This window comes from Streptococcus porcinus, assembly GCF_901542335.1.
In the GTDB taxonomy this organism is placed as follows: Bacteria; Bacillota; Bacilli; order Lactobacillales; family Streptococcaceae; genus Streptococcus; species Streptococcus porcinus_A.
Map to the genome: position 1 here is coordinate 2076176 of NZ_LR594036.1, position 84592 is coordinate 2160767.

Sequence of the window (84592 nt, forward strand, 5' to 3'; positions counted from 1 at the left end):
TTTTGGAGGATTCTACTAATGGCAGAAATTACAGCTAAACTTGTAAAAGAATTGCGTGAAAAATCTGGTGCTGGCGTTATGGACGCTAAAAAAGCACTTGTTGAAACTGATGGTGACATGGATAAAGCCGTTGAACTTTTACGTGAAAAAGGTATGGCAAAAGCAGCTAAAAAAGCTGACCGTGTTGCTGCAGAAGGACTTACAGGCGTTTATGTAAGTGGTAATCATGCTGCTGTTGTTGAAGTTAACGCTGAAACTGACTTCGTAGCGAAAAATGCTCAATTCGTTGAATTGGTTAACGAAACTGCAAAAGTTATTGCTGAAGGTAAACCTGCAAACAACGAAGAAGCATTAGCTTTAGTAATGCCTTCAGGTGAAACACTTGCTTCAGCATACGTTAACGCAACTGCTACAATCGGTGAAAAAATTTCATTCCGTCGTTTTGCGCTTCTAGAAAAAACAGATGCACAACATTTCGGAGCATACCAACATAACGGTGGACGTATCGGTGTTATTTCAGTTGTTGAAGGTGGCGATGATGCTCTTGCTAAACAAATCTCAATGCATATCGCAGCAATGAAACCAACTGTTCTTTCTTACACTGAACTTGACCCACAATTTGTTAAAGATGAACTTGCTAAACTTAACCATGACATCGAATTAGACAACGAATCTCGTGCAATGGTTGACAAAGCTCCACTTCCATTCTTACAATATGGTTCAAAAGCTCAATTGTCAGATCAAGTTATCACTAAAGCTGAAGAAGATATTAAAGCTGAATTAGCTGCTGAAGGCAAACCAGAAAAAATCTGGGACAAAATCATCCCAGGTAAAATGGACCGCTTTATGCTTGACAACACTAAAGTTGACCAAGCCTACACTCTTCTTGCTCAAGTTTACATCATGGATGATAGTAAAACAGTCGAAGCTTACCTTAACTCAGTAAACGCAAAAGCAATTGCCTTTGCTCGTTTCGAAGTTGGTGAGGGTATCGAGAAAAAAGCTAACGATTTCGAATCAGAAGTTGCTGCTACAATGGCTGCCGCTCTTAACAACTAATTATTAAAAACCTTGATTATGTACTGCACCCCAAAAGTTAGATTTTTTGTCTAACTTTTGGGGTGCAGTGCAATTAAAGTCAAGGTTTTTTTGTTCACTTTTTTTGAATAAAGCCACACTTAACGCCAAATGACTGAGCTAAAAGCCCAGTCATTCTTTGTTTATTACCAAATAATAACACGCTCTTCTGGCTTACGCCACATAAAGTCACCCTCTTGAATTTGGAACACTTCATGGAAGTCATCAAAATTAGTTAAGGTTACATTTGTGCGCCACTCACCTGGAGCATGAACATCTACGCTGGCCATCATTTGCATAAATTCCGGACGAGCCTTCATTCGCCAAATTCGAGCAAAATTGATGAAGAAATCACGCGCTGAGAAGTCAATTTCTTTCTTAGCTGCCTCTAAGGCACAAGCTACACCACCTAAGTCAGCTACATTCTCTGATACTGTCAATTTCCCATTCACCTTAGCACCATAAGAGTCTAAGCCATCAAATTGGTCAACAATCTTATCTGTTCTCTCTTTAAAAGCACTATAGTCTGCCTCGGTCCACCAGTTTTTCAAAGAGCCATGCTCATCGAAGGATGCACCATTAGTATCAAAAGCATGTGAAATCTCATGGGCAATAACAGCTCCAATACCACCATAGTTAGCAGAAGAACTTTGTTCTAATGAATAGAAAGGTGCTTGTAAAATAGCTGCCGGAAAAACAATTTGATTCTGTTGTGGATCATAGTAAGCATTGACCATGTGTGCTGGCATATGCCATTCGCTACGATCAACCGGCTTATTCCATTTACTCCAATTATGAGCGATTGAAATTTGAGCCAGTTTTTGGGCATTTTCTACTAAAGATACATTTTCATCAATAATTTTCTTTTCATAAGTTTCTGGCAACTTCTCAGGATAACCAATATGAGGTGTAATCACATTTAATTTCACAATAGCTTTCTGACGTGTTGATTCTGCCAGCCAATTGGCCTTTTCCAAACGAGCTTTATAGACATCAATCATGGTTGCAACTTTTGCTTCCACATCAGCTTTAGCTTCTGCCGAGAAATAACGATTTGCATACCATAAACCTAAGGCTTGACTATATGGACCTTGTGCCAAATAGTAGGCTGCTTTCTTTTTGTCCATCGCCTGTGGTGTTCCTGAAAGAGCTCGACCATAACTACCAGACTCCACTCGGATAGCATCTGTCAGATAAGCATTATAGGCATTGGCCGCATTCACAATCAGATCTGCTTTTAAAAGTTCCCAGTTTTCTTCTGAATAATATTGAGCAGCAAAATCTGTCCAAAAACGTTTTTCGGGTACAATCACTTTATCAGGGCTTTGACCTAAGATTTGATTAAAAATCTTATCAAGTGGTAATTCCGGCGCTAACTTAACGAAATCTTCCCAAAGGTATGGATGATAGAGTTTAACATACTCAGAGGATTCTTCGCTTGAAAGAACGTATTGAGCTAATTTTTTATCCAACTCTAATGTTTTATCTAATAGGTCAGCAATTTCTTCTTCAGTAAATTCAAAGTTACCGAGTAATTTCTGCTGAGACGCACGCCATACTGACCGCAGTTCGTCGGCCTTTTCGTGTCCTTCTTCATAATAGGTTGTATCCGGTAGTAAGATTGATGGCGCTTCTGCCCAGAGGACATTAAGTTGAGCATTCATAAAATCAGGAGCAACACTAAAAGGAAAAAGGTTTGGCTTGCCAGTCATTTCAAAATCCGCCACTTTCTCAGCAAAATCTTTAAAACTTTCTAGCTCTTGATACTCTTTGATAAGAGGAAGAACTGGTGCTACACCTACTTCTTCACGATTAGCATAGTCAGATGTCATCTTATGCCATTTCACAAAGTTAGCTAAAATAGGTCCCTCTGGTAAATTTTTACCTTCTAACCATTGATCTGTTGTTTCCAACATCAGTTTTTCAATCTCGTCAGCTAAATCTGAAAAACCACCTGTTCTTGGTTTATCATCGGGAATAACAGCAGTCTTTGCCCATTCTCCATTAACAGCCTCATAAAAGTTTTCTTTATAATCAACCATTCTGTCTCCTTTTCTATTTTTCCTAAAATCTTAAGATTATAATCTCCTTCATTGTACCAAAAAAGCTTAGAGAATGCACTGTCTCTAAGCTTTTATAAAGAGATTATTTACTTCTAATAACGACCTAAAATAGCAATGGTTTGATATGCTTTAAGACGAATACTCTTATCGAGTAACTCATCATCATAATTACTAATCAGAATCTGACCATTTTGATAAGATTCAGGTAACTCTACAGATACTTCTTTTGCAAAAAAATTATTCAACACTAGAAGGCTTTGACTGCCCAGCTCACGTTCAAAGGCATAGATCTGCTCACTATCCCGCAGTACAGTTTTATAGGTACCCTCAGCGATTATTGGTAGCTCTTTACGTAGCTTAATCAATTTTTGATAGAAAGGAAAAATTTTACCCTTTTTCTCCTTTTCGACATTGATTTCCTGATAAGAATGACCAACTTTTAACCATGGTGTTCCAGTCGTGAAACCTGCATGTTCACTGGCATCCCATTGCATAGGTGTTCGTGAATTATCGCGGGATTTAGCTCGGATAATAGCAAAAGCTTGCTCAGGTGTTTTACCCTCATCAAGCATTGTCCGATAGGCATTTTTACTTTCAATGTCGACATAATCTGACATGGAACGATAATCCGGATCAACCATTCCAATCTCCTCACCCATATAAATGTAAGGTGTACCACGAGAAAGGTGGATCGATGCTGCTAGCATAGTAGCCCCTTCATCTCGAAAATTGTCAATATCAACAAAGCGATTTAGAGCTCTTGGTTGGTCATGATTATTGTAGAACAAGGCATTCCATCCGTCTCCTTCACTCATCCCTTCACCCCATGAATGAAAGAGATTGCGTAACGCGACAAAATCAAAGTCCATGATTGTCCACTTTTGACCATCAGCATAATCTACTTTTAAATGATGGAAGTTAAAAGCCATTGACAACTCCTCGCGTCCTGGAGCTGTGTAAAGAATACAGTTTTCAATAGTTGTCGCTGACATCTCACCAACGGTCATAAAGGAATCATCTTCACCAAAGCTAGCATTATTCAGCATTTTCAGATAATCATGCGTAATAGGTCGATCTGTATAAGCTGGCTTCCCATCATTAATAGGACAATCGACAATTTCGTCATCTTTACCGATTAAATTAATGACATCAAAACGGAAACCTTTAACCCCTTTATCGCGCCAAAAGTTAACAACTTTAAATAATTCTTCCCGAACATTTGGGTTACGCCAATTTAAATCAGCCTGCGTGATATCAAACAAGTGAAGGTAGTATTTACCAGTATCACCAAATGGCGCCCATGCATTTCCACCAAATTTAGAAACCCAATCTGTAGGTTTATCACGAAGAATAAAGAAATTCTGATAATACTTATCACCAGCTAAAGCTTTTTGAAACCAGTCATGCTCTGTAGAACAATGATTTAAGACCATATCAAGCATAAACTCGATACCAAGTGATTGCCCCACAGCAATCATCTCTTCAAAATCAGCCATAGTTCCAAAATCTGGATTAACAGCAGTATAGTCAGCTACATCATAACCATTATCACGTTGTGGACTTGGATAGAAGGGGTTTAACCATACCATATCAATGCCCAACTCTTTTAAATAAGGTAGTTTTTCTATAATTCCTCTGAGGTCCCCAACTCCATTTCCAGTTGTGTCTTTATATGATTTAGGGTAAATTTGATAGACAACTTTACGTTTATCAATAGTCATAGTTTTCCTTTCATAGAAATAGCGTCAGGAACTGTTACCAGTTCCTGATGTCGCTTATCAGTAGCTAATTTTTTCGAGCAATCATTAAATCTTCACTACGCCTAATATGACGCGGTAAACTACCTTCAATAGCCACATCATAAGCATCTTGATTGGTTACGATAACAGGTGTTTCAGTTGGATATCCCGCTTCCTTGATAAGATCCATATCAAAGGAGATCAATTTATCCCCAACTTTAACATGATCACCTTGACTAACATGAGTTGTAAAACCTTTTCCTTCAAGGTTTACAGTATCCATACCAATATGCATCAAGATTTCAACACCTTCAACCGAGAGCAAACCGATGGCATGTTTGGTTGGGAATAATACTGAAACTTGAGCATCAACCGGAGATACCAGTTCACCTTCGGTGGGTTGAATAAGCACCCCTTGACCCATAACTCCTTGCGCAAACACTGGATCAACAGCTTCACTTAAGGGTTTTACTTCACCAGTAAGCGGGCTGGTAAGTGTGACAGTAGCACTTAATTCAGCTACTGCTGAATGTCCAACTGTTTGTACTGTTGTAGCTGAACCGGCAAGTGATTCATCTGCCAAACGATCGGCAATAACTTCATCCTCGGTTTTGGTCATAATATTTGATTTACGGAAGAAGACAGTCAATGCCATTGGTAGTGCAATGGCTACAGCCATACAGATAAAGAATTGGCCCATATATTTCACATTGATTGCCATAAATCCTGGTAATCCGCCGACTCCAATTGAGTTAGCCTGAACATTCATTGTTGTACACAGCAGACCCGCGGCACTGGAACCAATCATACCAGCTACAAATGGATAGATATATTTAAGGTTAACCCCAAATAAAGCTGGCTCAGTAACACCAAGATAAGCTGAAATGGCAGCTGGAAGGGATATTTCTGCTTCACGTTCATTTTTACGGTTCATCAAGTAATAGGCAAAGACAGCTGAACCTTGAGCGATGTTTGAAAGAGCAATCATCGGCCATAATCCAGTCGTACGAGTTGCAGTATCTGCAATCAACTGAGTATCAATGGCATTTGACATATGGTGTAAACCAGTGATAACAAGTGGCGCGTACAAAGCTCCAAAGATAGCACCAAACAACCATTTCACAGGACCAGTTAAACCAGCTAGGACAACGAAGGAGATGCCTTTACCAATCGTCCATCCTAAAGGGCCTAAAACTGTGTGAGCTAAAATAATAGCTGGCACTAATGAAAGGAAGGGTACGAAAATCATCGAAACAACTTCCGGAATACGCTTACGCCAGAAGATTTCCAAATAGGCAAGTGATAAGCCAGCTAGGAGGGCTGGGATAACCTGTGCCTGGTAACCAATTTTGTTAATCGTAAAGAAACCAAAGTCCCAAACCCAATTTTTAGCAATTTCTGAAGCTGGCGTGGTCGCTACCGCATAAGCATTAAGCAATTGTGGTGACACTAAACAGATACCCAAGACAATACCAAGGATTTGTGTAGTTCCCATCTTACGGCTAACAGACCAAGTAATACCTACTGGCAAGAAGTGGAAAATCGCTTCTCCTGGTAACCATAGGAAACCATCAACCCCAGCCCAGAATTTAGAAACTTCTACAACCGTTTTCCCATCAAGGAATCCCCACGGAACACTATCAATTAAGTTGCGGAAACCTAAAATAAGACCACCAACGATGATAGCTGGAATGATTGGTGTAAAGATTTCAGCTAACATTGTCATCACACGTTGGAAAACATTTTGGTTACTTTTGGCAGCTGATTTTGCCGCTTCTTTTGAAACACCTTCTACACCTGAAACAGCAGTAAATTCATTGTAAAAAATTGGAACATCATTACCAATAATAACTTGGAATTGCCCAGCATTAGTAAATGTTCCTTTAACTGCTGGAATTTTTTCGATTTCTTTAATATTGGCCTTACTGTTATCATTCAAAACAAAACGCATACGTGTTGCACAGTGCGTAACTGCCTTGATGTTTTCCTTACCACCAATAGCAGAAAGGAGCGTCTTAGCTTCATTTTCAAATTTTCCCATTTGATTTCCCCTAGGTCTATTTCCCTTGATTTTCTCTATTTCAAAAAAACCAAAAATTAATTTTTGTAAATTCTTATAAAGAATTTAATCTACGCTTTAATTGTAATCGATTCCATATTTGTATGCAACTTGTTTGATGAAAAAGTTAGCTAAAATAGTAAAATTATGGTATCTTGTATGTTGAAAAATAGACAAGTTAGAAAGTTACCCTCTTATTATGAAGAAGTATGAATATATATTTAAAGATTTAGAATCAAAAATATCCAAAGGAATTTATGCTATTGATGATTTTTTACCACCTGAAAACGAATTAAGTAAAAAATATAAGGCTAGCCGAGACACTATTCGCAAGGCCCTCGCTCTCTTAGTTAAAGATGGCTTGGTTAAGAAGCAACAAGGTCGAGGAACTCAAGTTATCAAACACCATCAAATCCTTTTTCCTATTTCAGAGTTAACAAGCTACCAAGAATTGGTTACCTATTTTAATATGGACTCTAAAACCAATGTTATTGCTATTGACAAGCTAATTGTGGATAATGATATGTCAAAATTGACAGGTTTCCCTCCTCGTTCCATTATTTGGCGAATTACCCGTCAAAGAGTAGTTGATGGTATTGCCTCTGTCCTAGATGTTGATTACCTCAGCAAGGATATTGTACCAACTATCAGTCGTGAAGTTGCTGAAAAGTCTCTTTACCAATACTTAGAGAATGATTTAAACTTAGCTATTGATTTTGCCTTAAAAGAAGTTACCATCGATCAAGTCAATGACAAAGATAAAATTTTACTAGATCTAGGATCAGACCGCCACCTTGTTTCTGTTAAATCAAAAGTTTACCTCTCATCTAATGAACAATTTCAATTTACTGAGAGCCGCCATAAGTTAGAAAAATTTAAATTTGTTGATTTTGCGAGACGCAAACCAAAATAATAAACACTGTATGAGGCTAAGCTAGCTGACAAATCAGTTTTCTTGGCCTCATACTCCCTATATATTAATGCCTTAGTCAGAAAAGCCACCTTTTATGTTGATATAATTGGTTTTTCCCTTTTAAAATAGGAGACAGATGAGTCCCAATTAAAAGTTTTTGGTATGACTGATAAAATGACTATCCCAACAGCATCATGGATTACACTAGGAGATTATCATCATCACTTGGCTTTCAACCACTGGAGAGAGTCTAAGCCTAGAGTCCAAGAATCTACCAGTCCTGGGTTGAACTTCTTAACAATTACGTTTGAAGCCCAACTCACCTTCGAAGACAGCTATCAAAAAGCGCAACTCCAAGGTATGTGAAAGCAGCCTCAAAAACCAAGAACTCCTTTACTTCCATGGGGATTCCTACGGTAACATTAGCAACGGAATACTTAAGCTATAAAAGTTTTGACCTTTTCTTGACAGAAAGGCTTTTTCTTTACTACAATAACTATATGTTAACTTTTCTAATCCCAACAGCTAAAGAAATGAAAATTCCCAAGCAGAGTTTTCCTCCTAATATTCCAGAAAATAGCCAAGCTATCATAGATCAATTAGCCTCCTTATCATTCAAAGAACTGGCTTTGGCTTATAAATTAAAGGAAACTGCATGCCAAAAAGAGTTTGATAGAATTCAGTCCATCAAAAAAGGACAAGCTCCAACTTATCCTGCATATCAGCTCTTTAATGGCCTCATGTATCGTCACCTGGACCGGGAACATTTATCTCAACAAGAGACAAACTATCTCCTCACGCATACTTTTATAACATCATCTCTATATGGTGTTATTCCAATGGATTTTCCCATCGCCGAACATCGCCTAGATTTTCAAACAAAACTTAAAATCAATGGAAAATCCTTAAAGCATTACTGGCGTGATGATTATGACTATTTCGTGAATGACAGGGAAATCATTATTTCACTTTTATCTAGTGAATTTGAAGAAGTTTTCAGCAAAGATAATAACAACTTGTGGATAAGTCTCTTGTTTTTAGAAGAAAAAGCCGGGAGCCTAAGAAGTCATTCAACCATCTCTAAAAAGGGTCGCGGAGACTTTCTTAAAGCTTGTGCTCAGTACAATTGTCAAGACATTCAAGATCTTAGAAACCTTGATTTTAAAGGATTCACCTTCAGTGAAGAGCAATCAAATTGCCATAAACTTGTCTATATCAAAAAAGAGGCCTAGGCCTCTTTTTGATGTTTATCCCCATGCCTGGATTTTATTCACAGGTTGTGGATAAGTGTGAGGATAAATCCTACTTATTTAGACTTAGAGCTATTTTTAATTATCTTAAAAATAGCTCTTCTTAGATAAGTTTATCTCGACTGACCTGCTCGAAGGTTTGGGCACCATCATTTAGTTTTGACCAAATCACCACACAATTACGTTTCAAAGATTCTTGGACATCTATGATTCTTTGATTTGAGGATCCTCGAAACTGCAACATGAGATTTTTTTTAGTGATGTCGAAGCGACCATCCACCAAAATATCAATTAAGGACAGTAGCTCTAACTTATCGGGTGTTTCTTCCATCATTTCCTCCCAAGTATAACCAGTCCATGACCAAATATCTTTTTTGGGCAGTTCTTTTCGAATCCGTTTAATGAGTGGCAACAGTATGCCAGTGTTTAAAAAGGGTTCCCCACCTAAAAGTGTCAAACCTTGTACATAGGGTTGAGCTAAATCAGTCATAATTTGCTCTTCTAGCTCCTTGGTATATGGCATTCCAGCATTAAACGACCAAGTTGCAGCATTATAACAGCCTTTACAGTGAAACATACAACCTGATACATAGAGAGAATTACGCACGCCCTCTCCATCAACAAAATTGAATGCTTTATAATCGATAATGCGCCCCTTACTGAGTTCGTGTGATTGCCACTCCTTTGGTTTTGGATTATTCCAGCATTTCTCTGACATCTGCTTTTACCTCTGTTTTATCCAATAACGTTCTGTCTCCCCCTGAACATCTTCTAAAAGACCACCATTTGCCAAAATTACCGACCTACTAGCGCTATTATTAACCTTGCAAGTAACAAGGATAGCGTCTATATTCTTCCCATGTGCAATGGTAATGGCTTTACGCAACATCTCCTTAGCAAAACCTTTGTTTCTCTGACTAGGTCGAACAGAATAGCCAATATGTCCTCCTGAGGCTCGCAAAGCATCTGTCAATCTTAGTCGTAAACTCAAGAAGCCAATAGCTTTCTTTGTTACTTGGTCAAAGGCTACAAATTGGATGGATGGGGCAAAGTGACTTGGAATCCCAATTCCTTGCTCAATTCTTTCATTATTTTCAAGCCAATTGTCATAGTTAAACTCTTGAGGGTTCCAAAAACCTCCATCATGCGGTGAGTCGAAATCATCGAATTCTCGCATCATCTCTACTATCGTTTCCTTATCTTCATAAGTTGGACGTCGTAATTCCATCAAACTCCTCCTAATGTGGCAGGTTTAGGTCTAAAATACCACTTGTCTCCTCTGAACTTACAATTTGCTGGCAAATCCAATGGCTCATCAAAGTCAGTTCATTGTTGACAGGGTTGACACCATTTTTAATTGCATCTATGAAAGCATTAATAATCGACTCGAAGCCGCGTTTGTATAAGGTAGTATCCCAAGCTGAAAAACTAATTTGTTCCTGATGATTTCCCTTGAAAACTGTTAATTGATCTAGGTTTTCAAGATGCATTGTCTTCTCAGGTCCCTGAACTTCCATCACTTCTCGACGACACCCCGACTGAAGGTTCATCGTAGCTATAATCACTGTGTTCTTAGTCTCTATATTTACAACTACTTGACAAACTTTTTCTCCCTCTAACTGATAAGAAAAAGAGCCAGTTTCAGGCTTTTCCTCTGTTAAAAACAAGGCTGTATCAAGAGGGTGGATAAAAAAATCAAACACTTTAAAAATTAATTCTCCAGGTTTGTTGCTATCATCTTTCTCGACTAAAACTTTACGCTTAGTTGACATAGTTGACAACTCCTTTACACCAGGAGCGAAACGCCGGTTAAATCCTGCCATTAGAAAGGTTCGGTTAGCCTCTGCCAGAGCATAAAGCTCCGCTACTTCCTGATATGATTCAGATAAGGGTTTGTCCATATAGACAGCGATTCCTTTTTCTAAGAATAATGCGGCTATTTGGAAATGTACTTTTGTCGCAACGTGAATAAAAACACCGTCTAGAGCTACATTAACCAAGTCTTTATAGTCATTGTAAACTACTGAATGTGGAAAAAGAGCATCCACATCTCTTAGAGTAGCCTGCTGGCGTGTTGATATATGCCACTCAATACCACCTAGCTGGCGCATATAAGGGAGATAAGCCTTTTGGGCAATCTTCCCTAAACCAATAATGCCAAGTTTTAACATTAACTCCTACTTTCTAGCCGCTTATTTTTGAGATTGCTTTTTAGCTTTCTCTAGAAATTGAGCTTTTAAATCTTTGACCTTATCTTTTTTGCGTCCATTCTGTTGTAACTGTTTTTCGTGGAATCTTTCTACTTGCTGCATTCCTTTATAATCTAATTGATACTTTCCCATTGTCTACTCACTTTCTTTGCTGATACTATTAGTTAAATAAAAGATTGCCTACCCTAAGCAACCTTTTAAGCATAACATCATTTTTTTAAATTGCTAGTCTCATTATTTTTATACACCTGGATACTTAATAGTTGATCCATTCATATGCTTCACCCGTGCTGATATTTCTTTATGACGACCCTTAACCATTGGGCGAGCTTGAGGGTTGCCTAAATAACCACAAGTACGTTTGACAACATCGACTGTCTTAGGATCATTATTGCCACAATTAGGACAAGCAAAGCCACGTTCAGTTGGTGTAAAGTCTCCTTCAAACTGACATTGATAACATTTATCAATAGGGGTATTGGTCCCTAGATAACCAACACGATCATACGCATAATCCCAAACAGCTTCTAAAGCTTTAGGATTTTGTTGCAATACTGGGTACTCACAGTAATGAATGAACCCCCCAGATGCTCCGGCTTCTGGATAGACCTTCTCAAAGTCTAACTTTTCAAAAGGTGTTGGATTTTTACGCACATCATAGTGGAATGAATTCGTATAATATTCTTTATCTGTAATATTTTCAAGTATTCCAAATTTTTCAATATCTAAGCGGCAAAAGCGATCTGTCAGGCTTTCTGATGGTGTAGAATAAACAGAGAAATGGTAGCCATAGCTATTTGACCACTCTTCACAAGCTGATTTCATAACTTTAATGATAGCTACAGTAAAATCTTTTGCTTCTGAATTATCTTCCCAGTCCCCACCATAGAAAACAGATGCTACTTCATAAAGACCAATATAGCCTAAGGATACCGTTGCGCGACGGTTTTTGAAAAGTTCATCAACACTATCAGTCTTATTTAGACGTTTGCCAAAAGCACCATATTGATAAAGGATTGGTGCATTTGCAGGGGTTGCTTCCTTAACTCGCTCAACACGATAGACCAAGGCATCTTTACCAATAGTGAGCCTTTCTTTAAAAAGTTCCCAGAATTTTTCCATATCACCATTTGATTCTAGGGCAATCCGTGGTAAATTCAAAGTCACAACACCCAAATTCATACGTCCAGATGTAACATCTTGTCCCTGCTCATCTTTCCATCCTTGAAGGAAGGAACGACAACCCATAGGTGCTTTAAATGATCCTGTCAAGTCAATAATTTTGTCATAAGATAGCATATCAGGATACATGCGTTTTGTAGCACATTCTAAGGCTAGTTGCTTGATATCGTAATTAGGAGAATCTTCTTCTAGATTTAAGCCACGTTTTAAGGTGAAAATTAGTTTTGGGAAAATCGCTGTTCGATGCTCACTCCCTAAACCTTTAATACGTATCTCTAGAATGGCTTTCTGAATCTCTCGCTCAAACCAAGATTCTCCTAAACCAAAACCTAACGATGTAAATGGTGTTTGACCATTAGAAGTAAAGAGAGTGTTAATCTCATATTCCAAAGACTGCATTGCATCATAGATATCTTTTTTAGTTTTTTCAAACGCATATTCTTCACGCTTTTCCGCAACTACCCATTTTTCAGCATCAGCCATGTGTTTCTTGTAATTCAACTCAGCATATGGAGCTAAAAACTCATCAATACGATCTGCTGTACATCCCCCGTACTGACTTGAAGCAACGTTAGCAATGATTTGAGAGATTTGAGCCGTTGCAGTTTGGATAGATTTTGGACTCTCCACTTCGGCATTACCGATTTTGAATCCTTTAGCTAACATCCCTTGAAAATCAATTAAACAGCAATTTGTCATCGGAGTGTAAGGACTATAGTCCAAATCATGATAATGAATGTCTCCTTTTTGATGAGCGTTTGCAACATGGGGAGGTAACATTTTAAGACCAATAGACTTACCCACTATACCAGCTGTTAAATCTCTTTGCGTATTAAAAACATCACTATCTTTGTTAGCATTTTCGTTAACCACCGATTGGTCTTTTTGTAACAGTTTATCAATGGTAAAATTAATATCAGTTGCTTGAGAACGAGCAAAATCACGCTGTGTTCTATAATTAATGTATTCTTTTGCTATAGCATATTCATTTGCTGATAATAATTCATGCTCCACAATATTTTGAATTTCATAAATTTTAACATTCTTAGGGAAACGATCTCTAATTTCAGCTACAACACGTTCTGAAATAGCCTCTAACTTTGCTTCAACCAAGGGGGACATTGGGGTTACTTCCATACTAGCCTTTAACAAAGCACTATAGATTTTAGTTGTGTCAAAAGACACTAAACGACCATCACGTTTTATCACTTTTATATCCGGTTGAACAACTAATGTTTCTTTTTCATGTGTCATCTTGTCATTTCTCCTTACTTGGACTATTATATCACTCCATTCAAAAAAATCAATATGTTGTGTTAATAAATTTTTAATAACACAACATATTGATTTTCAACTTATTTTTGCTGATAAATGTGAAAGCTTGTTATATCAGTTTTAGTGATTAATCGATAGTCTCGCTTAAGCTGTTTCTTTAGCGTTTTTGGTAATGGACAATTCTTATTCACAATAATATATTGAGCTCTATTTTGAAGTAGTTCATCAATCAAGATACGTTTATGCGCCGCCTTCTTAACATTAACAGAGGGAGAGGCAAATTGTGAAGCGGCTTTCCGCTGACTTTCTAAATAGATTTGCGAACTGCTATCCCATACGTAAATTTTATCTGACTTTGCTATGTGTCCCTTGATATAGCTAACAACCTCTTGTCTTCCTTGATTGAGATGATTTTGATAACGATATTGTTGTATCGCCAAAGCAAGAGACAAAGTAATGACAATAAGAGGTAGATAATAGGTTTTTTTGAAATAAAGATTGATAATAGCCAGCAGACCATTTGGCTGTCTTCTTACTCGGCGATGACTACGTATTTTCTGAGACGCATGATAAAGTTGACCAAATGGTGCGGTAATCAAAAATAAGCTAAAAGGTAATAATGGTAAAAGATGATATGGGTAATAATCACCACTTAAACCAGCAATAATAAGATAAATCATAATTGTAGCGAGAAGAGGATACTTAATATAAGCATCTATTTGTTCTTCTTTTCCTTTTATAGAGGAAGCCAAACTATAAAAGAAGCCGATACCCCCTAAAAAACCAAAATAAACCAAAAAAGAAAGAAAAATCGGCAAAGTCCCAACTCTAAAATAAGAAAATTGATACAAAACGGCTTGAGACAAGTACGGGCTTAAAATTTGTAAATTTAAAATAAAATAGCCAACAACATAGAAGACCAAGAGGAGTCCTAATATAATGGCTAATAATTGGTAGAAACCTCTTGCGAAATGTCTTAATCTAGAATTATAGCTTATGATAGCTAAGGTAACTATAAACCAAAAAACTAGTGTCCTAGGTTCTAAGAGCATAGATAGTGCAGCTGCAATTCCAAATAAAATAAAGGCCTCATCCTTGGTTAATCCAGCAAAATATTTTGTCAAAAACCAAAGCGTTACCAAGACAAATGGCATTGCGAATTGAATAGGATAGATACCCCCAAAACCTAGGCTAGCAAGCAAAATAAAATAGAGTATCGTAAAAGCCAATGAAATTTTACGATTTGCTGTTACAAACTGAACCAATTTATAAAAATAAATTCCGGCCATATAGAATGCCACTACTTCCATGAAAACCAACCACCAAGTTGAGCATAAATAATAGCTTAAAGCTATTAAGACAAAGTAAAGCATTCCTCCGGTTGTAAAAATATCACTGTAGGGAATTTGTCCTTTGGTTAACATCATCCCAATGTAAAGGTTTTGGTTTTGTAATGGGTTTGCCCAATGCGTCAATAAAGGATTGGCCACACTAAAAAAAGCTACTAAAAAACTGATTATTAGAATATAAATTTTATGTAAACCTGGAACCTTTGTTTCGTACTTTGTTGTATGAATAGTTGGACCATCATCAACCTGAAAATCCTTTGTAGTTGCAGTAGTATTATCAGTCATTTGACTCACTTATTTTCTCCTTGAAATGTCATACAACAAGTATATCAGATTATAACATTTAGTCAATTTGAAGTTCTAAAGCCATAGCTACCAAGCTATTTTTAGGAAAAATAAAAGACCCAAAGGGCCTATTATCATTCTTCGTCTAAAAAGCTGTTAAAGACTTCTTCAATCATGTCCCATTCAGCGTCAGAATCTTCAGGGATTGGTTGTAAGTCACCTTCAGTTCCATCTTCGTTTTCAGTGAATGAGTAGGCTTGAATTTCAATCTCTCCAGATTCATCCTCTTCAGAACCAGCAGGTACGAGTAGAACATAATTCTTTCCAAATTCTTCTTTTCCATCAATGGTTAATAAAATTTCGAACAATGATTCATTTCCTTGTTCATCAACAAGTGTAATAACTTCATGTTCATGGTCATGATCGTGATTGTGTCCCATTTTTTTCTCCTTAATTAATAGGTTCTATCTAAATAATTTTGCAAAATAAGTTGTGCAGCAAGTTTGTCAATAACTTTTTTGCGCTTGCCCCGACTAATATCTGCTTGTTCAATTAGCATTCGTTCAGCTTCAACAGTTGTCAATCGCTCATCTTGGTAGACAACTGGAATCTTGAATAGTTCTTGTATTTTTTGACCATAGGCTTGGCTTGCTTCCACCCGAGGACCACTGGTATTATTCATATTCTTTGGTAAGCCAACAACAAATTGTGAGACATCATACTGCGCTACCAACTCACTGAGCCGATCAAAGCCAAAAGCTTGGTTGTCTTCATCAATCTTTATAATTTCGAGACCTTGAGCAGTAAACCCAAGTGGGTCACTGATGGCAACACCTACGGTTTTTGAACCAACATCCAAACCCATTATTCTCATTTAACGTCAATCCCATTTCCTTGTAAATAATAGCGGACAAGTTCTTCTACAATTTCATCACGTTCATATTTACGGATTTGATTTCTGGCATCATTATATCTCGGAACATAAGCAGGGTCTCCACTTAACACGTAACCAACGATTTGATTAATTGGATTATAACCTTTTTCCTCTAAAGAATGGTAAACAGCAGTAAGTGTTTCACTAATTTCCTTTTTATCCCCATCGTCTAATTTAAAGCGGACTGTTTCATCTGTAAATCCCATACTTACACCTTCTTTCTAAACTAAGTGCTATGATATATTATAGCTTATTTTTTGATAATTAACAAGAAATCTAGTTATTAGAGCATAAAAAAAGCTCCTAAACAGAGCTTTTTACAGGGCAGCACGCAAACGTGCTTCTGTATTTTCAATATTACGAATAGAGCGTGGCAAGAAAGCCCTAATATCATCTTCTTTATAGCCAACTTGAAGGCGTTTATCATCAATCAAAATAGGACTTTTGAGAATACGAGGATTGTCCTGAATCAAATCAATAACTTCACTAACACTTAATTCTTCAATATCACAGTTTAGTGCCTTTGCATAACGGTTTTTAGATGAGACAATGCTCTCAACACCATTTTCTGTTTTTGAAAGAATTTCCAAAATTTCTTCTTTTGTTAAAGGTTCTTTTCCTAAATTCTGTTCTTTATATGGGAGCTTGTGACCATTTAACCAAGTTTTGGCCTTTTTACAGCTCGTACAACTTGAAATCGTATAAATTTTTATCATGTTGTTCTCACTTTCTATCTCGTGATACGATAATTGTAACATAGATCAAAAACTTGAACATAGGTCTCCGGACCTATTTTTTGTCATTTTTGGCCTTTTCTCCCCTATTTTTTTGTGAATCTTTTCCCATTACTAAGATGTTGTAAGCGCTTTTTTGTTTTTAAACTCTCCTATCTACTAACAGGTTTACCCTTAACTACTCTAAATGTTTTGTTAATTCTATATTCCCTTTACTCTTATCGTGTCTAGAACTTCTCCCCTTCATTCCAGCTTATTGAGAGGACCTTAATCAAGAAGAAGATTCTATTTTCAACAAGTCCATAGCTTCCATATTTTAGAGTTTGTTTTTTAATTACCCCCCTGAGTTGGTCTTGGTAACCTATTTTTATCTAATATTAAGCAAAAAAGACCCTAGGGCCTTTTCCTTAATCTTCAATTTCAATAGCATCATCTAACTCAAGAACGAGCTCATCAGTACTTTGATTCGATGTCGTCTCCATAATGTCTTCTTGCTCTAAGTCATCTTCTAAGAGACCTACTTTCACACGTACCTTATGATCAATTTCTTCAAAGATATCAGGGTGATCGGCCAAGAATTTTTTAGCATTCTCAGAACCTTGTCCGATTTTTTCGCCATTATAAGAGAACCAAGCACCCGCTTTTTGAATAACATCTAAATCTGAAGCAATTTTAATCAACTCACCTGTGCGTGAAATACCTTCTCCATACATAATTTCCACTTCGGCTACCTTAAATGGCGGAGCAACTTTATTTTTAACAACTTTGATTTTAGTTTCTTTCCCTATGTTACTATCTTTTTGTTCACCAGTACCTTTAATTTGTGTATTTCCACGAACATCCAATCGAACAGAAGAGTAGAATTTCAGCGCTCGACCACCAGGCGTTGTTTCTGGATTACCAAACATAACTCCAACTTTTTCACGTAACTGGTTAATAAAAATGGCAATCGTTTTAGTTTTATTGATAGAGGCCGAAAGTTTACGCATGGCTTGACTCATCATCCGAGCCTGCAAACCAACGTGGCTATCCCCAATATCACCATCAATTTCTGCACGTGGCACTAAGGCTGCAACCGAATCCACTACTACCAAATCAACAGCACCAGAGTCAATTAATTTACCTGCAATTTCAAGCCCTTGCTCTCCAGAGTCTGGCTGCGACAGCAGCAACTCATCAATGTTAACACCTAAAGAAGCGGCATACGCAGGATCCAAGGCATGTTCAGCATCAATAAAAGCAGCAATTCCACCTTCTTTTTGAGCCTGAGCAACTGCATGGAGAGCAACAGTTGTTTTACCTGATGATTCTGGCCCATAAATTTCGATAATACGGCCCTTAGGATAGCCACCCGCTCCTAAAGCAATGTCCAAAGCAAGGCTTCCAGAGCTCATAACTTGTACCTTTTGCTCTGCCCTTTCTCCGAGACGCATAACTGCACCTTTTCCGAAGTCTTTCTCAATATTTTTTAAAGCATCATCTAAAGCTTTACGACGATCATCGCCAAATTTTTTGGTAATTTCTTCTGTTTTCTTCACTTTTTTTGCCAATTCATTCTCCTCTTCACGGGAAAACCTTAAAAACGACTCCACAAACGGTCATTTTTATTATTTCCACACTTAATATATTGTATCAAATTTCAACTTTTTAATAAAGTTTTTCGGACCAAATTAAAAGCATGTAGCGTTGCTATATAACGAATATCAGAACGGCTTCGTTCACCAACTATTATTTGAATAGAATCTGTTTTCTCCTCTGTCGAAATACCAATAAAAACAGTCCCCGCCGGATGGCCCTCTAAGGAATCTGGTCCTGCAACACCGGTCAAACTAATTCCTATATCCGACTCAGTTAACAAGCGTGCTTTCTCGGCCATTGCTTGGGCTGTATAGTGGCTAACCACTCCATTAGCTTGTAAGTCAGATAGGGGAATATTCAACATCCTCGACTTTTCTAACATACTGTATGTCACAAAACCACCTGAGAAAAATTCAGATATCCCAGCAAAATTAGCCAAGGTCGCCTGAAAAAGTCCAGCTGTTAAACTCTCAGCTGCAGTAAGTTTTTTCTTTTTTTTCTTGAGTAACTCGACAACTTCCTTTGATAAACTATTGTCTTCACCATAGCCATAAAAAAACTGACTTAAAGGAATACCTTCCATCGATAGTGTGGCTAAGATAGCTTTCTCAAGTGCGTCAAGCTTTTGATCAGCCTCTATCGTTCCGGAAGCCTTAGTTGATAGACGGAGAGTTACTTCACCTATCTTGGCATATGGCGCAATTGTGGGATCCGTCTGCTCAGAGATGATATTCCCTAGAACAGTGACTAGTTGACTTTCGCCAATACCAAAAAAACGTAATACGCGCGAATAAAGTTTTGTCTGAGTCACAGTCAGTATAGGCAACAACTGTTGATTTACCATTGGTATTAATTCAGAAGGTGGTCCGGGTAGAACAACATAAGAAACACCGTTACTTTCCACTAATCCTCCGACTGCTAGCCCCGTAATATTTTGAATAGGAATTGAACCCTCAATCAACTGTGCCTGCCTCTCATTATTAGCAGTTCGTGAACTTTGTGATCGGGAAGCAAAAAAGCTATCCAATTTATCTCTAGCTTCTTCGTCAAAAATCAAATCACGGTCCAAGAAACTTGCTAAGGTTTGCTTCGTTAAATCATCGTCAGTTGGTCCAAGTCCACCACACAAAATAACAAGATCGCTACGTTTACTAGCAAGGGAAAGAACTTCTAGCAATCGTGCTTTGTTATCACCAACAGCTGTTTGAAAAAAAACATCAACTCCTATCTCTGCCATTTTTTCTGATAAAAACTGAGCATTGGTATTGAGAATTTGACCAGTTAAGATTTCTGTACCTACTGTAACAATCTCCGCCTTCATTTAGTCACCTACTTATCTATTCGATATTTTCCTTCATTTTATCAAAAAAACTCCTAGCATTCTATGTACTGACCCCCAAAAGTTAGACATTATATTTTAAGTAAAGGATTTAGTGCTGTATTGTAAAAGAAAAACCGTTAATCATAACGGTTCTACTTATAAGCGCAATTCTCCTCATGATCATTAACCATTCCTGAAGCCTGCATAAAAGAATAGACGGTTGTCGGCCCAAGAAATTTAAAACCATGTTTTTTCAAAGTCTTAGCTAAGCTGATTGATAAACTTGTCTGAGCAGGAGCAGGATGGTCTTTATTGACAAGGTTGTCAACGGGTTTATGATTAACAAATTCCCACAGAAAATTAGAAAACGAACCATAGTCTTCTTGAATTTTCTGAACTGCTTTTGCGTTGTTGACAGTAGCTTCCAGCTTTAACCTATGGCGGATAATGGACGGATTCTGCAAAGCGTCAGCCATCTCTTTTGAGCTGAAGAGAGCCACTTTTTTAATATCATAGTTGTAAAAAACCTTGTTAAAAGCAGAGCGTTTCCTTAAAACCGTCAACCAAGATAGACCTGACTGATAACTTTCCAAACACAGCAACTCGAATAATTTTTGATCATCATAAATCGGCCTCCCCCATTCTTTATCATGATAATCGCAATATAGTGTGTTAGCTACAGGAACCCAGTGGCATCGTTGAACCATAAACTACCCCTTCATTAACATCTTCAAAGCTGACTTGATATATTGCTCAGCCGTTTCATCTGTACCTTCAAAGAAAGCCTTAATCTTCTTCAATTCTGTTGCTTTATAGCCTAGCGCCAAGAGGGCCTCGATAGCCTCATCAAGCTGTTGATTACTATTTCGTTTAGCTTGGCTCTGCTGCTGACTAGGCTCTGAACTATCCACAAATTTACCAGCAAGATCAAGAATCATTTGCTGTGCCGTCTTTTTACCAATTTTAGGAAACTTCATTAAATACTTAATATCGCTATTATCAATGGCTGTAACCAAGCCTTGGTTATCATCTACAGCAACAATGGCTAAAGCAGTCATCGGACCAATACCTGAAACAGAAATAAGTTTTAAAAAAATATCCTTTTCATCATCCGTATGAAAGCCAAACAAAACATGAGCGTCTTCTCTAATCACTTGGTGTAGATAAATAGTTACATTTTGGTTGACACTATCTGTAAAGCTATAAGGATTAGCCACATAAATAATATAACCTAAACCATTTGCCTCTACAACAATATATTTAGCAGTAATTTTTTTCAATTTTCCTTTAATATAGTCAAACATATTAAACCTTTTCCTTCTGTTTCGCAGCTAAAATGATGAGGTACAGACCCACTATCGCAATAAGTAAAAAAGAGACTTGAACACCAATGAGCCCAGTGAAATGGCTGAGTGATACTATTAGACCTGCTAATACTGCTCCCAAAGGTTGCGTCATAGAAATAAATCCTGTGTAGGATCCAATTTTTGATTGATCCATCATTTCTGCTCTTAGCACCTGATTCGCCGGAACATTTATCATTTCACCTATAGTAAAGATAATAACTGCAATGATAATACCTGTAAAGTGATTAAATGAAAAAGCCAAAAACATTCCAACCGTAAAAATACCTGAACCTAAAATCAACTGCTGCAATAACGGCCACCTTTCAGTCAATTTATTCGATAATGTCATCAGAGTTACAATCAAAATCGTGTTAGTGAAAACCATGATAGACAACATCTTAGCGCCCGTAATCTGAAACCCAAAAACTCTTGTTTCCTGAAAGGCAAGCTTTAAATGAACAGGTACAAAATTATCCATTTGTAACCAAATACTTGAAAAGAGAATCGATCCTAAAGTGAAAATAAGAAAGGGCTTGTCTTTGAAGACTTCTTTGTAGTTTCGGAAGGTCCCACCAAGGCCTCGATTATGGACAAAGGAATGATCCTCTGGCTTGGTTTCATCGAAATAGAAATAAGCAATTAGGAAACAAAGAATGTTAACGAGAAAAAGGGCGATCAATAAGTCAAGAAAATAATGATCGTAGAATAAGCCTGACAAACCTGCACCAAGCATAACAGCAATATTAATAAACCAATAATTAATAGTATAAACAAATTTCCGATTATTCAAATCAGTTAAATCAATCAGCATAGCTTCATACGCTGGAGCATAAAAACTAGACGCAAGTTCTACTAGTAGGATGCCGAGGAACATCAAATCTGGCATAACATGGTTGGGCACGTTCGCTACAATCGTTAAAAGCCAACCAATGGTCGTTCCAATAGAACCATAAATAACTACCTTTTTGCGTCCAATTGCATCAGACAAATGGCCTCCATATAAACTTCCTAGAAGACCAGCAAAACTAGTCACGATCATCAAAAATCCCGTCCACAGTGTGCCAAAATAAGTAGTGTAGTACATGGCCATAAATGGAAAGATACTACTTCCAAGAGTAATCGTTACAAACCGAACCAGTTGCCTAATTTGGATTTGTCTAGATAAATTAAAAAATTCCTTCATAAATTTCTTCCTAATATTTTCCTAAATCTCTCAAACTAGTATGATTTTCTTGAATACGACGGAACATTTTTTCCATATCTGATTTACTAAAGTGAATCAAAACTGGACGCCCATGTGGACAGTTATAAGGATTCTTACACTGTGCCAATTGTAATAACAACTGTCTCGCAGAATAATCATCCAAAGTATGATTAGCTTTGATCGATTTTTTACAGCTCATCATAATAGCCAGTTCAGCACGATAGTTCTTAATGGAGACCTCCTGAGTCAAAAGTAACATATCACACATCTCATAAATCCCAGCTTCGATCTCACTTTCTTTCATCCAAATAGGGTGCTCCCGCAAAATAAAGGTATTCTGACCGTATGGCTCTAGGTAGATCCCCACATCATTTAAAAGAGACATCTTTTCTTGCAAAGTCAAAAAATCAGAGCCAGAAAATTCAAACAAATAGGGTACAAGCAGTTGCTGTAAACTACTGTCAACTTGTCCAATTTTCTCACGATAATATTCATACTTAACCCGTTCTTGAGCTGCATGTTGATCAATAATGAAAAGCCCATCTACTCCTTGAGCAAAGAGATAAGTACCGTGCATTTGTCCAAAATAGTCTAATTCTGGAAATACTGACGCTTCCTCATTTTCCAAACGTTCCACAACTTGTTCCAACTTGTGCTTATTTTTAAAAGTCAAATCAGAATGGTCTCCGGTTAGCTCTTCTATCTCTGGGCGACTAGCATGCTTAACAGCAGGCGATGATGCTTCAACTGGCGCCTCTTTCGCTAAGTTGACAGATTTGTCAAGCTCAGATCGGTCAGAATAAAGCGGAGTCTTAGCTTCGCTAACGTCATTCTTTTCGACAAAAAAATCATTTTCATACGGATCATAGTAAAGTTTACGACTCTGTAAAGGCAGGCGTGTCTGCTCTATTTTTGGCAAAGATCGGGTGCTTGATTTTGCCAGGTTTTCCAAGGCATCAGGAATTAAATCTTGGGATTTTAAACTTTCTGCAATAGCAGTACTAATCAAAGCCATTAATTCTCTTTCCTTAGAGATACGGACTTCTTGTTTTGTCGGGTGGACATTGACATCGGCAAGATAAGGGTCAATTTGAATATCAATAACCACAATCGGAAAACGCCCCACCATTAATTTGGAACCATAGCCATCTAAAATCGCGCGGTTAAGCAAAAAATTTTTGATATAGCGACCATTAATTAAAATGGTAATATAATTTCGATTTGCCCGAGTCAGCTCTGGTAAACTAACATACCCGCTGACGTCAAAGTCTAAATCCGCATTTGCTATTTCTATCATTTTTTTAGCGGTTTTTAGGCCGTAAATACCTGCAATAGCTTGTTTCAATTGACCACTTCCAGAGGTTCTAGTCATTTCTCGCCCGTCAGATATGAGAGTAAAGGCTATTTCAGGATGTCCTAAACTTAAACGATTAATAACATCAACAATATGAGCCAATTCTGATTGGAGGCTCTTCATGTATTTTAGACGCGCTGGTGTATTATAAAAAAGGTTTTCAACTCTTATTCGAGTTCCTACAGGCATCGAAATAGTTTCTTGCCCTTCAATCTTACCACCACGCATGAAAAGTTGGCTGCCATACTCAGATTCTTCTGTGGCTGAGGCAATGGTCAGTTCACTAATAGAAGCAATTGAGGGTAATGCCTCTCCTCTAAAACCAAGTGTTCTAATGCGAAAAAGATCACCTTGATTTTTTATTTTACTGGTGGCATGACGAAGGATACTCATCGGTAAGTCTTGCTCTGACATGCCTTCACCATTATCAGTGATTGTTATCGATTTTAAGCCTGATTCTTCAATATCAATGGTAATCTGACTACTTTTCGCATCAATGGCATTCTCTACCAATTCTTTAACGACACTTGCTGGACGCTCAATAACTTCCCCAGCTGCAATCTGATTGGCGAGAATTTCTGGTAATTCAATAATTTTAGTCATTCATTTGTCCTCGCATTCTTATGGACTATTATAACATAAAAGAAAAAGCACATTTGTGCTTTCTTTACTTATGGTAAATGATGAGTCCAGCCTCCGTATCCTCTGCCATAATAGGTAGTTTAAGATATTTGATTCCCAATAGATAACAATAATAAAAATCCCCAACACAACCTCCAGCATGTAGTGCAGCAAGCATAATGTATAAAAATGGCGATAATATTTCTAAGTAATATAGAAGAGTTAATCCAGAAGTAATAAAAATAAACGGAGCCATACTAATCCAAATCATCTGCATTCGCGAATAACAACTATTTGGAGAGATGCAATAAACCACCATATTTTTAGGGTTAACACCGAATTTTATTTTTCCTTCTGGCTGAAAAAACTTAAAGAAAATTCCATGTATTCCTTCATGTACTACTAGGAGGAAAATGATTAAACCAGTCGTTAAGAGAAGAGACGCAAAATTAAAGTCAATACTACCACTTCGAAAAGATTTGATTACATCTGCTATACGGGTAAAAAAGTATAGAAAGCACAAGAATAGCAAAATGGAAAAGAGATTTAAAACTATAAGCAGTCTCTTATTACTAGTCACGTTTACTTCTTCTAAGATTTTCATTTATCCTCTCCGTTTAGGGAAACTATCCTTCTTTTCTCTATCTTAGCATATCTTTCTTAGATTGGAAAATAGTCTTTGAACAAAATGTTGTTGATGCGTTTACTAATACTGTTAACAGCTTTATCTTACCTTGCTTTACCTTAGTAGCTGACAAAATTGACAGTCTATATTTCCAAAATTTTATCACAGAACAATAACTAGAAATACCTTTTTAAAGAGTATGGAACGCTCCTTATTCACACTATACATTTTGTTTAAAATATGTATCACAACCATATCAACTACAAGAATGCAACAACATGGTTCCAGTGTATTAGTGATAGTATCCAAGTCCAGCTATGTAACGTTATAGAATGGTTATATAGCTTGCCTCCTCTATTTTTTATAAAGGAGGTTCTCATACTAAGTTAACCTGCTTTTCTTAATCAAATCATTTAAACCATTCGTTTCCTTTATTTTTACCTTTAAATTAACCCATTATCAGTTTTCAGACGTCATAGAGAGTTAAGAGAGTATCTTATAACTTACCAATATCCTAATCCAGCTGAACTATTTAGAAATTAAAAAAGTAGTGTTTGTTAAGGTCAAATGGTTAAATCAATGAGTTTCAAAATAAGATTACGACATGCCATTTTTCTAAAAGGCTATGTCACAGCAAGTTAATTTTACCTAAAAATTAATATTAATATTATCAAAAAGTCATTTTTAACACATATAATAATTTTTTAATTAATAAAAAATCAAGGATTTTACTTAATTTAAAATTTTTGAACTTTTTTTGTAGGTGTTTATATGCTGTTTTTTATTAAAATAATTATTTTAAAATTAGATTATAATTATTTTTTATCATGGTAGATCCTTTTGTTAAGGAGTTTACGAAATTAATTATATTATAATATTTCTATCTATTTATTTGATTGGTTACCAAAAAATAAATTTACTAAATTCTTCATTTTCAAAAATAATGGTTTTCAAAAAATATTAGAATTAGAGTATACTACTTAAGTTGGAAAAAAATGGAAAATGGGAGAATAAATGAAAATGATAAATCGTAAGTATAAACTAAGGAAACTGTCGATTGGACTCGTTTCAGTAGGAACTGTATTTATGACAACAGCAGTAGCAGCGCAAGAGAGTGTTAATAGTAACAGTACTGACTCAGCTCAAATAACTGCGAGCAACACTATTGATACGCCTAACAACTCTTTAAATAACGATTCTGCAGAAGTAAGTAAGACAGAAAATAACGTGACCTCATCTTCTTTAGAAACTACGGAAAAAGCAAAAGAAAATTTAGACGAGCCTCAACCCCTCACCTCTACTCAATCCAACTCGAACAACACTGTAACTTCAAATACAGAATCATCAGAAACAACGTCACCCCAAGGCGCTACGAACGATGTGGAAAAGGTAGACGTGACATCTGAAACCATTGAGGTTGCTACCTATAAGGTAGATAATGAGCAATCAGATCTTACAGTTACCGATGGTGAGGGCACTGATAAACTTATCAAAAACCGCGACGGTAAAAATCGTGACATTTTTAATATTCATCGCGAAGTAATCGACAATCAAGATGGTACTCTTAACGTTACATTAAGCCTTAATCCCAAAGAAATCGATAAAGGGGCAGAAGTGATTGTTCTTTTAGATACTTCACAAAAGATGACCCAGGAAGATTTTAAAACTGCTAAAGAAAATATCACAAAATTGGTTAATACTTTGACCGATAAATCCCACCCCCACAATGCTCGCAACTCAATACGTCTAATTAATTTTTACCGTAAAGTTAATGATCCGATTGAACTAACAACAGAAAATGTCAATAATACCCTTGACCAAGTTTGGAAAAACGCCAAAGAGGATTATGACTGGGGAGTTGATCTACAAGGAGCTATTCATAAAGCCAGAGAAATATTTAACAAAGAAAAACAATCTGGTAAACGTCAACATATTGTCCTATTTTCTCAAGGAGAAGCGACTTTTAGCTATGATATCAAGAATAAAAGCGATGATAAGCATGTGAAGCAAAACAGAGTAAATGAAAAAATTACAACTTCTAACCCTCTTTTTCCTTGGCTTCCTGTCTTTAACCATACTAATCAAAATGCAGATATGATTAAGGACCTTAAACAATTTGCAACATTGGCTAAGGAATTAGGTGTAAACGGACTATCTGACATTGATACCTTACTTAATACTGCTGGCATTGGAAGCGTTCTGTTAGGAAACGTACTGGGAGGAGGCAGTTTAACAGAATACCTTACACTTAAAGAATATGATTCTAAAGCATTAAATGAGAATCAATTTGATTATAAAACACGCATCGGTGAAGGCTACTATCATCATAGCTTTTCTGAGAGAAAAACTAAAGATATGCCCTACAAAAACAGCCTTCCAGGCCATCTCGATAAATTTTTCAAAAAAGATAATGAAAGTGCAAAAACTTGGTTTGAAAGCATTTTGGATGCAGTTTCATTAACCGATTATTATAATCAAGCCAAAAAAGATGCCCTCTTGAAGGTTTTAGAATATCTCTTCTACAAGCGTGAGTATATCTATTATAATCATAACCTTTCTGCTCAAGCTGAAGCTAAACTGGCAAGAGATGAAGGTATCACTTTCTATTCCTTTGATGTCACCGATCCTAACCGTGTTACCAACCAACATGAAACCGATAACCATAGTGAAGCATATGCTAAATATTTAAATACAAAAGCAAAAGAAGCAAAGGAGACTTCGGAAAAACGTAACAAGAAATTTGATAGTTACTTGAAGTCAATGTCTGAAAACAAAGATTTTTTGAAAGATGTTAATAATCCAGATAAATTCAAAGATATACTGAAAAACATTACAATCAAAGACGAATTTACAGATAAGGTTAATGTTGAAAAAGAGTCTTGGCAATTCCATTCGCTCACTGGCAATAGTAAACCCAAAAACACTGTTGAACACAAGTCTGCTAATCCTGGTGGTTGGTTCTCTAGCTCAACAAAAGAAAGCCTCACTTGGACCATTTCTAGAGATGAGCTGAAGAAAGCTTTTGAGGAAAATCAACCATTAATGCTGACTTATAAGTTGAAAATTGATAAAGAAAAATTTAAAGGCAATATTCGGAAAAAACGTGACCTCTCTTTACTGAATAGTAAAGAAGCTCGTAGTGAAAAAATTATATCCAACACTATTTCTTATACCATCAATGATCAAAAAGCTAACAAGCAAAAACTTGATGATGTTACTCTGACCTATTCTAAAGAAAAGCTTGTTAAGAAAATTGTTAATGAAACCAAACATGAAATCTTGACATTTAAGACTCAAGAGTTCCTTGACAATACGCTTCCACAGGGGCAAAAGGTCCTTGTTACAAAAGGTGAAAATGGTTCAATCACATCAGAATTTCAAAATACGTACCTTGGTGACAAATTGATAGATAGCAAGCTTCTGCTAAAAATCACTAAGAACCCTCGTCACGAAGTCATTAAAATTGGAACTAAGGTTGAAACACCAGCAAGTGAAGACCTAAATAATCAAAGTGTTCCTATTGTCATTACAGATCATACGCAACCAGATACAATTGAACAGCCTAGTTATACAACAACTACTGAAGATTTGGCCACTGAACGTGATCATTTAATTGTCGGTAGCCAAAGTGACCTTTTAGATAGTATAGAAGATACTCAAGTGGGTATGTCTGGATCAAATGAAGAGACAGTTATCGAAGAAGATACACATCCTAACCTTATCCTTCACTTCGATAATGAAGATCCTAATAGTGAGGCCGAGCTTCCACAGGATTCTACCGGTGAAAAAGATAATAATGAAGATTCCCAAATATCTATGTTAGAAGAAAATGAAAAAGTTAACCATCTTCTTCAGATCACAGATAAAACAACTGACCAGGTTCCTCCAATACTTACTGCTACAAGTGACAACCAACTTCCTCAAACTGGAGATAAGGAAAATAGCTGTGAAGCCTTCTTTACTATGACAGCATTAGCAATCATTGGAGCAGCAGGTCTTCTAAACAAAAAACGTCACGACAAATACCTTGACTAAAAGATAATAATGTAAGGAAAATTGCAGATATCTAACCGTCAAGTCATCCTGAATAGTCACTATCGTATACAGTAGATAATAAAAGATTCATGAGGAAATATGGTATTTACACTCTCTGAAGTCCTACCTGGCAGGGCTAAGTCCTTATAATCTTTACCCTCCCGTCAATACAGGAGGGTTTTCTTATCGTCGAAAAAGTAACCGTCAATCACTATTAGTCTCATCTTTTCAGCTTAACTTATGCATTATCAAAAAATTATATAAGCCTTTGATTAAAATCCTCACTTTACAGGGTTGTCAAGCTCCCAAAAAACCAATCCTCTGGATTGGTTTCAGATTGAAGAAAAAGTTCATTTTGGACAATTTCTTCAATCATTTTTCTTTATTATGAAAATCAAAAACTCTCAGAAACATTGGGAAATCAACATTTCTAAGAGTTTAATATTTTGTCATTTTACGCAAGTCTATTCAATTTTTTATTTTTAGGAATTTGTCTACGTTCTAAAACCAATCCTCTGAATTGGTTTTTTATAATTCTTTCTTTAACTCATAAAGAACAGTCATTGCTTCCATAGGAGTAAGATTCATGATATCAGTGGCTCTAAGTCTGTCAATAATAGCATCTTTAGAATCATTTGCAAAGAGGTCAAGTTGTTGACTATCACTGAACTCCTGAGCCACTTTTGTTGAAGTAGGGGCTAAGCTCCCTCCTTTTGAATTACCTTCTAGTTTTTCTAAAATGTGACTTGCTCTTGAAAGTAATCCCGCTGGGAGACCTGCAATTTTAGCAACATGAATTCCGTAAGACTTGTCCGCAGGACCTTCAGAAATTTTATGTAAGAAGGTTACTTCTCCTCCTTTTTCCAAAGTAGACACGTGGACATTTTGTAAACCTTGTAACTGACTTGACAGGGTTGTCAACTCATGGTAATGAGTAGCAAAGAGTGTTTTAGCCCCCACATGATTATGGATATGCTCAATGATTGATTGGGCTAAAGCCATCCCATCATAGGTGGCTGTTCCTCGTCCCAGCTCATCAAATAGAATAAGTGAGTCTTGACTAGCACGCTGAATAGCTTGATTAGCTTCCATCATTTCCACCATAAAAGTAGACTGACCTGAAATCAAGTCATCCGCAGCCCCTATCCGAGTAAAGATAGCATCAAATAATGGAAGATTAGCCTGCTCCGCAGATACATAGGATCCCATTTGAGCCATAATAATGGTCAAAGCTAGCTGACGCATATAGGTCGACTTCCCACTCATATTTGGCCCGGTGATTAATTGAATAGAAACTTGTTCTGTTAAACGAATACTGTTTGGAATATACTCCCGCACGCCCATTACCTTTTCAACGACCGCGTGACGCCCATCTATGATACTAACCTCTTTATCTTGATTAAAGCGAGGGCAAACGTAGTGATTCTGCTCTGCAACTTGAGCTAAACTTTGCAAGACATCTACGGTTGCAATGGCCTTGGCTAAGGCTTGTAATCGTGCAATATAAGTTTCCACCTGTGCTCGGACCCTCATGAAAATGTCATACTCCAACTGGGCTGATTCTTCACGCGCCTCTAGCATCTGCCCTTCAATTTTAGCCAGTTCTGCTGTGCCATATCGTTCTGAATTTTTCAGCGTCGCTTTTCTAAAGAAATGATCAGGAACTAGTGATAGATTAGAATTCGTCACATGGAAATAGTAGCCATCTTTTTTGTTGTAATCAATTTTTAGATTATTAATCCCACTGGCTTGGCGTTCCTTACCTTCAATATCAGCAATCCAACCGGTTCCTTCTTTCATCACCTTCCGATAGTGATCCAAACGCTCATCAAAGCCGGTCCTTATAATATTACCTTCACTAATGGTGGCTTGAGCATCTGGGTCAATAGCTGAGCGGATAAGGTTTTCTAGTTCTGGAATGGCATCAATTTGACCAACCAACTCTTCTAAGTCTGCGCTGGTCATAGACTCTAAAACAGCCTTAATATAAGGAACTTGAGCTAATGTCTGCCCTAATTGAAGGAGGTCCTTGGGGTTGACCTTCCCAAAAGAAACTCGACTGGACAAACGTTCAATATCATAGACCCCTTTTAAACTATCACTTAAATCTGCCCGCTCGATAAAATTATCAAGAAAGGTTTGAATAATCCTTTGTCTTTTTTCAATGGCCGCCTGATGAATGAGTGGACGATCTATCCAAGTTCGTAACAGACGCATCCCCATAGCAGTCTTCGTCTCATCCAATAGCCAGTAAAGACTCCCATGTTTCTTACCTGTACGAGCATTTTCTAGCAAATCTAAGCTCGCTTTTGTGGCATAAGTCATCTGCAGATAATCTTTAATCTCGTAATGGCTAACTTTTTGCAGGTGCGAGAGTTCGCGCATTTGAGTTTGATTAACATAAGCTAATAATTTTCCCGCCACTCTCAGTTCAATCGGAGCTAGTTGCGAATTTAGCAGAGCCGAATCTTCATAGCTCTCATCACTATAGGACAAGAGCAAATTACTGTCTTGTTTTAACTGTTTTTCTTGATCGTCATTCAATTCAAAACCAAGGATAACCTCTTTAGTTTTTAAATTTAATATTTCACTGTTAAGGCTTGTAAAATCAGCCAAACTTGTTACAAAAAATTCTCCTGTTGCCAAATCCATATAGGACAAACCATAAGTCTGGCCATCATAGTCAATAGCAACTAAAAAGTTGTTAGCTGTGCTTGGTTTAGCAGAATCAACTACTGTTCCTGGTGTAATCACTTGAACAACTTCACGTTTGACCACCCCAACTGCTTTTTTGGGGTCTTCCATCTGTTCAGCGATGGCAACCTTATATCCCATTTCAATAAGAACATCAATATACTGTTGAGCTGAGTGATGGGGCACTCCTGCCATGGGAATAGGGTTTTCAGCATTTTTATTGCGACTAGTTAAACCAATTTCTAGTATCTGAGCTGCTTTTACTGCATCTTCATAAAATAATTCGTAAAAATCTCCCATCCTAAAAAGCAAAAAAGCATCTGGATAATTGGATTTGATGTCCAGATACTGTTGCATTCCAGGAGAAATCTTAGGATTGGTCATTCCTAACCTCCTTATTTATTTTCTCTTCGATTGTTTTTGTAATGTATTGTAATAAGTCACTAGCATCTTGCATTTTCTCTCGGTATTCTGTTACCAAGGGCTGATCTATAATATTTTCTTCTAAGTTTTCAGCTAAGGTCAGCGACTGTTCGGCTGCCTGCTTCTTCTCTATTTTATCAAAAAGAATAGCTTTTTGCTGATTCTTTTTCATTTCAAAGGCCAAGGCAGTCAATTCAGGATTTTCCTTCATCTGATTATCAATCTGCTTGTATGCTTGTACGCTAGGATGTTTTTCAATGGTATCTAATAACTGCTTTAGGGAAGTATCATATGGGGTCATATACTTAGAGCCAAATCTTTTTCAAAACGCTCAGCAATATCTTCATTGCGACAAATAACTAGCAGCGTGTCCGCTCCTGCAACCGTACCTATGATTTCATCAATATCACCATTGTCAATCAGATTTGCTAAGACATCTGCTTCGCCTAGGTTGGTGTGGAGAACTAGCATAAAACCAGCACGATCAACTTTTAAAACGTAGTAACGAACATCTGGACTAAAGGGAGAAACAACTGGTTCTGACAAACTATAATAGAGTTTTCCTTTTTCATTACGTAGTTTTAAGAGACCTATTTCTCTCAAGTCACGAGATAGGGTTGCCTGAGTAACACTAATTCCTTCTTTACTGAGAAAATTTTTGATTTCTTCTTGCGTACCAATATGTTCTGATTGAATAATTCGCTTGATCTGATTTTGACGCTCAATTTTATTCATATGATTCCACCCTAATTGTATAATTATCCTTTCAAATTATAACAAAAAAAACTTAATAATTCATTATCTTACCCTATATTTTTATTGACTATCATATTTTTCTTGTTCCAAAAACCTTTTAAAATCTACTTAACCCTTTTATTTTAAACTTTCACAATAAAAGCAAGTGTTAGATTCATCACATTTTTATATAAAATATAATGACAGTATAATTTATCAAATCATTTCTCGTTTATTTTAAGAAATTGTGTTAAAATGGATTGACAAACTATTTTAGGAGAAACAAGATGGATACTAAATCATTGATTGCAAGTGAGATTGCAAAAGTGGTTCCTGAATTGAACCAAGAGACTATCTATAATTTGCTTGAAACGCCAAAAAATTCTGACATGGGGGATATTGCTTTTCCTACCTTTAGTCTTGCTAAAGTGCTACGCAAAGCCCCTCAAATGATTGCTGCAGAGCTTGCCGAAAAAATCGACTCAAGTCAATTTGAAAAAGTTATGGCAGTTGGACCTTACATCAACTTTTTCCTTGATAAAACCGCGATTTCAAAAAATGTGCTCCACGCCGTTATTGAAGAAAAAGCTGATTATGGTCAACAACATATTGGTGATGGCCAAAATATCACATTAGACATGTCTAGCCCTAACATTGCTAAGCCATTCTCAGTTGGGCATTTACGTTCTACTGTCATTGCTGACGCTATTGGTCACATTTACTCTAAACTTGGTTACAACTCAATCCGTATTAACCATCTTGGTGACTGGGGTAAACAGTTTGGAATGCTGATTGTTGCCTACAAACTTTGGGGGGATCAAGCAGCTATTGAAGCTAACCCAATCGATGAACTTCTTAAACTTTATGTAAGAATCAATGCAGAAGCTGAAGAAAATCCTGAATTAGATGAACAAGCTCGTCAATGGTTCAAAAAACTTGAGGACGGGGATAAAGAAGCTTGGGATTTATGGCAATGGTTCCGCGATGAAAGTCTTGTTGAGTTCAATCGTATCTATGATAAACTAGATGTTACTTTTGACTACTTCCATGGTGAAGCTTTCTACAATGATAAAATGGATGAAGGTATTCAAATCCTTGAAGATAAACATCTTCTTAAAGAGTCTAAAGGTGCCCAAATTGTAGACCTTGAAAAATATGATTTACCACCAGCTCTTATCAAAAAATCTGATGGAGCAACTCTCTATATTACGCGTGATATGGCGACAGCAATGTATCGCCAACGCACCTTCAATTTTGTTAAAAACATCTACGTTGTAGGACAAGAACAATCTCACCACTTTAAGCAACTTAAAGCCGTTCTAAAAGAGATGGGATTTGACTGGGCAGATAACATGATTCATGTTTCCTTTGGCTTAGTTACAAAAAACAAGAAAAAACTATCTACTCGTAAAGGAAATATTATTCGTCTTGAGCCAACTCTTGATGAAGCTGTTGCTCGTGCCCTAACCCAAATTGAATCTAAAAATCCAGATCTTGAAAATAAGGAGGCTGTCGCGCATGCCGTTGGTGTTGGTGCAGTGAAGTTTTACGATCTTAAAACTGATCGTGATAATGGCTATGATTTCGACCTTGAAGCAATGGTTTCTTTTGAAGGTGAAACTGGTCCCTATGTTCAATACACATACGCTCGTATTCAATCTATCCTACGCAAGGCAAACTTCACACCAGGCTTAAACAAAGATTATTCCTTAAATGATGATGAATCTTGGGAGATTATTAAATTACTTCAAAGCTTTGCTACTAACATTCAGCGTGCGGCTGATAAATACGATCCATCAATTATCGCAAAATTTGCTATCCAGTTGGCGCAGGCTTTCAACAAATACTATGCCCATACGCGTATTCTTGATGAGTCTGATGAACGTGACAGTCGTCTAGCACTTTGCTATTCTACAGCGGTCGTCCTCAAAGAATCGCTTCGCCTTCTAGGTGTTCAAGCTCCAGAAAAAATGTAAGAAAAAAGTTCTGTACTCTCTTAAGTACAGAACTTTTTTTGTGGCTAAACTGGCTTATCATAGTTTTTACGCCTAATTTTAAAATCAGAGCTAATGACTTCATCAACATCAACAATTGAAATGAAGGCATCTGGATCCAAGTCTGCTAGAATGCGCTTAACATCTCTAACTTCATTCGGACTTAGAGTAATATACATAACATTATACTCATTACCAGAGTAGGCGCCTTCTCCTTTAAGATAGGTAACCCCTCGGTTAATTTCTGTTAAAATAGCATGTGCTGCAGCTTTAGAATGTTTTGTAATAATGATCATTCCCCGTATAGTATAACCACCGTTTTGAACGATAGTTAAGACCTGACTAAAAACAAAGCTAGCAACCAAGGTATAAAGCATCTGTTTCAAATCAATATAAGTCAAAGAAGCTATCAAAATAACAGCATCTATAGCAAGTAAGGTCTGACCCAGCTTAATACCCATCTTTTCTTCAGCTATACGCCCAATAATATCAGTTCCACCTGTTGTGGCACCATATCTGAAAACCAATCCGCACCCAACACCTGAAAATAAACCAGCAACGACTGCTACTAACATCATATCATGCTCAAGTCCCAAGGCAATCGGTACCTTCTGCCAAAACCATATGAAAATAGACATACTTATCGTTCCATAGATAGTTAAAGCCAAGGAACGTCGTCCAAATATCATGGCACCTACTATAAATAACGGAATGTTAAATAGCAAAGAAGAAAAGGCTGGGTTCACTCCCATTAATGCGTGCAACATTAATGTCAGTCCAGATACTCCACCTTCTGCAAGTCTATTTGCCATATTAAAATTAACAAAGCCAAAAGAATAAATGGCAACGCCTAACGTAATCGCAAACAAAGCTTTCAGGCGTCCAAACCAAATATGAAATTGTGTCATATCATTCCCTCCTCTATCGATAAAAAACTAGTTGCTTCTTTGAGAAGCAAACTAGTTACCTATCTTCTTTTTTCTTTTTTTCTTCTTAGGTATAAAGAAATCCGGACTGTTTATCTCATCCATATCAAAAATCGAAACAAATGCTCTCGGATCAATTTCACTTATCATGTCTTTAAGCTCACGTACATCTGTTCTACTCAGAGCAGCATAGATAACTTTTTTCTCTCGAGCAGAATAAGCACCTTCACCATTCAAGTAGGTAACTCCTCTACCTAATTCTTCCATGATAAATTGTGATATTTCAGCGGAAAAGTCTGAAACAATAATTGCTCCCCTAACGGAATAACCACCATTTTGAACAATATGAGCAATCCTTCCGTACATAAAACTAGCTATTAGAGCATACATCATATCTGGGATAGAAATGTAAGTCAAAGATAGAATCATAACAAAAATATCAATTCCAAGTAGTGCTTGATTGAGTTGTAAACCGAACTTAGTCTCAATAACTTTACCAATGATATCAGATCCGCCAATCGTTCCTCCACTACGAAAAACTAGGCCTCCACCAAGTCCTCCGATAATCCCCGCCATCAAAGAGATAACTAACTTATCATGATTAAGGTCAATCAAGAGTGGTATTTTTTGAAACATCCAAACGAAAAAATAGAGGGATAAAACACCCGTCACAGTATAAACTGTAGATCTTCTACCAAAATACTTAGCTCCGATAAAAACTAGTGGCAAGTTGATGAGGTAGCCTGAAATAATGGGATCAATATTAAACAGTGCCTTTCCGACAAGTGTTAACCCCGACATCCCATTAGCTGCGATACGATTTGCCATATAAAAATAAACAAAGGCAAAAGCATATACTGCTGATCCACCAATGATGTATGATAGTTTTTTAAATTCAAGTTTACTGTCAAATGGCATCCCAACCTCCTTTGTGAGTCTAAACACTAATCATCTTCAACAAAACGGCCTATTATCCGAACATTTTCGGCCACAGAGATAAATGCATCTGGATCTGTCTTTAACATTAATCCCTTAAAGCCGATATACTCCTCCTGAGTCAATATGGTAATAAGGACAGTCTTATGAACATGTTTATAGGTCCCTTCAGCATCATTTATACATGTTACTCCACGATGTAATTTTTTATGAATAGCTTTTATAACCTTATCAGGTTGTTCAGTTACTATCATCGCTTGCATTTTCTTTTGCTTAGTATATATAGCATCCGTTATCCGTGTACTAACAAATATAGCTACCATGGAATAAAGTGCATATTGCCAACCAAATAAAATCCCAGCAAAAACCATAATAACAGCATTAAGAACTAGAGCGATCTGCCCCACATCTTTGCCAGTTTTCTTACGGATAGTTAAGCTAACAATATCAGTTCCTCCACTTGAGATTCGTGATTTTAACCCAAAACCGACACCAATCCCCATAAAAAGTCCTCCAAAAATGGCATTTATTAATGGATCTTCTGTCAGTGTCAACTGTGGGATAATCTGAATAAAGAAGGAGGACATGGTAACAGTTATAAAAGTGAAAATTGTAAATTTATGTCCAATTTTATACCAAGCTAAAACTAGTAAAGGAAGGTTTATCACATAAAAAACAAGTGAAATTGGCAGTGACATTCCTAAAGTACGATGACTCACCGCCGAAATAACTTGTGCTAAACCTGTTGCTCCACTGGAATAGACATGACCCGGTTGAAAAAATAAATTAACAGCAATACTGGAAAGAATCCCATATAAGATAGAAGCAGAAATTTTTTCTGCATATTTCTCCCTAGAAATGCTTCGCAGGGCATGTAATAGCCCTACTTTTTTAGCACCGCGACTAATAACATATTTTACTTTTTTCTTGTAAGTTGTTTTTCTAATCATGACTTTCTACTTGAAGACTTAATTCATCTAGTTGTTTGTCTGACACTATGCTCGGTGCCTGCGTCATTGGATCACTTGCTTTGTTATTTTTAGGGAAAGCGATAACCTCACGAATATTATCTTTACCAGCAAGTAACATTACAAAACGATCAAGACCGATAGCTAAGCCACCATGTGGAGGGAATCCGTAATCCATAGCCTCTAGTAGGAAGCCAAATTGTTCATTAGCAGCTTCTCTTGTAAAACCTAGAGCTTTAAACATGCGTTCTTGCATGTCCCTATGATTAATCCTTAGGCTACCACCCCCAAGTTCATAACCATTTAAAACAATATCATAAGCTACAGCTCGAACCTTGGCTAAATCACCTTCCAGTTCTTTAGTAGATATTTCTGTTGGTAGTGTAAATGGATGATGCGCCGACATATAACGATCTTCTTCTTCTGACCATTCAAACATCGGCCAATCAACAACCCAAAGGAAATTAAATTTTTTGTTATCAATTAAACCAAGTTCTTTGGCTAAGCGATTACGCAGAGCACCGAGTGTATTATTGGCAATGGCTAGTTCATCAGCAACAAATAAAATCAGGTCATTGTCAGTTATCTGTAAATATTCTGTCAATCTGCTGTCAAGTTCCGTTAAGAACTTAGCAACCGGGCCTGCTAGCAAGCCATCTACCTTCTTCACCCAGGCTAGGCCTTTTGCGCCAAACTGCTTAGCAAACTCAGTTAGTTTATCAATATCTTTACGTGAGAATTGATCTGCTCTATCTTTTACAACAATGGCTTTAACTGCGGGAGCTTCTGAAAAAACTTTAAAATCAACATCTTTTACAAGTTGCGTCACATCTTGCAAGAGCATGTCAAAGCGAGTATCTGGTTTGTCAGAACCGTAGAAATTCATGGCATCGTCATAAGACATTCTAGGGAAAGGGAGCTTGATGTCAACACCTTTAGTGTCTTTCATAACCTTAGCAATCATACCTTCAACTAGGTCTTGGATTTCCTGTTCAGATAAGAAAGATGTTTCCAAGTCAACTTGTGTAAACTCTGGTTGACGATCACCACGTAAATCCTCATCACGGAAACATTTAACGATTTGGTAATAACGATCGAAACCAGCATTCATTAGTAGCTGCTTCGTGATTTGCGGACTTTGTGGCAAAGCGTAGAAATGCCCTTGGCTAACCCTACTTGGTACCAAGTAGTCACGCGCACCTTCTGGTGTGGACTTGGTTAGCATTGGCGTTTCAACATCAATGAAATCGAGATCATCTAAATAATTACGAATTGAATGTGTTACCTTAGCACGTAGCTTGAAGTTTTCCAACATTTCCGGGCGACGTAAATCTAAATAGCGATAACGAAGTCTAGTCTCATCGCCGACCTCAACAGCATCTTTAATTTCAAAAGGTGTTGTTTTAGAGGTGTTTAAAATAGTTAACTCAGTAACTTTTAGCTCGACAGAACCTGTCGCCAATTGATTATTTGCCTGTTGACGCTCCTGAACCACACCCTGAACTTCAATGACATACTCACTACGAATAGCCTCTGCATTCTTTACCACATCAGCATTAGTTTCCTCTGGATTAATAACAAGTTGCATAATACCTTCACGGTCGCGTAAATCAATAAAAATAAGGCCGCCCAAGTCTCTACGACGTCCAACCCAACCTTTTAAAGTAAGTTCTTGTCCAATATGTTCTGATCGAACATGTCCAGCATACATGCTACGTTTCATCTAGTTATCTCCGATATATTTTTTTGTCTCTACTATTATAACAAAATCCATCTAAAAACCCCACCCATTTAAAGAGAATTAAAGCCAGTCAGTAATTAACACAAAAAAGCTCAATCAAAAAGAGGGCTAAAAACCCTCAATACTTATCAAACTAATTTAGACAACAACCTAGGGAAATCGTTACTTATTTCTTCAAAGCTAGCTTCAATTTCCTGACGACTTTGGTTATTTTTAAGGCTGACTTTACCAGCTTCTACTTCACTTTCCCCTAAAGTCATAATAACTTTAGCTTTAAAGCTATCTGCTGATTTAAATTGGGCCTTGATTTTACGGCCTAGATAATCCCGTTCCGCTTTAAACCCTTGTTTACGAAGAGCTTGCACTAATGCTAAAGCTTTGCTGTTGGCAGCATCTCCCAAGACAGCGATGTAAACATCCATCTCAGATGCAACTGGCAGTGTGATGCCCTGCTTTTCTAAAATAAGCAAAAGACGTTCAAGACCAAGACCGAAACCAAAACCTGGCGTTTCCGGTCCGTCAAAGTAGCTAACCAGACCGTCATAACGGCCACCTGCACAAATAGTTAATTCCGACTTATCTACAGTTGCCATGAACTCAAAAATAGTGTGGTTATAGTAGTCCAAGCCACGTACCATATTGGTATCAATAACATAAGGGATTTCAAGGTCAGTTAACATAGCTTTAACAGCTTCAAAGTGAGCCTGACTTTCTTCATCTAAATAATCCAAAATTGATGGTGCATTCTCAACGGCTGTTTTGTCTTCTTTTTCTTTAGAATCCAAAACCCGCAATGGATTTTCATCTAAACGTCGTTGACTGTCCTTAGATAATTGCTCACGCATAGGTGTCAAGTAATCAATCAAAGCCTGACGGTAAGCCGCACGACTTGTAGGATTCCCTAAACTATTGATGTGTAAAGTAATGTCTTTAATTCCTAACGTTTCAAAAAGATGGTTAGCCATAGCAATTGTTTCCACATCACTGGCTGGATTGGCAGAACCAAAACACTCTACTCCAATCTGGTGGAACTCACGTAAACGCCCTGCTTGTGGACGCTCGTAACGGAACATTGAGCCAATATAATATAACTTAACTGGTTTTTGAACCTCTGGTGCAAAAAGCTTATTCTCAACAAAAGAACGCACTACCGGGGCTGTCCCTTCTGGACGAAGCGTAATATGACGATCCCCCTTGTCATGGAAATCATACATTTCTTTAGTCACGATATCAGTCGTATCACCGACTGAGCGACTAATGACTTCATAGTGTTCAAACATTGGAGTCCTGATTTCCCCGTAATTATATTTTTCAAATGTTTCACGCGCAACAGCTTCAACATATTGCCACTTAGCAGCTTCTTCAGGTAAAATGTCCTGAGTTCCTTTAGGTTTTTGAAGTTTCATAATAATTGGTGCCTGAGTGTCTACAAAAACACTCTCTTCCTTTCTGCATTCTAATCACTCCTATTTTAGCATTTTTCTAAGCCTTTTGGATAGAGCAGAGCTCTAAAAAAACTTTTTTGTCAAGTAACTTTACTTTACAAAAAAGTTATGTTACTATATTAAAGTTGGCGAAAGCCATAGACACAAAAAGTATTCTGGGCTATAAGCTTTAAAGTTTATTTCCAATGCCCAACATTTTAATCGGAGGATAGAAACAATGGCAGTACCTGCACGTCACACGTCAAAAGCTAAAAAGAATAAACGTCGTACACATTACAAATTAACAGCTCCGTCTGTACAATTCGACGAAACTACTGGAGATTTCTCACGTTCTCACCGCGTATCACTTAAAGGATACTACAAAGGACGTAAAATCGCTAAAGCTAACGAAGCTAAATAATAGAAGGGAGATACCATGCGCGTAAATATTACACTTGAACACAAAGAATCTGGTGAACGCTTGTACCTTACTTCAAAAAACAAACGTAACACTCCAGACCGACTTCAATTGAAAAAATATTCACCAAAATTACGTAAACACGTAACATTTACAGAAGTGAAATAATTGAAACAACTAAAGTCCTTGAAAGATAACTTTCAAGGACTTTTTTTTTATGCTCATTATGCTATAATTAATGCAATAAAATCAAGGAAGTTATGCATATATTGCAATTTATATTAAACAAAATGGACTCAGGAACTATTAGTTTTATTAAGAAAGAGGATTATTTTTGGAAAAATTTAAAATTGAAACAGACCGCTTAGTTATTCGTACTCTTGTTGCAGAGGATTATGAGGCCTGGTATCAAGGTTTTGAAGGACGTAAAGTTTCACAACATGCTTTTGACGACGGTCAGCTGGATATGTCTGTTTGTGACCTCAAGTGGTTTCAGCAGTTAGTGACTCGGCATCAAGAGCTTTGGGAAAAGGATGACACCTATATCTTTGCTATTTTTGATAAGAAGGGTCAGCACCTCGGCATGCTTAATATCACCACCTTAGCTCGCACCAACATGCAGTGGGGCGAACTGGGCTATTTTATTCATAACCAGCACTGGCGTAAAGGCTTTGCCTACGAGGCTTTGTCCGCTTTAGTAGAGGCCAGCTGGAAGGAGCTGGGCTTTCACCGCTTAGAAGCTCAGATTTCCCCGGGGAATAGAGCTTCACAGCAATTGGCTGAAAAATTAGGTTTTGTCTATGAATGTCGCCGTCCTAAGTTTGCCTTTGAAGATGGTCAGTGGGTTGACCAGGACATTTACAGTAGGAATTTACATGAACAGCCCTTAGACTAACTATTCATGAAGTCCTTGGGGCTTATTTTTTACAGTCATGCCTTCATGCTATAATAATCAAAGACATTTAAAATATATAAGGAAGTTACTCATGCAAAAACATTGCCAAGAATGCGGAACAAAACTCATTGCTAAAGAATTGGAAAACGAGGGACAAATTCCCTTTTGTGAAACTTGTGACCAATTTCGTTTCCCAAGTTTCAACACTGCAATTAGCTTAATTGTGGTCAATCAAAGCAATAATAAAATTCTCCTTATCCAACAATATGGCCGCCCGCGAAAAATACTCGTGGCGGGTTACGTTGGTAAAGGTGAAAACCTTGAAGAGACTGCCCTACGGGAATTGAAAGAAGAAACTGGCTTGACAGGCTTGTCAATCTCCTTTAACAAAAGCCAATTCTTTGAGCCTTCAAACACTCTCATGTGCAACTTTACAGTAATTGTCAAAGACGACAGTGATTTTCAAGCTAATCACGAGATAGATGCTTACGACTGGTATTATCCTGAGGAAGCACGACAACACATCTTCCAAAATAGCTTGGCAGCTAAGTTTTTAGACCATTATTTAGAGATGAAAAAATAAGGTGCTCCAAGGGGCACCTTATTCCTTTTTAGAAAAGACTATTTATTAATAAGATTGTCAAACCCATTATTAGACAAAAAACAATGGTAAATCCTATGACAATCATAGGTTTTTGGTAAGGATACTTAGCTCTTTCCTCAATGCTTTCATTTTTATCTAAAGCTTGTCCTCTATAAATAGCTAAAATTTCTTTATAAGTTTGAATGCTATTTTCTTTTTTTAATTTTTCAATCCGTAAGGCAAAGACCATAACTGTAAACCATTCAAAAATAAAAATAACAAAACCTACTTTACCTAAAAAATGGATAAGTGGGTAAGCTGTTAGGGCCATGATTAGTGAGCCGAGAGTCATTGCCCAACCATCTCGGTTAAACTGTTTTAAGTCATCACTTTGAACAAGTTTTTTCATTTCATCAATATCTCCTTCTACTAACTGATCAAGACTTAGATTGAAAAGATTGGCCAAAGCAATTAAACTGTGAATATCAGGATAAGATTTGTCATTCTCCCAGTTTGAAATTGTTTGACGTGAAACATAGATTTTTTCCGCTAAGTCTTCTTGTGAGAATCCTGCCTTTTTTCTGCACGAACTCAATTTTTTTCCTAACTCCATCTTTTCTCCTTTCAGCTTAAGTTTATCTTAGTAGAGCTTTCTTGACTATCAAATATCTTTGACATAACCATAATTTGTTTTTTTTTATTTGTCTAACAACTCTTACTTTACACCCTTGTAAGGTCCTTGATAATGACTCCAATTTATTTAGCAATAACTTTATGGTACAATTAATGGACCATTACCAAGGAGGAAATAATGTTTTCTATTTTAAATCGCCTTATAAAAGGTATGATTATTGCTCTTGGCTTCATTTTACCAGGTGTATCTGGTGGCGTCTTAGCAGCTATTTTAGGCATATATGAACGCTTAATCCGTTTTCTAGCCCACATCCGTGAGAATTTTTGGGAAAATGTACTTTTCTTTCTTCCCGTCGGGATTGGTGGTATCTTAGGTATTGCACTCTTTTCCTTCCCTGTAGAATACCTCTTAAAACATTTCCAAGTTCCAATATTGTGGGGCTTTGCTGGAGCAATTATCGGGACTCTTCCTAGTCTAATTAAGGAATCTACCAAACAATCTAAACGTGATTTAATTGATTGTATTTGGCTTATAATGACTTTTGTAATTTCTGGAATACTGCTTTACTTCCTAAACGATTTAGTTGGTAATATTCCTGTTAACTTCTTAAGTTTTATTTTAGCTGGAGCTCTCATCGCCCTTGGTGTATTAGTACCTGGTCTTAGTCCATCAAACCTACTGCTGATACTTGGTCTATACTCCCCGATGCTTAATGGTTTTAAATCTCTTGATTTATTGGGTACCTTTCTTCCGATTGCAATTGGTGGCATCTTAGCTATTGCTGGATTTTCAAAAGCAATGGACTTTGCTCTAGAATACCACCATTCACGCGTTTATCATTTTATTATTGGTATTATTTTGTCTAGCACCCTTCTGATACTTATCCCTGTTCCACATAGTCCCGAAGCTATTGATTATAGCGGAGCAGGATTATTTACTTGGGGTATGGCTTTGCTTCTATTCGGACTTGGTATTTGGTTAGGTCTATGGATGAGCAAATTAGAGGACAAATACAAATAGTATCACAAAAAAGTGTTGGAAATCCAACACTTTTTTTGTATTCTAGCTCATTAATTTTCCATGTCTAAAATAATAACTAACCCTTACTATCATACTATTATTTTTCATTATCTTTTATCAATTGAATGAAACAATCTGTAAACTGAGCAGTCATCCCCCAGATTATCTCCTCTAAACCTTCATAGAAAGGAATGCGTGCAACCTGATTTGAAAAAGCATATTTTTGTCCGTTACGAATCCGATCAAAAGGAAAATTATTGTCTGCTTTAACTCCTTGAGGCAACTCATAATAAACTGGCTTTATTTCCTGTAAACAATCTAACGGAACTACAAACAGGTGGTCAACCTCTTCATTATAAGCTAATTCTTTCCAGTCTTGACAATGTAATTGGCCGACAAAACAGTGGATTGTCCGCCTTGGCTGTACAATGTAGTCAATTTCACCCCAGATATCAATTTTATCTGCACAAACGTTTAATTCTTCCACAGTTTCTCTAATAGCAGCAGTTTGATAAGATTCATTCCTTTCGACTCGACCACCAGGAAATGATACTTCACCCGGCTGTGAAATATGTTGACTCCTTACCTCATACAAAATATGCCACTTTTCATTTTGCCAAAGTAGAGGTAAAAAAACAGCATACTGTTTTTGTTCGCCTAAGGGCTGTGGCTTATATTCTTCAATCAAATCCTTAATTGTTTTCTTCATATTATTCCTTTTTGTCATTCTTATGTTCCAAGGGTACAAAAAATAATAGCCGAGGTCAAGAAATTGCTTTTTATGTTTTTTAAATATATAAAATTTTTACATATAATCTATTGACTTCTTTTAAATTCTATCTTATACTTTATATATAAAATATTTATATATAAAATTTTTACTCATTAAGGAGGTAATGGTATGTATTTTCCCGTATCAGCTACCTTGATTGAATTTTTAATCTTGTCTATTGTCAAAGAGCAGGATTCCTATGGCTACGATATCAGTCAAAATATCAAACTGGTCGCCAATATCAAGGAATCAACCCTTTATCCCATCCTCAAAAAGCTGGAGAAGGCCGAGTATCTTAGAACCTATAGCCAAGAACATCAAGGACGTCGACGCAAGTACTATCAATTAACTACAGAAGGACAAACACAACTTGCTTTTCTTGAAGAAGAGTGGGAAAACTACAAAGCAAATTTAGATGCAATTATAGAAGGGAGTCTCCGCCATGACAAGAACTGAGTATTTAACAGAGTTACAAAATCAGCTCCGAAAATTGCCAGAAGACGATTATCTAGAAGCAATGGATTACTTTACCGAATACTTTGACGAAGCTGGTCCTGAAAATGAAGATAAAGTAATCGCTGATCTTGGCAGTCCTAAAGAAGCTGCCAGTGAAATTATAGGACGCTTACTTGAAAACAAAATTGAAAGCGAAGATAAGAGACCAAAACACTACGCTAAAATTATTTGGTTAACAATTTTGTCAATCCTAGCAGCACCGACTGCTATACCAATCTTTCTAGCTATCTTATCCCTAATGTTCGCTATAATAGTAGCCATCGCAGTAATTATCTTTTCATTAATTATTCTAGGCATCTCATTTTTCGCAAATGGTTGTTATGTCCTATTTGACAGTTTCAGTTACCTATCAAATTCTATCAATACAACAATTCTTAGTTTCGGTATGGGGCTGATGATGATTGGAGGTTCTCTATTAGCTATAATGCTTGGATTTGAAGCTTGTGCTGCCCTTATACGTGGTGGGGCACTCCTCATTCAGAAAATGATTAAGAGAGGTCAAACAGTATGAAAACTTTTAAAAAAATAAGCTTTATTACAGCACTTTGTTTATTGCTTTCCGGACTTACCTTGGCAGGTTTAGGCTATGTTAGAGGTGGTTGGTCAGATTTATCAAGCTACACAAATCCCTCAAAGAATAATCATTATCAAACTAAAAAAGTAGCAGATTTTGATCACCTTTTACTTAACTGCAATGTTTCAGATATTATCATAAAGACTGGAAATCAAGAGAAACCTAGTATTACCTATTATGTCGATAAAAAATACCCCATCAAGATTGAGCAGACTGGAAAGAGCTTATCCATAAGCGAAAAATCTAAAGTTTTTCAAAATAAACCAATCATCAACTTTTTAACTTTGCGAAATCTCACTAATATCGGAAAAAATAGTTATTTTGGCATAAAAACTGACTATTCCATCCAAATTACCCTTCCTAAAGGTCATAAACTCAGCAGTCTCAAAGGAAATTTAAAAATTGGAGAATTAAAGATAGAAAATAGTCAGATTCAAATGATTGACTTCCTACTATCATCCGGAAATTTTTCAGTTGGTTCTTCTAAGATAATGAATGGACAAGTAACCCTTCATACAGGTGATATGACATTTACAGATAGCCACGTTAGTAATAGTAAAATAAATGTTGATGCCGGAAATATAGATTTTGAAACTTCAAGTATTGCAAATTCACAGTTAACATTGAAGGCTGGTGACTTTACCGCTACTGATGTTGGCTTTAGCAATAAAAACAGTTTAAGATTAGATATGGGTAACGCTGACATCCACTTAAAAAATCATGATTTAGCACTTAAAACCAATAAAAATTCAGGTAATTCCGATATAACCGCTAACTTAAAAGAAAATTCTCAAAATCAACTAGAGGTTACTAATAAACTCGGCGATATTACAGTAGAATAGCAAAATGAAGAGACCTGAAAAGGTCTCTTCATTTTGCTATAAAATTGCTGATTAAGGGCTCAATAGCTAACTACTTTTTATCCTCCCACACAAAAGTTTCTAAATACATAATTTAAAGCTCCTTAAATACTGTCAAAATTGAAAGTTGCAAGCTTAAAGGAGATATTTTTACTCCTTACTGTGAGCCTTTTGGTCGATAAATAATTAGTGCAAGTGCTAAAAAGCCTACTAAAAATCCTGTCAAAATACTTACTTCAAGTCCAATATGACCATTCAAAGAAATTGTTTCGCGTAAACCTGAAACAATATAAGACATTGGAAGATATGGGTGTAAGGTTTGGAAGAACCGACCACTTAATTCTATTGGGTAGGAGCCTCCCGATGACCCGACTTGTAGTAATAGCATTGCTAGAGAGGCAAACGAACCATAACGATCATCCCAACCAACAAGGGCAGTCACTAGTGCCATAAGAGTCCAGCCGCTTAAGATAATAAAGGTTAACGTTTTTAATTCATAATTTGCTTCAAAGCCAAGGAACTGAATTGCTCCATATAGAATCAAGGAACTTAAAGTTGATATAAAACCATTGATAATGAATTTTTGTTTAGCCCAATCCCAACGATCCTTAACAGGTCTTCCTGACAATGAGGTGGCAAAGATAACATTCGTTGATAAGGCTACTACCATTAATGAAACAGCTATCATGTAGGGGGCCATACCAATACCATTTGTTTTAACATTATCTTTATCTTTTTCAGATAAAGCGACTGGAGAAGCTACCGCCTTCGCGTTCTTTTCTTTGACACTTACTAAATTGAGTTTATGAGAAGCCTCTGCCAATGACAGTTGTAAAGTTGACAACCCATTTGACATACTTGTCAATCCATCTGTCAATTTAGCACTGCCATTTGTCAACTGTAAAGCTCCTTGGGACAAGGTATTCGTCCCTACAGCTAACTTTTGAGTGCCATCCAATAAAGCATTTGAATTAGCATTCAGTTGTGTAGATCCGCTTGAAATTGCTGTCAATCCAGTCAATATTTCTTGATTTTTGCTATTAAGACTTGCAAGAGCGGAACTTAGTTTGTTACTTCCAGGTAAAAGCTGATTTGTGACACCATTATTGACAGCTTTTACACCAGTTGAAAGTTTTGTTAGTGCGGTACTTGCTTGTGGTAAAGCTTGGTTCGACACATTAGCAATTTTATTAACACTTGCCTGTAACTGACTCAACTGTCCAGTATTTGAATTACTTGGTAGATTTGATAATTTGGTTTTCAAGACAGTTATAGTATTAACAATAGCTTGGGCTCCAGCAGTCGCTTGTGATGGTGTCCCTGAAATAGCATTGTTTAATTCAGCTTGCTGTTCAGGACTCAAACTTTTATAAGTTGATGTTGCTTGCAGTGAGGCCAACTTACTATTTGCTGTAGTAGCTTCAGTAGCAATAATCTCTTGCGCTAAATCTGAAATACCCGTTAAGGCTCCCATTAAGTCAGCTGTATTTGGGAGAGACAAGCCACTTACAGCAGTATTAAGCTCTTGTATGGCATTATTTAACTGTGGTAAGCCTACTTGCAATGCTTGAATCCCTTGCGTCTCTTCTTGACTCATTGTAGTTTCTGATGATAACTTACTTAAACCGTCTGTTAGCTGAGATGCTCCATTAGAAAGCTGACTAATCGCATCTAGATAAAGTGGCAACTGCGACGAGAATTTACTGATACCATTATTTAGTTGGTTTACACCACCAGTATAAGTCACTAACCCTGAATTAAGCTGACTAACTCCCTGTTTTAAAGATTGACTACCACTGGCAAGGCTTCCAAGATTTGTTGTAATCTCTTGACTACCCACTTTAGCATCGTTCGCACCTTGAACCAATTGACCGCTGCCTGTTGAAGCATCCTTTAAGCCAGTCTGAAGGTTACTCATGCTCTGAAAAACTGATGTTGTATAGGTTCGACTGATATTATCAGAGACTGATGATTTCAATTTAGCCATAGCTGCCTCACTCATCTTGGAAGCAACCATACCATGTCCTCTACTTGTTTGATATTGGATAACTAACTTCTCAGGATTTTTCTCTAATAAAGTAGTTGCCTTTTTCGAAAGATCTTTAGGCAGAGTAACAATCATATAATATTTACCATCACGCAAGCCATTTTCAGCTTTTTTTTCTGAGACAAAATGATAGTCTAAATCTTTATTTTTAGACATCTTGTCTACCATATCCTTACCGATATGTAAATCTTTTTGATCCAACTTAGCTTCCCTATCATGGTTAACTACTGCTATTGGTAAATCTTCCACTCGACCATAAGGATCCCACATTGAACCAAGAAAAGATAAATTATATAAGGCTGGAACTAGTGCCACACCTATCATTGTGATAATTAATTTTGGATTTTTTAAAAGTGCTTTTAACTCTTCTAACATTTTTACTCCTCAAACGATTGTACTTCATTCATTTTATGATAAAATATATTATACATTGAAGCAAAAAAAACTCAAGAAATAACTACCATTTTTAGACACATTGTCCAAATTGTTCAAAAAGGAGGCCTTAATGCAGAATAGTCGCAAAGAAAGCACAAAACGTGCTCTATTAGATGCAATGGTCAGGCTCTTAAATAAAGAGAGTTTTGACGATATTTCAACAACCGAGCTAGCAGAAACAGCAGGAATAAGCCGTTCTAGCTTTTATACCCATTATCGAGATAAATATGAAATGATTGATAGCTACCAACAAACCTTATTCCATCAACTTGAGTATATTTTTGATAAAGATTATGAAGATAATCAACAAACTTTTTTAGAGGTTTTTACCTTCTTATCACGTGAAAAACTATTATCTGCTCTCATCTCATCAAATGGAACTAAAGAACTTCAAAATTTTATAATTAACAAGGTTCGAATTTTAATTTCATCTGAATTACATGAACGACTTGCAAAAGAAGGAATGTCAAAAATTGAATTAGATTATCAAAGTATTTATTTGGCTTATGCTTTCTTTGGTACTTGTCAGACTTGGATTGCTAGAGGAAAAAAAGAAACTCCTCAACAAATGACTGATTTTGTTTTAAAAATGCTTAATAGATCAAAATAAAGGACACTTACAAAGTGCCTTTTATTTTGATCTAACTTATATACCTTTATTAAGTTGACTATATTTAGTTGAAAGTTGTACCAAAGCTTTAACTTCCTCTGATAGCTATTGTAATCATCAGTGAAAAATAATTTTTAAAAATTACAAACTAGGTCGACCATTCTCACTCTAGCAATGACTATGGATACTTATTCCCACCTCTCAAAAGAGAGTACAAAAAAAGCCTATCAAATAGGCTTTTAAAGTGTTTAATGTAAGAATTAAAGCATTTTGTTGTAGAATTCAACGACAAGTGCTTCGTTAATTTCTGGGTTGATTTCATCGCGTTCTGGTAAACGAGTTAATGATCCTTCAAGTTTTTCAGCATCAAATGATACGAATGCTGGACGTCCAAGTGTAGCTTCGACAGCTTCAAGGATTGCAGGAACTTTCATTGATTTTTCGCGAACTGAGATCACTTGTCCAGGTTCAACACGGTATGAAGGGATGTCAACACGTTTGCCATCAACAAGGATGTGACCGTGGTTAACAAATTGACGAGCTTGACGACGAGTAGTTGCAAGACCTAAACGGTAAACAACGTTGTCAAGACGACGTTCTAAAAGAACCATGAAGTTGAAACCAAGAGTTCCTTCTTTGATTTTTGTAGCTTGTACGAACAAGTTACGGAATTGTTTTTCACCTAAACCGTAAGAAAAACGTAATTTTTGTTTTTCAGCAAGTTGTAAACCGTATTCAGAAAGTTTACCACGGTTGTTAGGACCGTGTTGACCTGGTACGTAGTTACGACGTGCTAATTCTTTACCTGTGCCTGTAAGTGATAAACCAAGGCGACGTGATTGTTTCCATGATGGACCAGTATAACGTGACATATTTAATGTCCTCCTCTAAATATTTTGAGGAAATAACTATTTGAAAAATCCTGATTCGTGCAGAGGGTTTTCACCTAAACAGCAAAGGTTACTTGAATAGATAACCACCTGTTGACGAGCTTCATATTTTTCTGCTATTATTTCACACAAAAAGTATTATAACATGATTATCAAAATCTGTAAAACATATTTTAAAATTCAGATGGTTCTTGTTCCCTTTTTTAATCTAGATATCTAATTAAGGTTTTCTCTGTCAGAATATCTGAATAAGTATAGGATTCAACGTAGCTATTGTTATAATCCCCAGATTGATCAACATTGTCATTATATTCAATAATGAATAAGGAACTATAAACTTCAATCAGACGACCAATTTTATTTTTTTCCCTTTTTCTACCGTTTTCTAAGGTCAATTCCACCAGTTGACCTTCATGAGCTTTAATATCCTCTTTAATTTTTTTCATTTTTGCAACATCTGCAAATGCATCACTCATATTCTATTCCTCTTATCTCTCTTCAAATTGTGCTATAGTTGAAAACTTATTATATTCTTTTTGGAACATTAATTTAATAGTGCCACGCGCTCCAGAACGGTTTTTTTCTAAAATCACTTCGATTGTGTTATCTTCTATAGCATCCTCAGTTTCTTCGCCTTCTTTACGATAATAATCATCTCGGTATAAAAAAGCAACAATATCAGCATCTTGCTCAATGGACCCTGATTCTCGAATATCTGATAATACTGGTCTCTTATCCTGTCTTTGTTCAACACCACGTGATAGTTGGCTAAGTGCTATAACAGGAACTTTTAACTCTTTAGCCAGTATTTTTAGCTGACGTGATATATCTGAAACTTCTTGCTGACGATTTTCTGGCTTGGTTCCTGTTATTAACTGAAGATAGTCAATAACAATAAGTCCTAAGCCACCTTCTACTTCTTGAGAGAGTTTACGAGCTCTAGCACGAATTTCAGTAATCTTGATCCCTGGTGTATCGTCAATATAAATAGGAGCCTCTGCAAGTGCCCCTTGAGCAATTGTTACATTATTCCAATCCTGTTCTGTTAATTGCCCTGTCCTTAGATTATGAGAATCTACCATTCCTTCCGCAGCCAACATCCGATCAACCAAACTTTCAGCACCCATTTCTAAAGAAAAAATAGCAACAGCTTGTTTCTGTTTAGTTCCAACATTTTGAGCAATATTGAGCACAAAGGCTGTCTTACCAACCGCTGGACGTGCAGCAAGAATAATAAGTTGATCAGGATGTAAACCTGTTGTAATCTTATCAAGATCCCTAAAACCAGTCGGAAGTCCTGTAACATCTGTAGTTTGTTTAGAACGAATTTCAAGATTTTCATAGTTAACTTTTAAAACATCTGAAATTTTTCTAAACCCACTTCGGTTACTATGTTCATTAATTTCAATTAATGCTTTTTCCGCACCAGCAATAATATCCTCAGAATCAGAGGCCCCTTCATATGCCAAGTTTACAGTATCTGTCAACCTCGAAATAATGTCTCGGAGCATAGCTTTCTCCGCGACAATCTTAGCATAGTATTCTGCATTTGCACTCGTTGGGACACTATTGACAAGTTCAACAATATAAGACAAGCCACCAATGTTTTGTAAATCTCCTTGATTGTCTAAAATAGTTCGAACTGTAGTGGCATCAATAGCATCATTCCTATCACTGAGGGTAATCATTGCCCGAAAAATAATTTTATGAGAATATTTATAAAAATCGTCAGGACTAATAAATTCTCTAACTGTAATGAGTTTGTCCGGCGAAATAAATATTGAGCCTAAGACAGATTGTTCTGCTAGTAAATCTTGTGGCTGAACTCTTAATTCTGGTACATCAGGCAAATCTTACTCCTCCACTTCTAATTAAATAATCGAGGCCTTATGCCTGATCAACTTTTAATTTAATTTCTGCTTTAACTTCTTTATGTAGCTTAACAGGGACTTCAATTAGACCAATTGCTCTAATTGGATGATCCAAGTCAATATGTCTCTTATCAACACTAATATTGAACTGGTTTTTTAATTCTTCAGCAATTTTCTTTGCCGTAATTGAAACAAAAGTTCTCCCATCAGGACCAACTTTTTCAGTAAAGGAAACAACTGTTTTTTCATCATCAAGCACTTTTTTTGTAGCTTGAGCTTCTGCAAGTAGTTCAGCCTGAGCCTTCTCTTCAGCTTTTTGTTTCCCTTTCAATTCACCAATTGATTGACTTGTTGCTTCTTTAGCAAGATTTTTCTTAATAAGAAAATTTTGAGCATAACCAGTAGGGACTTCTTTTATTTGTCCTTTTTTTCCTTTACCTTTAACATCTTCTAAAAAAATAACCTTCATTATTCTACCTCATTTGTTTCTTTTAGTGTGTTTTCAATTGTCTCAATTAATAATTGTTTTACATCATCAAAATGTTGATTTTCAATTTGACAGGCAGCTAGATTAAAATGTCCTCCACCGCCTAGTTTTTCCATTATGCGTTGAACATTTATTTTACTCCTACTTCGAGCTGAGATGACAATTTTATCACTTTGAGTCTGAACCATCGCAAAACTAGCCTCAATTCCCGCCATAGACAAGAGAGTATCCGCAGCCTTACTTGCAATAACGTTAGAATATAGATGATTTTCCACACCTGTTCCCACAATGATATTGTCACAAATCCGTTCGCCACGAAGTATAATTTCATTAACCTGTTTATACTCATTAAAATCGGTAGCTGATATTTGTTGAATTTCAACACTATCACTGCCTTTATTTCGCAAATAACTAGCAACGTCAAAAGTTCTACTTGTAACTCGAGTAGAAAAATTCTTGGTATCAAGCATGATTCCAGCCATCAAAATACTAGCCTGAACCTTGCTAAGTCTTTTCTTATCATTTTGGAATTGGATTAGTTCTGTAACTAACTCAGCAGCACTACTTGCCCCACTTTCAATAAAGGTTAAGATAGCGTTCTCAGGAAAATCATCATCCCTTCTATGATGGTCTACAATAATAACATCATCAAACATCTCATAAAAATCTTTAGATAATGTTAAGGATGTTTTCGAATGATCCACCATAACTAAAAGTGAATTTTTTGTGACTAAACGCATAGCATGAGTGACACTTATCAAGCGAGTTTTTCCATCCGCTTGTAGTCTTTCAATAGCTCTTTCAATGTCATGCGCCATATCATCTGGCTCATAAACTGCAAAAGAATTATCAATAATGTTACTGGCAAAAAATTGCATCCCAACTGAAGCTCCTAAAGCGTCCATATCCAATTTTTTATGACCAACAATGAAAACATTGTCAACTGTCTTAATCCGATCAGAAATAGCTGTCATCATTGCTCTTGTTCGAGTTCTTGATCGCTTAACAGTTGATACAGATCCACCACCAAAATAAATTGGGGGTTTCCCCTCTTCATTTTCCCGAATAACTGTTTGATCCCCACCACGTACTAAAGCAATATTTAAATTTTCAAGAGCAACCTGACCAATTTGGTCGTGATGTTTCTGCCCAAAGGAAATACCCATACTCAATGTTAGGCGTAACTGTCTTTCCTGAGCTTCTTTTCGAAAAACTTCTAAAATAGCAAATTTATTATCCATTAGTTCTTTCAGATTTTGATAATCTGTAAAGAAATAATAGCGATCCATATTAACACGACGGTAAAAAATGTGACGTGTGTCCATAAAGTCAGCAATAAAATTAGCAATAAAACTGTTAATTTTTGAGATATCAGCATCCGTTAAATTATCAGTAATTTCATCATAATTGTCAATTGAAATAATACCAATAACCGGTCGCAACATACTAGCATCTATTGTCTGACGGTTACCTATAAAAGCATCGAAGAAATAAAAGACGCCCGCTGCTTCATCTAAATAAGATGTGTATCGATTTCCTGAGACTTCAAAAGTTTGAGATATATTACCTTTTCGCTTTTCTAGTAAAATATCGTGAATCATTTGATTTTGAAATAGGCCTTCTTCACTTGTAAAGATCAGTTCAGTATAAGGGTTATACCACTCAACTAAATTAGTTTCTTTATCAAACTGAACAACTCCAACAGGCATTTTATCCAGTAAGGATTTTAAATTATTTTCTGTTTGTTCATTTAAAATTTCAATATGATTTAAATCAGATAACTCATGAATCTCTTTTTGATACCAGAGAAGTGCAATAATAAATAAAAGCACAAGAAAAATAGCTAGCAGAAGTAACATTCTTGATTGAACGATACTGACACAGAGTGCTAATAATCCAAATAAAATTAAACCCATCAACATTAAATGGATGGTTTCAAAACGAAATCTTTTCATCCTATAACCTCTTAAGGACTTATTATATCACAAAAAAGCCCTGAAATACAGAGCTTTACGTATCTATTAAGGTTACATTTTTGTGACCTATTGTGTTTTTCTTCTTGCTTTACCACTCCCTTCAATATAGACCATTAAGATTGATATATCGGCCGGGTTAACTCCTGAAATCCGGCTGGCTTGACCAATCGTTTCTGGATTAATTTTTTTAAATTTTTGACGCGCTTCCGTTGCTATGGAATCAATAGCATCCCAGTCAATATTCTTTGGAATCCTTTTTTCTTCCATTCTTTTCATTTTTGCAACTTGATCCAAAGCTTTATTAATGTAACCCTCATATTTAATTTCTGTTTCTAGTAACTCAATAACCTTAGTGTCTAGGTTTTCATCAGCGGAACCGATAAACGAAATAGCAGTAGCATAATCAATTTCTGGACGACGCATAAATTCTTTAGCTGTCATAGCATCAGTTAAAGGTTTAAACCCTAATGCCTCTACTTTCTCATTAGTTTCTCTAATAGGTTTTAGTTTGATGCTACTTAGACGCCTTAGCTCTTTCTCAAATTGTTTCTTCTTAGTCTCAAAAGCACTCCATCTCTCATCGTCAACAAGTCCGATTTGACGACCCAGCTCTGTTAATCGCATATCTGCATTATCATGACGTAAAATTAATCGATACTCAGCACGAGAAGTTAAGAGACGGTATGGCTCTAAGGTTCCCTTAGTTACTAAATCATCAATCATAACACCAATATAGGCATCACTTCTTTTAAGAATAAGTTCCGGTTTACCTTGTACCTTAAGAGCAGCATTAATCCCAGCAATAATCCCTTGCCCCGCCGCTTCTTCATAACCAGAAGTACCGTTAGTCTGACCAGCTGTAAATAAGCCAGAAATAACTTTGGTCTCAAGCGTTGCGCGCAGTTGATGGGGGAGAACAATATCATATTCAATGGCATATCCTGTCCGCATCATTTCAGCATTTTCTAGACCCTTAATCGAATGCAATAAGTCCTTTTGAACATCTTCAGGTAAACTTGTTGAAAGTCCTTGAACGTAAACTTCCTCAGTATCACGCCCTTCCGGTTCAAAAAATAACTGATGTCTTTCTTTATCAGCAAAACGGACAATTTTATCCTCAATCGATGGACAATATCGAGGTCCAACACCTTTTACAATTCCTGAAAACATTGGAGCACGGTAAAGATTTTTATTAATAATATCATGACTATTTTGATTAGTATATGTTAGCCAACATGGAATTTGATCCTTTAAATAATCCTCATCTTTAGACATGAATGAAAAATGATTTGGCTCGTGGTCACCGGGCTGAATTTCTGTTTGGGAGTAATCAATGGACGAAGCCTTAACACGTGGAGGTGTCCCTGTTTTGAAACGACCAATTTCTAAGCCCAGCTTTTTTAAATTATCAGCCAAGGTAATAGAGGCCAAACTATTATTAGGACCAGAAGAATATTTTAATTCTCCTAAAATAATTTCCCCCCTTAAAGCAGTTCCAGTCGTTACTACAACTGCTTTAGCAGAAAATTTCTGACCAGTAGCTGTCAAAACACCAACCACTTTTCCAGCTTCCACCAAAATATCATCAATAATGCTCTGACGGAGCGTCAAATTCTCTTGATTTTCAACGGTCTGCTTCATTTCCTTAGCATACAAGGCCTTATCAGCTTGAGCACGAAGGGCGCGAACAGCTGGTCCTTTTCCAGTATTCAACATCTTCATTTGAATATAAGTTTTGTCAATATTCTTTCCCATCTCGCCACCAAGAGCATCAATTTCACGGACAACAATTCCTTTTGCTGATCCTCCAATTGATGGGTTACAAGGCATAAAAGCAAGCATATCTAAGTTGATAGTAGCAAGTAAAGTTTTACAACCCATACGAGCTGCTGCTAAACTCGCTTCAACACCAGCGTGACCTGCCCCTATAACAATGATATCATAGGATTCTGTAAATTCATGTAGCATTTTAATTTCCTCTTTTTTTACTGATTGATGATATGTTTTAGTTGCCCATCTCAATTCGGCAAACTATCTTTTAAAAACTCTGGAACTAAATCAATTTCTGACAGTCTATTGATATCTACCCACTCACAAACTTGAACTTTAGCTCCTTCTCGCATATTTAAACTAGGCTCTTCTAATGGTGTAACCATATAATGAAATTCAATATTATGCCAGTAAAACTGCTCATCCCCAAAATGATTTTCGACAATAAATGCTAACTTTTTTACTGAAATTTCTATCCCTAGCTCTTCCATCGTTTCACGTGAAACAGCTTTTTCAGTCCTTTCTCCGATATGAACTGCTCCTCCAATTGGATAATAACGTTTGTTACTATCTCTTGTTAAAAATATCTGGCCGTTCCTAACTAGGAGAGCTGTTGCCCTAATTGAACTTACTGTCTGTTCTTTGGTAAATCTAAAATCGCTCATCGACATCCTCACACTTGGTCATTAAAGTTAAAGAAAAATAGCCAAAACTCTAGAAAATTGTACACAAAAAGGCTTACAATTTCCATGAGCTTTGACCATCACAGTTTTTATAAATTTATTTTAGCAAATAGATATAAAAAGTCAATAATGAGACGGATCATCTCTTTATTTTCTGCCACTACTATTTACACGGTTGTCAACAACTGTAAAGATTGTGTAAAGATTAAATATGGAAGGATCCTCTAATTCCTATAACTAGCATCTGGATTCCAATTGTTGTTAAAATTAGCCCCATCAAGCGTGTAATCACACTCATCACATTTTTTCCTAAAAACTCTGAAATTGTTTTAGCACTAATTAACAAACCATAAGTAATTAAGCAAAGGATAAAAAATGAGACCAAAGTAATTAATTGATTTTCAAAACTTCCTTGTGAAAGTGTGATTGCAGTTGCAATAGTCCCTGGACCTGCAAATAGAGGCATTGCCAAAGGAGAAATTGCAATATCCATTGGGTTCGTCTTCTCATTTGCACCAAGATGATTTGTTAAAGGTGCATGAATACCATTAATCATGTGGTAGCCTGTTAAGGCTACTAAAATACCTCCAGCAATCCTTAAAGAATGAATCGTAATTCCAAAAATTTGAAAAATATAGTGTCCGCTGAAAGTAACCACCAGAATAATTGTAAAAGCAATTATTAAACTATTCTTTGCAACGGCTTTTGAAATTTTTTGATCATCATCTGCAACTAAGGCCATATAGGCTGGTAAATTTGAAATAGGATTCATTATCGCAAAAAATGCCATAAAAGTAAGTATCAATTTACTAATCATTGTTTCCTCTTATCACTTGACAGTTGTGTAACATTTAAATGTATTGACAAACAAGACCATCTTTATAAGCTTGATCAATAATACCGCCACCTAGACATTCTTGGTTATCATAGAAAACTACTGCTTGTCCCGGCGTGATAGCTCGTTGAGGTTCAGCAAATAAAACTTCTGCCTTATCTCCTGATACCTTTACAGTTACTTTACTATCTGGTTGACGATATCTGAACTTAGCAGTACACTCGAGCGTAAACTCCTTAGGCATATTACGTGTAAAATGAACCATCGAAGCATCTAGTGATGTTGACATTAAGGATTCATGATAAAATCCTTGACCAACATATAAAACATTTTGAATAAGGTCTTTACCAACAACAAACCAAGGTTGGTTATCACCCCCATGTTGTCCACCAATACCAAGACCACCTCTTTGCCCGATTGTATAATACATTAAGCCCGCATGCTCTCCCATATCACGTCCATCAACGGTTCTCATTCTCCCTTTCTGAGCTGGTAAGTATTGACTTAGAAACTGTTTAAAGTTTTTCTCACCAATAAAGCAAATTCCAGTCGAATCTTTTTTCTTAGCTGTGGCAAGCCCTGCCCGCTCAGCAATTTCCCTAACTTGAGATTTCTGTAAGTGACCTAACGGGAATAAAGTTTTTTGCAGTTGCTCTTGGGATAATTGACTAAGAAAATATGTTTGATCTTTTCCATTGTCAACTCCCCTTAACATATGTACTATCCCATCTGAATCACGTTCTACTTGTGCATAATGTCCAGTAGCTACATAATCTGCTCCTAAATTTAAGGCGTAATCAAGAAAAGCTTTAAATTTTATTTCTTTATTGCACATAACATCAGGATTTGGTGTTCGTCCTGCACGGTACTCTGCTAAAAAGTATTCAAATACCCGATCCCAATACTCTTTTTCAAAATTAACAGAGTAATAAGGAATACCAATCTGGTCAGCTACTGCTGCCACATCCTTATAATCCTCTGTTGCTGTACAGACGCCAAATTCATCTGTGTCATCCCAGTTTTTCATAAAAACGCCAATCACATCATAACCCTGTTCCTTTAATAAAAGAGCTGTTACCGATGAATCAACGCCACCACTCATGCCGACTACGACACGCGTTTTTGACTTATCCGTCATATATAGTCTCCCATCTTTTCGTTTAACGTACGATTGAAGGTCGTCGTTCCCAAAAGTCGATTTGAAGGTCGATTTTGAAGCGTCTCTGACGCACTGACTATTATAACAAGAATTCAGACGAAATCAACTACTTAATATTCACAAAAATTAAGACAAGATATCTACTAGTTTGTTATAATAAACCTACAGTAAACTTTGGGAGTAACTATGAAAACACAAAAATTTCAATCTGTTTTTGATATTATTGGACCTGTGATGATTGGACCATCAAGTAGTCATACCGCAGGGGCTGTCAGAATCGGTAAAGTCGTCCACTCTATTCTTGGTGAGACTCCTGACGAAGTCACATTCCATCTTTATAATTCCTTTGCCAAAACCTATCAGGGACACGGAACTGATAAAGCTTTAGTCGCGGGGATTCTTGGCATGGATACTGATAACCCTGATATTAAAAATTCCTTGGAAATTGCTCACCAAAGAGGAATCCGTATTTATTGGGATATTTTAAAAGATAGCAATGCTCCTCACCCAAATACGGTTAAAATCGCAGTCAAAAAGAAAGACAAATCAATGAGTATCACTGGAGTTTCCATTGGTGGGGGCAATATTCAAGTAACCGAGTTAAATGGTTTCTCTATTTCTCTAACGATGAATACACCAACCCTTATCATCGTTCATCAAGATATTCCAGGCATGATTGCTAAAGTTACCGACATCTTATCAGAATATGATATTAATATTGCACAAATGAACGTTACTCGTGAAAGCGCCGGCGAAAAGGCTATAATGATTATTGAAGTTGATACCCATGATTGTCAAGATGCTGTTGATAAAATTGCAAATATTCCACATTTACATAATGTCAATTTCTTTGACTAGAAAGATTACTCTATGTTTTATACAATCGAAGAACTTGTTAAACAAGCTAATGAAAAATTTGATGGCAACATTGCAGAATTGATGATTGCAACAGAAGTTGAAATGACTGGTCGATCACGTGATGAGATTCGTTTAATTATGGGGCGTAATTTAGAAGTTATGAAAGAATCTGTTGTTAATGGATTAACCCCTAGTAAATCTATAAGTGGCTTAACTGGCGGAGATGCCTTAAAAATGGACAACTACATCAAATCTAGTAAAACGCTTGCTGATGTAACAGTACTTACTGCTGTCCGTAATGCCATGGCAGTTAACGAACTAAATGCTAAAATGGGACTTGTCTGCGCAACCCCTACCGCTGGGTCTGCGGGCTGCTTACCTGCTGTTTTAGCAACTGCCATCGATAAATTGGCATTAAATGAGGAAGAGCAGCTTGACTTTCTTTTTACAGCTGGTGCTTTCGGATTAGTTATTGGAAACAATGCCTCTATTTCGGGTGCAGAGGGAGGTTGTCAAGCAGAAGTCGGTTCTGCATCTGCAATGAGTGCCGCTGCAATGGTTAAAGCTGCAGGAGGTACTGCTTTCCAAGCCAGCCAAGCCATTGCTTTTGTCATTAAGAATATGCTAGGCTTAATTTGTGATCCAGTAGCTGGGCTTGTTGAGGTGCCTTGTGTTAAGAGAAACGCTCTAGGCGCAAGCTTTGCAATCATAGCAGCCGATATGGCATTAGCGGGGATAACATCACAAATTCCTGTTGATGAAGTCATTGATGCCATGTATCAGGTGGGCTCAGCTTTACCAACCGCTTTCAGAGAGACTGCTGAAGGAGGCCTTGCGGCAACTCCAACTGGACGTCATTACAGTAAAAAAATTTTCGGTGACTAACTAAGGTGATAAAGTGAAAAATATATTATTTGATTTAGATGGAACTCTAGTTGACTCCAGTAAAGGGATTATAAATGCCTTTACATATACCTTTACAAATATTAATTTGGAAGTCCCAGATGTAAACCTATTGTCAACGTACATTGGGCCTCCGCTAGAAACAACATTTTCGAATTATTTTTCCAAACAAGAAGATATTGATCTTGCTATTAGACATTTCCGAAGATATTATCAAGACATTGGAGTTTATCAAGTTAAGATGTATGAAGGCATAGAAGAAATGTTAGCCCAGCTTAGCAATTCTGGTTATCATCTGTTTGTTACCACTAGCAAGCATGAACCTATGGCTTTACATATGCTTGAAGAACTTGGAATTCATAGCTACTTTTCTGGAATTTATGGTTCACTACCTGATAGGTTCATAAAAGCAGATATCATAGAAGCATGTTTGAAACAAGAAAATATTCTGGCAAGTGAGACTCTTATTATCGGAGATACACAATTTGATATTGTTGGCGGAAAATTTGCTGGTATTACAACCCTAGGAATAACATGGGGGTTTGGATCGGAAATTGATTTAGTAAAGGCTGGCGCTGACTATATCAATCATGACCCAAGTCCAATTACTCCAACTATAGAAAAAATGACTTAGCTTCCACCACATTAAAAAGCACGAGCTAAAATAACTCGTGCTTTTTTCAGTTCATTTACCCTAATAACCCCAAGCAGATAAACCTTGAGCATGATAAGTCTTAGTAGCTGCATTAATTTGGTCTTGAACTGTTGCTGTTGAACCCCACCCCGGCATAGTCTGGAATAAACCTGAAGCTCCTGAAGGATTTGATGCATTTGGATTACCGTTTGACTCGCGAGCAATAATAGCTTCCCAAGTTGCTTGTGGAACACCTGTAGCTGCAGCCATTTGAGCAGCTGCTTGGCTACCAATCACGCCTGCAGTATTACCATTGGATTGATAAACATTAGTAGGTGAAGCATATTGCTGCACTGTGACTTGTTGCGTTTGAACTACTGGGTTAACCTCTTGCGCAGGAGTCTGAACTATCTCTGTCACTGGTTCAGTAGTTGAACCTTCCACAATTACCGTTTCTGATTGACTTGTTGAACTCGATTGACTTGACGATGATGAGTTACTTGTTTTTTCTTTTTTAACTTCTGTATTAGTTGAAGTTGATTTTGTTTCTTTTTTGATAACTTTAGTTTCTGGTTTTTTTGCAAAAGATTCAGTATCAACACTTCTACTTGAAAATGCAAAGACAAGGGCAACTAAAGAAATTGCGAATGCAAATACCCCAAAACTAACGTATCGTTTTTTAAAATTCTCATTTTTAAACATTTAATACACCTCTTTTTTCTCCAAGTATCATACTAACCTAAGTTTGTTACTTATCTATAGAAGTTATATTAAAAATATTACAATAGTATTGATTTTATAAGAAGTTCAGAACTTTTAGCAGACAAAAGAAGCTCAACTACTAGATATAGAGTTAAATAGGGCTTTTTAGATAATACAAGACTAAACCTAAGAATAGCATTCCAACTACTACACAAGTATCACCTAATTGCCATTTCAATAATCTAAACTTACTCCTATCGTTACCACCTTTGTACCCTCTTGATTCCATGGCAATGGCTAGAGCGTCAGCACGTTTGAAACTTGAAGCAAAAAGGGGAATTAATATAGGAATTATTGATTTTACTTTTTGAACTAGAGTTCCTTCACCAAAATCGACGCCTCTTGCTTTCTGAGCATTCATAATTAACGTGGTATCATCCATTAAAGTTGGCACAAACCTTAAACTTAAGGAGAGCATTAGTCCAATTTCATGTGCAGGAACTTTCAATAGTCTAAACGGCTTAAGTAAAGACTCTACTGCATCAGATAAACTTAATGGAGTGGTTGTTAATGTCAATAAAGTGGAAAAAAAGATAATTAATATAAATCTCATAAAGATTAACAAAGCTTGGCTTAAGCCGTGACTTGTTATTTTAATAATCCAAAAATCTACTAATACTTGACCACCTCTTGTAAAAAAAATTTGAAACATGGTCGTGAATAAAATTATACCAATCATGGGTTTTAACCCATTTAAAAAAAAGGAAATTTTTACTTGAGAGAGAATAACAACTAACATTGTCAGAGCAAACATGATTGCATTTGTTACTAAGTTATTAGCCCAAAAAATAATAACAACATAAATCATCATTGCAATTAGTTTACTTCTTGGATCAAGACGATGTATCATAGAATTCCCTGGTATGTAACGCCCTAAAATAAGTTTATCCATATTTCAACATCTCCCTTAATTCTTCTAAAGTAACTGGTAATCTTGAAAATTGGAAACCTTTTTTTTCTAAATGATAAGCAAACCTAGTAATTTTGGGGACACCTAGTTGCTTTTCTTCTAATAATTCTACTCTTTGAAAAATTTCATTCGGTTTTCCAGATAAAATAATCTTACCTTTTTCAAGAACATATACCTTATCTGCATAATTGGCCACATCATCCATCAAATGAGTCACCAACACAATTGTCATTCCGGACTTATGTAATTTTTTAAATAGGGTCATCAATTCTCTACGACCTTTAGGATCAAGTCCTGCTGTTGGTTCATCTAAAACTAAGATTCTTGGATCCATTGCTAGAATTCCTGCAATAGCTACGCGACGCATTTGTCCCCCAGAGAGCTCAAAAGGATTCTTTTCAAAAAGAGTCTCTGAAATACCTACTAAAGCTAATTTTTCACGTGCTAATTTTTCAGCATCTTCCTTTGAAACACCAAAATTTTGAGGCCCGAAAGCAACATCTTTTAAGACAGTTTCTTCAAAAAGTTGACTTTCAGGAAACTGGAAAACAAGTCCAACTTCTTTACGAATAGATTTAATATCCTTATTTTTCGATTGACTGGTAATTGTTTTTCCCCCGACACTCACAATTCCAGAAGTAGGCGTTAATAGACCATTTAATAATTGCATTATAGTCGATTTTCCAGAACCCGTGTGCCCAATAAAAGCAGTGTAAGAAGAATCCTCAATTTCAAGATTAATGTCAAAAAGGGCACGCCCTTCAAAGGGTGTCCCTGCCTGATAAGTAAAACTCACATTTTGGAAATTAATTGCCATAGCTGATTTTCTAATTCCTTCTCTGTTAGATAAGCTTTGTCTAAATCATACCCATCCTCTATTAAACCCTTTGTTACTGTACTTGTAAAAGGGACATCTAGACCTAAACCTAATAATTCTTCCCCTCTAGAAAAGAGTTCTTTTGGAGTTGAACTAGACTCGACTTGTCCATTTTTCATTACTAATACACGATCACTTAGCTCAACTTCATCCAAATCATGAGTAATCGAAATAACTGTCAATTGATAATCTTTTCTGATTGATTGTATAGTCTTAATCAACTCTATCCGTCCTTTGGGATCTAGCATACTAGTAGATTCATCCAAAATAATAATCATAGGTCTCATTGCAATTGCACCAGCAATGGCAACTCTTTGTTTTTGACCTCCAGATAGTCGAGCAGGCTCTCGTGTCTTAAACTCTGCCATTCCCACAAGTTTTAATGCTTGATCAACTCGTTCAACCATTTCTTCATGCGGGACACCTTTATTTTCTAGCCCAAAGGCAACATCATCTTCTACAGTAGCTCCAACGAATTGGTTATCTGGATTTTGAAAAACCATACCTATTTTTTCTCTGATTTCCCAAACATTAGCTTCTGTCAAATAGTCACCATCTACTTGAATAGAGCCTGACTCAGCTACAAGTAGACCGTTTAACAACCTAACGGATGTAGATTTTCCAGAACCGTTATGCCCAATAATTGATAACCATTCTCCCCGTTTCACGTGAAACGATACATCATTTAAAGTGTAATTTTCTTGGCTTTCTTGGTATTTAAATTTGATATTTTTAACTTCAATTATATTCGACATCGTTACTTAATGGTATCTTTAAAAAGAAAACCCGCTCCCTTGAAGTAATCATAACCTGAATAAATTGTAAAGAATAAAGCAATATACAATAGGACTGTTCCCACAACTGACAGGTGGCAAAATAAGAAAATAATTGAAAGCATTTGTGAAACAGTTTTGATTTTTCCAGGCATCGCTGCAGCTAAAACTTCACCACCTGATTCAACTAATAGGAGGCGTAGGCCTGTTACAGCCAATTCTCGACAAATTATAATAGCCGAAATCCAAGCTGGTGCTAGGCCCGCACCAACTAACATAATGAAGGCACTCATGACAAGCATTTTATCAGCAAGGGGATCAGCAAATTTACCAAAATTCGTCACGACATGCCATTTCCTTGCAAGATAGCCATCAAGGTAATCAGTAAAACTAGCAACTGCAAAAATAATAGCTGCCACAATATGCCAAGTAAGGGATTGTGAAAGGGTTGTGACAATTAAGAAAATGGGAATCATCACAATTCTAATTGCAGTTAGTAAATTAGGAATATTTTCTTTTTTTAACATTATTTTTCCTTAAAATTATTGAATTTTTAGCGTGATATAACTAATATCATTACTTGTCATAGGCGTTAAGTCTAACTTCTGCCCATCAACAGTGACTGAGACCCCTTCTCTAACACCGAGCATTAAGAGTGACTCTTTAGTATCAGCAGGTAAGGTGGTTGTGTAAGTAGGTGTTTCTTGAGTAAGAGTTGTTCCGGCTTCACCAATATCTGAATTTGATAATGAAATCCAAGCACTCTCAGCACCAGCTAACGAAACCGAAACTTCGACAGTATCCTTTGCTTTCTGAATATCAGCTACTAGATAATTGTCTTGCCCTTCTGTCTTAATAACAGTTTTCTTTTCACTACTACTTGATTGACTTGACACCTCAGGAGTTTTAGAACTTGAAGCCTTGTTTTCATCTTTTTTCATTAAGACACTCTTTACCTTATCAAGAGTAAGATTGTTTTCTTTTGAAAATTGCTGCCAAACAGCAAAGAAAACAAAAGCAAACACAGCTAAGGCGATAACAGCTAACAAGATTACTGAAAAAATAGATTTTGATTTCTTATGATCCTCTTGATAGCGACTTAAACGCGAAACCTCTCTATCTCTGTGATTATCTGCCAATAAACTATCACGTTTTTTTTCTTCCTGATTATCATCAGCTAAAGCACTCGCCTCAACATCTGTTTCCTTTTTCTTAAAATTATTTTCTTTATTAGCCGAAACACTTGGCTCAGAGACTCTCAGTTCAGATTTTAGAGGAAAAACAAACGGTTCTCGTCTTTGACTTAATTTTTCTTCAACCTGCTGAGTAATACTAGGTTTTTCATGATACTGAGTATTTGATATTTGTTCCAAATACATTTTCTTTATCATTTCAAAGTCTAACGACACCATACTCGCATATTGACTTAAAAAAGAATCTATTTTATCTTCTGGAATAATTTTAAATTGATCTAATTCCATAGCCAATAAGTAATGAGAAGATATCCCAGTTTTATCTTCAATCTCATCCAAAGTAACTTTTCTGTTAACTCGCGATTCTCTCAGAAACTCGCCCAAAGTTTGATTTCTCATACAGGTACCTCAACACTAAAATATTATTTCTATTATATCAAAATATATGCTAATTAGGAAAGACAGTAAAATCAGAGGTTTCCGCAGACTCAAAAAAATCGTGACCTATAAGTAATATCTCTTCAAGACTAATTTTTTCGATGACTTGCGGAATATCCATATAGGAATTCTGAGGAGATAAATAAATGTTAAACTGATTTACAAATTGATCCATAAAATCTAAACTTTGCATAAAATCACCAAACATTTCTTTCTTTAAAAGGGTTAGATGATTTTGATTAATGTCCTTTGATTTCATAAAATCTTTGATTTTTTTTCTGATATTACTAGACATCGCAATAGGCTCACTGGTATCCATGCTTATCAAAATAAAGGAGAAATCTGCCTGTATTTCAATTTCAATATCAAACGAATCATCTATTTTTCCATCATCATACCAAGTCTGATAAGTTTTTGATGTCCATCCAAACAGCATAGATAAAAGTAAACGCAGGCCAATTTTATATTCTAATAATGAAATATCTTTAGGAAGTTTTTTTCCTCTAAAGCCAACTGCTAATTTAGGTGTAGAAACATCCATACTGATAGAACTGGTTTTTACTATTGGATGATAGGGTAAAGGAGAAATGGTCGGCTTAGCAGGTTTTCGTCTTTTTAAACGATTTTGACATTCTTCAATTGACTTAAAGGTTTCTTCGACATTAATGTCTCCCACCACGATAAGAGTCATATTTGATGGATGATAAAATTGTTTGTAATTTTTTTCTAAATCAGCGACCCTGATAGCTTCAATTGATTGTCGGCTTCCAGCAATATCTCTTGACAGATAAGAATCAGGGAATAGATTCTGTAGGATACCAATATAAGACTGATAATCAGGATCATCCATATACATATCAATCTCTTGAGCGATAATTTTTTTCTCTTTTTCAACAGATGCTTCTGTAAAGTATGCAGACATTACAAATTCTTGAAGCAAAGTTAACGACTCTGTAAAGTGATTACTAGCAGAAATGAAGTAAGAAGTTTTATCAAAGGTTGTAAAAGCATTTACTTCTGTCCCAAACTGTGTAAAGCGATGTGAAACATCTTGTCCTTTTTCATCCTCAAAAACCTTATGTTCTAAAAAATGGGCAATTCCTTCAGGGTAGGAATATTTTCTATTTCTAACTGTAAAGGAGTTGTCAAGTGATCCGTAATGAACTGTCAACAACGCAGTTTTTTCTGTAAACATTGGTTTTTGAATAAAAAAAACTTGAAACCCACTTTTGAATTCTACTTGATAGATACTCTCATCTACTCTGGGATAGGTTATTTTTTTTAACTGTGTCACTTATTCCCCTCCAAAAAGTATACTGCTTGTAATTTCAATTTATTAGCTGCTTTTATAATATCCATTTTCTTTACAGCTCTTATTCCAGTCAACCATTTTTCTAGGCTAAAGTCAGGATTCACATAGGATTTTATATATGAACTATCAATTAAAGCTTTACAGTAATCTTCTGACTGCTTCCCATTTGTCTGTAGCATAACCTTAGTTTTTTCAACTAAATGACTAGAAAATCTTCCCATTTTGATATCATTCATTTCTTTAACAATTAGTTGTAAAGCTCGCGCTTTATCCCCTTTGTTAATACCTGCAAAAATTTCTAATAACCCAGTATGCCTATCTAAACTACTGCCAATGCTATAAGCAATACCTTCTTTTTCTCTTACTTTGGTAAATAATAAAGAATGGGTATAAGATCCTAGTAAACCATTTAAAACTAATAAAGCATAATAATCTTCTTTAAATACATCAACTGGGAAATAATAAGCTAAATCTAAAATGGATTGGTTTAAGGATTTATTTTCAATTTTTTCCGAAACAACATTGGCATATTCCTGATGATAATAATAAAAAAGTTCCTTTTGACGCCCTTCAAATGGAAATTGATGGAAAAGTTGAACAACTTTATAATCATCAAATTCCCCTAAAATATAGATATCAATTTGGTCTTCTAATAACATCTTGTGAAATTCTTGATAACTAGTATATGCTGTTTCTCTATCGACCAGTTCCACAGATCCATACTTTGATATTTGTAAATCTTGATTATGATAAAAGAGTTTTTTGAGTTGTAACGAGCTATAGTAAAAAGAATCTTCTTTATCAGACTCAATATAATTCATTAAGTTAGTCTTTTCAACTTCAAAAACTTTTGGTTGGTATTGAGCAACCGAAAGTAAAGGTGAAAAAAGAATTCCTTTGAGTAAAAGGATAATTTCTTCTAATAGTTTTTCACCTTGAAAACTGTATTTATCCTGAATAAATGTAATGTCAATATCAACAATGTGCACTTTACCTTTAACAGACACCTCTGTTGATAAACTTGCACCATACAACTCAGCTAATCTTTCTCTAAAAAGCTTAGCAGTAGGATAATCATCATTAGCTGTCGCCAACATTTGGGCAACTAGGACTCTCTTTGCGACTAATTTCTGATTAAAGTCACCAGAAAATCTTAAAGTTATATGATTGGTTTTAAATTTCTCTGTTTTTATAAGATGTAATTGGACACCTTCAACGATTTTCATAGTTTTTCCTTACTCATTTGACTAGTTCCTTAAATTATACCATTTTTAGACCAATTGATTTAAGTAAAACTTATTTTTTCTCATCTTGTGGCAAGAGAACATGATGTCATTATAGATTCATCATAAAAGCCCTAAGAAATAAAATTGTATTACGTTATTTCTTAGGGCTTTATTCTTAAAAATACTGAAAATATTATAACATATAATCGCTCTTTTATGTAATAATATTAACCAAAATATTTCTACTAATTTGAATAATATTAATTACCACTAATTTATGCTATAATGACTTGAATTAGCAATTGGAGAATAATAATGGACTATAAACTTTTTACAGAATTTATTACTTTACAAGCCCTATTAAAAGAAGTAGGCATAATACAAAGTGGAGGAGCTATCAAAGCTTTTCTCTCTGAAACTACTGTTTTATTTAATGGTCAAGATGAAAAGCGGCGTGGAAAAAAACTTCGAGTTGGCGATAGTATCGAAATTCCAAGCCATCAAACCATTATTCATTTAATTGAACCAACATCCCTTGAAAAAGAAACCTTCAAGGCAGAAGTTTTTGAAAAAGAACGACTCGCAAAACGAGTTAAAGAAATAAATAAAGCCAACAAAAAACAACTTACTTCATCAAAACAGAAAAAGCCTCTAAAAGCCAAGCAAAAACCTATTCGATTCCCTGGTATGTAATATGTGGCTAAAAGAATTAACTTTAATAAACTATCGTAATTATGAGCAAATACAAACAAAATTTGTCCCAGGACTAAACGTTTTTATCGGAAACAATGCCCAAGGAAAAACAAATTTTTTAGAAGCAATTTATTTCATCGCCTTAACTAGAAGCCACAGAACTCGAACTGACAAGGAGTTAATTCACTTCTTAAAAGATGATTTAAAGGTTTATGGAAAAATAGCAAGAACAAGTGGCGTTATCAGTTTAGAAATTACCTTAACTAAAAAAGGACGCATCACCAAAATTAATTCCTTAAAACAAGCAAAATTATCTGATTATGTTGGTAATATGAAGGTTGTTTTATTTGCTCCAGAAGATTTACAACTTATAAAGGGAGCTCCTAGTCTAAGACGCAAATTCATTGATATTGATTTGGGACAAATTAAACCTGTCTACTTATCAGATTTATCTCAATACAACTATGTTTTAAAGCAAAGAAATACCTATCTTAAAACAGCTGTTTCTATCAATAAGGATTTTTTAGATGTCTTAGATGAACAATTAGCTGACTATGGCACACGGGTCATTCAGCAACGTATGCAATTCATTGAAGCTTTACAACAAGAAGCTCATAGACACCATTTTGCCATATCAGATGGGTTAGAACAATTAAAATTAAGCTATCAATCCTCTATTGCACTAAAGTCAAAAGAGTCAATTAGAGAAAGGTTTATGGAGGCCTTGCTACATAATAGACAAAAAGATATGTTAAAAAAAAATACAAGTATTGGCCCGCATCGTGACGATATTTTATTTTATATTAATGACATGGATGCAAATTTTGCCAGTCAAGGACAGCATCGTAGTTTGATATTATCTTTAAAGATGGCTGAAGTAAGCATAATGAAAGAGCTAACTGGGGAAAATCCTATTTTACTATTAGATGATGTTATGAGTGAACTTGATAATCTAAGGCAAACAAAATTACTTGAAACTATCATTCAGGAACATGTTCAAACCTTTATCACTACGACAAGCCTAGAACATCTTTCAAGCTTACCACCGGATATTAAAACATTTTATGTTAGTCAAGGAACAATTAGCTTTTAATGCTATTACCAATGTAAATATAAAAAGACGAGGTTGAAGAAACCTCGTCTTTTTATATTTATTAAGCTTTAACAATTCCTAATAATATAGCCCCAGCAATAAAGCAAATAATTCCTAATATAACCCAACGCATCTCGCGTTTCGATTTTTTCTCACCTAGAAAAATAATACCACCAATAATGGAAATAATAGCCCCTAATTGTGAAAAACTAAAGGCAATTGCCAATCCCGCCTTAGATGCAGCTAAAAGCATAAAGACATTTCCAATCCCCCACATAATTCCAACTAAACTATTTTTTAAAACATAGGTATCAAAACTAAGTTTAAATGACATGAATAAACTCGCTCCAAATACCATTCCAATAGCCATTGGTAGAAGAACTGAAATGAGATCAAATTTCATAATGTTATTGAAAAGGACAACATAGGAAACATAGCCAATAGTTGAATAAGTTAAAGATCTAAAACCTTTCCCATAATGATGTAATTCTGCCTTTTGAACATCTTTATCCTTTTTACTTGAAAAATAAAAACCAATGATTAATAGGATTAAGGCACAACATCCTAAAATATACTGATAAGCTTGTGTCCATTCCCCAAATAAAAGGACTCCAATTAAACTTCCTAAAACTAACTGAGAACCACTTGATAGGGGATTTGCTACAGAAACCCCCATATGTTTCATTGCATAAAACTGCCCTGTCTGCCCAATAGACCACAGAAAACCACCCAAAAAGCCAAAAATCCATAACTGACTTGTCATTTCGGGTCTTTTTACTATCCAAACCATAATAGCAAATAAAACAGCACCTAATGTCATACCAAAAGTTTGTTGACTAGGTTTACCACCAATTTTATTACTAACAAAACCGATACTTCCCCATGCAACCATTGGTACTAGTGCAAAAAGTATACCTTCCACTATACTGCTCCTTTACAATGAACTTGACAATTGCTTTACAATTGTGACAAGCACATTGACAAAATTTAGGTTAAATTAACCTAGAAAAATATTATATCTTAAAATTTAATAAGAAACAAGACCAAAAAAAGCCAAGAAATATACTTAGCTTTGTCTATAAATCAATGCACAGAGTAATTTGGTGCTTCATTTGTAATATGAACGTCATGAGGATGGCTCTCAATAAGTCCTGCACCAGACATTTCAATAAACTGTGCTTTATTATGGAGATCATTAATAGAAGCTGCGCCTACATAACCCATTCCAGAGCGAATACCACCTAACATTTGGAAGACTATATCTGAAACAGCGCCTTTATAGGCTACACGGCCCTCAATTCCTTCGGGAACTAATTTATTAGCTTCATTAACTGAACCTTGGAAATAACGGTCACTAGAGCCTTTTTTCATTGCTGCAATGGATCCCATTCCACGATAGGTTTTAAATTTACGTCCTTGGAATATTTCTGTCTCACCTGGAGCTTCATCAGTACCAGCAAACATGGAACCAAGCATAACAGCATTTCCACCAGCAGCTAAAGCTTTCACAATATCACCTGAGTATTTAATTCCACCATCAGCAATAATCGTTTTACCATATTCCTTAGCAACAGTTGCTGCATCATAAATTGCTGTAACTTGAGGTACCCCAACACCTGCAACAACACGCGTCGTACAAATCGAACCAGGACCAATTCCAACTTTTACTACATCGACACCCGCATCATATAAAGCGCGTGCCCCTTCAGCAGTTGCAATATTTCCAGCAATAAGTGTTTTGTCAGGAAAGTGAGCACGAATCTCAGCAATTTTTCTCAAAACACCTGCTGAGTGTCCGTGAGCTGTATCAATTACAATCGCATCAGCACCCGCTTCGAATAAAGCTTCTGCACGATCAAAAGTGTCTGAAGTAACACCAACTGCAGCAGCGACAAGTAAGCGGCCAAAAGTGTCTTTAGCAGCATTAGGAAACTCAATAACCTTTTCAATATCTTTAATTGTGATAAGACCAGATAAACGACCGCTATCATCTATCAGCGGTAATTTTTCAATACGATGCTGATGTAAAATTTGTTCTGCAGTTGCTAAATCTGTTCCAACTTCTGCAGTTACTAATTTGTCACTTGTCATATGTTCAGAAATTGGTGAATCATAATCACTAATAAAACGCATATCACGATTTGTAATGATACCAACTAATTTACGGTTCCCCATTGTTTCAACAATAGGAACACCACTAATTCTATAACGTTGCATAAGTTCTTCAGCTTCAGCAACTTTATGATTTGGAGTTAAGAAAAATGGATCAATAATAACTCCATTCTCAGAACGTTTTACCTTACGGACTTCTTCTGCCTGTTCAATGATTGACATATTTTTATGGATAACACCTAATCCACCAGCACGCGCGATAGCAATGGCCATTCTACTATCAGTAACAGTATCCATAGCAGCACTAATAATAGGAATATTTAATGTTAAATTTTTAGCTAACTTTGTTTGCATGTTAACTTCATTTGGCAAAACATGGCTTTCAGCTGGAATAAGTAGTACATCATCAAAAGTGAAGCCTTTTTTTAAAAATTTAGTGTCCCAATTCGACATTCAAATAATCCTCTTTCTTTGTTTTCCATGGTTTTAGCCTAGTCATTTTTGTTGTTACTATCATATCATGCTAAATAGATTTGTCAATAAATAGAGTATAATTTATATGTCTATAAGTTGTTTTATTTCATAATTTCTCTCTTCTTTTTTTAGAAATAGATTCCCACCATAAGCAAAAAGTCAATTCCTTAGAACTGACTTCTCCTTTTACTAAAAATAGTTTATCCCCATTGCAGACTTTACTTCTGATAAGGTCTGTGCAGCGACTCTTTGAGCATCTTGACTACCTTTTTCTAACATTCTAAAAACTTCACCCATATCTTGTGAATATTCTAATCTCCTCTCACGAATAGGTGTCAATTCACGTTCAAGAATGTCTAATAAGAAGCGTTTAGTCTTTACATCACCTAAACCACCTTTTTGATAGTGCTCTTTCATCGCCTGAATATCAGCTTGGTCTTCTTCTCTACCAAAAATATCAAGATAGTGGAATACCATATTGCCCTCAATTTGCCCAGGATCTGTTACTCTTATATGATTTGGATCAGTGTACATACTCATAACTTTTTTCTGTACGGTATCTGCATCATCAGATAAGTAAATACCATTTCCTAGCGATTTAGACATTTTTGCATTACCATCTAAACCAGGTAGGCGACCCGCACTTTCATTTTCGGGATATAGTCCTTCCGGTTCAACAAGACAATCCGTTTTATAAGTAAAATTAAAACTTCTAACAATCTCTCTAGTTTGCTCAATCATTGGTTTTTGGTCATTGCCAACTGGAACTAGATTTGCTTTAAATGCTGTAATATCAGCTGCTTGAGAAATTGGATATACTAAAAAACCACTAGGAATACTTTCTCCAAAACCTTTTTGAGCAATTTCTGTTTTCACTGTTGGATTACGTTCCAATCTTGCTAAGGAAACAAGATTCATATAATACATCGTCAATTCTGCTAATTCAGGAATTTGACTTTGAATAAAAATAGTTGATTTTGCTGGATCTAAACCAACAGAAAGATAATCTAGCGCTACATTTCCAATTGAATTTCTGATTAATTCTGATTCCTTGGCATGGTCAGTTAGAGCTTGTTGATCAGCAAGAAACACAAACATTTGATACTTAGCTTCATTTTGTAAAACAACTCGACTTTTTAGACTTCCGACATAGTGACCTAAGTGTAATTTACCAGTCGGTCGATCGCCAGTTAAAATAATTGGTTTTTTCATTTTTCTCCTTTTCACATATAAAAATCCCCACACAAAAACTTGCGTGAGGGCGTTATTAGTCGCGGTGCCACCTCAGTTGATATTCTAAAATATCATCTCTGTCTTCTCGGATTAAGAAGCAGCACAATAAGGTGTGCCAATCCCGTAAGTTATTGTTTCCTTACAAAAATGTCCATCAGCCCATTTCACTAATTGTGTTACTAGTTCACAGCGACCACTAGCTCTCTAAAAACACGCTAAAAGCTACTCTTCTAATTCACAACCATTCTATGAAAATTTAGAATATTTGTCAACTTCCTTTTATTTTAAAAAATATGCTTGACTCATAAGGGAGTTTTAAGAGATAATGTTGCTCTAGTCTTTTTATTAATAAATGTAAGGAGAAAACTGCTAATGGAAAAAAAGGTAAGGGATATCCTATATGTCACATTAGGGTCTTTTATTACTGCAATAGGTTTTAATACAATGTTTGTCCATAATAATATTGCTTCAGGTGGTATGGTCGGAATTTCAGTTGTTATCAAAGAACTTCTTGGAATTAGCCCATCGCTTTTTTTAATGGTTAGTAATATCCCTTTATTGCTCTTATGTTATTTTTTCTTAGGAAAACAAACTTTTGTTAAAACACTATATGGATCATGGATTTATCCTATTGCCATCAGGTTTACAAGTTTTTTACCTACTCTAACTCATAATCAATTATTAGCAGCAATTTTTGGAGGAATTATTGTCGGAATTGGTTTAGGAATGGTATTTTGGGGAAATTCTTCAACTGGGGGTACCGGTATTTTAACTCAAATTTTACATAAACATTCACCTCTAACTTTAGGCGTTGCAATGACGATTGTCGACGGTATTAGTGTCTTGATGGGATTTATGTCATTAAGTGCTGATGATGTTATGTATTCAACAATTGGTCTATTAGTAATTGGTTACGTTATTTCTGTAATGGAAAATGGTTTCGATTCCTCAAAAAATATAATGATTATTTCAAGAGAATATTTAACCATTAAAGATTACATTACAAAAGTGATGGATCGCGGGGTTACTAAAATTCCAATTCGTGGTGGTTATACAACTTCTGATAAAGTCATGTTGATGACTGTTGTCTCAACCTATGAACTACCTAGTTTACAAGAAAAAATACTCGAAATTGATGATACTGCATTTTTAGTTGTTATGCCTGCAGCACAAGTTATGGGACGCGGATTTAGTGTCACAAAACAATATAAAAGAGAAGATGAAGATATTCTACTCCCTATGTAAAACAAGCCCCTTTCCAATTGAAAAAAGAGGGGTTTTTAGATACAATGGGATTTAGACAAATAATTATGAGGTGACGAATTGCTTACAGTTTCTGATGTATCACTACGTTTTAGTGACCGAAAACTTTTTGATGAAGTTAATATTAAATTTACTCCTGGTAATACCTATGGGTTGATTGGCGCAAATGGTGCAGGAAAATCAACCTTCTTAAAAATTCTAGCTGGTGATGTGGAACCATCTACCGGTCATATTTCTCTGGGTCAAGATGAACGTCTTTCTGTTCTTCGTCAAAACCACTTTGATTATGAAGAAGAGCGTGTTATTGATGTTGTTATTATGGGAAATGAACAACTCTATAATATCATGAAAGAAAAAGATGCTATCTACATGAAAGAAGATTTTTCAGAAGAAGATGGTGTTCGTGCTGCTGAATTAGAAGGTATTTTTGCAGAGCTTGGCGGGTGGGAAGCAGAGAGTGAAGCTTCTCAGTTACTTCAAAACTTAAATATTGCTGAAGAGTTACACTACCAAACAATGAGTGAGTTAGCAAATGGTGATAAAGTTAAAGTTCTCTTAGCAAAAGCTTTATTTGGTAAGCCTGATGTTCTCTTGTTAGATGAACCTACTAATGGTCTTGATATTCAGTCAATTTCTTGGCTCGAAGACTTCTTAATTGATTTTGAAAATACAGTAATTGTTGTATCACACGATCGACACTTCTTAAATAAAGTCTGTACCCATATGGCAGACTTGGATTTTGGAAAAATTAAACTGTATGTAGGAAATTATGATTTCTGGAAACAATCTTCCGAACTAGCAGCACGTTTACAATCTGACCGAAATGCTAAAGCAGAAGAAAAAATTAAAGAATTACAAGAGTTTGTTGCTCGTTTCTCAGCAAATGCATCGAAATCAAAACAAGCAACGTCTCGTAAAAAAATGCTTGATAAGATTGAATTAGAGGAAATTGTTCCTTCAAGTCGTAAATATCCATTTATCAACTTTAAGGCCGAGCGTGAAATGGGAAATGATTTTTTAACAGTTGAAAATCTATCAGTCACAATTGATGGCGAAAAAATACTTGATAATATTAATTTTATTCTTCGTCCGGGCGATAAGGTTGCATTAATTGGGCAAAATGACATTCAAACAACCGCTTTAATGCGTGCTTTAATGGACGATATCGATTATGAGGGAACTGTTAAATGGGGAGTTACCACAAGCCGATCTTATCTACCAAAAGACAACTCAAAAGACTTTGCATCTGGAGAATCTATTCTAGAATGGTTGAGACAATTTGCTGCCAAAGGGGAAGATGACGATACTTTCTTACGTGGTTTTCTTGGTCGTATGCTCTTTTCAGGAGACGAAGTTAAAAAATCTGTTAACGTTCTCTCTGGTGGAGAAAAAGTACGTGTTATGCTATCTAAACTCATGCTCTTAAAGTCAAATGTTTTAATCTTAGATGATCCTACTAATCATTTGGATTTAGAATCAATTTCTAGCTTAAATGATGGCATTAAAGACTTTAAAGAATCTGTCATTTTCGCTAGTCATGATCATGAGTTTATTCAAACAATCGCAAATCATATCGTAGTTATTTCAAAAAATGGAGTCATTGATCGGATTGATGAAACATATGATGAATTCCTTGAAAATCAAGAAGTACAGGCAAAGGTTGCTGAACTTTGGAAATAGAACAATAAGGCGGTGACGCCTTATTGTTTTTTATCACCAACTAGAAAGAATAAGCTATGATTCAAAAAAAACATATTTCTACACTATTAGTTTATCTAGCAAGTTTTACCCTTCCAACTCTAATCATGTTTATAGTTCTACTTTCAAAAGGAATTTATTGGGGAAGTGGTAAAACTATTTTAGCCAGTGATGGATTTCATCAATATGTTATATTTGCTCAAACTCTTAGAAATATTTTACATGGCTCAGATAGTATCTTTTATACCTTTACAAGTGGTTTAGGGCTCAATTTTTATGCATTAATTAGCTATTACCTTGGGAGTTTCTTTTCTCCATTTGTTTATTTCTTTAATTTGAGGTCAATGCCGGATGCAATCTACTTATTTACCTTACTAAAATTTGGTTTAATCGGTCTATCAACCTACTTCTCTTTACATAATATTTACAGTAAAGTAAAGCCATATTTTATCTTAACTCTATCTACTTCATTTGCCTTAATGAGTTTTTTAACTAGTCAACTGGAAATTAACACTTGGCTGGATGTATTTATACTAATTCCTCTAATTATCCTCGGTTTACACCGACTCATCAATCAAAAAATTGGTTGCTATTATTTTACGCTTACTATTTTATTTATTCAAAATTATTATTTTGCCTATATGGTTTCTATCTTTTTGACAATATATTTACTTATACAGTTACTAAATCAAGAGACTTGTAAAGGGCGTGTCAAAACATTTTTAAGATTTGTAAACATTTCTATTCTTTCTGCCTTGTCTGCCTCGTTTATGCTTTTACCTACATATTTGGACTTACGCAATCAAGGAGAAAAGTTTACACCTATTTCAAAACTTATAACTGAAAATAGTTGGTCTCTTGATTTACTGTCAAAGTACGTTATAGGAACTTACGATACGACAAAATTTAATGCTATTCCCATGATTTTTGTAGGTTTACTACCTTTACTACTTACTGCTCTATATTTTACAGTGAAGTCAATTAAGTGGCAGGTGAAGTTTGCATATTTAATTTTTATTGTCATTATCTGTCTGAGTTATTATTTTCAACCTCTTGATTTATTTTGGCAAGCAATGCATGCGCCGAATATGTTTCTACATCGCTATGCTTGGACTATACCGCTCCTATTGGTATTACTTTCATGTGAAACACTCACTCATATCGAAGAATTATCTATTAATAAAATTGTTTTTGCCTTTACGATTATTAGTTTATCTCTAGCTAGTCCTTATCTATTTTTAGAGCACTATTCTTTTTTGACACCCAGTTTATTTTTTTTAACAATCGCTTTTTTAACAGCCTACACTATAATATTATTGAGTCTAGAAGAATTTAAGTTCCCTATCATTATTATCATTATATTTACACTTATCTTTACAACTCTAGAAAGCACCTTAAATACCTATTATGTTATTACTGGCCTGGAAAAAGAATGGGTATTCCCCACTCGACAAGGCTATAATAGAAATTTACAAGAAATTGATAACTTAGTAAAGAAACAAAATGAAGTTGACACAGATTTTTACAGAACTGAGCGTATCATTCCCCAAACAGGGAATGATAGTATGAAATTCAATTATCATGGTATTTCTCAATTTTCATCTATCAGAAATCGTCTATCAAGTAGAGTTCTTGATAGGCTTGGATTCAAATCAGAAGGAACTAATCTAAACCTAAGATATCAAAATAACACTTTAATTGCTGATAGCTTATTTGCAGTTAAGTATAATTTAAGTGAATCTGATAATAAAAAATTTGGCTTTACAAAGGTTAATCAAATCGATAGGGTTAGTCTCTATAAAAATAACTATGCCCTCCCACTTGCTATTATGACTAATGGAAAATTCGTTGACGCTAACTTTACTGTTAATACATTAGACAATCAGACCCGCTTATTAAATAGGCTCTCTGGTAAGGATTACACCTACTTTACAGAACAAAGTGCTGAGTTGAAGTCGACAGGAAAAATGGTAGGTAAGCAGATTTCTAACAAAGCAGAACCTAATGCTGAAGATACTGTTGTAAGCTATCGTCTTAAGATTCCAGAAAATAAACAAATGTATTTAAGTTTACCAAATGTATCCTTTGAAAATCGACAAGAAAAAGATGTATTGATTACTATTAACGGTAAAACAAGTCACTATACAACAGATAATACATTTACCTTTTTTGATTTAGGTTATTTTAAGGATGAACAGGTTGCTGATATTTATATTATATTTCCCAAAAATAAATCTATTTCCTTTGATTCCCCACATTTTTATGGTCTAGATATTGATAACTATAAAAAGGCACTTTCTATAATTAAAAACCGCAAAGTTAGCCTTAGTCAAAGACAAAATAGACTACGTTTGGACTATCAGACAACTAAAGATTCTTCAATTCTGTTGACCTTGCCGTACGATCAAGGATGGAGTGCTAAGCATAATAATAAACCAATTGTAATTAGAAAAGCACAAAAAGGATTTATGGCTATAGATGTTCCTAAAGGAAAAGGAAAAATTTATTTAACTTTTATTCCTAAAGGTTTTAAACAAGGTCTTGTACTATCATTAGTAGCTTTTGTTATATTCTCTATTCAGTTTATTTTAAAACTAATACGTCAAAAAAATCAGCCCTATAATTAAGGGCTGATTTAAATTTACTTTATTTACTCCGGCAGTAGGACTCGAACCTACGACATCATGATTAACAGTCATGCGCTACTACCAACTGAGCTATGCCGGAAAATTGTTATAAAAAAAATTGCTTCTCAGCAATTATGATAGTCCGTACGGGATTCGAACCCGTGTTACCGCCGTGAAAAGGCGGTGTCTTAACCCCTTGACCAACGGACCTTAAGGTTTATAAGGAATACTTTCCTTAACACTCTTATTATTATATCAGAACTTTTGGTTTTGTCTATAACTTTTTTAAAAAAATTTCAAAAGTTTTTCAATTTTTTTGAGGAAGCTATCTTTCCTGTTATTAGCATTGACAGAAACACCTAGTTTCTGTTAAAATAAGGGAGTTAAGGTCTCATAGCTCAGCTGGATAGAGCATTCGCCTTCTAAGCGAACGGTCGCAGGTTCGAATCCTGCTGGGATCAAAGTAAAACATCATGCTTTATAGGTCATGATGTTTTTTTATGTTTCATGTGAAACACTATTATTTATGATAAGGACTCCCTTCTTGAATCATAAATGCACGGTAAATTTGTTCAACTAAAACTAAACGCATTAATTGGTGAGGGAGAGTCAGTAGCCCAAAGCTCATTAACACATTAGCTCTTTTTTTCAAAGAAGCATCAAGTCCTAAACTACCGCCAATAATAAAGGTAATATTGGAGTAACCTTGGACTGTAATATTTGTAATTTGCTGACTAAATACTTCTGAAGGAAATTGTTTGCCTTCAATAGCAAGTGCTATAATAAAATCTCTGGATCCTATCTTTTTTTGAATACGTTCAGCTTCTTTTGCTAAAATTTTTGTATTCTCAGCTTGACTAGCATTTTCAGGTGTCTTTTCATCAATAAGTTCAATTACTTCAAATTGACAAAAACGGGATAGCCTTTTTTGGTATTCTGTAATCCCATCTTTTAAATATTTTTCTTTGAGTTTCCCCACACTTATTATTTTCACTTTCATAAAAAACATTGTACCATATCCTCTAAGAAAATGATTTATCCACAAAAATATTTCCCATTTTTTTCTCTTAATCTAGGACTTATCAATAGTTCTGAAAACTTTTCCACAAGCTGTGGATTTCTTTTCTTTTTCTCTAAATTAAGGTATAATTAAGCAGAGTTTTGTATGATGATAAAAATAAGTGGAGGTCAAAGGTGTGACAATAATAAAAAATATTTGGAAACTAGTTGGTATCTTGGTTGTTGGTATTCTTGGTGGTATAATCGCTTTTTTCACATTAAGTGTCTTTCACCCTGATTTTACTAATAATCAAGAAGGAATTACTAAGCCTACAACAATTAGTAAAGTAACTTATAAAAATACAACCAATACTACAAAAGCTGTTAAGGTTGTTCAAAATGCTGTCGTTTCGGTCATTAATTATCGAAAATCTAGTCCTGCTAATCAAGCAAATGATATCTTTGGTGAACCTAAATCCTCTTTAAATGACGATAATGGTTACTCTATCTACAGCGAAGGGTCAGGAGTCATTTACAAAAAAGAAGGTAAGGATGCCTATATTGTAACGAATAACCATGTTATTGACAAAACAGATAGAATTGAAATCTTATTAGCTGATGGTTCAAAAATAGTTGGTAAACTAGTAGGAGCGGACACCTATTCTGACTTAGCAGTTGTTAAAGTTCCTTCTGAAAAAATAAAATCAGTTGCTAAATTTGCTAACTCTGCCAATTTAAACGTTGGGGAAGTAGCTATTGCTATTGGTAGTCCCCTTGGAACTGAATATGCTAACTCTGTCACTGAAGGAATAGTCTCAAGCTTAAGTAGAACAGTAACACTTAAAAATGATGAGGGTCAGACAATTTCAACAAATGCTATTCAAACAGATGCTGCTATTAATCCAGGAAATTCTGGAGGTGCTTTAATTAATATTGAAGGACAAGTTATTGGTATTAATTCAAGCAAAATCTCACAATCTAATGCTTCTGGCAATGCAGTTGAAGGAATAGGATTTGCAATTCCAGCTAATGATGTCATTAAAATTATTAATCAGCTGGAAGCTAAGGGTGAAGTTATTCGACCAGCTATCGGAATTAGAATGGTTAACCTTGGTGACTTATCGACAAATGCCTTGAACCAACTTCAAGTACCAGAAAATGTTAAAGGTGGTATTGTAGTTGCTTCCGTGATAGACAATATGCCTGCTGTTGGTAAATTGAAACAATATGACATAATCACTGAAATCGATGGTGAAACAGTAAATACAAAATCTGATTTACAAACTATACTTTATAGTCATGAGATAAATGATAGCATTAAAGTTACTTACTATCGCGGTAAAGATAAGAAAACAACTACTATCAAATTGACCAAAACAACAAAAGATTTAAATGAATAAGATCAATTAGTATTGACAAGTTATGTAAAATACCTTTACAATATCGTAAAGGTATTTTAGTATGCAAAGGATAACTATGACAGAAGAATTAAAAGAAATAAAAATAGAAGATATTGTTGCTAATCCTTATCAACCTAGACTTCACTTTAATCATGACGAACTAAAAGAATTAGCAAATTCTATTAAAATAAATGGACTTATCCAACCAATTATCGTCCGACCATCCGAAATTTATGGCTATGAATTAATTGCGGGTGAAAGACGTTTAAAAGCTTCTCAACTAGCTGGTTTAGAAAAAGTTCCAGCAATCATAAAAAATATTTCAACAACTGAAAGTATGCACCAAGCAATAGTTGAAAATCTTCAACGATCCGACTTAAATCCAATTGAAGAAGCAAAGGCTTTTCAAACTATTCTTACTAAAAAACAATTAACTCATGAACAACTAGCTACTTTTATGGGCAAATCGCGTCCTTACATTACTAATAGTATCCGCCTTTTACAGTTACCTGATATTATTTTATCTGCACTAGAAGAGGGAAAAATTAGTACTGGGCATGCCCGTAGTTTAGTTACTTTGAATAAGAGTCAGGATCAAGAAAACTATTTTCATCGTATTATCGACCAAGACCTCAGCGTACGTCAGACTGAGCAGCTCGTAAAATTAAAAAAGCAAACTAAAAAGCCACAGATAGATAAGGATATTTTTATTAAAGCCCTAGAAGAAGAGCTCGCAAAATCTCTAGGCCTTTCTATTCATATAAAACTAAAAAAAGATGGTAGTGGACAATTATCTTGCCTCTTTCATGATGATGAAGAACTCAACAGAATTATCAACAAATTAAAATAACTTGTTGATATTCTGTTTTTTTTTATCAAGTTTATCCACACGAATAAACATGATAAAAAGCTTAGATTCTCTTACTTTTTGAATTTTTCCACAATCTGTGGAAAACCTTAACTCACATTGTTAACATTTTTTCCACATGTTGTGGGTAAGTCTTAAACCTTAAATTGAGACTGTGGAAAACTAGCTTTTTTTATGTTAGAATAGTTCTAGTATTATCCATAGAAGGACACTAAG

Annotated in this window: 77 protein-coding genes, 3 tRNA genes and 1 other annotated feature; of the genes, 26 read left to right on the forward strand and 54 right to left on the reverse strand. The window is 35.8% G+C overall.

What is annotated here, in order from left to right; translation table 11 throughout:
- The first annotated feature begins 18 nt into the window (after positions 1-18).
- Positions 19-1059, forward strand: coding sequence for a translation elongation factor Ts (tsf, locus tag FGK96_RS10030; RefSeq protein ID WP_138083398.1), 1041 nt, complete (start codon positions 19-21; stop codon positions 1057-1059).
- Positions 1060-1223: 164 nt separating this feature from the next.
- On the opposite strand, the gene FGK96_RS10035 is transcribed toward tsf, so the two are convergent.
- From FGK96_RS10035 to treP, 3 genes are all read right to left on the reverse strand, one after another.
- Positions 1224-3119 carry a M13 family metallopeptidase gene (locus tag FGK96_RS10035; RefSeq protein ID WP_138083399.1) on the reverse strand — a complete coding sequence of 632 codons (1896 nt, stop codon included), beginning with the start codon at positions 3117-3119 and terminating at the stop codon, positions 1224-1226.
- Between the two features lie 113 nt (positions 3120-3232).
- Positions 3233-4861, reverse strand: a complete 1629-nt coding sequence (treC, locus tag FGK96_RS10040) for an alpha,alpha-phosphotrehalase (protein WP_138083400.1) — start codon at positions 4859-4861, stop codon at positions 3233-3235.
- Between the two features lie 64 nt (positions 4862-4925).
- Positions 4926-6920: a PTS system trehalose-specific EIIBC component gene (gene treP, locus FGK96_RS10045; protein ID WP_138083401.1), complete on the reverse strand. Its 1995-nt coding sequence runs from the start codon at positions 6918-6920 to the stop codon at positions 4926-4928.
- Positions 6921-7137: 217 nt separating this feature from the next.
- Between treP and treR the strand changes: the two genes are divergently transcribed.
- The 3 genes from treR (at position 7138) to yaaA (FGK96_RS10060) (ending at position 9083) form a co-directional block, all read left to right on the forward strand.
- Entirely contained in the window at positions 7138-7851 is a 714-nt protein-coding gene (treR, locus tag FGK96_RS10050) for a trehalose operon repressor (protein ID WP_138083402.1), read from the forward strand.
- Positions 7852-8013: 162 nt separating this feature from the next.
- Positions 8014-8217 (forward strand): hypothetical protein, encoded by a 204-nt coding sequence (locus FGK96_RS10055; RefSeq protein ID WP_138083403.1) that lies wholly within the window; start codon positions 8014-8016, stop codon positions 8215-8217.
- 134 nt (positions 8218-8351) lie between these two features.
- Positions 8352-9083, forward strand: coding sequence for a peroxide stress protein YaaA (gene yaaA / locus FGK96_RS10060; RefSeq protein WP_138083404.1), 732 nt, complete (start codon positions 8352-8354; stop codon positions 9081-9083).
- Between the two features lie 121 nt (positions 9084-9204).
- Here the strand turns inward: yaaA (FGK96_RS10060) and nrdG are convergent, their stop codons facing one another.
- The 17 genes from nrdG to FGK96_RS10140 form a co-directional block, all read right to left on the reverse strand.
- On the reverse strand, positions 9205-9819 hold the full coding sequence (nrdG, locus tag FGK96_RS10065; protein WP_138083405.1) for an anaerobic ribonucleoside-triphosphate reductase activating protein: 615 nt from the start codon (positions 9817-9819) through the stop codon (positions 9205-9207).
- Between the two features lie 6 nt (positions 9820-9825).
- Positions 9826-10329: a GNAT family N-acetyltransferase gene (locus FGK96_RS10070; RefSeq protein WP_138083406.1), complete on the reverse strand. Its 504-nt coding sequence runs from the start codon at positions 10327-10329 to the stop codon at positions 9826-9828.
- A gap of 10 nt (positions 10330-10339) precedes the next feature.
- Positions 10340-11272: a Gfo/Idh/MocA family protein gene (locus FGK96_RS10075; RefSeq protein ID WP_138083407.1), complete on the reverse strand. Its 933-nt coding sequence runs from the start codon at positions 11270-11272 to the stop codon at positions 10340-10342.
- A 21-nt stretch (positions 11273-11293) separates the two neighbouring features.
- On the reverse strand, positions 11294-11443 hold the full coding sequence (locus FGK96_RS10505; RefSeq protein ID WP_172601622.1) for a hypothetical protein: 150 nt from the start codon (positions 11441-11443) through the stop codon (positions 11294-11296).
- A gap of 108 nt (positions 11444-11551) precedes the next feature.
- Positions 11552-13747, reverse strand: coding sequence for an anaerobic ribonucleoside-triphosphate reductase (gene nrdD / locus FGK96_RS10080; RefSeq protein WP_138083408.1), 2196 nt, complete (start codon positions 13745-13747; stop codon positions 11552-11554).
- Between the two features lie 101 nt (positions 13748-13848).
- Positions 13849-15411, reverse strand: coding sequence for a DUF2079 domain-containing protein (locus FGK96_RS10085; RefSeq protein ID WP_138083409.1), 1563 nt, complete (start codon positions 15409-15411; stop codon positions 13849-13851).
- 125 nt (positions 15412-15536) lie between these two features.
- Positions 15537-15842, reverse strand: coding sequence for a DUF1292 domain-containing protein (locus FGK96_RS10090; protein WP_138083410.1), 306 nt, complete (start codon positions 15840-15842; stop codon positions 15537-15539).
- 14 nt (positions 15843-15856) lie between these two features.
- Positions 15857-16276, reverse strand: a complete 420-nt coding sequence (gene ruvX / locus FGK96_RS10095; protein WP_003084867.1) for a Holliday junction resolvase RuvX — start codon at positions 16274-16276, stop codon at positions 15857-15859.
- Positions 16273-16542: an IreB family regulatory phosphoprotein gene (locus FGK96_RS10100; RefSeq protein WP_003083367.1), complete on the reverse strand. Its 270-nt coding sequence runs from the start codon at positions 16540-16542 to the stop codon at positions 16273-16275. The genes ruvX and FGK96_RS10100 overlap by 4 nt, the downstream gene beginning before the upstream one ends.
- 111 nt (positions 16543-16653) lie before the next feature.
- A complete protein-coding gene (gene spx / locus FGK96_RS10105; protein ID WP_138083411.1) occupies positions 16654-17052 on the reverse strand; it encodes a transcriptional regulator Spx in 399 nt (132 codons plus the stop codon).
- A gap of 425 nt (positions 17053-17477) precedes the next feature.
- Positions 17478-18620: a recombinase RecA gene (recA, locus tag FGK96_RS10110; protein ID WP_138083412.1), complete on the reverse strand. Its 1143-nt coding sequence runs from the start codon at positions 18618-18620 to the stop codon at positions 17478-17480.
- Between the two features lie 89 nt (positions 18621-18709).
- On the reverse strand, positions 18710-19969 hold the full coding sequence (locus FGK96_RS10115; RefSeq protein WP_138083413.1) for a competence/damage-inducible protein A: 1260 nt from the start codon (positions 19967-19969) through the stop codon (positions 18710-18712).
- Between the two features lie 152 nt (positions 19970-20121).
- Positions 20122-20676 (reverse strand): DNA-3-methyladenine glycosylase I, encoded by a 555-nt coding sequence (locus FGK96_RS10120; RefSeq protein WP_138083414.1) that lies wholly within the window; start codon positions 20674-20676, stop codon positions 20122-20124.
- 3 nt (positions 20677-20679) lie between these two features.
- Positions 20680-21273, reverse strand: a complete 594-nt coding sequence (gene ruvA / locus FGK96_RS10125) for a Holliday junction branch migration protein RuvA (protein WP_138083415.1) — start codon at positions 21271-21273, stop codon at positions 20680-20682.
- A 1-nt stretch (position 21274) separates the two neighbouring features.
- Positions 21275-22498: an MDR family MFS transporter gene (locus tag FGK96_RS10130; RefSeq protein ID WP_138083416.1), complete on the reverse strand. Its 1224-nt coding sequence runs from the start codon at positions 22496-22498 to the stop codon at positions 21275-21277.
- 10 nt (positions 22499-22508) lie between these two features.
- A complete protein-coding gene (mutL, locus tag FGK96_RS10135) occupies positions 22509-24476 on the reverse strand; it encodes a DNA mismatch repair endonuclease MutL (protein ID WP_138083417.1) in 1968 nt (655 codons plus the stop codon).
- 64 nt (positions 24477-24540) lie between these two features.
- Complete coding sequence (locus FGK96_RS10140) at positions 24541-25098, reverse strand: DUF3267 domain-containing protein (RefSeq protein ID WP_138083418.1); 558 nt, start codon at positions 25096-25098, stop codon at positions 24541-24543.
- Positions 25099-26133: 1035 nt separating this feature from the next.
- On the opposite strand from FGK96_RS10140, the gene FGK96_RS10145 reads away from it, so the two are divergent.
- Positions 26134-29154: a serum opacification factor gene (locus tag FGK96_RS10145; RefSeq protein ID WP_172601623.1), complete on the forward strand. Its 3021-nt coding sequence runs from the start codon at positions 26134-26136 to the stop codon at positions 29152-29154.
- A gap of 528 nt (positions 29155-29682) precedes the next feature.
- Here the strand turns inward: FGK96_RS10145 and mutS are convergent.
- The 3 genes from mutS to argR are packed head-to-tail and all read right to left on the reverse strand — an operon-like array spanning position 29683 to position 33006.
- Positions 29683-32232 (reverse strand): DNA mismatch repair protein MutS, encoded by a 2550-nt coding sequence (gene mutS / locus FGK96_RS10155; RefSeq protein WP_138083420.1) that lies wholly within the window; start codon positions 32230-32232, stop codon positions 29683-29685.
- Entirely contained in the window at positions 32219-32572 is a 354-nt protein-coding gene (locus tag FGK96_RS10160; protein WP_138083421.1) for a YlbF family regulator, read from the reverse strand. The genes mutS and FGK96_RS10160 overlap by 14 nt, the downstream gene beginning before the upstream one ends.
- Positions 32569-33006, reverse strand: coding sequence for an arginine repressor (argR, locus tag FGK96_RS10165; RefSeq protein WP_138083422.1), 438 nt, complete (start codon positions 33004-33006; stop codon positions 32569-32571). Before argR ends, FGK96_RS10160 begins: the two co-directional genes overlap by 4 nt.
- A gap of 287 nt (positions 33007-33293) precedes the next feature.
- On the opposite strand from argR, the gene argS reads away from it, so the two are divergent.
- Positions 33294-34982 carry an arginine--tRNA ligase gene (gene argS / locus FGK96_RS10170; RefSeq protein ID WP_138083423.1) on the forward strand — a complete coding sequence of 563 codons (1689 nt, stop codon included), beginning with the start codon at positions 33294-33296 and terminating at the stop codon, positions 34980-34982.
- Positions 34983-35026: 44 nt separating this feature from the next.
- Here the strand turns inward: argS and FGK96_RS10175 are convergent, their stop codons facing one another.
- From FGK96_RS10175 to hisS, 5 genes are all read right to left on the reverse strand, one after another.
- The gene (locus tag FGK96_RS10175; protein ID WP_138083424.1) at positions 35027-35908 is read right to left on the reverse strand and encodes a YitT family protein; all 882 of its coding nucleotides are present in this window, start codon (positions 35906-35908) and stop codon (positions 35027-35029) included.
- A 51-nt stretch (positions 35909-35959) separates the two neighbouring features.
- A complete protein-coding gene (locus FGK96_RS10180; RefSeq protein WP_138083425.1) occupies positions 35960-36844 on the reverse strand; it encodes a YitT family protein in 885 nt (294 codons plus the stop codon).
- A gap of 26 nt (positions 36845-36870) precedes the next feature.
- Entirely contained in the window at positions 36871-37812 is a 942-nt protein-coding gene (locus FGK96_RS10185) for a YitT family protein (RefSeq protein ID WP_138083426.1), read from the reverse strand.
- Positions 37805-39553 carry an aspartate--tRNA ligase gene (gene aspS / locus FGK96_RS10190; protein WP_138083427.1) on the reverse strand — a complete coding sequence of 583 codons (1749 nt, stop codon included), beginning with the start codon at positions 39551-39553 and terminating at the stop codon, positions 37805-37807. The genes FGK96_RS10185 and aspS overlap by 8 nt, the downstream gene beginning before the upstream one ends.
- A gap of 146 nt (positions 39554-39699) precedes the next feature.
- Positions 39700-40977, reverse strand: coding sequence for a histidine--tRNA ligase (hisS, locus tag FGK96_RS10195; protein WP_138083428.1), 1278 nt, complete (start codon positions 40975-40977; stop codon positions 39700-39702).
- Positions 40978-41233: 256 nt separating this feature from the next.
- Between hisS and rpmF the strand changes: the two genes are divergently transcribed.
- The 4 genes from rpmF to FGK96_RS10215 all read left to right on the forward strand — a co-directional run bounded on the left by rpmF (position 41234) and on the right by FGK96_RS10215 (position 42891).
- On the forward strand, positions 41234-41416 hold the full coding sequence (gene rpmF / locus FGK96_RS10200; RefSeq protein WP_003085054.1) for a 50S ribosomal protein L32: 183 nt from the start codon (positions 41234-41236) through the stop codon (positions 41414-41416).
- A 15-nt stretch (positions 41417-41431) separates the two neighbouring features.
- The gene (gene rpmG / locus FGK96_RS10205; RefSeq protein WP_002982147.1) at positions 41432-41581 is read left to right on the forward strand and encodes a 50S ribosomal protein L33; all 150 of its coding nucleotides are present in this window, start codon (positions 41432-41434) and stop codon (positions 41579-41581) included.
- A 166-nt stretch (positions 41582-41747) separates the two neighbouring features.
- On the forward strand, positions 41748-42308 hold the full coding sequence (locus FGK96_RS10210; protein WP_138083429.1) for a GNAT family N-acetyltransferase: 561 nt from the start codon (positions 41748-41750) through the stop codon (positions 42306-42308).
- A gap of 91 nt (positions 42309-42399) precedes the next feature.
- The gene (locus tag FGK96_RS10215; protein ID WP_138083430.1) at positions 42400-42891 is read left to right on the forward strand and encodes an NAD(+) diphosphatase; all 492 of its coding nucleotides are present in this window, start codon (positions 42400-42402) and stop codon (positions 42889-42891) included.
- Positions 42892-42919: 28 nt separating this feature from the next.
- Here the strand turns inward: FGK96_RS10215 and FGK96_RS10220 are convergent, their stop codons facing one another.
- Positions 42920-43504 carry a helix-turn-helix domain-containing protein gene (locus FGK96_RS10220; RefSeq protein WP_138083431.1) on the reverse strand — a complete coding sequence of 195 codons (585 nt, stop codon included), beginning with the start codon at positions 43502-43504 and terminating at the stop codon, positions 42920-42922.
- 198 nt (positions 43505-43702) lie between these two features.
- Between FGK96_RS10220 and FGK96_RS10225 the strand changes: the two genes are divergently transcribed.
- The gene (locus FGK96_RS10225; protein ID WP_138083432.1) at positions 43703-44545 is read left to right on the forward strand and encodes a DUF368 domain-containing protein; all 843 of its coding nucleotides are present in this window, start codon (positions 43703-43705) and stop codon (positions 44543-44545) included.
- Positions 44546-44642: 97 nt separating this feature from the next.
- On the opposite strand, the gene FGK96_RS10230 is transcribed toward FGK96_RS10225, so the two are convergent.
- Positions 44643-45254: an NUDIX hydrolase gene (locus FGK96_RS10230; protein ID WP_138083433.1), complete on the reverse strand. Its 612-nt coding sequence runs from the start codon at positions 45252-45254 to the stop codon at positions 44643-44645.
- 192 nt (positions 45255-45446) lie between these two features.
- Here FGK96_RS10230 and FGK96_RS10235 point away from each other — a divergent pair, with 192 nt between their 5' ends.
- The 3 genes from FGK96_RS10235 to FGK96_RS10245 are packed head-to-tail and all read left to right on the forward strand — an operon-like array spanning position 45447 to position 47249.
- Positions 45447-45773: a PadR family transcriptional regulator gene (locus FGK96_RS10235; RefSeq protein WP_138083434.1), complete on the forward strand. Its 327-nt coding sequence runs from the start codon at positions 45447-45449 to the stop codon at positions 45771-45773.
- Positions 45760-46344, forward strand: coding sequence for a DUF1700 domain-containing protein (locus FGK96_RS10240; protein WP_138083435.1), 585 nt, complete (start codon positions 45760-45762; stop codon positions 46342-46344). The genes FGK96_RS10235 and FGK96_RS10240 overlap by 14 nt, the downstream gene beginning before the upstream one ends.
- A complete protein-coding gene (locus FGK96_RS10245; RefSeq protein ID WP_138083436.1) occupies positions 46341-47249 on the forward strand; it encodes a DUF4097 family beta strand repeat-containing protein in 909 nt (302 codons plus the stop codon). The genes FGK96_RS10240 and FGK96_RS10245 overlap by 4 nt, the downstream gene beginning before the upstream one ends.
- Positions 47250-47424: 175 nt before the next feature.
- Here FGK96_RS10245 and FGK96_RS10250 read toward each other — a convergent pair whose 3' ends face one another.
- On the reverse strand, positions 47425-49689 hold the full coding sequence (locus FGK96_RS10250; protein WP_138083437.1) for a YhgE/Pip domain-containing protein: 2265 nt from the start codon (positions 49687-49689) through the stop codon (positions 47425-47427).
- A gap of 130 nt (positions 49690-49819) precedes the next feature.
- Here FGK96_RS10250 and FGK96_RS10255 point away from each other — a divergent pair, with 130 nt between their 5' ends.
- Positions 49820-50359, forward strand: a complete 540-nt coding sequence (locus tag FGK96_RS10255; RefSeq protein ID WP_138083438.1) for a TetR/AcrR family transcriptional regulator — start codon at positions 49820-49822, stop codon at positions 50357-50359.
- Positions 50360-50619: 260 nt separating this feature from the next.
- Here the strand turns inward: FGK96_RS10255 and rpsD are convergent, their stop codons facing one another.
- The 9 genes from rpsD to mnmA all read right to left on the reverse strand — a co-directional run bounded on the left by rpsD (position 50620) and on the right by mnmA (position 60009).
- The gene (rpsD, locus tag FGK96_RS10260; protein WP_003084382.1) at positions 50620-51231 is read right to left on the reverse strand and encodes a 30S ribosomal protein S4; all 612 of its coding nucleotides are present in this window, start codon (positions 51229-51231) and stop codon (positions 50620-50622) included.
- A gap of 221 nt (positions 51232-51452) precedes the next feature.
- Positions 51453-51725: a Veg family protein gene (locus FGK96_RS10265; RefSeq protein ID WP_093959033.1), complete on the reverse strand. Its 273-nt coding sequence runs from the start codon at positions 51723-51725 to the stop codon at positions 51453-51455.
- Positions 51726-51737: 12 nt separating this feature from the next.
- The gene (dnaB, locus tag FGK96_RS10270; RefSeq protein WP_138083439.1) at positions 51738-53099 is read right to left on the reverse strand and encodes a replicative DNA helicase; all 1362 of its coding nucleotides are present in this window, start codon (positions 53097-53099) and stop codon (positions 51738-51740) included.
- A 37-nt stretch (positions 53100-53136) separates the two neighbouring features.
- Positions 53137-53589 (reverse strand): 50S ribosomal protein L9, encoded by a 453-nt coding sequence (gene rplI, locus FGK96_RS10275; RefSeq protein ID WP_138083440.1) that lies wholly within the window; start codon positions 53587-53589, stop codon positions 53137-53139.
- The gene (locus FGK96_RS10280) at positions 53589-55562 is read right to left on the reverse strand and encodes a DHH family phosphoesterase (protein ID WP_093959036.1); all 1974 of its coding nucleotides are present in this window, start codon (positions 55560-55562) and stop codon (positions 53589-53591) included. The genes rplI and FGK96_RS10280 overlap by 1 nt, the downstream gene beginning before the upstream one ends.
- An 87-nt stretch (positions 55563-55649) precedes the next feature.
- Positions 55650-57551, reverse strand: coding sequence for a tRNA uridine-5-carboxymethylaminomethyl(34) synthesis enzyme MnmG (mnmG, locus tag FGK96_RS10285; RefSeq protein ID WP_138083441.1), 1902 nt, complete (start codon positions 57549-57551; stop codon positions 55650-55652).
- A 50-nt stretch (positions 57552-57601) separates the two neighbouring features.
- Positions 57602-58018, reverse strand: a complete 417-nt coding sequence (locus FGK96_RS10290) for an NUDIX hydrolase (RefSeq protein ID WP_138083442.1) — start codon at positions 58016-58018, stop codon at positions 57602-57604.
- Positions 58019-58241: 223 nt separating this feature from the next.
- Positions 58242-58853 carry a MarC family protein gene (locus FGK96_RS10295; protein WP_138083443.1) on the reverse strand — a complete coding sequence of 204 codons (612 nt, stop codon included), beginning with the start codon at positions 58851-58853 and terminating at the stop codon, positions 58242-58244.
- Between the two features lie 34 nt (positions 58854-58887).
- A complete protein-coding gene (gene mnmA / locus FGK96_RS10300) occupies positions 58888-60009 on the reverse strand; it encodes a tRNA 2-thiouridine(34) synthase MnmA (protein WP_093959040.1) in 1122 nt (373 codons plus the stop codon).
- Positions 60010-60216: 207 nt separating this feature from the next.
- Here mnmA and sdaAB point away from each other — a divergent pair, with 207 nt between their 5' ends.
- The 3 genes from sdaAB to FGK96_RS10315 are packed head-to-tail and all read left to right on the forward strand — an operon-like array spanning position 60217 to position 62425.
- Positions 60217-60888, forward strand: coding sequence for an L-serine ammonia-lyase, iron-sulfur-dependent subunit beta (gene sdaAB, locus FGK96_RS10305; RefSeq protein WP_138083444.1), 672 nt, complete (start codon positions 60217-60219; stop codon positions 60886-60888).
- 12 nt (positions 60889-60900) lie between these two features.
- Positions 60901-61773, forward strand: a complete 873-nt coding sequence (gene sdaAA / locus FGK96_RS10310; RefSeq protein WP_138083445.1) for an L-serine ammonia-lyase, iron-sulfur-dependent, subunit alpha — start codon at positions 60901-60903, stop codon at positions 61771-61773.
- Between the two features lie 13 nt (positions 61774-61786).
- Entirely contained in the window at positions 61787-62425 is a 639-nt protein-coding gene (locus tag FGK96_RS10315; RefSeq protein WP_138083446.1) for an HAD hydrolase-like protein, read from the forward strand.
- A gap of 60 nt (positions 62426-62485) precedes the next feature.
- Here the strand turns inward: FGK96_RS10315 and FGK96_RS10320 are convergent, their stop codons facing one another.
- The 8 genes from FGK96_RS10320 to yfmF all read right to left on the reverse strand — a co-directional run bounded on the left by FGK96_RS10320 (position 62486) and on the right by yfmF (position 69916).
- Positions 62486-63127 carry a transglycosylase SLT domain-containing protein gene (locus FGK96_RS10320; RefSeq protein ID WP_138083447.1) on the reverse strand — a complete coding sequence of 214 codons (642 nt, stop codon included), beginning with the start codon at positions 63125-63127 and terminating at the stop codon, positions 62486-62488.
- 151 nt (positions 63128-63278) lie between these two features.
- Positions 63279-64079 carry an energy-coupling factor transporter transmembrane component T family protein gene (locus FGK96_RS10325; protein WP_138083448.1) on the reverse strand — a complete coding sequence of 267 codons (801 nt, stop codon included), beginning with the start codon at positions 64077-64079 and terminating at the stop codon, positions 63279-63281.
- On the reverse strand, positions 64072-64914 hold the full coding sequence (locus tag FGK96_RS10330; RefSeq protein WP_138083449.1) for an energy-coupling factor ABC transporter ATP-binding protein: 843 nt from the start codon (positions 64912-64914) through the stop codon (positions 64072-64074). The genes FGK96_RS10325 and FGK96_RS10330 overlap by 8 nt, the downstream gene beginning before the upstream one ends.
- Positions 64890-65729, reverse strand: a complete 840-nt coding sequence (locus tag FGK96_RS10335; protein WP_138083450.1) for an energy-coupling factor ABC transporter ATP-binding protein — start codon at positions 65727-65729, stop codon at positions 64890-64892. Before FGK96_RS10335 ends, FGK96_RS10330 begins: the two co-directional genes overlap by 25 nt.
- 2 nt (positions 65730-65731) lie before the next feature.
- Positions 65732-66274 carry a CDP-diacylglycerol--glycerol-3-phosphate 3-phosphatidyltransferase gene (gene pgsA / locus FGK96_RS10340; RefSeq protein WP_138083451.1) on the reverse strand — a complete coding sequence of 181 codons (543 nt, stop codon included), beginning with the start codon at positions 66272-66274 and terminating at the stop codon, positions 65732-65734.
- Between the two features lie 15 nt (positions 66275-66289).
- A complete protein-coding gene (locus tag FGK96_RS10345) occupies positions 66290-67339 on the reverse strand; it encodes a helix-turn-helix domain-containing protein (RefSeq protein WP_138083452.1) in 1050 nt (349 codons plus the stop codon).
- 49 nt (positions 67340-67388) lie between these two features.
- Positions 67389-68672 carry an EF-P 5-aminopentanol modification-associated protein YfmH gene (yfmH, locus tag FGK96_RS10350; protein ID WP_138083453.1) on the reverse strand — a complete coding sequence of 428 codons (1284 nt, stop codon included), beginning with the start codon at positions 68670-68672 and terminating at the stop codon, positions 67389-67391.
- The gene (yfmF, locus tag FGK96_RS10355) at positions 68669-69916 is read right to left on the reverse strand and encodes an EF-P 5-aminopentanol modification-associated protein YfmF (protein WP_138083454.1); all 1248 of its coding nucleotides are present in this window, start codon (positions 69914-69916) and stop codon (positions 68669-68671) included. Before yfmF ends, yfmH begins: the two co-directional genes overlap by 4 nt.
- A 315-nt stretch (positions 69917-70231) precedes the next feature.
- On the opposite strand from yfmF, the gene yaaA (FGK96_RS10360) reads away from it, so the two are divergent.
- Both yaaA (FGK96_RS10360) and recF read left to right on the forward strand, forming a co-directional pair.
- Positions 70232-70609, forward strand: a complete 378-nt coding sequence (gene yaaA, locus FGK96_RS10360) for a S4 domain-containing protein YaaA (RefSeq protein ID WP_138083455.1) — start codon at positions 70232-70234, stop codon at positions 70607-70609.
- Position 70610: 1 nt separating this feature from the next.
- A complete protein-coding gene (gene recF / locus FGK96_RS10365; protein ID WP_138083456.1) occupies positions 70611-71702 on the forward strand; it encodes a DNA replication/repair protein RecF in 1092 nt (363 codons plus the stop codon).
- A 61-nt stretch (positions 71703-71763) separates the two neighbouring features.
- Here the strand turns inward: recF and FGK96_RS10370 are convergent, their stop codons facing one another.
- The 3 genes from FGK96_RS10370 to trpS all read right to left on the reverse strand — a co-directional run bounded on the left by FGK96_RS10370 (position 71764) and on the right by trpS (position 75500).
- Positions 71764-72624: a GRP family sugar transporter gene (locus FGK96_RS10370; protein WP_138083457.1), complete on the reverse strand. Its 861-nt coding sequence runs from the start codon at positions 72622-72624 to the stop codon at positions 71764-71766.
- A gap of 161 nt (positions 72625-72785) precedes the next feature.
- Positions 72786-74267: an IMP dehydrogenase gene (gene guaB, locus FGK96_RS10375; RefSeq protein WP_138083458.1), complete on the reverse strand. Its 1482-nt coding sequence runs from the start codon at positions 74265-74267 to the stop codon at positions 72786-72788.
- A 210-nt stretch (positions 74268-74477) separates the two neighbouring features.
- On the reverse strand, positions 74478-75500 hold the full coding sequence (trpS, locus tag FGK96_RS10380) for a tryptophan--tRNA ligase (RefSeq protein ID WP_138083459.1): 1023 nt from the start codon (positions 75498-75500) through the stop codon (positions 74478-74480).
- Between the two features lie 42 nt (positions 75501-75542).
- Positions 75543-75769 (reverse strand) — a binding site (T-box leader).
- A gap of 124 nt (positions 75770-75893) precedes the next feature.
- On the opposite strand from trpS, the gene FGK96_RS10385 reads away from it, so the two are divergent.
- The 3 genes from FGK96_RS10385 to FGK96_RS10395 all read left to right on the forward strand — a co-directional run bounded on the left by FGK96_RS10385 (position 75894) and on the right by FGK96_RS10395 (position 81109).
- Positions 75894-76766: a YitT family protein gene (locus tag FGK96_RS10385; protein WP_138083460.1), complete on the forward strand. Its 873-nt coding sequence runs from the start codon at positions 75894-75896 to the stop codon at positions 76764-76766.
- A gap of 78 nt (positions 76767-76844) precedes the next feature.
- Positions 76845-78464, forward strand: coding sequence for an ATP-binding cassette domain-containing protein (locus FGK96_RS10390; protein WP_138083461.1), 1620 nt, complete (start codon positions 76845-76847; stop codon positions 78462-78464).
- Positions 78465-78520: 56 nt separating this feature from the next.
- On the forward strand, positions 78521-81109 hold the full coding sequence (locus FGK96_RS10395) for a YfhO family protein (RefSeq protein WP_138083462.1): 2589 nt from the start codon (positions 78521-78523) through the stop codon (positions 81107-81109).
- Positions 81110-81135: 26 nt separating this feature from the next.
- Here the strand turns inward: FGK96_RS10395 and FGK96_RS10400 are convergent.
- Positions 81136-81209: transfer RNA gene (locus tag FGK96_RS10400), tRNA-Asn, on the reverse strand.
- A 38-nt stretch (positions 81210-81247) separates the two neighbouring features.
- Positions 81248-81319, reverse strand: a tRNA-Glu gene (locus tag FGK96_RS10405).
- A 177-nt stretch (positions 81320-81496) separates the two neighbouring features.
- Between FGK96_RS10405 and FGK96_RS10410 the strand changes: the two genes are divergently transcribed.
- Positions 81497-81570 (forward strand) — tRNA-Arg (locus tag FGK96_RS10410).
- Positions 81571-81629: 59 nt separating this feature from the next.
- Here FGK96_RS10410 and rlmH read toward each other — a convergent pair.
- The gene (gene rlmH, locus FGK96_RS10415) at positions 81630-82109 is read right to left on the reverse strand and encodes a 23S rRNA (pseudouridine(1915)-N(3))-methyltransferase RlmH (RefSeq protein ID WP_138083538.1); all 480 of its coding nucleotides are present in this window, start codon (positions 82107-82109) and stop codon (positions 81630-81632) included.
- A gap of 196 nt (positions 82110-82305) precedes the next feature.
- Between rlmH and FGK96_RS10420 the strand changes: the two genes are divergently transcribed.
- Together FGK96_RS10420 and FGK96_RS10425 are read left to right on the forward strand one after the other, a co-directional pair.
- Positions 82306-83508 carry a S1C family serine protease gene (locus tag FGK96_RS10420; protein ID WP_138083463.1) on the forward strand — a complete coding sequence of 401 codons (1203 nt, stop codon included), beginning with the start codon at positions 82306-82308 and terminating at the stop codon, positions 83506-83508.
- A gap of 76 nt (positions 83509-83584) precedes the next feature.
- Positions 83585-84358 (forward strand): ParB/RepB/Spo0J family partition protein, encoded by a 774-nt coding sequence (locus FGK96_RS10425; RefSeq protein WP_138083464.1) that lies wholly within the window; start codon positions 83585-83587, stop codon positions 84356-84358.
- Positions 84359-84592: the final 234 nt, after the last annotated feature.

Bases quoted from the DNA above. Each gene is read 5' to 3' on its own strand.
- tsf (WP_138083398.1), top strand. From the start codon at position 19: ATGGCAGAAATTACAGCTAAACTTGTAAAAGAATTGCGTGAAAAATCT.
- FGK96_RS10035 (WP_138083399.1), bottom strand. From the start codon at position 3,119: ATGGTTGATTATAAAGAAAACTTTTATGAGGCTGTTAATGGAGAATGG.
- treC (WP_138083400.1), bottom strand. From the start codon at position 4,861: ATGACTATTGATAAACGTAAAGTTGTCTATCAAATTTACCCTAAATCA.
- treP (WP_138083401.1), bottom strand. From the start codon at position 6,920: ATGGGAAAATTTGAAAATGAAGCTAAGACGCTCCTTTCTGCTATTGGT.
- treR (WP_138083402.1), top strand. From the start codon at position 7,138: ATGAAGAAGTATGAATATATATTTAAAGATTTAGAATCAAAAATATCC.
- FGK96_RS10055 (WP_138083403.1), top strand. From the start codon at position 8,014: ATGACTGATAAAATGACTATCCCAACAGCATCATGGATTACACTAGGA.
- yaaA (WP_138083404.1), top strand. From the start codon at position 8,352: ATGTTAACTTTTCTAATCCCAACAGCTAAAGAAATGAAAATTCCCAAG.
- nrdG (WP_138083405.1), bottom strand. From the start codon at position 9,819: ATGTCAGAGAAATGCTGGAATAATCCAAAACCAAAGGAGTGGCAATCA.
- FGK96_RS10070 (WP_138083406.1), bottom strand. From the start codon at position 10,329: ATGGAATTACGACGTCCAACTTATGAAGATAAGGAAACGATAGTAGAG.
- FGK96_RS10075 (WP_138083407.1), bottom strand. From the start codon at position 11,272: ATGTTAAAACTTGGCATTATTGGTTTAGGGAAGATTGCCCAAAAGGCT.
- FGK96_RS10505 (WP_172601622.1), bottom strand. From the start codon at position 11,443: ATGGGAAAGTATCAATTAGATTATAAAGGAATGCAGCAAGTAGAAAGA.
- nrdD (WP_138083408.1), bottom strand. From the start codon at position 13,747: ATGACACATGAAAAAGAAACATTAGTTGTTCAACCGGATATAAAAGTG.
- FGK96_RS10090 (WP_138083410.1), bottom strand. From the start codon at position 15,842: ATGGGACACAATCACGATCATGACCATGAACATGAAGTTATTACACTT.
- ruvX (WP_003084867.1), bottom strand. From the start codon at position 16,276: ATGAGAATAATGGGTTTGGATGTTGGTTCAAAAACCGTAGGTGTTGCC.
- FGK96_RS10100 (WP_003083367.1), bottom strand. From the start codon at position 16,542: ATGGGATTTACAGATGAAACAGTCCGCTTTAAATTAGACGATGGGGAT.
- spx (WP_138083411.1), bottom strand. From the start codon at position 17,052: ATGATAAAAATTTATACGATTTCAAGTTGTACGAGCTGTAAAAAGGCC.
- FGK96_RS10115 (WP_138083413.1), bottom strand. From the start codon at position 19,969: ATGAAGGCGGAGATTGTTACAGTAGGTACAGAAATCTTAACTGGTCAA.
- FGK96_RS10120 (WP_138083414.1), bottom strand. From the start codon at position 20,676: ATGGTTCAACGATGCCACTGGGTTCCTGTAGCTAACACACTATATTGC.
- ruvA (WP_138083415.1), bottom strand. From the start codon at position 21,273: ATGTTTGACTATATTAAAGGAAAATTGAAAAAAATTACTGCTAAATAT.
- FGK96_RS10130 (WP_138083416.1), bottom strand. From the start codon at position 22,498: ATGAAGGAATTTTTTAATTTATCTAGACAAATCCAAATTAGGCAACTG.
- mutL (WP_138083417.1), bottom strand. From the start codon at position 24,476: ATGACTAAAATTATTGAATTACCAGAAATTCTCGCCAATCAGATTGCA.
- FGK96_RS10140 (WP_138083418.1), bottom strand. From the start codon at position 25,098: ATGAAAATCTTAGAAGAAGTAAACGTGACTAGTAATAAGAGACTGCTT.
- FGK96_RS10145 (WP_172601623.1), top strand. From the start codon at position 26,134: ATGAAAATGATAAATCGTAAGTATAAACTAAGGAAACTGTCGATTGGA.
- mutS (WP_138083420.1), bottom strand. From the start codon at position 32,232: ATGACCAATCCTAAGATTTCTCCTGGAATGCAACAGTATCTGGACATC.
- FGK96_RS10160 (WP_138083421.1), bottom strand. From the start codon at position 32,572: ATGACCCCATATGATACTTCCCTAAAGCAGTTATTAGATACCATTGAA.
- argR (WP_138083422.1), bottom strand. From the start codon at position 33,006: ATGAATAAAATTGAGCGTCAAAATCAGATCAAGCGAATTATTCAATCA.
- argS (WP_138083423.1), top strand. From the start codon at position 33,294: ATGGATACTAAATCATTGATTGCAAGTGAGATTGCAAAAGTGGTTCCT.
- FGK96_RS10175 (WP_138083424.1), bottom strand. From the start codon at position 35,908: ATGACACAATTTCATATTTGGTTTGGACGCCTGAAAGCTTTGTTTGCG.
- FGK96_RS10180 (WP_138083425.1), bottom strand. From the start codon at position 36,844: ATGCCATTTGACAGTAAACTTGAATTTAAAAAACTATCATACATCATT.
- FGK96_RS10185 (WP_138083426.1), bottom strand. From the start codon at position 37,812: ATGATTAGAAAAACAACTTACAAGAAAAAAGTAAAATATGTTATTAGT.
- aspS (WP_138083427.1), bottom strand. From the start codon at position 39,553: ATGAAACGTAGCATGTATGCTGGACATGTTCGATCAGAACATATTGGA.
- hisS (WP_138083428.1), bottom strand. From the start codon at position 40,977: ATGAAACTTCAAAAACCTAAAGGAACTCAGGACATTTTACCTGAAGAA.
- rpmF (WP_003085054.1), top strand. From the start codon at position 41,234: ATGGCAGTACCTGCACGTCACACGTCAAAAGCTAAAAAGAATAAACGT.
- rpmG (WP_002982147.1), top strand. From the start codon at position 41,432: ATGCGCGTAAATATTACACTTGAACACAAAGAATCTGGTGAACGCTTG.
- FGK96_RS10215 (WP_138083430.1), top strand. From the start codon at position 42,400: ATGCAAAAACATTGCCAAGAATGCGGAACAAAACTCATTGCTAAAGAA.
- FGK96_RS10220 (WP_138083431.1), bottom strand. From the start codon at position 43,504: ATGGAGTTAGGAAAAAAATTGAGTTCGTGCAGAAAAAAGGCAGGATTC.
- FGK96_RS10225 (WP_138083432.1), top strand. From the start codon at position 43,703: ATGTTTTCTATTTTAAATCGCCTTATAAAAGGTATGATTATTGCTCTT.
- FGK96_RS10230 (WP_138083433.1), bottom strand. From the start codon at position 45,254: ATGAAGAAAACAATTAAGGATTTGATTGAAGAATATAAGCCACAGCCC.
- FGK96_RS10235 (WP_138083434.1), top strand. From the start codon at position 45,447: ATGTATTTTCCCGTATCAGCTACCTTGATTGAATTTTTAATCTTGTCT.
- FGK96_RS10240 (WP_138083435.1), top strand. From the start codon at position 45,760: ATGACAAGAACTGAGTATTTAACAGAGTTACAAAATCAGCTCCGAAAA.
- FGK96_RS10245 (WP_138083436.1), top strand. From the start codon at position 46,341: ATGAAAACTTTTAAAAAAATAAGCTTTATTACAGCACTTTGTTTATTG.
- FGK96_RS10250 (WP_138083437.1), bottom strand. From the start codon at position 49,689: ATGTTAGAAGAGTTAAAAGCACTTTTAAAAAATCCAAAATTAATTATC.
- FGK96_RS10255 (WP_138083438.1), top strand. From the start codon at position 49,820: ATGCAGAATAGTCGCAAAGAAAGCACAAAACGTGCTCTATTAGATGCA.
- rpsD (WP_003084382.1), bottom strand. From the start codon at position 51,231: ATGTCACGTTATACTGGTCCATCATGGAAACAATCACGTCGCCTTGGT.
- FGK96_RS10265 (WP_093959033.1), bottom strand. From the start codon at position 51,725: ATGAGTGATGCATTTGCAGATGTTGCAAAAATGAAAAAAATTAAAGAG.
- rplI (WP_138083440.1), bottom strand. From the start codon at position 53,589: ATGAAGGTTATTTTTTTAGAAGATGTTAAAGGTAAAGGAAAAAAAGGA.
- FGK96_RS10280 (WP_093959036.1), bottom strand. From the start codon at position 55,562: ATGAAAAGATTTCGTTTTGAAACCATCCATTTAATGTTGATGGGTTTA.
- mnmG (WP_138083441.1), bottom strand. From the start codon at position 57,551: ATGCTACATGAATTTACAGAATCCTATGATATCATTGTTATAGGGGCA.
- FGK96_RS10290 (WP_138083442.1), bottom strand. From the start codon at position 58,018: ATGAGCGATTTTAGATTTACCAAAGAACAGACAGTAAGTTCAATTAGG.
- FGK96_RS10295 (WP_138083443.1), bottom strand. From the start codon at position 58,853: ATGATTAGTAAATTGATACTTACTTTTATGGCATTTTTTGCGATAATG.
- mnmA (WP_093959040.1), bottom strand. From the start codon at position 60,009: ATGACGGATAAGTCAAAAACGCGTGTCGTAGTCGGCATGAGTGGTGGC.
- sdaAB (WP_138083444.1), top strand. From the start codon at position 60,217: ATGAAAACACAAAAATTTCAATCTGTTTTTGATATTATTGGACCTGTG.
- sdaAA (WP_138083445.1), top strand. From the start codon at position 60,901: ATGTTTTATACAATCGAAGAACTTGTTAAACAAGCTAATGAAAAATTT.
- FGK96_RS10320 (WP_138083447.1), bottom strand. From the start codon at position 63,127: ATGTTTAAAAATGAGAATTTTAAAAAACGATACGTTAGTTTTGGGGTA.
- FGK96_RS10325 (WP_138083448.1), bottom strand. From the start codon at position 64,079: ATGGATAAACTTATTTTAGGGCGTTACATACCAGGGAATTCTATGATA.
- FGK96_RS10330 (WP_138083449.1), bottom strand. From the start codon at position 64,914: ATGGCAATTAATTTCCAAAATGTGAGTTTTACTTATCAGGCAGGGACA.
- FGK96_RS10335 (WP_138083450.1), bottom strand. From the start codon at position 65,729: ATGTCGAATATAATTGAAGTTAAAAATATCAAATTTAAATACCAAGAA.
- pgsA (WP_138083451.1), bottom strand. From the start codon at position 66,274: ATGTTAAAAAAAGAAAATATTCCTAATTTACTAACTGCAATTAGAATT.
- FGK96_RS10345 (WP_138083452.1), bottom strand. From the start codon at position 67,339: ATGAGAAATCAAACTTTGGGCGAGTTTCTGAGAGAATCGCGAGTTAAC.
- yfmF (WP_138083454.1), bottom strand. From the start codon at position 69,916: ATGAAAATCGTTGAAGGTGTCCAATTACATCTTATAAAAACAGAGAAA.
- yaaA (WP_138083455.1), top strand. From the start codon at position 70,232: ATGGACTATAAACTTTTTACAGAATTTATTACTTTACAAGCCCTATTA.
- recF (WP_138083456.1), top strand. From the start codon at position 70,611: ATGTGGCTAAAAGAATTAACTTTAATAAACTATCGTAATTATGAGCAA.
- guaB (WP_138083458.1), bottom strand. From the start codon at position 74,267: ATGTCGAATTGGGACACTAAATTTTTAAAAAAAGGCTTCACTTTTGAT.
- trpS (WP_138083459.1), bottom strand. From the start codon at position 75,500: ATGAAAAAACCAATTATTTTAACTGGCGATCGACCGACTGGTAAATTA.
- FGK96_RS10385 (WP_138083460.1), top strand. From the start codon at position 75,894: ATGGAAAAAAAGGTAAGGGATATCCTATATGTCACATTAGGGTCTTTT.
- FGK96_RS10395 (WP_138083462.1), top strand. From the start codon at position 78,521: ATGATTCAAAAAAAACATATTTCTACACTATTAGTTTATCTAGCAAGT.
- rlmH (WP_138083538.1), bottom strand. From the start codon at position 82,109: ATGAAAGTGAAAATAATAAGTGTGGGGAAACTCAAAGAAAAATATTTA.
- FGK96_RS10425 (WP_138083464.1), top strand. From the start codon at position 83,585: ATGACAGAAGAATTAAAAGAAATAAAAATAGAAGATATTGTTGCTAAT.